Origin of the sequence: Tsukamurella sputi (genome assembly GCF_007858445.1) — a bacterium.
GTDB classification, from domain to species: domain Bacteria; phylum Actinomycetota; class Actinomycetes; order Mycobacteriales; family Mycobacteriaceae; genus Tsukamurella; species Tsukamurella sputi.
The window spans coordinates 795,160-905,331 of record NZ_VIGV01000001.1 but is presented as its reverse complement, the minus strand read 5'-3'; the positions used below and the strand labels follow the sequence as shown (position 1 = coordinate 905,331).

The following is a 110,172-nucleotide window of genomic DNA, read 5'->3' as shown; positions in this document are numbered from 1 at the left end:
GCGATAAATGGCCGTGGTTCGACCACATCATGGCCGCGGCCATGCGGTACCAGGACAAGAAGGGCGACTACTTCGGCGCCGGGATCACGTACTTCAGCGTCTTCGCGCTGTTCCCGCTGATCATGGTGGCCTTCGCCATCGGCGGCTACATCCTCATCAACGACGCCGATCTGCTCAGGGAGATCAAGGACCAGATCAACTCGGTGATCAGCGAGGAGAGCCTGCGCAAGTCGGTGAGCGATCTGGTCGACCAGGCCATCGCCTCGCGCGGCACCGTCGGTGTCGTGGGCCTCGCGGGCGCGCTCTGGGCCGGCCTGGGCTGGATGGCGAACGTCCGCGCGGGGCTCACCGAGATGTGGGACAGCGAGGTGCCGGAGCAGAACTTCGTCAAGACCAAGTTGGCTGATCTGGGCGCGCTCGCGGGCCTGTTCGTCGCGCTCGTCGCGTGCATCGCCCTCATGGCGGCGGGCAGCAGTCCGCTCACCGGCAAGCTGCTCGACGCGGCCGGACTGGACGACATGCCCGGCCTGCACTTCCTGATCTCGGGCGCCACCCTGCTCGTGACGCTGCTCGCGCTGTGGGTGCTGTGGACCTTCGTGATCGCCCGTCTGCCCCGGGTGCAGTTCCCGTGGCGCAACGCCACCCGGGCGGGTCTCATGGCCGCCGTCGCTTTCATGATCCTCACGCAGGTCGCCACCCTGCTCATCGGGAGCGCGATGAAGGGTCCGGCCGGTGCCACCTTCGGACCGATCCTCGGCATCATGCTGTTCATCTACTTCACCGCCCGGATCGTGCTGTTCGCCACCGCCTGGGCGGCCACCGATCCGCGCAACCAGCGCTACGTGATCCCGGCCGCCCCTGAGCCCGTGGTGATCTCGCCCGTCATCCGCTCCGAGCCCGATGCCGGACGGACGGCGATCGCCGGTGCGGCCGGCCTCGTCGCCGGTTTGGGGCTCGGCTCGTTGCTGCGCCGCAAGCGCTGATCGGGGAGCGGGCGGCTCAGGCGTCCTCGGGCGCCGTCGCCCGGGGCAGCGTGCGCCCGCGGAAGAAGGCCGGACGGGTCACTGCGCACGCGATCATCAGCGGCACACCGAGAACCAGCATGCCGATGCCGATAACGAAGACACCGCCGATGCCGCCGATCACGGTCCGGCCGTAGTCGGGGGCGATCATGTCGACCGCGCTCTGCGCGAAGGCCCAGATCATCGCGACCCCGCCGAGTACCGGGAAGATCAGGCGCAGCACCAGGTTCCGCAGCGATCCACGGAGGGTGCGGCGGAAGTACCACGCGCACGCGAACGCGGTGATGGCGTAGTAGAAGGCGACGGCAAGCCCGAGCGAGCTGATCGAATCCTCCAGGGTGTTGCGGCTCAGCAGCGCCAGCGTGAGATAGAAGGCCAACGCCGACGCGCCCATCACCACGGTGCCGAAGGAGGGCGTCAGGTACTTCGGGTGCACCCGCGCGAACCGGTCCGGGACGGCCTTGTAGATCGCCATCGCGAGCGTTCCGCGGGCGGTGGGCAGCACCGTCGACTGGGTCGAGGACAGCGCCGACAACGCCACCGTCAGGACCAGGAGACCGGCCAGGATCGCGCCCCCGACGGGACGGCCCAGAACGGTGAGCACGTCGTCGTGGTTGTCGGTGTTGCCCAGGCCGAGCCCCGTCGCGCCGAAGCCCGAGTAGGCCTGTACCGCGATCGCGACCAGCACGTAGGTACCCATGAGCACGACCGTCGCGAGCACGGCCGCGCGCCCGGGCGTCGAGGAGGAGTCCTTCGTCTCCTCGCCCACGGCGAGGCAGGCGTCCCAGCCCCAGTACAGGAAGATGCAGAGGATCACGGCGGCGGCGATCTGCGAGGAGCTCAGCCCCGTCGGGTCGAGCCAGTCCCAGCTCGGCCGCACCGCCTGCGGGCCGGCGGTGCCCCGGTAGACGGACCACAGCGCCGCCGCCGCGGCCACGCCGAGCACCGCGAACTGGACGGACATCAGCACGTTCTGCATGCGCTCGGAGACGACGATTCCGCGGTAGGAGACCCAGGTCATCGCCACGATCAGCACGCAGCCGAAGCCCACCACGACCGTCCGGTCGTCGGCCAGATCGTTCAGCCCGACGAACCGCAGCAGGTAGGAGGCGGAGATCTCCGCGACGTTCGCGAGGCAGATGATCGCCGAGACCGCGAGGCCCCAGCCGCCCATCCAGCCGATCCACGGACCGAAGGCCCGGCTGCCCCAGGTGAACGTCGTACCCGCATCGGGGGTGTCCGCGGCGAGTTCCTTGTACGCGACGGCGACCATGAGCATCGGCAGGAAGGCGACCACGAACATCGCGGGCGCCTTGCCCTGCACGTGCCCGACGACGCCGCCGAGTGTCGCCGCGAGGCTGTACGCGGGGGCGGTCGACGACAGGCCGATCGCCATGTTGCTCAGCAGGCCGAGCGAATTCGAGCGCAGTCCCTTGTCGGGGACCACGGACGCCCCGAGCGGTGCGGTCACCACGTCAGCGGCCCCGGTTGGTGCGCATGGCCGCGCCGACCAGCACGGCGATCAGCGCGAGCCCGCCGAGTCCGATGAGGAGCCGGGTGCCGTTACCCATCCCCGACGGTCCGCTCTCCACCACGCGGTCCGCATCGCCGTGATCGGGCCGCTGCGCCGCTCCCTCGGCCTTGACCAGCGTTCCGACGGACGTGCCGCGCAGCGCGACTCCGTAGTCGAGGAGGCGCCGGTACTGGTCCCAGTAGGTGTTGCCGGTCTGCGACAGGCCGAACATCTGGACGATCACGTAGCGGTGTCCGTCCCGGTCGACGGCGCCGACGAAGGTCTTCTTCGCATCGTCGGTGTAGCCGTTCTTGCCCGCGACCGCACCGGGGAAGTCGGTGAGCAGCCGGTTCTCGTTGACGATCGGGTAGGGCGCCACGGACGTCGGCGCCGGCGGCGCGCTCTGCCCGGGCGAGGGTGGCGCCGGCGGTGCCGTGGTCGGCACGGGCGGGTGTCCGGGGAACGTGACCTGCGGCGTCGCGGCGATCCGCACGAACCGCTCGTCCTGCAGCGCGGCGCGGAGGAGGAGCGCCATGTCGTACGGGCTGGAGCTCATCCCCGGGCCGTCGAGGCCGGACGGTGATGCGGTCCGCGTATCGCGCGCGCCGAGGGACGCCGCCAGCGCGTTCATCTTGGTCACGGTCGCCTCGACCCCGCCGAGTTGCCGGGCCAGCGCGTGCGCGGCGTCGTTGCCGGAGGCCAGGAGGAGGCCCTCCAGGAGCTGCTCGACGGTGTAGCGGCCGCCCACGTTCACGCCCGCGCCGTTGCCCTCCTGCGCCGCGTCCTCCGCCGTGCCCTCGACGACTGTGCGCAGGTCGAGATCGCGCAACGCGACCTGCGCGAGCAGTATCTTGATCGTGCTCGCGGGCCGGTACCGCCCGTGCGGGTCCTTCGCGGCGAGCACGGTTCCGTCGGTGACGTCGGCGATCAGCCAGCCGGCGGAGTCGATGCCGGGCGGGACGGGCGGCGCACCGTCGGGCACGACCAGGCCGCAGCCGGCCAGCTTCCCGCCCCCGACGGGCGGATCCGGGACCGGAAGCGGCGCGGGCGTCGGCTGTCCGGGTTTCGGGACCTCGGACGCGTCCACGGCGGGTGGCGGGAGCTGCTTGTGCGGGCAGGTGTCGGTCACCGGCGTCTTGACGGCCGGGACGGGGGTGGGCGACGGTGCGGGGACGGGCGTCGCGGCGGCCGGGGCGGCGAGCGCGCCCAGCAGGCCGGCGGTCGCGAGGACACGTCCCGCAGTGGACAGAGAGCGCGCAATCACCGCGCTCATGCTAGTCGGCTACGGTGGCGGAATGACGGAGCGTTGTTCGAGTTTCACCGACGAGCCGCTCCCCGGTACCGCCACGACCGAGACCGGCTGGTTGTGCATCGAGAACGACTTCGGCTGGGGCCGTGACCCGTTCTCGGGGGAGACTTTCGCACCGGAGGTCGGCGCGTCGATCGACCGGTTCGCCGAGGAGCGCGGCCTCCGGGTGCTGTTGATCCGGCGGCCCGGCCGTGCCGGGGGCGTGCGCGGCAGGATGCGCGTCTACGTCGCCGACTCGGTGCCGGGGCGGTCCTCGTTGCGGATGTTCACCGTGGCCGACTACGCCGAGATACCCGGGCTGTCGGTCGATGATGCCGCCGCGGGCGAGTCCACCGGCCCGATCGCCCTGGTGTGCACGAACGGCAAGCGCGACGTCTGCTGCGCCGTGCTCGGGCGGCCCATCGCCGCGGCACTCGCGGACCAGTACAGCGAGCCGGTGGTGTGGGAGTGCTCGCACACCGGCGGTCACCGCTTCGCGCCCGTCCTCATCGTGCTCCCCAGCGGGAACACCTACGGCCGGGTGACGGATCGGCAGGCGCAGGACGCCCTGGACGCGGCGCGCGCCGGCGTCGTCGCGACCGCGGGCCTGCGCGGCCGCTCGTCGATCCCGCCCGCGGAACAGGCCGCCGAGGTCGCCGTTCGCGAGCTGCTCGGCCGCGTCGGGCCGGACGTCCTGCGCACCGGGTCCGACGGTGACGGCATCGTCACCGTCCGTCACGAGGACGGCCGGGCCTGGCGGATGACGGTGACGTCCGAGGACCTGCCCCCGCGCGTCATGTCCTGTGGCAAGAAGCCGTCGCCGGCGAGGGCCTGGCGCGTCTCGGATCCGATTGCGGACGGGAACTGACCGCAGTACCGGCCAGACTCGTTGTGTGACGGAGACGACGCGTTCGGTTCGCCCGGTTCGACCGATTCATCCGTTCCGAATATTCCATATGGAGTAATCGTGGAGTAGCGTTGCCGTCGAGCGCGCGATCGGAGGTGGACCATGGCGGCGCAACGAGCCCTGACCCCGCTGGCGATCGCCGCGCTGGCCCTGCTCACCGAGCGGGACATGCATCCCTACGAGATGTTCACGACGATGACCGAGCGCCGCGAGGACCTCGTGGTCAAGCTCCGCGCCGGATCGCTCTACCACGCCGTGAACCGGCTGGCGGAGGACGGCATGGTCGTCGGCGTGGGCACGGAGCGCGACGGCAACCGGCCCGAGCGCACCACCTACGCGATCACCTCGGCGGGCCGGGAACGGCTGCAGGGCGCCGTCGAGGAACTGCTCGCCGAACCGGCCGAGGAGTACCCGAGCTTCCCGTTCGCGGTCTCCGAGGCGCACAACCTGGACCGTGACCGCGTGCGGGAGCTGTTCGCCGCGCGGCTGCACCGGCTCGAGGGGCAGGTCGCGGCGATGCGGGCGGGCCACGCCCGCGCGCTGGGCCACGCCGCCGAGATGCACCTGCTCGACCTGGACTACCTGATCGCCATGCGTACCGCCGAGGCCGATTGGCTCCGGCGCACCGTCGAACGACTCGACGACCAGACACTGGAATGGAAGGCGGCCTGTCATGACGAATGACGCCACCACCGGCGCGAAGCCGTACGATCCGGGCGCTCTGCCCGGCCTGCCCTCGGGCTACCGCCCCTGGCCCGCGCTCTGGGCGCTGGTCGTGGGCTTCTTCATGATCCTCGTCGACTCGACGATCGTCTCGGTCGCGACCGACGCGATCTGGATCGACCTCACCAAGGGGTCCGACCTCAACGGCGTCATCTGGGTGACCAGCGGATACCTGCTGGCCTACGTGGTGCCGCTGTTGCTCGCCGGACGCCTCGGCGACATGTACGGGCCGAAGCGGCTCTACCTCGTGGGACTGACGGTCTTCACGCTCTCGTCGGCCTGGTGCGGTCTCTCCGGTTCCATCGGCATGCTGATCGCCGCCCGCGTCGTACAGGGGCTCGGCGCCGCCCTGATGACGCCGCAGACGATGGCCGTCATCACCCGCACCTTCCCGGCGGCCAAGCGCGGCACCGCGATGGCGCTGTGGGGTTCGGTGGCCGGTGTCGCGATCCTCGTCGGCCCGCTGGCCGGCGGCGTGCTCGTGGACCGGCTCGGCTGGGAGTGGGTCTTCTTCGTCAACGTGCCCGTGGGCATCGCGGCCTTCATCGCCGCAGTGATCCTGGTGCCGAACCTGCCCACGCACAAGCACAAGCTGGACTTCCCCGGCATCGTGCTCAGCGCGCTCGGCCTGTTCCTGCTGACCTTCGGTCTGCAGGAGGGGCAGAAGGAGGACTGGTCGGCGGGGATCTGGGCGATGATCCTCGGTGGCCTGATCCTGCTCGTCGTGTTCGTGTGGTGGCAGTCGAAGGCGGCGGAGCCGCTCATGTCGCTGACCCTGTTCAAGGACCGGAACTTCTCCCTGGCCAATGCCGCGATCGCCTGCATGGGCTTCTCCGTGACCGGCATGTCGATCCCGCTGATGCTGTTCGCGCAGAAGTCGATGGGGCTCACGCCCACGCGCTCGGCGCTGCTGCTCATCCCGCTCGCCGTGATCTCCGGTGCGCTGGCGGCACCGTCGGGCAAGCTCGCCGACAAGGTGCACCCCAAGTTCCTCACGGGCTTCGGCTTCGCCGCGAACGCGGCGGCCCTGTTCTGGCTGGCCTTCGTCGCGCACGACACCACGCCCGTCATCGGCATCCTGGCCCCGATCGCGCTCATGGGCGTGGGCAACGCCTTCATCTGGGGCCCGCTCGCCGCGACCGCGAACCGGAACCTGCCGCTGCAACTGGCGGGTGCCGGGTCGGGCGTCTACAACATGACCCGTCAGGTGGGTGCCGTGCTCGGTAGCGCGGCCGTCGGCGTGCTCATGCAGCACCAGATCGAGGAGAAGTTCACCGCCGCGACCGGTCATGCGGCGAGCGGCGGGGGAGCGATGACGACCGGCGGCCTGCCGGCGATGCTGCGCGGCCCGTTCGCCGACGCGATGGGGTCGACGATCCTGCTGCCCGCCGCTGCGCTCGTGGTCGCCTTCGTGGTGGTGCAGTTCTTCGCCACGCCCACGCACCAGAAGGTCGCAGCGACCGAGGTCTCCGCCGAGAAGGTCTGATCTCCGGGAGGCTCACGGACGCGGGGCGAGCAGATCGCCCACACGCGCGACGTGAGCCTTCCAGGCGGCCCCCGTCGGCAGAGTCGACGGGGCCGCCGCGGCGAGCTGGGCGTGGCCGAGGTACACCGCGACCGCGGTGACCGCCGCGCTGCGCGCTGCGGCCTCGTCGTGTCCCGCCGCTCGGTACAGACCGGCGACGTACTCGACACGCCGCTCGGTCACGCGAGCCACCGCCGCCCCGACGCTCGGGTCGTCCACGGCGGAGAGCAGTTTGAGTTCCAGCGGCTCGCCGATACTGCCGAAGACCACCTGCAGCAGGTCGGTGAGCTGCTCAGGTGCTTCCGGGGCCGCGCTGGTGGCGGTGATGACCGCATCGGTGTGGGTCTTCTCCCACGCTTCCAGTGTCCGGTCCAGGAGCGCCCGCCGGTTCGCGAAGTGCCAGTAGAAGCTGCCCTTGGTGGCTCCGAGCCGTTGTGCGAGCGGTTCCACCGCAGCGGCGTCGAGCCCGCCCTCCGCGATGGCCTCCAGCGCCGCCGCGGTCCAGTCGTCCGCCGTGAGTCGCCGGCGGGGGGTGGTTCCGTCCATTTCCGTACGGTACCGTATGGATACCATACGGTACCGTACGGAAGAGGGCGACATGGCTGTCCACATTCACAACGTGCACGAACGCGTTCTCGCGGCGGACCCGGAGCGGGTCGCGCAGCTCCTCGAATCGATCGGCGGCCCCGAAGACCGTCTGTGGCCCGTCCCCGCCTGGGAACCGATGATCCTCGACGGTCCGCCGACTGTCGGCGCCGACGGCGGCCACGGACCGATCCGGTACCGCGTCGTGGAGGCGGAGCCGGGTCGATTGCGGTTCGCGTTCCACTCGATGCCCGGGATCGACGGTCATCACGAGATGGTCGTGGAGTCCACCGGTTCCGGCGCCACCAGGTTGCGACACGTGCTGGATTGTCGGGCTTCGGGGTGGATGCGCCTGGTGGCTCCCGCAGTCATCGAACCGATGCATGACGCGGTGCTGGAGGATCTGCTCGACAACGCCGAGCGTGAAGTCACGGGCACCGTCGTTCGGCCGGCACGATGGTCGCGGTGGGGCAGGCTACTCCGCGCGGCCCGGTCCGCGCCGGTCTCAGCTGTGCGGATACCTGCTGCGGCCGTTCTGGCCGGCCGGGACGGCGCGGAATGGGCGAACGTGCCGGGGGCACTCCTGGATGCGTTCCGGGTGCCCTTGCGCCGCGGCCAGTCCCGCGATCCCCAGTACTGGGCCGATGCGATCTTCCGGGACCCGCCTGCAGGGGTGCGAGCCGCAATGGCCCTGCGGCAGGCTCTGGTCGGGCTCGTCGGGATCGAAAGAGGAACACCGGAGGCGTTCGCCACGCTCGAACGGACCGATTCCGAGGTCCTGCTGGGCGAGGATGCCGGTCATCTTCGGTTCCGGGCATCCGTGCTCGTCGCCGACGATGCCGTGACGGTTTCGACCGTGGCGGCACCGTCGAATACACGTGGACGCGCGTACCTCGTCCCGGTGCGGCTGGTACACCCCTTCGTCGTCCGTGCCATGCTGCGCCACGCGCATCGGCGCGCGGCGCAGCAGGGGCGGGCTGAGCCGGGGGTCAGCTGATCCGGCGGCGGTAGGCGAGCGTCGCGCCGGCGTAGGCGAGCACCAGGATGCCCGTGCACCATGCGAGGGCGGAGACGAGATCGCCGGTGTCGACGGGGCGTTCGGCGAGCAGGGCGGAGATCGTGTTGACGATGGACGTCACCGGCTGGTGCTCGGCGAAGGCGCGCACCGGGCCGGGCATGGTGTCGGTGGGCACGAAGGCGGAGCTGATGAAGGGCAGGAAGATCAGTGGGTAGGAGAAGCCCGTAGCGCCGTCGACCGACTTCGCCGTCAGCCCGACCGCGACTGCGATCCACGTGAGAGCCAAGGTGAACAACGCGAGGATGCCGGCGACGCCGAGCCAGGCGAGCGGTCCGGCGGAGCTGCGGAATCCCATGATCAGCCCCACCCCGATGATGATGACCACTGTGATCGCGTTGGCCACCATCGAGGTGAGGACGTGCGCCCACAGCACCGAGGACCGCGCGATCGGCATGGATTGGAAGCGCTCGAAGATGCCGCCCTGCATATCGTTGAAGAGTCGCAGCGCCGTGTACGCGATGCCGGAAGCGATGGCCATCAACAGGATTCCGGGGAGCAGGTAGTTCACGTAGTTCGTATCGCCGGTGCTGCCCTTGATCGCGCCGCCGAAGACGTAGACGAACAGGAGCATCATGGCGATCGGGGTGATCGCGGTGGTGATGATGGTGTCGACGCTGCGGGTGATCTGCCGCAGTGATCGGCCCAGCAGGGCAACGGTATCGGAGACGGCGTAGGTGGTCATGATCGATCCTCCGTGGTCAGTGCGAGGAAGATCTCCTCGAGTGTGGGCTGCTTCTCGACGTATTCGACCTTCGCCGGCGGCAGCAGCTCCTTGAGTTCGGCGAGGGTTCCGTCGGCGATGATCCGCCCGTCGCGCAGGATCGCGATCCGGTCGGCCAGCTGCTCGGCCTCCTCCAGGTACTGCGTGGTCAGCAGGATGGTGGTGCCGCGGTCGGCGAGCCCCTTGACCACCTCCCAGACGTCGAGTCGCGCCTCCGGATCGAGACCGGTGGTGGGCTCGTCGAGGAAGATCACCGCCGGCGAGCCGATGAGGCTCATCGCGATGTCCAGGCGCCGTCGCATGCCGCCCGAGTAGGTCGCGACTTTGCGTCCGCCGGCGTCGGTGAGACGGAAGCGATCGAGGAGCTCGTCGGCGACGGCGCCGGGGTCGCTCTGGTGCCGCAGTCGCGCGATGAGGACCAGGTTCTCGCGGCCGGTGAGGATCTCGTCGACGGCCGCGAACTGTCCGGTGAGGCTGATGGATTCGCGCACCTGCTGTGCCTGTGTCGTCACGTCGTAGCCGTGCACGACGGCCGCGCCGGCGTCGGGGCGCAACAACGTGGACAGGATGCGGACCAGGGTGGTCTTACCCGCGCCGTTCGCGCCGAGCAGGGCGAAGATGCTGCCGGGCGCGACGTCGAGATCGACGCCGCGGAGTACCGGCAGGTCGCCGTACGACTTCTCGATACCGCGGATCTCGATCGCCGCGGTGGTGGTGATGGTCATGGTGTCTCCTGATCGTGGAGCGCGCTCAGCGGGCGCGCCGGATCTCGATGTCGCCGAACTTGGCCCGGGCGCGGACGGCGACGTGGTCGCCGATGGTGGGATCGGGGAGGCTCTCTTCGAGGTGGTTGCGGACGCGGCCCTCCTTGGAGGACAGGTCGAGCCAGGCCGGAACATCCTCCGCCACACCGACTGTGAGCCTGCCGTAGCTGCTCTCGATGTCGATGACGCCGGCGGAGACCTCGTTCAGGCTGATGGCTCCGTAGGCGGACCTGGCCGCGACGGACCCGGTGGCGCGGTCGATGTCGAGGTCGCCGTAGGAGAGGTTCGCCTCGACGCCGCCGTGCGTCTCGCCGATGCGGATGCTGCCGTAGGAGGCTTTGAGCCGGGCGTCGCCCGCGATCGTCGAGACGCGGATCTGCCCGTGGTCGGCCGTGATCTCGGCGGAACCGCCGATGTCGCCGACGGTGGCGTTGCCGTGCCCGGCGCGCAGCCAGACGTCGCCCGTCGTATCGAGCTCGACGGTGCCCGTCGTCGCCTTGATCCGGGTGGCACCGAGGCGGCCCTCGGTGCGGACGCCGCCGACGGTGCACTCGGCCGTGAACCGGGATCCGGTGGGCAGCTCGACGGTGACGTCCACCGACTCCGTCGCCCCGATCAGGCTCAGGAGGCCGAACTTCGGCTTGGGGCCGATCACGGTGAGCCGAGTGCCGTCGAACTCGACCCGGGTGGCCTCCGCGCCGCGGACGTCCGCCGCCTTGTTCGGGGAACTGGGGGCGACGGTGACGACGGTGTCCGTGCGATCGGTGGCGATCACCTCGATGTCGCCGACCTGCAGGTTGATGGCCAGGTCGATGGGCTCGGGGGTGGGGAAGGCGGGCATGAGAAGGGCCTTTCGTCAGGGTGTGGCCGGCCGACCCCGCGGGGTCGCGGGGTTTCGGCGGGTATTCGGTTGTGGTGTACGAGTGGGGCGGAGGCGGTCAGCGCGCCCAGCCGGCGAAGTCGTCGCCGGTGCGGAGCGCCCGCTGCGCGGTTCGCCGCTTGCGCGGGGCGAGGGCGGCGGCGACGGCCCGGACCAGCCAGGTGTTCACGGAGACGCCCTCGGCCGCCGCGGCTTCGTCGACCTGGGACTTGAGCGCATCGGGCAGGCGCAGCGTGGTGCGCGAGGTGCTGGTGTCGTCGAAATCGACGCCGGGGGAGGAGGGCTCGTCGTCCGGCTCGGCACGGGCCGCGGCGACGACGAACTCCACGTCGCGGCCTCGCAGGCGCAGGTCGACGGAGCCGGGCACCAGATCACGGGTGATCTCGGCGGTCGCGGCGGACAGGGCGTCCAGCAGCACCAGCCGGGTGGTGGCGTCGAGGGTGGCGGCCAGCCGCTCGGCGGTGGCTCGGGCATCGTCGACCCCGTTGTCGCCGGCGTCGACGAAATCGCGCTCGGCGGCCGTGATCAGCTGGCGTTGGAGGTCGGTGACGAAGGGCGTGATGTCCATGACGTCAACTATGACACCATCGTGGTGTCACGTCAATATCGCGAGGTGCGCGCCGGTGGGAAATGGTGTGTCGCCGCAGGTCACGCGCGATCGTCGGCGAGGGCGCTGAGGGTGTCGAGCCGCGTGGAGCGTGCGGCGAGTGTGTTCAGATCGTCCAGCATGGTGTCGAGTCGATCGGGTCCGATCCGGACGGCCCAGGCGTCGCGAACGGCCTGAAAGGCCTCCGCGCTGGCGCGCAGCATCGCTCGTCCGTGCTCGGTCGGGGTGACGAGCCGACGCCGGCCGTCGTCCGGATCCGGTTCGACGGCGGCGTAATCGAGGTCGACGAGGCGTGCGATGGTCTTGGCGGCGGCCTGCTTGGTCACCCCGAGGGCGGTGGCGATCTCGCCGGCGGTCGAGCCCGCGCCGATCGCCTGCATCGCGAAACCGTCCCGCGGACGGGCCTCGGGGTATCCCCGCTCGGCCAGGATGCGGTGCGCCTCGTCGACCGACTCACGGAAGCCGGCCAGGAGGAGGACTGGTAATTCGTATCCGGGCCTCGACATCGGTCCTCCTCTTGTTCGGTCAACCCGGTTGACTGTATCGTGGCGAAAGTAGTCAATCTGGTTGTCTAATGAAGGAGGTGTGCGCATGGCGTTCACGGTGCACACGGTCGAGACCGCGCCGCCCGAGTCCCGGGAGGCGCTCGCGGCGATCCGTGCGAAATTCGGAGGCGTTCCCCGGGCAGCCGCGATCCAGGCGGAGTCGCCGACCCTGCTCAACGGATTCCGCGCGGCGAGTGCGGCGTTCGAGGCGACATCGCTGCCTCCGGAGGTGCGGGAGGCGGTGATCCTCGCGGTGGCACACCGCAACGGCTGCGAGACCTGCGTGCGGATCCATACCGGCGAGCTGTCCCGGATCGGCCGTGCGGACGTCGCACAGGACCTCGACGCGGGCACGCCGCCACGCGACCCCGCCGTCGCGGCGGCGATCGCCTTCGTGGGCCGGCTGTTCGGCGGTGCCGGGCGGGTGGGCGACGCCGAACTGCAGGAGTTCCTGGACGCGGGCTTCACCCGCCGCGACGCGCTGGACATCGTCTTCGGGGTGGGTGTCTACACCGCCTCGACCTTCGCGAACCGCCTCGTCGGTGCCTGATCGGCCCGGGGGCCGTCGAATCCGGCTACTGCGCGAACGGGCCGCCGGACGTGAAGACGAGGTCTCCGAAGCGGGTGCCGATCAGCTGGTGCGTGGCGGCATCGGGGTGCAGCCCGTCGGGCAGTGGTAGGCGTGCGTTGTCGTCCGGGCCGTACAGGGCGCGTCCGTCGAGCAGGTGCAGGTTCGGATCCTCACCGGACCGGTCCGCGACGATCCGGGCGAGCTCGTCCCGGATGACCGTCAGCGTCAGCTTCCCGGCGCGGACCTCTGCGGGGTCGCCGGTGGCCTCGAACCGCACGCCGCCGCCGTCGGCCGGGACGGGCATGACCGGGCCGGGCGTGTGCTCCTGGATCGGGCACAGGATGGGCGAGACCACGAGCAGCGGCGTGCTGGGATGCCCGTCGCGGATCGTGTCGAGGGCGCCGTGGACCGCCGGCGTGAAGGCGCGCAGGCGCATCACGTCGCCGTTCGCGAGGTTGATGCCGATCTTGAGGCTGATCAGGTCGGCGGCGGCGTCGCGGATGGCACGGGCGACGAACGGATCCAGCAGGGCGCTGCCGCCGAAGCCCAGGTTCACGAGGTCGACGCCGCTCGTGCGCGCCGCGATCGCGGGCCACGTGCCCGTCGGGTGCGTGGCGCCGGAGCCGTGGCTGATCGAACTGCCGTGGTGCAGCCAGCGGCGCCCGCGCGACGGCTGCGGCACCACCGGGGCGTTCGTCCGCAGCGCGATGAGCTCCGTGACCTCGTTGTGCGGCAGCCAGATCTCGACGTCCTTCTCGCCCGGGGCCAGGTCGTCGAAGCGCGCGACGCCCGTGGGCCCCGCGGTGAACTCCGCCTCCTGCGTGACCATGTCGACGACGGTGTCGACGTTGCCCTCCGGCACCGTCGTGCGCCCGGCGGGGAGGCCGTCGATGACGAGGTCGTAGGCACCGTCGGGCAGCGCGGGAAGGCCCGCGTACGCGCGTTTGGTCGGCAGCGTCTCGAGCTCGATGACAGTGGCGGCCGTCCGGAGAACGAGGCGCACCCCCGACGGCTGCGCTTCGGCGGAGGCGAGCCGCGCGTCCGGGATGCGGCGACGGGCCGCGGCGGGAAGCCGGTGGGGGAGGTGGCCGCGCGCCGTCCGCTCGAGGTCCAGATGCCCGCGCAGCAGGGTCGCGTCGATCGGGGTGTCGAGCAGTTCCACGGGCGGCCTCTCCTCGGATGAAGGAACGCCCCGGACCTCGGCTGAGGTCCGGGGCGTTCCGGGCTGCAGTAAAGCTTCTAGCGGCTGAACAGGAGGGCGCGCTTGACCTCCTGGATGGCCTTCGTCACCTGGATGCCGCGGGGGCACGCGTCGGTGCAGTTGAAGGTGGTGCGGCAGCGCCACACGCCGTCGACGCCGTTGAGGATCTCGAGGCGCTCGGCGGCGCCCTCGTCGCGGCTGTCGAAGATGAAGCGGTGCGCGTTCACGATGGCCGCGGGACCGAAGTACGAGCCGTCCATCCAGTACACCGGGCAGCTGGTGGTGCAGCAGGCGCAGAGGATGCACTTGGTGGTGTCGTCGAAGCGCTCACGGTCCGTGGGGGACTGGATGCGCTCGCGGGTCGGCTCGTTGCCCGAGGTCATCAGGAAGGGCTTCACGGCGCGGAAGGCGTCGAAGAAGGGCTCCATGTCCACGACGAGGTCCTTCTCCACGGGCAGGCCGCGGATGGGCTCGACGGTGATGGTGATGTCCTTGCCCTCCTGCAGGAAGTCCTTCATCAGCATCTTGCAGGCGAGGCGGTTGACGCCGTTGATGCGCATGGCGTCCGAGCCGCACACGCCGTGGGCGCACGAGCGACGGAAGGTCAGGGTGCCGTCGAGGTAGCCCTTGATGTACAGGAGCAGGTTCAGGAACCGGTCCGAGGGGAGCGCGGGGACGCGGTAGCTCTGCCAACCGGCCGCGTCGGGATCCTCCGGGTTGAACCGGTAGACCTTGATCGTGACCATCGTGGAGCCGGGGGGAACCGGCGGCTGCACGGACGCGGGGGTGTCAACTGCGGCGGTCATCAGTACTTACGCTCCATCGGCTCGTAGCGGGTCTGCACGACGGGCTTGGTGTCGAGACGGATCCCGGACTCCAGGCCCTCGCCCTCCTTGTACGCCATGGTGTGCACCATGAAGTTGTCGTCGTCCCGGTTCGGGTAGTCCTCGCGGGCGTGGCCGCCGCGGGTCTCCTTGCGGTTGAGGGCGCCGACGACGGTGACCTCGGCCAGCTCGAGCAGGAAGCCGAGCTCGATCGCCTCGAGCAGGTCGCTGTTGAAGCGCTTGCCCTTGTCGGTGACGGTGACGTGCTCGTAGCGCTTCTTGAGGGCGCGGACGTCCTCGAGAGCCTGGGTGAGGGTCTTCTCGGTGCGGAAGACGGCGGCGTTGTTGTCCATCGTCTGCTGCAGCTCGGTGCGGATGGCCATCACGTTCTCGTTGCCGTGATCGCTGAGCATCGCAGCGACCCAGTTCTCCACCATCTCCGCCGGGTTCTCCGGCAGCGGCACGAAATCGTGCGTCTTGGCGTACTCCGCGGCGGCGATGCCGGAGCGGCGGCCGAAGACGTTGATGTCCAGCAGCGAGTTGGTGCCCAGGCGGTTGGCGCCGTGCACCGAGACGCAGGCGCACTCGCCCGCGGCGTACAGGCCGGGGACGACGTGCTCGTTGTCGCGCAGCACCTCACCGTGGATGTTGGTGGGGATGCCGCCCATGACGTAGTGGCACGTCGGGTACACGGGCACGAGCTCGGTGACGGGATCGACGCCGAGGTAGGTGCGCGAGAACTCCATGATGTCCGGCAGCTTCGCCATCAGTGTCTCCTCGGGGATGTGCGTGACATCCAGGAGCACGTAGTCCTTGTTCGGGCCGGCGCCGCGGCCCTCCAGCACCTCGAGCACCATCGAGCGGGCGACGATGTCGCGCGGCGCGAGGTCCTTGATGGTGGGCGCGTAACGCTCCATGAAGCGCTCGCCGTCGACGTTGCGGAGGATGCCGCCCTCGCCGCGGACGCCCTCGGTGATGAGGATGCCCAGGCCCGCGAGGCCCGTCGGGTGGAACTGGTGGAACTCCATGTCCTCCAGGGGCAGGCCCTTGCGGAAGACGATGCCCATGCCGTCACCGGTGAGGGTGTGGGCGTTGGAGGTGGTCTTGTACATGCGGCCCGAGCCGCCGGTGGCGAAGATGATCGCCTTGGCGTGGAAGACGTGGATCTCGCCGGTCGCGAGCTCGTAGGCCACGGCTCCGGTGGCCACGGGCCCGTCCTCGGTCTCGGTCAGGGCGATGTCGAGCACGTAGAACTCGTTGAAGAACTCCACGTCGTGCTTGACGCAGTTCTGGTACAGCGTCTGCAGGATCATGTGACCGGTGCGGTCCGCGGCGTAGCAGGCGCGGCGCACGGGCGCCTTGCCGTGGTCGCGGGTGTGGCCGCCGAAGCGGCGCTGATCGATCTTGCCCTCGGGGGTGCGGTTGAAGGGCAGGCCCATCTTCTCGAGGTCGAGCACCGCGTCGATGGCCTCCTTGGCCATGATCTCCGCGGCGTCCTGGTCGACGATGTAGTCGCCGCCCTTGACCGTGTCGAAGGTGTGCCACTCCCAGTTGTCCTCCTCGACGTTGGCCAGGGAGGCGCACATGCCGCCCTGCGCCGCGCCGGTGTGCGAACGCGTGGGGTAGAGCTTGGTGAGCACCGCGGTGCGGGCACGCGGCCCGGCCTCGATGGCCGCGCGCATACCGGCGCCGCCGGCGCCGATGATCACCACGTCGTAACGATGTTCCTGCATGATGCGGGTGAGTCCTTCCTGGCCGTTACTTGGCGGTGGGCACGGATGCCGGATCGAACGAGAGGAGCGCGTACGAGCCGAGGCCGACCACGAGGATCATCGACAGCACGAGCAGGGTCTTGAGCCAGAACCGGGTGCGGTCCTTGCGGGCGTAGTCGTCGATGATCACGCGCAGGCCGTTGCCGCCGTGCAGCTGCGCGAGCCACAGCATCGTGATGTCCCAGATCTGCCAGAAGGGGCTGGCCCAGCGCTGCGCGACGAAGGCGGCGCTGATCCGGTGCACGCCCTGGCTGTCCAGCGCGAGCATGATGAAGACGTGCCCGAAGACGAGCACGAGGAGGGCGACGCCCGAGAAACGCATGAACAGCCAGGCGTACTTCTCGAAGTTGCCGGACGCCGGACGGTGCGGCGAGCGCGGGTTGTCGAGCGAGGCGGGGCGGTCGTACTGCTTGAGCAGCGTCTTGGCCAGCTTGGGTTCGTTCGCAGTGGTCATGTTGTTCGTCCCCCTCAGCCTGCGTGCGAGATCATGATGTAGAGCAGGCGCGCAGCCATGCCGGCGCCGGTGATGAGGAAGACCGTCCAGACCGCGATCGACATCGCCTTCTGGTACTGCACGCCCTTGCTCCAGAAGTCCACGAGGATCACGCGGACGCCGTTGAGGGCGTGGAACAGGATGGCCATCACGAGGCCGATCTCGAGCAGACCGATGATCGGCGTCTTGTACGTCTTGATGATCGCGTCGTACGCCTCGGGATCGATGCGGATCACCGCGGTGTCGAGGACGTGGACGAACAGGAAGAAGAAGATGGTGACGCCGCTGATGCGGTGCAGCACCCAGTTCAACATGCCCGGATCGCCCTTGTAGAGGGAGACGCGGCGCGGCTCCTCGGCGGCCGCCACCTCGGTACTACTGCTCATCGAGTCCTGCCTTCGACATCGTTTCTTGGATACGGCCGACATCGATCGACGAGAAGGCTGAGCCCTCGCGCCGGCGTCGATCGCGACGTATACCTGAACCCACGCCTTGACCTTAAACCCACCGGAATGTGGAATCGAAACCACGGTCCCGATCCATTGGGGCCGAACAGATTTAGTTAGGTATGCCTGACCGAAATTGATTCGGAATCAACAAGCCTCCGGAAAGGAGTGATCGGCCTTGCCCGATATCGACTGGGAGGCATTGCGGCGCACCGCCGTCGACGCCATGGGGCGGGCCTACGCCCCCTATTCGAAGTACCCCGTGGGGGCGGCAGCGCTCACCGACGACGGACGCGTGGTGTCCGGTTGCAATGTGGAGAATGTCTCATACGGCTTGACCCTCTGTGCAGAATGCGGGCTCGTGAGCGCCCTCCATTCCACGGGCGGTGGGCGCCTGCTCGCCTTCACGTGCACCAACGCCAACGGCGATGTCCTGCTGCCCTGCGGGCGCTGCCGGCAACTGCTGTACGAGCACGGCGGCGGCGATCTCCTGGTAGACCACAGATCCGGCCCGATGCCGCTGAGCCGCCTGCTGCCCGATGCCTTCGGGCCCGACGACATGAACGAGGTGACCCGATGACCGAGGTCTTCGACGCAGTCTCCGTGATCGCGACCAAGCGCGACGGAAAGGCCCTGTCCGACGGCCAGATCGACTGGGTGATCGACAGGTTCACCACCGGCGAGGTCGCCGACTATCAGATGTCCGCGCTCGCGATGGCGATCTTCCTCAACGGCATGGACCGCCGGGAGATCGCCCGCTGGACCGCCGCCATGATCGCCAGCGGTGAGCGGATGGACTTCTCCGGGCTCCGTCGCGACGGCCGCGCCCTGGCCACCACCGACAAGCACTCCACCGGTGGCGTCGGCGACAAGATCACCCTGCCGCTGACCCCGCTCGTCGCGTCCTACGGCGTCGCGGTGCCGCAGCTCTCGGGCCGCGGCCTCGGCCACACCGGCGGCACCCTCGACAAGCTCGAGGCCATCGAAGGCTGGCGCGCCGACCTGACCAACGAGCAGATGTTCGACCAGCTGGAGAAGGTCGGTGGCGTGATCTGCGCCGCCGGCTCGGGCCTCGCGCCCGCCGACAAGAAGCTCTACGCCCTGCGCGATGTGACCAGCACCGTCGAGGCCATCCCTCTGATCGCCAGCTCGATCATGAGCAAGAAGATCGCCGAGGGCACCGCGTCGCTGGTGCTCGACGTCAAGGTGGGCAAGGGCGCCTTCATGAAGACCGCGGAGCAGGCGCGCGAGCTCGCGGAGACCATGGTCGCGCTCGGTCACGACTCGGGCGTGAACACCGTCGCTCTGCTCACCGACATGTCCACCCCGCTCGGCCGCACCGCCGGCAACGGCCTCGAGGTCGCCGAGTCGCTCGAGGTGCTGGCGGGCGGCGGACCGTCGGACGTGGTGGAGCTGACGCTCGCGCTGGCGAGGGAGATGCTCGCTCTCGCGGGCGTCGACGCCGACCCCGCCGAGCATCTCGCGAACGGGCGGGCCATGGACAGCTGGAGGGCGATGATCGCGGCCCAGGGCGGCGATCCCGATGCGCCGCTGCCCGTCGCGCAGCACACCCGCACCGTCGCGGCGCCCGCCTCCGGCGTGCTCACCGAACTGGATGCCATGGGCGTGGGCATCGCCGCGTGGCGTCTCGGCGCGGGCCGCGAGCGGCAGGGCGAGCCCGTGCAGGCCGGGGCCGGCGTCACCTGGCACGCGACCGTCGGTGACACCGTGACGGCGGGCGAGCCGCTGTTCACCCTGCACACTGATACTCCGGAGAAGTTCGACGGTGCCGTCGCCGCACTCGAGGGCGCCGCCGTCATCGGCGAGTCCGCGGCGCCGCGCGGCTCGCTCGTCCTCGACCGGGTGACCGCCGAGGGGTGACGGTCAGGGATTCATGACGCGGACGGGGGCGCCCGCGAGGTAGGCGCGGACGTCCTCGGCCGCGTCGGCGTAGAAGATCCGGTACTGCTGCTCGGTGACGTAGCCGACGTGGCCCGTGAGCACCGAGTTCGGCAGGTCCCGCAGCGGGTCGTCCGTGGCCAGCGGCTCGGAGTCGAAGACGTCGAGGGCGAGGCGGATGTCGCCGCGACGGGCGGCCTCGGCGGCGGCGGGGGTGTCGAGAACGCCTGCGCGCGACGTGTTCACCAAGAGCGCGCCGGGTTTCATCCGCGCGATGTCCGCGGCGCCGACGATGCCGCGTGAGCGCTCCGAGAGCACGTAGTGGATCGTGACCACGTCGGCACGGTCGAACAGTTCCTCCTTGCTCACGACGGTGGCGCCCACCTCCGCCGCGCGGTCGGCGTCGATGTTGCTCGACCACGCGATCACCTCGGCGCGGAAGGCGGTCGCGACCCGGGCGACCCGCCGGCCGAGCCCGCCGAGCCCGACGATGCCGATGGTGCTCTCGTGCAGTTCCTTCCCGACGGTGCTCTGCCACCGGCCGGCGCGGATGTTCGCGTCCTCCTCCGGGACGTGCCGCAGCGCCGCCAGGATCAGCGCCCACGTGTGTTCCGCAGCCGCGGCGGGCCGGTACCCCGTGTGGCACACGGTGATCCCCAATTCGGATGCTGCGGCGACGTCGATCGCCGCATTGCGGCGCCCCGTCGACACCAGGAGCCGCAGGCGGGGCAGGGAGCGCAGCACCTCCGCGGGGAACCGGGTGCGCTCGCGCATCGCGATCACCCCGTCGAAGTCCGCGAGCTGCGTCGCGACATCGGTGAGCGGCTCGGTGAAGACGGTGACGTCGAGCCCGGAGAAGTCGCCGAACCGGCGGGAGACGTCCTGGTAGTCGTCGAGGATCGCGATGCGCATGCCGTCCACGCTAGTGGCCCGGGGTAGTGCTGGCACCACCGCCGATTCTCCCGCTGGGACCAGCGACTGGTCGCCGTCGCGGACCTAGCGTCTACGGCATGATCGAAACCGTGACCCCGTCCCCGGCGCAGCGCGAGCGCGAGAGCGGCGCCCTGGCCGCGCCACTGCGCGAGCCCCTGCACTTCCTCACGACCTCCGCGCCGTGGCGCGCCCTGGCGTACTTCGCCGTGTCGATGGTCCTCGGGTGGGCCGTGTTCTTCCTCTACGCGATGGTGGTGCTGCTGCCCTTCGCGCCGGCATGGTCCTTCGCGCTGGCGAAGCTGGAACGACGCCGCGTCGCCTGGCTCGGCGCGCCGGCGATCGGCGACCCACATCCGCCCGTCTCCGGTGACCTCTCGACCCGCGCGGGGGCGCGCCTCGGCGAGCGCGCCACGTGGCGCGAGGTGGCGTACTCCCTGATCCTGGCGGTCCTCACGCCCGTCGTCTTCATGGGCGCGGTGTTCGGCTGGATCGTCGGTGTCGGGCTGCTCGTCGCGCCCTTCGTCTCCGACGACGTGAACGTCATGGGCGTCGCGGTGCGGGGCATCGTCAGCGAGGCCTTCTTCGGCGCCCTCGGCGCGGTGCTCTGCGCCGTCGCCCTGTACGTGACCTACGCCGTCTCGGTGATGCAGGCCGCGGGCGCGCGGCTGCTGCTCGGCCCCACGGAGGAGGAACTGCGTCGTCGGGTCAGCACACTGGAGGCCTCGCGCGGCGTGCTGGTGCACTCCTTCGAGGGGGAGCGCCGCCGTATCGAGCGCGATCTGCACGACGGGCCGCAGCAGGATCTGGCGAGCCTCTCGCTGCAGCTCGGCGAGCTGCAGCAGAGCCTGTCCACGGAGACCGACGATGCGGTGCGCGCCCAGGTCGTCGAGGCGCAGGCACGGCTCGAGCGGGCCATGGCCGGCCTCCGGGACACCGTGCGCGGTGTGCACCCGCAGGTGCTCGACGATGCCGGGGTCGAGGCCGCGTGCGCCGAGCTCGGCGGCGCTATCCGGGTGGACGTGACCGCCGGCGAGGGCTGGGAGCCCGGCCGGCGTCTGCCCGCCGACATCGAGCAGGCCATGTACTACACCGCCAGCGAGGCTGTCACCAATGCGATCAAGCACGGTGGGGCGGGGCAGGTCTGGATCACCTTCGCGGCGGGCGTGCTCGGGGTCTCCATGACCGTCATGGACGACGGTGCCGGCGGCGCCGACCCGGCGCGCGGCACCGGGCTCGCGGGCCTCGTCGAGCGGGCCGAGGCGATCGGCGCGACGCTCACGATCCTCAGCCCGCCCGGAGGACCCACCACGCTCTACTGGGCGAAGGCGGTGTCGTAGTCTGCGAACGATGCGGATCGTGATCGCCGAAGACTCGGTGCTGCTGGCCGAGGGGCTGCAGCGGATCGTCGAGCGGGCCGGCCACGAGGTGGTCGGTCTGCTCGCCGATGCCGATGCCCTGCGCACCGTGGATCCCGCGAGCGTCGACCTGGTGGTGACGGACGTGCGGATGCCGCCCGGACACGGCGACGACGGGCTGCGGGCGGCGCTGGAACTGCGCGCCGGCCGCGCGGACCTGCCGGTGCTGGTGCTGTCGCAGTACGTCGCCGCCGCGTACGCGCGTCGGCTGCTGGAGTCGGGCGGCGGCGTCGGCTACCTGCTCAAGGAGCGGGTCGGTCGGGTGGACGACTTCCTGCGCGCCCTCGACACCGTGGCCGGCGGGGGAGTGGTGGTCGATCCGGAGGTGGTCTCGAAGATGTTCACCCCGACGGTGCTCGACCGCCTGACTCCCCGCGAGGGCGAGGTGCTCGCGCTGATGGCGGAGGGCCGGAGCAACACCGAGATCGCGGCGGCACTGGTGGTCTCGGACGCCGCGGTCGCCAAGCACGTGGCGAACATCTTCGCCAAGCTGGACCTGCCGCCGGAGGAGGGCAACCGGCGCGTCCGCGCCATCCTCACCTATCTCACGGAGCGGTAGCCGCGTCGGCGGTGCTACGCACCGGTAGCCGGTACGTTGAGCCTATGGCGAATCCCCTCGGCCCGACCCCCATCGACATCCACGCCCTGCGCCGCGCCCCCAAGGTGCTGCTGCACGATCACCTCGACGGTGGGCTGCGGCCCGCGACCGTCCTCGAGCTCGCCGCCGAGACGGGGTACGACGCACTGCCCGCTTCGACCGAACCCGAGCTGGCGGCGTGGTTCCGGGACGCGGCCGATTCGGGTTCGCTCGTGAAGTACCTGGAGACCTTCGAGCACACCGTCGGGGTGATGCAGACGCCCGCAGCGCTGTCGCGGGTGGCCCGCGAGTGCGCTGAGGACCTGGCGGCCGACGGTGTGGTCTACGCCGAGGTGCGGTTCGCGCCCGAGCAGCACACGGAGCGGGGACTGTCGCTCGACGAGGTGATGGAGGCGGTGCTCGAGGGCTTCGCCGCGGGCGAGTCCGCGGCGCGTACCGCCGGCCGGCCGATCGTGGTGCGATGCCTGGTGACCGCCATGCGGCACGCGGCCCGCTCACGGGAGATCGCGGAGCTCACCGTGCGCTGGCGCGACCGCGGCGCCGTCGGTTTCGACATCGCCGGCGCGGAGGCGGGCTTCCCGCCCAGCCGCCACCTCGACGCCTTCGAGTACATGCGGGATCACTCGGCGCCCTTCACCATTCACGCGGGCGAGGCCTTCGGCCTGCCGTCGATCCACGAGGCGCTGGCCTTCTGCGGCTGCGACCGGCTCGGCCACGGCGTGCGGATCGTCGACGACATCACGGGCGTCGAGCCGGGCTCCACGGACTTCTCCGGTGCGCAGCTGGGCCGGGTGGCCGCCCGGGTGCGGGACGCGCGGATCCCGCTCGAGATGTGCCCGAGCTCCAACGTCCAGACGGGTGCGGTGGCCTCGCTGGAGGAGCATCCGTTCAACCTGTTGGCGCAGTTGCGTTTCCGTGTCACGGTGAACACCGACAACCGCCTGATGAGCGACACCACGATGAGCGCGGAGATGCTCAAGCTGGTCGAGACCTTCGGCTACGGCTGGAGCGATCTGCAGCGCTTCACGATCAACGCCATGAAGTCGGCGTTCCTGCCCTTCGACGAGCGGCTCGCGATCATCGACGACGTGATCAAACCGGGCTTCGCGGTGCTCATCGGGTGACGCCCGGCGTCCAGCCCCCGGTACCCCGCGGCCGGTGTGCCGCGGGGTGCGGGGCTACTTGGAGGTGAGCCGGTCCTCGAAATCGTGCTCGAGGGCCCGCCACGCCTCGGCCTCGTTGTCGAACGGGCCCGACGGTGCCAGGCGCCGCGGCTGCGGATCGAGCGCGTAGGAGACGAAGAAGCCCAGCGGGGTGGTGGGACGCAGCGCGTCGCGCACCGACCCGTCACCGGCGAAATCGGCGGAATCGAGCAGCAGTTCCACCGCGAGGTCCAGCTGGTCGCGGTCGATGCGCCGCGGACCGTCGGCGATGTCCTCGCCGATCCCCGGCAGCACGTAGACGTTGTCGTCGTAGACGTCGATCTCCAGCGAGCCGTCGGTCGCGGCCACGCGCACCTCGTCGTAGGTGGAGACGGACGACAGGTCCGTGTCGTCGTCGTCCGCGAGGTAGCGCGCCAGGGCGCCCTCGGAGTCGAAGACGAAGATCTTGCCCTTGCGGCCCAGGAAGACTGGGTTGTCGTCGAGGTAGCAGCGCAGCGTGTAGTACTCGCCGGTGGAGGTGATGATCTTGATGGGGTCGATCCCGACCTGCCCCCAGAAGGAGTCGTCCTCCTCGAACTCCTCGTCGTCCTCGGCGGCGTCCTCGTCCGCGTCGTCCGCCTCGTCGTCGGTGTCGAGGTCGTCGTCCAGGTCGTCGAGGTCGGTGTCGAGCTCGTCGTCGTCGTCGACGGCGAGTGCGGCCGCCCGCTCGGCGGCCGCGGTCAGCTCCTCCTGCGCGGTGGCGGTGGCCGCCGCGTCGACCTCGGGGGTGCTGACGACACCCTCGATAGCGTCGACCACGTCGTCCCACTTGCGGCTGATGATCTGGCCCACCTTGTGCCACATCTCCGCGCCCTCGCGACCCTCGAAGTTGCGAGTGCCGATCCGGACGGTGCCGAGCACGGGGTTGCCGTTGAAGAACTTGGTGACGTCGATCAGCTCGCAGACCTCGCCGATCAGGCTCACGATCTCAAGGGTGTCCTCGAGCTCGGCGATCACCTCGGGCGTGGGCTCCTCGGCCGCCAGTTCGGGCACCGAGATCAGGTCGAATCGGCGGTCGTCGCGCGGGACGAAGGCCTCGGCGGGCAGGGTGGTCAGGGCCTCCCAGGCCGGGTGATCGTCGAGGTCGTTCGCCTTGCCGCTGCGGGCGAAGGCCACCAGCTCGGCGACCGAGGAGAAGCCGTACAGGTCCTCGTCGAGGCCCAGGAAGGCCTCCCATTCGTCCTCCCCGTCACGCCAGCGCGGTGCCCAGAGGGTGTACACCGGGCCGTCGGTGAGGCCGAGTTCGATCGGGACGATGTCAGACGCCATGGCGCCCAGCGTAGTGCACCGGGCCGCCTCCGCGTCGGCTGGAGGATGTCACCGTCGAGGGGCTCAGCCGGTGGGGCGGAAGAAGCCGTGGAACTGCTGCCCGATGTTGTCGGTGCGCACCGCGGATATCTGCACCGGATCGCCCGCCTCGATCATTCTCCCGTCGCCGATCACCATGGCGACGTGTCCGCTCCACACCGCCAGATCGCCGGGGCGCAGATCCGACGCGGAGACGGCCGCACCCACCGCCTGCTGGTCGGCGAGGCGCGGCAGTTCGATGCCCGCCTGCCGGTACGCCCACTGGGTGAATCCGCTGCAGTCGAGCCCGACACCTGGTGTCGTTCCGCCCCACGCGTAGGGCACGCCCAGTTGCGTGAGCGCGGCCTGCACCGCGGCGGCGGCCCTCGCGTTGGGCGCCTTCACGACGGTGCCGTCGGGGAGGCGCACGTCGTAGCCGCCTTTGCCGTCGGCGGTGACCGTCGTCCTGCCGAACCGGCGCGAGGCGGACGCCGTCTGCGCGCCCGAGCCCTTTCCGCCGCCCTTGCCGGAGCCGGTGCGGTTCCCGCTCCCGGTGAGGGCGGAGGTGAGAGCGCCGATCGGCGAGGAACCGCCGCCAGCGGAGCCGGATCCGGACCCGGTGCCCGCACCGCTCGGGGACGTCGCGGTCGGCGTGGCCGCGGCGGTGGTCGATGCGGGCGTGGTGGCCGCGCCGCCGTCGACGGTGCCCGGCGCGCTCGGGGTGCTCTCCGCGAGTCCGGAGACGGTGCCGGTCTCGCCGTCGAGCTCCTCGCGCACGGTGCGCAGCACGTCGAGGGCCTGTTGCAGGTGATCCGCCGCGAGCGTCAGCACCGCGATCAGCCCCGTGGGGTTCAGGAGCGACGGGTCCGCCGCCTCGGCCTTGCTCACGAACGAATCGAGCACGGCCTGCAGCCGCGTGCGGCCACGGCTCACCACGTCGGCCGCCGCCGTGACCGACTGGCGGATCGCGCCGGTGTGCTGCGACAGCGCGCCCGCCGCGGTGCCGCCGTCGCCGAGCGTGGCCTGCGCCGTGGTGGCATCGATCCCGGTCCACTCCCGGCTGACGGTGACCGCGGTCGTCCCCGTCTGTGCGCTCACCCGCGCCAGTTCCGTCTCGATGGCGCGGATCGCGGCGTCGACCCCCGCAGTTGTGAGATCGCCGGAACCGAACGCGTCGAGCAGGGCGCGCAGCGGCGCCGCCAGCGCCGTGACGATGCCGCTCACGGCGCGCCCAGCAGCCCGAGCAGCGCCCCCGCGCCACCCGCGTCGGCGGCGACGGCCGAGGCCACCGTCCGGACGGCGCTCACCGACGCCGATGCGTAGAACGCCGCCAGCCGCGCGACCTCGGCATCGGCCGCCGTGACGGCCCCCAGCAGTTCCGCGAGATAGTCGCCGCCGACGACTCCGAGGACCGGCGTGAGTGCCGCCGCCGAGACCGCGCCCGCCCCCGTGGCGGCGGAGACGGCCGTCGCCAGCGATCCCAGCTCGCTCCCGGCCGCGGTCACCGCGCCCGTCGTCATGTGAAACGGTTCCATCGCAATACCCCCTCATTGATTGGACGCCTCAGGGGTGCGCACGGTTCCCGATACGCTGGCGGCATGCAGATCACCGTGGTCGACCACCCCCTGGCCGCCGTCCGCCTCACCGCGCTCCGCGCGGAGGCCACCGACAACGCCTCCTTCCGCGCAGCGCTCAAGGAGCTCACCCAGATGCTGGTCTACGAGGCCATGCGCGAGGCGGCGGTCGCCGCTGTGAAGGTGACCACCCCGCTGGAGGAGACCGACGGTGCCGCGCTCGCCGCGCCGCCGCTGCTGGTGCCCGTGCTCCGCGCCGGCCTGGGCATGGTCGACCAGGCGCACGCGATGCTCCCCGAGTCGCAGGTGGGCTTCGTCGGGATGGGCCGCAACGAGGAGACCCACGTGCCGGAGCCCTACTTCCAGTCGCTGCCCGCCGATCTCGCCGGCCGCCCCGTGTTCGTGCTCGATCCCATGCTCGCCACCGGCGGTTCGATGGTGGAGACGCTCGGCCTCCTCGCGCAGCGCGGCGCCACCGACGTGACGGCGGTGTGCGTGGTCGCGGCACCGCAGGGCGTGCAGGCGCTCGCCGACTGCGGTCATCCGGTCCGCCTGGTCACGGCCACCGTGGACCGCGGACTCGACGAGAACGCCTACATCCGCCCCGGCCTGGGCGACGCCGGCGATCGCCAGTTCGGCCCGCGCTGGACCTGATCCGGGTCAGGGAGCTGCCCAGAAGCCCGTCGCGGGTTCGGTGAACTCGCCGTTCGCCGCGCTGATCACCAGTCCGGCGGGCGTGATGTTGATCGTGGCGTCGGGTGCCCGCGCGACCCAGCCGGGGCCGGCCGGCAGGACGCCCTCGATGCGCGTCCCGGTGCCGGTGTCGATGCGCCAGCCCGCGTAGTACAGGGCGCCCCCACGGTCGCAGACGACCGCCTGCGAGGCGGCGGTCAAGACCATCATGCGCGCGCTGTCGCCGTCGGCGCAGCGCGCCTGGGTGCCGAGGAAGCCCAGTGCGTCCGTCCCGGGGATCGACGGCGCCGGCACCGTCGATGCGGACGTCGCGGACGACGAGGCCGGGGCGGGTGCGGACGAACCCGACGGTGACGTCGCGGCGGCCCGGGCCGGTGCGGACGGGGTCTCGTTGCTGACGTACGCCGTCGCAGCGACGGCCGCGGCGACCACGATCAGCACCCCGGCCAGCACCGACACGGCGATGACCCGGTTCCGCGCGGGATCGGCCGGGCGTGCGGGTCCAGTCACCCGAGCGCCGCCCACCCGCGCACGGTGTCGGTCACCGCGGCGAGCCGCTGCCGTCCGCGCGCCTGCGCACTGCTGGTGTCGCTCTCGGCCGTCACGGGCTCGATCACCTCCAGGTAGAACTTCGCCTTGGGCTCGGTTCCCGAGGGCCGCACGGTGACCCGGACGCCGTCGCCGCGGAACACCAGCGCGTCCGTCGCGGGGCGAGCCGTGAGCAGATCCTCACAGCCTACGGCGGTGTTTGCAACTTCATCGGGCGGGGAGGTGCGGAGTGCGGTCATGATCGCGGAGATCCGGGCCACGTCGTCGACGCGGAGTGCGTACTGGCTCGTCAGGTACACGCCGTGCCGGCGGTACAGCTCGTCCAGCGCGTCGGGCAGGCCGCGCCCCTGCGCCTTCAGGGCGGCCGCGTAGCCGGCGGCCACGACGGCCGCGGAGATCCCGTCCTTGTCGCGCACCGTCGACGGGTCGACACAGAGGCCGAGGGCCTCCTCGTAGGCGAAGACCAGTCCGTCGCCGGCGCGTACCAGGTTCTTGAAGCCGGTCAGGGTGCGCGCGTAGCGAGCCCCGCGGGCCTCCGCGATCGCGCCGAGCAGCTCCGAACTGACGATCGTGGTGGCGACCAGTGGGTCCGACGGCGCGGCGGTGCTCGACGGTCCGGCGATCGGCTCGTCGAGCAGGTGAGCGCCGAGCAGTGAGCCCGACTCGTCGCCGGTGAGCATCCGCCAGCCGTCGGGGAAGCGGGCACCGAGGGCGCACCGATCCGCGTCCGGATCGAGGGCGACGGCGAGATCGGCGTCGACGCTCTCCGCGAGCGCGAGCAACAGGTCGGAGGCGCCGGGCTCCTCGGGGTTCGGGAAGGTCACCGTCGGGAACTCGCCATCCGGGGCGAACTGCTGTTCCACCACGTGGACGTCGTCGAAGCCGCTGCGGCGCAGGGCCTCCACCGCGACCTCCCCGCCGACGCCGTGCATCGGGGTGAGCGCGATCCGCACCGGCACCGCCGGTGCCGGGCGCAGCGACGAGACCCGGTCCAGGTACGCCGCGACCACCTCGCTCGCGCGGGGATCGGCGGGCACCGTCGCCCTGTCGATCGCCGTGGCGGCGGGTGCCGCGGCGATGAGCCTCTCGATCTCGGCGTCGGCGGGCGAGACCAGCTGGGCGCCGCCGTCGAGGTAGACCTTGTAGCCGTTGTCGGCGGGCGGATTGTGCGAGGCGGTGATCTGCACGCCCGCGACCGCGCCGAGTGCCCTGGTGGCGAACGACACCCACGGCGTGGGCCCCGGCTCCGGCAGAGCCACCACTGCGAACCCCTGCGCAGCGAGCACCTCGGTCGCCGCGGCGAAGAAGGCTTCGGAGCCGCGCCGCGCGTCGCGTCCCACGACCACGGTGCCGCCGCCCAGGCACTTGCCCTTCAGCCACTCGGCCAGCGCCCACGTCGTGCGGGTCACCACCGCCACGTTCATGCCCGACGGTCCGCCGCGCACCGGGCCGCGCAGGCCGGCGGTGCCGAAGGAGAGCGGCGCCGCGAACCGCTCGGCGAGTTCGTCGCCGCTCAGGGCCCCGAGTTCGGCGCGGGTGGCCGGATCGGGGTCGCCCTCGATCCAGGCGAGGGCCTCGGCCGAGAGCTCGGCGCTCATGCGTCCATCGCCTCGATCACGTCGGCGAGGAGGCCGCCCATCCGTGCGGCCGCCTCGCGCCCCGCTTCGAGGACCTCCTCGTGGTTCAGGGGCTCGCCCGTGATGCCCGCGGCGAGGTTGGTGACGAGCGAGATCCCGAGCACCGCTGCGTCCTCCGCGCGGGCCGCGATGGTCTCGTGCACCGTCGACATCCCGACCAGGTCGGCGCCGAGCGTGCGGAGCATGCGGATCTCGGCCGGGGTCTCGTAGTGCGGGCCGGGTAGTCCCGCGTAGACGCCCTCCTTCAGCGAGAGGTCGACCTTCTGCGCCAGCGCGCGCAGTGTCGGCGAGTAGGCGTCCACGAGGTTCACGAACTGCGCGCCGACCAGCGGCGAGCGGGCCGTGAGGTTGAGGTGGTCCTCGATCAACACGGGCTCGCCGACGGACATGCCCTCGCGCAGGCCGCCCGCGGCGTTGGTGAGGATCACCGTGCGCGCGCCCGCCGCGCAGGCGGTGCGCACGGGATGCACCACGCGGGAGAGGTCGTGGCCCTCGTAGGCGTGAGTGCGGCCCAGCAGTACCAGCACCCGCTTGCCGCCGACCGCCACCGCGATCGCCGTGCCCTTGTGTCCGGCCGCGCTGGGCGGGGCGAAGTGGGGCAGATCGGCCATGGGGATCGAGCCGACGGCGGTACCGCGCGCGACGAGTGCGTCGGCCGCGGGCGCCCAGCCGGAGCCGAGCACCACCGCCACGTCGAAGGGGTCACCGCCCGTCGCGGTGGTCAGCGCGGCGGCCCCCTCGCGGGCCGCAGCGGAGGGATCGTCGATACCGGAGTCACGTGCCGCGTGCAGTTGCGCCATGGCCCCAGATGCTAGCCGCTATCGTGATGCCCATGCCTTACGTCACGCGTACCGACGACGTCTTCACACTCTTCCTGGGCGATGAGGGTGTCGAACTCTCGGAGACCAACCCGGAGAACCGGTTCTCGCCCGATTGGGTCGAGGCCGTGCACGCTCGGCTCGACGAGATCGAGGCGCAGGCGGCAGGCGCGCCCGCCGCACTGGTCGTGACCGCGACCGGCAAGTTCTTCTCGAACGGCCTCGATGTCATGTACATCCTGGCGAACGTCGGCGAGCTGCCCGCGTACCTGGACCGTGTGCACACGGTCTTCAGCCGCCTGCTGACCTTCCCGATGACGACGGTGGCCGCGATCAACGGGCACGCCTTCGGCGCCGGCGCGATGCTGGCGCTCTCGTGCGACTTCGCCGTGATGCGCGACGACCGCGGCTTCTTCTGCCTGCCCGAGGTCAGCCTCAAGATGGGCTTCACCGTGGGGATGGCCAGCCTGCTGCGGTCGCGCCTGCCGTACCAGACCGCCATCGAGGCGATGACCACCGGACGCCGCTACGGCGGTGCGGACGCCGTCGCCGCGGGCATCGTCCAATCGGCCGTCTCCGAGGCGGAGCTGCTGCCCACCGCGACCGCCGTGGCCGCGGCGAACGCCGCCGCCGACGGCCCCACGCTGAACAAGATCAAGAACGACCTGCACGCGCCGCTCATCGCGGACCTCGCCGTTCCGACGACCGAAGTCAAGTTCGGCTGACGGTGACCGGTCGCGTCACCTCCGTTCTGGAGTCGCTCACCGGCACCGTCGACCGCGCACGGGGTGACCTGGTCGCGGTCAGTCACGCGGTGCACGCCCGCCCGGAACTGGCCTTCGAGGAGCATCACGCGTCGGCGCTCGTCGCGGACGCGCTGGCGGGGCACGGCTTCGCGGTGGAGAAGGGGATCGCGGAGCTGGAGACGGCGTTCGTCGCCCGGTCCGGCTCCGGACCGCTGCGTGTGGCGGTCTTCGCCGAGTACGACGCGCTGCCCGGGATAGGTCACGCCTGCGGGCACAACATCATCGCGGCTGCCGCGGTCGGAGCGGGCCTCGCGCTCGCCTCCGTCGCGGACGAACTGGGCATCACCGTCGAGGTGTACGGCACCCCCGCCGAGGAGTCCGGGGGCGGCAAGGTCCTCATGCTGCAGCGCGGCGCCTTCGACGGTGTCGCCTGCGCGGGCATGGTCCATCCGGCACCCTTCGACGTGGTGCGTACGCGCACGCTCGCCCTGGCCGATCTGGCGATCCGGTTCACCGGCCGAGAGGCCCACGCCTCCGCGGCACCGTGGGCCGGCCGCAACGCGGGCGACGCCGCGACCGTGGCCCAGGTGGCGCTCGGCCTGCTGCGCCAGCACCTCGAGCCCGGCCAGCAGCTGCACGGCATCGTCAGTGAGGGCGGCAGCGCGCCGAACGTCGTCCCCGCGGCGGCGGAACTGCTCTACTACCTGCGCGCCGACGATGCGGAGTCGCTCGCCCGGCTCGTGGCCCGCGCGGACGACTGCTTCGCCGCGGGCGCGCTCGCCGCCGGCTGCACCCATGAGGTAGCCGAGGTCTCGCCCGCCTACACCGAGCTGCGCAGCGACGACGGCCTCGCTGCCGCGTACCGCTCCGCCGCGGTCGCCATCGGCCGTTCGCCGGTGGCGCCGGAGTACGAGCGACTGGTGCCCCTGGGGAGTACCGACATGGGCAATGTGAGCCACGCTGTACCGTCGATCCATCCGCTGATCGGCCTCGAGACCGGCGGGGCCGTGACCCATCAGCCGGAGTTCACGGCCGCCGCCGCGAGCGAATCCGCCGATCGGGCCGTGTGCGACGGTGCGCTGGCCCTGGCCGCAGCCTTCGCTGCGGTCGCGGAGGACGAGGACGAGCGCGCCCGGTTGCTGACCGCGGCCGCGCGTCGTGGAAGTGATGGAGGCGGACGGTGAGCGGGACTGTGGGCGAGGATCTCTCGAGGGCCGCGTACGTCGACCAGTGGTTGCGGCGCAAGGGCGATTGGCTCCGTGAGTTCCGTCGCGATCTGCACGCGCACCCCGAGCTGTCCTGGCGCGAGCAGCGCACCACCAACGTCGTCTTCGAGGCGCTGACCGCGGCGGGCCTGCATCCGCGCAAGCTCTCCACCACCGGACTGGTGTGCGATCTCGGCCCGGCGACCGGTGATCGGTTGGCCCTGCGGGCCGACATGGACGCCCTACCCATCCACGAGGCCACCGGCCTCGCCTACGAGTCCACCGCCGCGGGCGTCTCCCACGCTTGCGGCCACGATGCGCACACCTCGATCCTGCTCGGCACCGGACTCGTGCTCGCCGAGCTGGACCGCGCCGGCCGGTTGCCCGTGGGCGTGCGGCTGGTCTTCCAGCCCGCCGAGGAGGTCATGCCGGGCGGAGCGCTCTCCGCGGTCCGCGACGAGGTGATGCAGGGCGTCTCCCGCATCTACGCGCTGCACTGCGATCCGCGCGTCGAGGTCGGAAAGATCGGCGTGCGCTCGGGTGCCATCACCTCGGCCGCCGACCACGTCGAGGTGATCCTGCACTCGCCCGGCGGGCACACCTCGCGGCCGCACCTGACGAGCGACCTGATCTACGCCATGGGCACGGTGATCACGGGGCTGCCCGGTGTCCTGTCGCGCCGGGTGGACCCGCGGTCCGGCACGATCATGGTGTGGGGCGCGGCCAACGCCGGATCCGCGCCGAACGCGATCCCGCAGATCGGCGCGTTGCACGGCACCGTCCGCACCGGCGAGCACCCCATCTGGGAGTCCCTGGAGCCGCTGGTCCGCGAGATCATCGGCGAGCTGCTCGCGCCGCTGCGGCTCAAGCACGAGGTGAACTACACCCGGGGCGTCCCGCCCGTCATCAACGACCACCTGGCCGCCACCAGGCTTGCCGACGCGGCGCGCGCCGTCTCGCCCGACGGCGTGGTCGACACCCCGCAGTCCGGCGGCGGTGAGGACTTCTCCTGGTATCTGGAGGAGGCGCCCGGCGCGATGGCTCGGCTCGGCGTGTGGTCCGGCGAGGGCCGTCAGTACGACCTGCACCAACCGGACTTCGTGCTCGACGAGCGCGCACTCGAGATGGGCGTGAAGGTCTTCACGAACGTGGTCTTCGCGTCGGAGCGCTGACCAGGGCGTCGCCGATCGCGCTCCGACGGTAGAGGACTCGCCGCCCGTATCGCGAGCTCTCCACGATGCCGTTGGCGCCCAGGATCTTCAGGCTCTGCGAGACCGCCGACGGCGAGACGCCCAGCGCCGCCGCGAGATCGACGACCGCCGCCGGCTCGGCGAGGGCGGTGAGCAGGTCTGCTTTGGCCGCCCCGATCAGCTTGCGCAGCGCGTCGTCCGCGGCGGGGCGCACGGATTCGGTGAGCGTGGCGGAGCCCCGGGCGGGGTAGCCGACGTGCGGAGCGGTCCGACGGGGATCGTGCGCCACCGTCACTCGGCTGATGAAGACGCTGGGCATGAGGATCAAACCGCGCCCACCCGAGGAGAACCGTCCGGAGCTCTTCGTACAGGCCAGGTCCACGCTGAGTTCTCCGGTGCGGGTCCACTCCACGCGAGGGCTGAGCGACTCGAACAGCCGGGCCGGGCCGCCGGTGGCCAGCTCCCGACCGCGGTGCGTCACATCGGATTCCAGGATCCGTTGCGCGACGGGCCAGACGGGGGCGATGGCGGCGTCGTGGTAGGCGGCAAGAGCATCGGCGATAACGGGCGCGGGGTCGTCGAGGGCCAGGAGCCGCGCCAGTGCGGGCGAGGGCGGCCCGTCCTCGGTGAGCTCGGCCAGCTCGGCGTGCGCGGTCTCCGGCTCAGTGGCGGCGAGATCCGCGAGGTGGACCTCGAACGACGGCCGGCCCGCAGCGGGGGCGGTGATCGGGGTGAGGAAGTCCGGTATCTGCCTGCCGGACGGCGAGACGAGCGCGTCGACGAGCTCGCGGTCGTACCGGTCGATGCGGGCGTCGGCCTCGCGCCGCCAGGCGGTCAGGTGCTGCGCGGTCCCGTGGACGTGGTTCAGGTGAAACAGGCTCAGTGCTGTTTCGTTCAACGGGGACACCACGAATCGCGCGTCGGCGAGATCGCCGACGTCCAGCAGGTAGGTCAACATGTAGGCGCCACCTAATTCATTGGAACCCGTCGCGAGGTTCGTGTGTGCTTGCAGTATGAGCGAATACAGAGAGCACTGGAACCTGGCGGCGGATCCTCCCGCAGCGGCAGTCTACGCCCGCCTGGCGGACATCCACGACCACGTCGACGCGCGGCAGCGGCTCGACCGCCGCCCGCGGCAGGGCGTTCGAGCGCGCGCCGCGGGGTCACTGCGGCGCCTCGCCGCGGCGATCGAGCCCACGCCGACGACCCCCACCTGCCCCGACGCCGCCTGACCATCGTGCGGCGTGCGCGGGCCTACACCGTGAGGATCGCGATCAGCGCTGCACAGACGATCACACAGAAAGCTTCGAAGATCGATCGCAACGCCCAGGGCGCGTCCTTGAGGTCCATGAAATGGATTCCGATGAAGCGCACCTTGACGAAGGCGACCACGAGGATCACTGCGTTCGCCGCCTCCGGCGAGGCCATACCGTGGCCGCTACCGAGCCAGTAGGACACGCCGGTCACCGCGATCAAGCCGAGCCAGACCCAGAAGTAGGGCTGCCGGATCAACGGGGCTTGGTGGACCGTCGCCGCTGTGGCGGTCATCGAGTGCCTCCCGGGAGAGGGGCCCGCAGTGCGCTGTCGGGCCGGATTACGGCCTTCACCGCCTCGCCCCGCTCGACGGCGTCGAGGGCCGCGTTCGCGTCAGCGACATCGAAGCTGTGGGTGATGATGTCGGTCAATGGGATCCGCGCTTCGAGCTCTGCCGCGAGGTGCATGGCCCGGTAGTAGTGCTCGGGCTGGGCGTAGCAGGATCCGACGATGCGGAGGTTCTTGTGCACGACGACCGTCGGGTCTATCGGCACCTGGCCCCGGCCGGACCAGAGCCCGATCAGCAGGTAGGCGCCGTTGTGCCCGGCCAGGTCCACGCCTTCGCCGAACGCCGACAGCACCCCCGCGGCCTCGACGACGAGGCGCGGCCCGCGCTCGCCGCACAGTTCGAGTACGCGGCGCTTGCGCTCCGCCGCGTCGGTGTCGAGCGTCAGCGTGGCGGTGGCGCCGAGCGCGCGGGCGGTCGCGAGCCGGTTCTCGTGCTGATCGATCACGACGATCGTGCCCGCGCCGCGCTGCCGGGCAGCGAGCACCGCGGACAGGCCGATCGGCCCGGCGCCCTGGATCACGACGGTGTCGATGACACCGGACTCTCCTGCCCGGTCGAAGCCCTGCAGGACCGCCGGCAGCGCGCAGCCGAGCGCGATCACCGCCTCCGGCGAGGTACCGTCCGGGATCCGATAGACCGACATCGCGGCGGGCAGGGTCACGTAGTCGGCGTAGCTGCCCCAGCCGGGAAGGTCGGCGTCGTGGAACCAGGCCGACTGCGTGCACGAGGAGAAGTCCTTCTCGACGGTGCAGTAGTAGCACCGTCCGCACGGCGGGATCGGGGACCAGTAGACCGCGTCGCCGACGGCGAGGGAGACCCCGGCCGCGTCGCGTACGACTCCCTCGCCGAGTTGCTCGACGATGCCGACACCCTCGTGCCCGAGCACTACAGGGAACGGGAGGTCGAAGTCGCCGCGGCGCAAGTGCACGTCGGTCCCGCAGACGCCGCCCAGCGCGGTGCGCGCGAGGATCTGTCCCCGGCCGGGCGCGGGGACCTCGATGCTACGGGACTCGACAGGACGGCCGCCCTCGGCGAAGACGGCGATGCGGCTGTTCACGGTGGTGGTCACAGTCGCACCAGCCCGCCGTCGGCCATGATGGTCTGGCCGGTCACGAAGTAGGAGTCCTCGCTCGCGAGGAACAGGATCGTTCCGACGACGTCGTCGGCCTCGCCGACCTTCTTGATGGCCTGGCCCTGCGAAACCGCCTCCTGCAGTTCGGGGGCCACCGCGGAAGTCACGCCGGGCGTGCGGGTGAGCGTGGGTCCCACGGCGTTGACGGTGATACCGAAGGGCGCGACATCGGTCGCCAGGGCGCGGGTGAATCCGATCGCGCCCATCTTGCTGGCGCCGTACGCGCTCAGGCCGGGCACGACGAGCCCGATCGAGTTGGACGTGAGGTTCACGATCCGTCCCCATCCCGCTTCCTTCATGAGCGGCAGGACCGTCTTGGTCATGAGGAACTGGGAGTCGAGGTTCACCGAGAGGACCTTTCGCCAGGTCTCCAGCGTGAGGTCGTCGATGTCGACGAAGGGGTAGATGCCGACGTTGTTGACGAGGATGTCGCACCGGCCGAAGCGCTCGCGGACCTCGTCGCCGATCTGCTGCACGCGTTCGGGGTCGGTGACGTCGGCGACGAGGCCGAGGGCGTCGTCGTGACCGGCGGATGCGAGCTGGTCAAGCGTCTCCGTGGGATCGGTGACGTCGACGGCGACGATGGTGACGCCGCGCTCCGCGAGTTGCCGGCACACGGCTTGGCCGATACCGCGCGCGGCGCCGGTGACGACGGCGACACGTTCGTCGTGAGTTGCTGACATGGGGATTTCTCCGTTCGTGGGTCGAGAACGCTCGGGGGAGCCTGCGACTGATGGGGATCGATGCGGCGGCAGTCCGATCGACGATCGGGCGAGTACGTGTGGCGCCGTTGAAGGAGAACATTAGGAGGCTGCGCAGACCGCGGCGATCCGCACGGCGAAACGATGGGCCACTTCGCGCAACGATTTGCTCACACACCGGATGCACTCCGATTTCCCCTGTTCAGAGCTGTAGCGGCGTGCCAGACTCGGGTGATGAGCACGACGATCGACCCGCTCCGAAGCGGCCTTGCGGCATCGGCCACCCCTCGCTGGAAGGTTGATTCCGCACGGACCGGTGACCTCGACGAGGCTGTGCACACCATCTCGTCCGTGTTCTGCCCCCACGATCTCGTGATCATGGGCCCCCGAGGAGATTTCGAGGTCGAGATTCACGCGCGGTACACGGAGTCGATCACCGTCGCCGAGATCAGCCACGGCACCGAGGTCATCGTCCGCCCCAGCCGAATGCAGTCTCACTACCAGGTCGGCGTACCGATCCGCGGCGGCTCGCTCCTGCAGTGCGGTCACGAGGAGGTCGAGTCCACGCCGAAACGCGCCGTAGTCCTAGCCCTTGACGGCGACGCCAGCATGCACTGGAGCGCCGATTGCGCCCAGCTGGCGGTCGAGATCGGCCGCACCGCCGTGGAGCGCTGCCTCGAGGGGATCCTCGGCTATGCGCCCGACGAAGCCGTCCGCTTCGATGTTCCATTCGACGTGGGCGACGGTGTCGGACGGGACTGGGTGAACGCTGTGACGCTGCTGCGTGACGCTGTGGACCGGGGCGCGCCGGAGCTCGTGCTGCGGCCGCTCGAGGATCTGGTCATCGGCCAGCTGCTCGCGGCCCAGCCCAACAACTTCAGCGGCCGGTTGGCCGGCGAAGCCAGGCCTGCGCGGCCTCGGTTCATCTCGCGTGCCGTGGACCTCATCGAGAGCGATCCGGCATCGCCGCACACCGTCGCGGACCTTGCGCAGGCTGCGGGGACGAGCGTGCGTTCGTTGCAATCCGCGTTCGCCGAGTACCTCGGCCTCAGTCCGATGGAGTACCTTCGCCGAGTACGTCTTTCGCGCGCCCATGCCGATCTGGAACGTGCGACGGCGGCCGACGGCCTCTCCGTGGCGAACATCGCCTACCGCTGGGGATTCGGGCACGTGTCCCGGTTCGCCTCGGTGTACGCCGCGCGGTACGGCCGGTCGCCGTCGCAGACCCTGCGGGGTTGAGTAGGGCTCGCGACGGCGACCGATGGTCATCCCGGTTCGTCGGGCTCAGACCAGCAGGTAGCAGAGCGGGAAGATCACGACCCAGAGCAGGTCGACCATGTGCCAGAAGCAGGCGCCCGATTCGGCCGACGCCATACGGTCCGGTCCGACGACGGTGAGCCGCGCGGTGCGGATCAGGTACATCAGCACCACCATCCCGACCGCGACATGAACCAGGTGGACGCCCGTGAGCACGTAGTAGAGCTGGAAGTAGTCGTCGGAGTACATCGTGTGGCCGTCGGAGAGCTTCGCGGTCCATTCGATCGCCTTGATGCCGACGAAGGCCGCGCCGCACACCAGCGCGATGGTGAACGACCGGGCCGCACTGCGGTCCCTGCTCTTCAGCGCGCGCATGCCGAGCACCACGAAGAGTGAACTCACGAGCAGGACAATAGTGTTCGTCAGTCCCAGCACCTGGATCATCGCGTGCTGCGAGCTGTGGAACACCTCCGGCTGGCGCCGTCGGTAGATCGCGAACAGCCCGAACAGGAGCGCGAACACGACCAGGTCGCCGTAGATGAAGACCCAGATCCCGATCTCGCCGGGGATCCGCTTGACGGAGCCTGATTCCCGTCCGATCGCCGACTTCTCGGCAGGGAAGGCAGGTACGTACCGGTCGATGCTCATCACGCCTCCACCAGATCCTTCGTGACCCGCTCCTGCTGCGCGGGGGTGGACGCGGCTGCAACACCGTTCACCTGACGGTGCATGACCACCGACAGCGTCACCGTGAAGGTCGTGTAGGCGCCGGCGAGGACGTAGAAGGCCATGAGGCCGTCGAAGGCGAACGGGCCGGTCTTGAAGAACGCGAGCATGCCGCCGGGCACCATCAGCAGGGTGCACCACAGACAGAAGTAGCCCACCCAGCGTGGGAAAACGGGTTCGGGGCGCTTGTCGCTGAACACGATGATGGCCAACACCACCATGAAACCGGCGAACGGCGAGTAGGGGTACTCGGCGGCGAACCAGAAGGCGTCGTTGAGCATCTGCGTGATCTGCGGAGAGGTCTCCCCAGCGCGGTAGGCGGCGAAGCCCAGGAGGGTGGGGCACGAGAGCGTGATCAGGAACATCGACGAGCCGAAGATCGTCAGCGTCTGGTTGAGGAAGGGCACCTTGCCCTCCACCTGGCGGGACTGCGCGATCACTACGCCCGCCCAATTGGCCCAGAACGCGATCGACACGATCGCGATGAACGCGGCCATGAGGATTCCCTGCTGGTTGCCCGCGTACACCGCGGCGATCCGCTCCGCCGACCACGAGGGCCGCGGCGGAGGGACCATCCGCGCCAAGAAGAGCAGCGCGATGATGAACGGCACGAGCGCTCCTGGGCCCGACCAGATGAACCACTTCTTCACCGTCGGACTGATCTGATCCGTATTCATGTGAGACACATCCCTTCTCGCGCCACATGGCGCAATCGATCGTGTCCTGAAGTTACGTGGATCACACCGACCCGAGCGATCCGCTGCGCGCGAGCGTCATCCGTTTCCCGCGAGTGTTCGATCGAGCCAAGCCGGCCCCGCCCGAGTGGGCGGGGCCGGCCTGACGGCGCCGGATCAGGCGGGCGCGGGGAGCCGCGTGCGGCCGCGGGTGGCCAGATCCAGTGCGATGTCGACGATCTGGTCCTCCTGTCCGCCGACGAGCCCGCGTCGGCCCACCTCGACGAGGATGCTGCGCACGTCCAGGCAGTAGCGATCCGCGGCGGCCTCGGCGTGCCGCAGGAACGAGGAGTAGACCCCGGCGAAGCCGAGCGTCAACGTCTCCCGGTCCACCCGCACGGGGCGGTCCTGCAGTGGCCGGACGATGTCGTCGGCGGCGTCCTGCAGCGCGAACAGGTCCGCATTGTGCTTCCAGCCCTCGGTCAGGTCGGCCACGGCGATGAAGGGCTCGATCGGGCAGTTGCCCGCGCCCGCACCGTGTCCCGCGAGCGAGGCGTCCACGCGGGTGGCGCCCTCCTCCACGGCGACGACCGAGTTCGCCACGGCCAGCGAGAGATTCTCGTGGGCGTGCACGCCGATCTCCGTCGCCGGGTCGAGTACGTCGCGGTACCGGCGCACGCGCTCCCGGACGCCGTCCATCGTGAGTCGACCGCCGGAGTCGGTGACGTACACGCAGTGCGCGCCATAGCCCTCCATGAGCTTCGCCTGCTCGGCCAAGTGCACGGGGTCGGTCATGTGGCTCATCATGAGGAAGCCGGAGACGTCCATGCCGAGGTCGCGGGCGGTACCGATGTGCTGCGCGGAGACGTCCGCCTCGGTGCAGTGCGTGGCCACGCGGACGGAGCGCACACCCAGGGCGAAGGCGTGCCGCAGGTCCTCGATCGTGCCGATCCCGGGGAGCAGCAGCGTGGTGAGCCGGGCGTGCGTGATGTTCGCCGCCGCGGCCTCGATCCACTCCCAGTCGCTGTGGCTGCCGGGGCCGTAGTTGAGGCTGCCGCCGGCGAGGCCGTCGCCGTGCGCCACCTCGATCGCGTCGACGCCGGCGGCGTCGAGGGCGCGGACGATCCGCCCGACGTCGGCGGGCTCGATGCGGTGCCGGAGGGCGTGCATGCCGTCGCGCAGGGTCACGTCCTGGATGAACAGTTCGGTGGTCATCGGGTGCTCCTTCAGCTCGCGGGGCTGGTCGCCGCGGCGCGATCGGCCGCGATCGCCTCGGCGTAGCGGATCGCCGCCGAGGTCATGATGTCCAGGTTCCCGGCGTAGGCGGGCAGATAGTCCGCCGCGCCCTCGACCTCGAGGAAGACCGAGACCTGGTGGGTGGGGCGGGCGTCGGAGTCCGCGCGCAGCAGCGTGTGCACCGGCTGATCCGCGGGGATCGGCGCGATCTGCACCTGCTGCTTGAGCCGGTACCCGGGTACGTACGCGGAGACCCGCGCAACCATCTCGGCGATCGAGCGCTCGACGTCCTCCGCCGATGCCGCCGACAGGTCGACGAGCGCCAGCACGGTGTCGCGCATCATCAGCGGCGGCTCGGCCGGGTTGAGTACGATGATCGCCTTGCCGCGCTCGGCGCCGCCGACGGATTCGATGGCGTGCGAGGTGGTCTCGGTGAACTCGTCGATGTTGGCGCGGGTGCCGGGACCCGCCGATCTGGAGGCGATCGACGCCACGATCTCGGCGTACGCCACGGGGGCGACGGCCGCGATGGCGGCGACGACGGGGATCGTCGCCTGGCCGCCGCAGGTGACCATGTTGACGTTCTCGGCGCCACGGTGCGCGTCGAGGTTCACCGCGGGGATCACGAACGGGCCCAGCGCCGCCGGCGTCAGGTCGATCAGACGCTTGCCGTACGGCGCGAGCGCCGCGGCGTTCGCCACGTGGGCGTCGGCGGAGGTGGCGTCGAAGACCACGTCGATCTCGTCGAAGCCGGGCAGCTCGATCAGGCCCGCCACGCCGTCCGCGACGGTGTCGATGCCGGCCGCGCGAGCGCGGGCCAGGCCGTCGGACGCGGGGTCGATGCCGACAACGGCGGCGACCTCGAGTGCGGGAGAGCGGGTGGCCTTGATCATCAGGTCGGTGCCGATGTTGCCGGAGCCGACGATGGCGACCTTCACGGGTCGTGGGTCAGTCATGGTGGGGTCTCTCAATCGGAGAAATGGACGGTCACGGAGCCGAGACCGGTGATGGAGGTCGTCCAGGTGCCGGGGCCGGTGACGGGGGCCATCGGGCCGAGGGCGCCCGAGAGCACGACCTGGCCCGCGCGGAGCGGGGTGCCGAGGTCGCGTGCGGCGCCGGCGAGCCACTGCAGCGCGAACAGTGGATCGCCCAGGCACGCCGCACCGGTGCCGGTGGAGACCTCGGTGCTGTCCAGCGACATCGTCATCTCCGCCGCGACGGGCTCGAACTCGTCGAGGGTCCGCCGTTGCTCGCCGAGGACGAACAGCCCACTGGAGCCGTTGTCGGCGACGGTGTCGCCGAAGGTGATGTCCCAGTCCGCGATCCGGCTGTCGACGATCTCGAAGGCCGCGACGGCGTAGTCCACCGCACCTCGCACCTGCGGGAGGTCGAGCGCACCGTCGGACAGGTCCTCCCGCAGGACGAAGGCGATCTCCGCCTCGATGCGGGGCTGCAGCAAGCGGCCCAGGGGGACCGTCGAGCCGTCGTCGACGGCCATGTCCGCCAGCAGCATGCCGAAGTCGGGGCGGTCCACGCCGAGTTGCCGCTGGACGGCGGGGGAGGTGAGGCCGATCTTGCGGCCCACCACCTCCCCGCCGGCCGCGACGCGGCGTTGGAGGATCCGCTCCTGCACCGCGTACGCCGCATGCACGTCGTCCGGACCGATCAGGTCGCGGACGGGCGCGCAGGGGAGGCCGGACGATTCGGCCGCGATCAGCCGGTCGGCGGCCGCGGCGATGTCCTGATCTGAGGCTGTCATGCGGAGAGGAAGGCGCTGACCTGGTCGTAGGTCGCGTCGGCGGCCTCGATCTGCGGGATGTGCCCGGAGCCGGCGATGACGGTGGCGCGGGCGTCCGCGATGCCGGCGACGAAGTCCTCGGCGTACACGGGCGAGATCAGCGCGTCCTTTTCGCCCCACACCACCAGCGTGGGCGCCTGCACGCGGTGGAGCCGCTTGCGCAGGCCCTTGTCGGGCAGCGGCCACAGGAACTTGCCCGTGCAGCCCATGGACCAGACCAGCGCCGCTCCGGCGGCGATGGCCTCCTCCGGGTCGGCCGGTGGGGCGAGCAGCGCAGCGGCGGCCGGGCCGTCGGGCTCGGCGAACAGCAGCGATGGAAGGGAGTCCGCGGGGGCGGTGATCCAGTTGGTCACCGGCGCGTCGTCGCGCCACAGGCCGACGGGGTCGAGCAGGACGAGCTTGCTGAACCGGTCGGGATAGGCGGCGGCCAGCTCGGCGGCGAGCATGCCGCCGAAGGACTGGCCCATGAGCGCGGGCGTGCCGATGTCGAGCTGCCGGATCGCCTGCTCGTAGAGCAGGACCAGCTGCCACAGGTCGTCGACCTTGTGGATGGCGTAGGGGTCCACGGCGGAGGTACCGGGGAACTCCGGCGCGTACACCGTGTAGTCCTGCGAGAGGCGGTCGAGGACCTCGTCCCAGACGAGGCCGGACGCGCCGTGCAGGTACACCAGCGCGGGGCCCTGGCCGGCCACCTTGAAGCGCAGGCGGATATCACCGTTCCAGACGTCGACGACGCGTTCGGTGGTGGGGGCGGTCATACGAGTGCTCCGTTCGTGATGGCGGCCTGATCTGCCGCGGAGAGGGGGACGCCGCCGAGGCGCTCGGGCCACCAGTGGTGGTCGTAGCCCTGGTCGGCCCAGACGTTCTTCAGGCGGGGCATGACCTCCGCCGCGAACAGGTCGATGTTGTCCTTGGCGAGCCCGTGCGGCATGGAGCCGAACTGCAGCATCGCGTGCAGGTTGCCGATGCGGTACTCGCGGGAGGTGGAGATCAGCTGCTCGGCGACGGTGTCGGGCGAGCCGCAGATCACCGAGCCGGCCTCCACCAGCTCCTTGAAGTCGATGGTCTTCATGCGGCCGTAGATGCCGAAGTCGCTCGGGTCGCGCATGATCGCCTCGACGCCGCGGATGTCGATGCCGCCGGGCAGCGCGAGGCGCTCCATCGGGATCGAGCCGAGGCCCTTGCGGAAGAAGTACTCCGCATGCTCGGCGAAGAGCTTCTCCGCCTTGGCGTCCGTCTCGGCCACGCACACCGTCTGCATGAAGCCCAGGCGGTACGGGTTGGCGGGCTTGCCGGCGGCCTCAACGGTCTCCCAGAACCGGTCGAAGATGCGGCGGCCCGCGACCTTCATGCCGAACCAGCCGAAGTAGTTGAAGCCGAACTCGCGCTCCACCGTGAAGGCCATGGTGCGCGGGTTGCCGATGCCGGTGATCCACACGGGCGGCAGCGGATTCTGCTGCATGGGCCGCGGCCATAGGTTGACGGAGCCGTACTGCGAGGTGCGGCCGTTCCAGGCGAAGGGCTCCTTCGCCGACCACGCCTTGAGCACCAGCTCGAGGCTCTCGTCGAACCGCTGGCGGGTCTGCGCCGGCGGCACGCCGTTGTTGATGTTCGCGTCGTAGGCCAGGCCCACGGGGAAGCCGCTGACGAGCCGGCCGCGGGAGATGTTGTCGATCATGGCGAGTTCCTCCGCGGCGCGGAGCGGCTCGAGCGACTTGCCGAGCGAGCGGCCCACGGGGTAGATCGCCGTGTCGATGCCCTCGACCTCGGTCGCGTAGGCGACCGCGGCCTCGATGATGTTCGGGTTCGGCGCCATGTCGTAGCTGCTCTGGCCGTGCTCGGTGACGGCGAGGCCGTCGAAACCGGCGCGCGCGGCGTGCATCAGCTCGTCGAGAGCGGACCGGAAGTCCCGGCCCACCTTCTCCGCATCGGTGTTCTCGAAGTAGGGGGTGGTGACCACGGACTCGTACTTCGTCTCGAAGTCCGCCGCCAGGTCCCGGTACGGGACCTGCTGGAAGTAGTTGACCTTCATCGTGAATCTCCTTGTCGGGGCTGGGTCAGAGGTCGAGAGGTGCGGAGTCGATGCCCGCCTCCGCGAGGGCGTGCAGTGCATGGATCCGGTCCACCCATTCGGGGGCGGGCCGGCCGTCGAAGGCGACGGTGCGGGGCATCTGCAGGAGTTTGAGGCCCGGGCGGCGGAACTCTCCGCGGTGGAAGGTGAGCGGCTCCAGGGGGCGTGCGTCGTGGCAGGTGATCTCGCCGAGGACGAGCACGTGGTCGCCGCCGTCGTAGCTCTGCCAGGGTGCGCACTGCAGCCACGCGGCGCAGCCGAGCAGGCGCGGGGCGCCGTGCGGGTCGAGGTGCCAGGGAACCGTCAGGCCCTCGTTGGGCTTGCCGGCGAAGTGCAGCGCGATGTCGAGTTGGTTCGCCGAGAGGATGTTGATGGCGAAGGGCCGGTCGGGAAGCGCGGTGGCGGCCTTCGCCTGCCGGGCGACCGAGACCAGGCCCAGCGGCGGGTCCATGGACACCGACGTGAATGAGTTCATGGTGGCGCCACGGGGCGTGCCGTCGTCATCGGCATAAGTGACCACCGTGACACCGGTGGAGAATTCGCCGAAGACGCGGCGCAGTTGACGCGGGTCGAGGGTGGTCATGTTCTTCCTCCTTCTGGTGGAGAGGTTTCGGGAACTACGTCACGACGTTGAGGAAGTCGGGATCCAGCTCGCGGTGGGTGTAATTGATGCCCTGAGCGGCCTTGTCCATCGTCCAGGTGACGGTGCGGAAATCGGGGCCCGTGCGGTAGCCGCCGGCGAAGATCTCGTTGCGGTTGCCCGAGGGATCGAAGAAGTAGATCGTCTCGCCGCGGGTGATGCCGTGCCGGGCGGGGCCGAAGTCGATCGGCACCTCCCGCATGGAGAACATGTCGCCGGCGCGGAGCAGCGTGCTCCAGTCGTCCACGTGGTAGGCGAAGTGGTGCAGCTTGCCCTGCTCGCCCTTGACGAAGGCGATGTCGTGGGGCTGTTCGCCGCAGAACATCCACGAGCCGACCAGGTCCTCGTTGTCCTCGCCGCCCACCAGGTGCTCCGCGGCGCGGAAGCCGAGGACGTCGGAGAAGAACCGCTCCAGCAGCGCCGGATCCTCGGTGGTGATCAGCGTGTGGTCGAGGCGGGGTACGCCGATGCCGCGCAGTCCCTCTCGGGGCCACGGGTCGGGGTTCCAGCGGCCGGTGGCGTTGCCGAGGTATTCGACGTCGGCGTACAGCTCGAGCGTGTGGTCGGATGGCAGGGTGATCCTCAGTCCGTCGCCGACGCCCACGTTGTCGCCCCTGCTCATCCGCTCGGTGGTGACGCCGAAGGTCTTGGCGCGCTTCTCGAAGAGGTCGAGATCGGCGGAGGACTCCACCTTGTATCCGAGCTTGACCAGCCCGACGCCGCCCTCCTCGAGGACCACCGAGTGGTGGTCGTGTTCATCCCACGACTTGAGGTACATGCGGCCGGTCTCCTCGGCCACGGTGTCCATGCCGAGTGTGTTGGCGTAGTGCTCCGCAGCGGTGTCCAGATCGGACACTCGCACGTGCACGTAGCCGAGTCGGATGACTCCCATGACTTACTCCTTCTAGTGGTGGGTGGGGCGGAGGGGGCCGAGGACGTCCCGCAGGCGGTCGCCGGCCGCGAGCCGGACGGTGACGGCACCGTCGGGCCGCGCGCGGCACGGCAGGCAGGCCCCGGATCCGGCCTCGTCGACGCCGAGGACGCTGTCCGACACAGCTTCCGGGTAGTACACCGTGCCCTCGACGAGGTGGGCGGTGCACTGCCCGCATCCGCCGCGGCGGCACAGGTACTTCGTGCGGTAGCCGTTGCGCCGGATCGCCTCGACGATCGACTCGCCCGACCGGTGGTCGATGGTGACGTCCTCCGGCAGGATGCGGATCGTCTGTGACTGTGCGGCAGTCGATTCCATGTCATCCTCCTTCGTCGGGAGTTCGTCGGGAGCGGTTCCGGGGAGCAGGTGCTCCGCTGGGCGTGCAACGACTGTAAGGCGGGTCACACGCCGGTTTCGATCCGCCGGACGAAGGCCTCATCCGGAACGCGCAACGAACTGTGTCGGAGGCCACAAAGCCCGTTGACCTCGACTTTTCCTCCATGTCACTGTCGATTCGTCGCGGGGAAACCGCCCGCACCGCATCGCCAGAAGGAGCAGCGAGATGACCACTACGACCTCGCCCGAGATCGGTTCGACCATCGACGTCAACGGCGTCGCCACCAACTATCACGACGCCGGCACCGGCGACCCGGTGCTGCTCATCCACGGCTCCGGGCCCGGTGTATCGGCTTGGGCCAATTGGCGGTTGACGATTCCTGAGCTGTCCAAGCGGCACCGCGTGCTGGCCCCGGACATCGCCGGCTTCGGCTACACCGAGCGGCCCGACGGCACCGTCTACGACTCGGAGGCCTGGCTCGAGCACCTCGTCGGGTTTCTCGATGCCCTCGGCTTGGATCGGGTCTCCGTGGTGGGCAACAGCTTCGGTGGGGCGCTCGCGCTACGGCTCGCCACCCGGTACCCGGATCGCGTGAATCGGCTGGTGCTCATGGGCAGCGTCGGCGTGCTCTTCCCGATCACGCCCGGCCTGGACGCGGTCTGGGGCTACGAACCCTCCGTCGCGAACATGCGCGCACTGCTGGACGTCTTCGCCTTCCATTCCGAGTACGCGACGGATGAGCTGGCCGAGCTGCGCTACCGCGCCTCGGTGCGGCCGGGGGTGCAGGAGGCCTACGCGTCGATGTTCCCGGCGCCTCGTCAGGACAAGGTCCTCGAGATGGCGGTCCCGGAGGCCGAGATCTCGGCGATCGCACAGCCCACGATGATCATCCACGGCCGTGATGACCGGGTGATCCCACTGGCGAACAGCCACCGGCTGCTGGACCTCATCCCGGATTCGCAGCTGCACGTCTTCGCCGAATGCGGGCATTGGGTGCAGATCGAGGCCACGGATCGGTTCAACCTGCTCGTGGACGTCTTCCTCGCGGGCATGCTGTAGGGATGTCCTCGCCCGAGAGCCCGCGCCCCGTGCGGTGGGCGCGCGTGCGCAAGGAGGCGCGTTCGCCGGAGGAGGCCGAGCGTCGCATCAGCGAGATCTTCAGCCCGCACGAGCTGAACGTGACCGGCGCGGGTGAGCTGGACGTGCGGCTGGATGCGCGGATGAGCGAGGACATCACGATCGCCGAGTTGGAGCACGGCACCGCCGTGTCCATCCGGCCCGGCAGGCTGGGCACGTACTACGAGATCAACGTCCCGCTCGCGGGCTCGGTCGTGTCCCGGTACGGGCTCGAGGAACTGACCTCCGCGCCCGGGCTGGCGGCGGTGCTGGGGCCCAACGTCGAATCGGCGATGGAGTGGAGCGAGCAGTGCCGGCAGCTCGCGGTGAAGATCCGCCGGGAGGTCCTGGACCGGACGCTGTCGGCGTACCTGGGCCGCCCGCTCGACGACGCGGTGATCTTCGACCTGGGCTTCTCGGTCGATTCCGGCCCCGGGCACGACTGGCTCCAGGCCGTTCTTCTGCTCCGCGACGCGATCGACCGGGGAGCGCCCGACCTCGTCCTCAAGCCGCTCGAGGAGCTCGTCGTCGCGCAGTTCCTGGCGGCCCAGTCGAGCAACTACTCGGAGCGGCTCCGCGGCGAGGTGCGGGTTCCGCGCCCGCGCACCGTCCGCGTCGTGCTCGAACTGATCGAGGCGCGGCACGCCGATCCGCTCACGGTCTCGGACATGGCCACCGTGGCCGGCGTCAGCGTGCGCGCGCTCCAATTGGCGTTCGCCGAGCACCTCGGCGTCTCGCCGATGGAGCACCTGCGTCGTATCCGGCTCTACCGTGCGCGCCAGGACCTCGTCGAGGCCGTGCCGGGCGACGGGCAGACCGTCGCCGACATCGCCTTCCGGCACGGGCTGGGGCATCTGCCCCGGTTCGCCCAGGCCTACCGTGCCCTGTACGGCGAGGCACCGTCGGAAACCCTCCGACGGTAGCCGGGGATCAGTCCGAGGCGCCGTCCGCGGACGCGCCCGGGCCGGGGCCGACGTTGCGGGATTCGCGCGTGCGGATGTCGAGGACGTACTCCTCGGGGGCGCCGGCGATGTACGCGGCGTCGGCCATGACGCCCAGGTAGCGGGCCGACGGGAGGCCGCCCTCGAAGGCGTCGACCACGTACAGCCAGGCCAGGGTGGAACCGCCGCCGATGAGATCGACGCGGACCTTGAGCTTGACGTGGATGCCCAGCTCGGAGCCCTCCCACCGGTCCAGGGAGAGCTCATCGTCCGGCGTCACGTCGTAGAGCACGACGAAGACCTTGGCGTCCGGGTCGGACGGGTCCTCGGTCACCGTCGCGAGCGCGCCCTCCCAGCCGATGTCCTCACCGGAGAAGGTCAGGCGCCACCCGTGCAGCCACCCCGTACCTGCCATCGGCGAGTGCGGGGCGCGCTCGGCCATCTGGTCGGGGTGCATGTTGGAGCCGTAGGCGGCGTAGATCGGCACATCTGGACTTTACCGCGCCCGTCCACGCCGACGGCTCTGCCCGACGGTGCCCGCGCACGGCGCGGCCCCGGACGATAGCGTTGCACGCATGACGAACATCGTGATCATCGGCGGCGGTCCGGCGGGGTACGAAGCAGCACTGGTGGCGGTGGCGCACGGCGGCGACGTCACGGTGATCGAGTCCGACGGGATCGGCGGCGCCTGCGTCCTGTACGACTGCGTCCCGTCGAAGACCTTCATCGCCTCGACCGGCATCCGCACCGAGACCCGGCGCGCCGTCGACCTGGGGATCGAGCTGCACTTCGAGCGCGTCGAGATCGACGTCGAGCGGATCAACGCGCGCGTCAAGGACCTCGCGACCGCCCAGTCGGCCGACATCCGCGCCCGCCTCGCGGGCGAGGGCGTGCGCATCATCCGCGGCCGCGCGACGCTGGCGCCCACGGCGTCGGGCATGGCCCATCACGAGGTCAACGTGGTGACTCCGTCCGGTGGTGAGCAGTCCTTCGAGGCCGACGTGGTGCTCGTCGCCACCGGTGCCTCGCCCCGCGTCCTGGAGTCCGCGAAGCCCGACGGCGAGAAGATCCTGACCTGGCGTCAGCTGTACGACCTGGAGGAGCTGCCCTCGCACCTGGTCGTGGTCGGTTCCGGCGTCACCGGAGCGGAGTTCGTGCACGCCTACACCGAGCTCGGCATCAAGGTCACCCTGGTCAGCTCGCGCGACCGGGTGCTCCCGCACGAGGACGAGGACGCCGCCCTGGTGCTGGAGGACGCGCTCCTCGATCGCGGTGTCTCGCTGGTCAAGCGCGCCTACGCCGACAAGGTCGAGCGTACGGAGGACGGCATCGTCGTACGCCTGACCGACGGCCGCACCGTGGAGGGCTCGCACTGCCTGATGACGGTCGGCTCCATCCCGAATACCGCGGGCATCGGCCTCGAGGACGTGGGGATCGAGCTGGACAAGGGCGGCTACATCCCCGTCGACCGCGTCTCCCGCACCAAGGTGCCCGGCATCTACGCCGCCGGCGACTGCACGGGCCTGCTGCCGCTGGCCTCGGTCGCGGCGATGCAGGGTCGCGTCGCGATGTACCACGCCCTGGGCGAGGGCGTCTCCCCGGTGAAGCTCAAGACCGTCTCCTCGGCGATCTTCACCCGTCCGGAGATCGCCACAGTCGGCGTCTCGCAGGCCGCGATCGACGACGGCACGTACCAGGCGCGCACCGTCATGCTGCCGCTCGCGACCAACCCGCGCGCCAAGATGTCGGGCCTGCGGCGCGGCTTCGTCAAGATCTTCTGCCGGCCCAACACCGGCCTGGTGATCGGCGGGGTCGTGGTGGCGCCCAACGCCTCCGAGCTGATCCTGCCGCTCACCGTCGCGGTGCAGAACGGGCTGACCGTCGACGACGTGGCGCAGACCTTCTCCGTCTACCCGTCGCTCGCGGGCTCGGTGACCGAGGCGGCGCGCCAGCTGATGCGCCAAGACGACCTGGCATAGCCCCCACTCGTGACCGACCAGGCCCGCGCCGCCGGGGGCGACCAGGACGCCGTCTTCGAGGCGCTGCGCCCGCGCCTGTTCGGCGTGGCCTACCGCGTGCTCGCCTCGGGGCCCGACGCCGAGGACGTGGTGCAGGACGCGTGGCTGCGCTGGCGCGCGGCGGACAGTGCGACGGTGCGCGATCCCGAGGCCTTTCTGGTGGTGACGGTGACGCGGCTCGCGCTGAACCTGGCGCAGTCCGCGCGGATGCGCCGCGAGCAGTACGTGGGCGAGTGGTTCCCCACGCCCGTGGACACGGCCGCCGATCCGGCGCTGGGCGCCGAGCGCGCGGCGGCGCTGGAACTGGCCGTGGTGCACGTGCTGCAGCGCCTCGCCCCGGAGGCGCGCGCGGCCTACGTGCTCCGCGAGGCCTTCGACCACCCGTACGCGCGGATCGCGGAGATCCTGCAGATGCGGGAGCCGGCGGTGCGGAAGCTGGTGAGCCGGGCCCGCACCCAGGTGGTGGGGGAGCGGCGCACCACGACGACGCGCGAGCGGGTGCAGGAGCTCCTCGAGGCCTTCCTCAACGCGGCGAGGGTCGGGGACGTCGCGGGGCTGGAGGCCGTCCTCGTGGCGGACGTGGTCAGTGAGACCGACGGTGGCGGTGCGCGCCGCGCGGCCCGCCGGCCCGTGGTCGGCGGCAACGCCGTGGCGCGGTTCGTCGCGGGCTTCTCGACGCGCTTCCTCGAGGGCATGACGACGCGGATCGTCGAGGCCAACGGACTGCCCGCCGGCGTCCTCGAGCTCGACGGTGCGCCCCTGGCGATCGTCTGCCCCACGGCGGACGAGGACGGATTCACCCGGCTCATGTGGGTCATGAACCCTGCGAAGCTCGCCGATTTCGCCCCGCGGTCACAGGAGCGCGAGCTGTTCGGTCCTTGATGTGGAGGCCCGAGCGGATCGGGCCGCATCGAAAGGACATGAGATGGCGAAGTTCGTGGTGATCGGCGGCACCGGGCTGATCGGATCGAAGGTGGTAGCACTGCTCACCGCAGCCGGTCACGAAGCGGTGGTCGCTGCTCCCAGCACCGGGGTGAACGCGGTCACGGGGGAGGGGCTCGCCGCGGCGCTGGCCGGCGCGGAGGCGGTGGTCGACGTGGCCAATGCGCCGGCGTGGGGCGACGACGAGGTCCTCGCGTTCTTCACCGCCGCGACCACCAACGTGCTCGCTGCCGAGCGGGAGACCGGGGTGCGGCGGCACGTCGCGCTGTCGGTGGTGGGGACGGAACGACTCCTTGCGAGCGGCTACTTCCGCGGGAAGATGAAGCAGGAGGAGCTGATCCGTGCCGGTGGCGTCCCCTTCACGATCGTGCGGGCGACCCAGTTCTTCGAGTTCGTGCCCGGGATCGCCGACGGCGGCACCGTCGGCGACGAGACCCGCCTGCCCGGCGCCGGCATCGCGCCGATCGCCTCCGCCGACGTGGCCGCCGAGGTGGTGCGCGCCGCCCTCGCCGACCCGGTCGACGGCATCGTCGAGGTCACGGGGCCGGACGTTTTCCCGATGGACGAGCTGGTGCGGCGGATGTACGCGCAGCAGGGGGACGGGCGGACCGTCGTGCGGGATCCGGAGGCCACGTACTTCGGCACGCGCCTCGAGGACGGTTCGCTGCTGGCCGGGCCGGACGCCGTGGTCGGCACCGCGCGGTTCTTCGCCTGAGCCTTGGGGCCCGGCCATCGTGGGGAGGCGCGCCGATCGGCCCTCCCCACGATCCGGGCGCTCGACCGGGGGCGAGGGTCTCGAGCGAGAAGTTCACGGAAAGTTACAGAAACACTCAGCAGGTTGTGCGTATCTGTTAGATTTCGTGAGAATTCGTTCCCTGCTCCCCTGGAGGCGTGATGCTCCTCGCCGACAACGCACTCCGACTCAACGTCGGGCTGCTCGACTACACGCTGGTCGCGATCTACTTCGTGTTCGTACTGGGTATCGGCTACCTGGCGCGCACACAGGTCGCCTCCAGCCTCGATTTCTTCCTGTCGGGCAGGCGGCTGCCGGCGTGGGTGACCGGTGTCGCCTTCGTCTCCGCGAACCTCGGCGCGGTCGAGATCATGGGCATGTCGGCCACCGGCGCCCAGATCGGTATGTCGACCTTCCACTACTACTGGATCGGCGCCGTCCCGGCGATGGTCTTCCTCGGCATCGTGATGATGCCCTTCTACTACGGCTCCAAGGTGCGCAGCGTCCCCGAGTTCATGCGCAAGCGCTTCGGCACCGGTGCGCACCTGGTGAATTCGCTGAGCTTCGCCGTGGCCCAGGTACTCATCGCCGGTGTCAACCTCTTCCTCCTCGGCACCGTGATCAACGTGGTCCTCGGCTGGCCGCACTGGGTCTCGCTACTGGTCGCCGCCGCGGTGGTGCTGACGTACACGGTGCTCGGTGGCCTCTCGGCCGCGATCTACAACGAGGTCCTGCAGTTCTTCGTCATCCTGGCCGCGCTGGTGCCGCTCACCGTGATCGGCCTGATCAAGGTGGGCGGGTGGAGCGGCCTCAAGGAGAAGGTGATCGAGACCCGCTCCGACAAGGGCGTCACCGCCACCGTCGCCGATCAGCTGCACACCTGGCCGGGCCAGGCGCTCAGCGGCTTCGAATCGCCCGTCTGGTCGGTCGTCGGCATCGTCTTCGGCCTCGGCTTCGTGCTGTCCTTCGGCTACTGGACCACCAACTTCGTCGAGGTGCAACGGGCCATGGCCTCGGACTCGATGTCGGCGGCGCGGCGCGCGCCCATCATCGGCGCGATCCCGAAGATGTTCATCCCCTTCGTGGTCGTGGTGCCCGGCATGATCTGCGCCGCGGCGATCGGCGACATGATCAACCTCAAGAACAACGGCGCCCCGGACGGTGTCACCTACAACGACGCGCTCCTGCTCATGATGCGCGACATCCTGCCCAACGGCCTTCTTGGCGTGGCCGTCGCGGGCCTGATCGCCTCCTTCATGGCGGGCATGGCCGCCAACGTCTCCGCGTTCAACACCGTCTTCAGCTTCGATCTCTGGCAGCAGTACGTGGTCAAGGATCGCGAGGACTCGTACTACATCCGCGTGGGCCAGGTCGCGACCGTCGTGGCGGTCCTCCTCGCCATCGGCACGGCCACGATCGCCGCGGGCTACTCCAACCTCATGGACTACCTGCAGACGCTGTTCGGCTTCTTCAATGCGCCGCTGTTCGCCACCTTCCTGCTCGGCATGTTCTGGAAGCGGATGACGCCCACGGCCGGTTGGGTGGGCCTGGTCTCGGGCACGCTGGCAGCGATCGGCGTCTTCGTGCTCCAGAAGACCGGCGTGATCGACCTGCCCGGGCAGGGCATGGCCTTCGTCGCCGCGTCCGCGGCCTTCGTGGTGGATATCGTCATCTCCGTGCTGGTCTCCGCCGTGACGAAGCCTAAACCCGACGCCGAGCTGCGGGGCTACGTCTACTCGCTCACCGACAAGGGCACCCTGCGCGGCGAGGACGACAGCGCCGCTCCCTGGTACTCGCGTCCCGTTCCCCTCGGCGCGGCGGTGCTCTCCACCACCGTCGTGCTCGGCCTGATCTTCCACTGACGAGGAGCTGAACCACCATGACCGACGACAACGCGACCACGTCCGCCCCCGCGCCGAAGTCCACGAAGCTGGCGCTCCTGTCCGACATCCGTACCGTGATCGCCACCCTGCTCGGGATCTACGGCGTACTGCTCCTCGTCGCAGGCCTCGTGCCGTCCTTCGCGGAGCTCGGTGCCCGCGAGTTCGAGCACACGCCCGACCGCGTGAACATGGCGGCCGGCAGCGCCGGAAACCTCTGGGTGGGTGGGGCGCTCGTGCTCGTCGCCATCGCCTTCGAGACGTGGGCCGTGATGGGCGTGCGACGTGCTGGCGGCCGATAGGCGCCGGATGATCCTCGAAGCCGCGGTCGCCCACGGCTCCGTCCGGGTGATCGACCTCGCCGCGGAGCTCGGCGTGTCGGAGATGACCATCCGTCGTGACCTCGACCGGCTCGCCGACTCCGGGGAACTCGCCAAGGTCCACGGCGGAGCGGTCGTTCCGGGCGTCCGGCCGGGACGGGGGGTGGAGCCGCGCTCCGCCCTGAAGGCGGTGCGGGACACGGCGGAGAAGCGGGCCATCGCGGTCGTGGCCGCCGGGCTCGTCGAGGACGGCATGACGGTGGCGGTCGGCGCCGGGACCACGACGCTCGAACTGGCCCGCCTCCTGCGCGGGCGCGACGTCTCGGTGGTGACGAACTCGATCTCGATCTTCCACGTGCTCACCGACCCCGACGACGCCGATGCTGACCCGTCGGGAACGTCCGCCGTGCAGCTGACCGGTGGTCAGCGGACGCCCTCGGACGCGCTGGTGGGGCCCGTCGCGAACGCGATGCTCGAGCGCGTGCGGTGCGACCTCGCCTTCCTCGGCTGCCACGGCATCGACCCCGAAGCGGGATTCACCTCGCCCAACATCGGTGAGGCCGAGACGAACCGGAGGCTGATCGGCAGCGCGCGCTCCACCGTGCTGCTCGCCGATCACACCAAGTACGGGGAGATCGGCGCGCACCTGTTCGCGCGGTTCTCCGACGTGGACGGACTCGTCTCGGACGACGGTCTGCGTCGCCCCGTGCGGGAGGCGCTGGCCGCCGCCCTCTCGCTGACCATCGCACCAGGAGGAGCCGCGTGACCCGGAACGTCGCCGAGCCCGTCGCATCCCGCCTCGCGGACGGCCGCGAGATCCTGTTCTTCTCGTCCGGCGGTACGCCGTCGATCGGGGTGGACCGCCGGGATCTGCCGGCCCGCCCGACGGAGCCGGTGACCACCGTCCGGCGCGACCCCACCACCGGCGACTCCGTGATCATCGCCCCCGCGCGACAGGAACGCACGTACAAGCCGCCACGGGCGATGTGCCCGTTGTGTCCCGATCCCGCCGGGCGCTCCAGCGAGATTCCCGCCGAGGACTACGAGGTCGTGGTCTTCGAGAACCGCTTCCCCTCCCTGGCCACTCCCGCCGGCTACCACGCGGCTCCGGCCGACGTCGCGGATGCGCTGCAAGTGGAACAGCCCGGGTTGGGACGGTGCGAGGTGGTCTGCTTCGCCAGCGACCACGACGGCTCGTTCGCCGGGCTCTCGCAGCGGCACGCGCGCCTGGTGATCGACGCCTGGAGCCATCGCACCGCGGAACTGCTGGCGCGCACGGATATCGAGGAGGTGTACTGCTTCGAGAACCGCGGCGAGGAGATCGGCGTGACCCTGCCGCACCCGCACGGCCAGATCTACGGGTACCCGTATCGCACGCGGCGCACCGCCTCCCTGCTCCGCACCGCGGCCGCGCACCGCGCCGTCACCGGTACGGATCTCTTCGAGGACGTGCTGGCCGACGAGATCGCCGACGGTGCCCGCATCCTGGTGCGGACGGAGCACGTGACGGCCTTCGTCCCGTACGCCGCCAAGTGGCCCGTGGAGGCGCACGTCTATCCGCATCGGCACGTGCACAACCTCTCCGAGCTGACCGATGCGGAGGCCGACGATCTGGCGGCCGTGTACCTGGTGCTGCTACGCGCCTTCGACGCGCTGTACGGGGCAGCGCTGCCCTACATCGCCTCCTGGCACCAGTACCGGTCCGGCGCCGACGAGGGGTACCTGCACGCGGAGCTCTTCTCGATCCGCCGCAGCGCCGACAAGCTCAAGTACCTCGCGGGTTCGGAGTCCGGGCGCGACGCCTTCGTCACCGACAAGACGCCCGAGGCCATCGCCCAGGAGCTGCGGCGGGTGATCGGATGACGCTGCGCGCCTACGCCCCCGGGCGGGTGAATCTGATCGGCGAGCACACCGACTACAACGACGGCTTCGCCCTGCCCATCGCACTGCACCTGGGCGCCGTCGCCGAATTCGACGGTGCCGTCTCCGGCGCCACGGTCGAGGTCTCGTCGGCGCAGGAACCCGGCACCGTCGTGATCCCGCTGGACACCACTCCGGGCGGCGTCGGCGGCTGGGCGTCGTACGTGGCCGGATGCGTGTGGGCTCTCCGGCAGCACGGCATCGACGTGCCGCCGGGCGAGCTGCGCCTGTGCTCGGACGTTCCGGTCGGCGCCGGGCTGTCGTCGTCGGCGGCGCTCGAATGCGCGGTGCTGTTGGCACTCGCACCGTCGAGCGGCCTCGGCAGGACGGACCTGGCGCGCATCGCGCAGCGGGCCGAGAACGACTACGTGGGCGCGCCGACGGGCCTGCTCGACCAGATGAGCAGCCTGCACGGCGAGCAGGACACGGCACTCCTGCTCGACTTCCGCACGCTGGCAGTGGAACCCGTGCCACTGCGGTCGGGCGACGACGTACTCGTTGCGATCGACTCGCACTCGCCGCATCAGCACGCGGCGGGGGAGTACCGCCGGCGCCGGGAGGCGTGCGAGCGCGCCGCCGCGGAGCTGGGCGTGCCGTCGTTGCGGGACGCCGCCGATGACGCCTGGGAGGGGCTGGCGGACGACGAGACCCGTCGGCGTGCCCGGCACGTGCTCACGGAGAACCGCCGGGTGCTGGACGCGGCCACGGCGCTGCGCGCCGGCGATCACGCCGGGTTCGGGGCTTTGATGACCGCCTCGCACGCCTCGATGCGCGACGACTTCGAGATCACCATCCCCGCCATCGATCTCATCGCGGACACGGCGGTCGAGCTCGGGGCGTACGGCGCCCGGATGACGGGCGGCGGCTTCGGCGGCACCGTCATCGCCCTCGCCCCGCGCGCCGCGGCCGCACGGATCGCGGACGACCTACCCGCTGCGATCTCGCGGGCAGGTCATCGCACGCCCACGGTGACCACGGTGCGACCGGGCGCGGGCGCGCACCTGCTCGACGGCCGGCGCACGTGAGCTGCTAGAGCACCGTGGCGAGGCGGCGCACCGCCTCCCGCAGCTGCTCCGGGGAGCCGGTGGTGAAGCAGACGCGCAGCGCGTGGCCGAGGTCGCGCTGCACGGCGAAGGCCGCGCCCGGGACGTAGGCGACTCCGGCATCCACCGCCTCGGTGAGCCGGGCCGACGTCTGCGTCCCGTCGGTGAACTCGCCCCAGAGGAACATGCCGCCTTCGGGTGCGGTGAGACGAAGCCGGTCGCCGAAGGTCTCCCGCAACGCCGCATGCAGGGCGAGTGCTCGCTCGGCGTACGCGGCGCGGATCCGCCCGACATGACCGTCGAGCCAGGGCTGATCGGCGAGGAGCTCGGCCGCTATCGACTGCGTCAGGCTCGAACCGCACAGGTCGGCGCCCTGCTTGAGCCGCTCGACCAGGGCGAGCACCGCCGGGTCCCCGTGCATCCACCCCACCCGAAGCGACGGCGCGACGATCTTCGACGCGCTCGACAGGCGCAGCACCCGGTCGGAGAAGGCGGCGACGGGCGGCACCGTCGAACCCGCGAACCGCAGCTCCCCGTACGGATCGTCCTCGATGATCCAGAACCCGAATTCGTCGGCCAGGCACGCGAGTTCGCGTCGCCGCTCCTCACTCAGCGTCGCGCCGCCGGGGTTGTGGAAGTTCGAGACGGTGTGCACGATCCGGACCCGCTCCCGTTCCAGGATCGAACGCAGCTCGTCCACGCGCATCCCGTCGTGGTCCATCGGGACGCCGACGACGCGGGCGCGCGTCGTGTCGAAGGCCTGCAGAGCGCCGATGTAGCCGGGGTCCTCGACGAGCACCACGTCGCCGGGATCGAGGAGCGCCTGCGCCAGGAGGGAGAGCGCCTGCTGCGAGCCGTGGGTGACCAGCACGGCACCCGCGTCGCGCCCCAGTTTCGCCGTCTCGCGCGCGTGCACCACCTCACGGAGAGCGACCACGCCCGGCGTGACGCCGTACTGCAGGGCCGCGGGCGCGGTGAGCGCCGCCTGCGCGGCCCGGGCCACGCGCTCCGTCGGCAACAGCTCGGGGGCGGGGAGCCCGCCGGCGAGGGAGAGCACCCCCGGGCGGTCGACGACGGAGAGCAGGTCGCGGATCGCCGAGCCGCGGACGGCGCGAACGGACTGAGAACCGGTTTCCTGGGGCATGCACGCAGCATCTCAGAGCTGCTCTCACATTTCGAAATGGTGATCTCATTGAGTGGGATTAACCGCGCGGCGATTCGCCCGCTCCGCCCTAGCGGGACGACGTCCGCCTCCGCGTGTCGTGCACTCCCCATGTCCATGGACGTAGGGAGGTGGCCGCCCCGCTAGGGAGCGCGCGGTGGTCGGGGTCAGGCCCAGTTCAGCGTCCGCTCCACCGCGCGATTCCATTCGCCGAACAGGTGCTCGCGCTCCTCGGCGGGCATCGTCGGTAGCCAGCGCGTGTCCTCGGCCCAGTTGGTGCGGATCTCGTCGAGCGTCCACACGCCGGTGGCGTAACCGGCGGCGTAGGCCGCGCCGAGGGCCGTGGTCTCGATGACCCGCGGCCGGATCACGGGCACGTCCAGGATGTCCGCCTGGAACTGCATCAGGGTGTCGTTGACCACCATGCCGCCGTCGACGCGCAGCTCGGTGAGCGGAATGCCGCTGTCGCCGTTCATCGCGTCGATGACCTCGCGCGACTGATAGGCGGTGGCCTCCAGCGCGGCGCGGGCGATGTGCCGCTTGTCCGAGAACCGCGTCAGTCCGACGATGACGCCGCGCGCGTCGGGCCGCCACCGGGGCGCGAACAGCCCGGAGAAGGCGGGCACGACGTACACCCCGCCGTTGTCGGGGACGCCGGTCGCGAGCTCCTCCACCTCGGGAGCGGAGGAGATGATGCCCAGGTTGTCCCGGAGCCACTGCACGAGCGAGCCGCTCACCGCGACCGAGCCCTCCAGCGCGTAGACGGTCGCCTCGTCGCCCAGCTTGTAGCAGACCGTCGTGAGCAGGCCGTGCTCACTGAAGACCGGCCGTTCACCGGTGTTGACCAGCAGGAAGTTGCCGGTGCCGTAGGTGTTCTTCGCGGTGCCCGGATCGAGTGCGGCCTGGCCGAACATCGCGGCCTGCTGGTCGCCCAGGATGCCGGCGATCGGCACGCCGCCGAAGACGCCGCGCTCGCGCACCGTGCCGTAGACCTCGGCGCTGGACCGGATCTCCGGCAGCATCGCCATCGGGATGCCCATCGCCGCGCAGGTGGCCGGATCCCAGGTGCCGTCGGCCAGGTTCATCAGCATGGTGCGCGAGGCGTTGGTGATGTCGGTGACGTGCAGCGGACGTGCCGTGTCGCTCCGGCCGGTCCCCGTGCCGAAGTCGTCGTCCGTGGTGAGGTTCCAGACCAGCCAGGAGTCGATCGTTCCCGCGCACAGCTCACCCCGCTCGGCGCGCTCCCGCGCACCGTCGACGTGGTCGAGGATCCAGGCGATCTTCGGTCCCGAGAAGTAGGTCGACAGGGGCAGTCCGCACGAGGCGCGGAAGCGGTCGCGATCCGGCTCCTCGAGACCGACGGAGGCCAGTTCCTCGCACAGGGCGTCGGTGCGGGTGTCCTGCCAGACGATGGCGTTGTGGATCGGCTCGCCGGTGGCGCGATCCCACACCACGACCGTCTCCCGTTGGTTGGTGATGCCGACCGCGGCGATGTCGCTCGCGGTGAGGTCGGCGCTCGCGAGCGCCTCCGCGCACACGAGGCGCGTGTTGACCCATATCTGCGTGGCGTCGTGCTCCACCCAGCCGCCGCGTGGGAAGATCTGGTCGTGTTCCCGTTGTTCGGAGGCCACGATGGTCCCGCTGCGGTCGAAGATGATGCACCGCGTCGAGCTGGTGCCCTGGTCGATCGCGGCGACGAACTGCGGATCACGAGATGTACGAGAATTAACGGCCACGCCCGAATACTGACATGGTGATCACTGATGAACGCTGCCAACCCTGAAACAGCCACGACGCCGGGTACTTCCGGGGCGGCTTCTGCTGCAGGTGTCGCCACCACCGCGTCGCTGCTCTCGCCGGAGTACCGGTCCCAGGCCTGGGACCGGCTCGGTGCCGAGGAGTACGACGTCGTCGTGATCGGCGGCGGCATCGTGGGCGTGGGTTCCGCGCTCGACGCCGCGACGCGCGGCCTCAAGGTCGCCCTCGTGGAGGCCCGGGACTTCGCGTCCGGCACCAGTTCGCGCAGCTCGAAGATGTTTCACGGCGGCCTGCGCTACCTCGAGCAGCTGGAGTTCGGCCTGGTCCGCGAGGCGCTGCACGAGCGTGAGCTCTCGCTCTCGACGCTCGCTCCCCACCTGGTCAAGCCGCTGCCCTTCCTCGCGCCGCTGACCAAGCGGATCTTCGAGCGGCCCTACATGGCCGCCGGCATGTTCCTCTACGACACCATGGGCGGCGCGAAGTCGGTGCCCGCGCAGAAGCACCTCACCCGCGCCGGTGCGCTGCGGCTCGCCCCCGGCCTCAAGCGCGGAGCCCTGGTCGGCGGCATCCGCTACTTCGACACCGTCGTCGACGACGCGCGGCACACCATGACCGTCGCCCGCACCGCCGCGCACTACGGCGCGGTCGTCCGCACGTCGACGCAGGTCGTCGACTTCCTGCGCGAGGCCGATCGCGTCTCCGGCGTCGTCGTCCGCGACAGCGAGACCGGCGCGACCACCGAGGTCCGCTCCACCGTCGTCATCAACGCCACCGGCGTGTGGACCGACGAGCTGCAGGCGCTCTCGCACCAGAAGGGGCGTTTCCGGGTGCGCGCCAGCAAGGGCGTGCACATCCTCGTCCCGCGCGACCGGATCGTCAGCGACGTCGCGCTGATCCTGCGCACCGAGAAGAGCGTGCTGTTCGTCATCCCGTGGGGCATCCACTGGATCATCGGCACCACCGACACCGACTGGAACCTCGATCTCGCGCACCCCGCCGCGACGGCGACGGACATCGACTACATCCTCGACCACGTCAACAAGGTGCTGATCACCGAGCTGACCCGCGACGACATCACCGGCGTCTACGCGGGCCTGCGGCCGCTCCTGGCGGGCGAGTCGGACGAGACCAGCAAGCTCTCGCGGGAGCACGCCGTCGCGGCCATCGCGCCGGGCCTGGTCACCATCGCCGGCGGCAAGTACACCACCTACCGGGTCATGGCCTCGGACGCCGTCGACGCCGCGGAGGCGTACCTGCCGCACAAGATCCCCGCCTCGTGCACCGAGAAGGTGCCGCTGCTCGGCGCCGACGGCTACTACGCGCTCACCAACCAGACCACGTCGATCGCCCGGGAGCACGACGTACACCCGCACCGTGTGACGCACCTGCTCAACCGCTACGGCTCCCTCATCGGCGACGTACTCGCGTTGGCGGAACAGGACCGCGGCCTGCTGGAGCCGCTGGCCGGTGCCCCGCAGTACCTGCGCGTGGAGGCGCTGTACGCCGCGAAGGCCGAGGGCGCCCTGCACCTGGAGGACGTGCTGGCCCGGCGCACCCGCATCTCCATCGAGTACCCGGATCGCGGCCTGGAGGCCGCCGCCGAGGTCGCGGAGCTGATCGCGCCCGTCCTCGGCTGGTCGGCGGCGGACATCGCGCGGGAGCTCGAGAACTACAGCGCCCGCGTGGCCGCGGAGCTGGAATCGCAGAACATGCCCGACGACGAGACCGCCGACGCCCTGCGCGCCGCGGCGCCCGAGGCCCGCGCCGAGATCCTCGAGCCCGTCCCCGTGCCGGGAGTGGAGAGGGCCGCCCCGCGCGGGTAGGCCGAACGGCCGACCGCGTTCCGGCGGGTGCGTCCGTTCGGCCGATTCCGGGGCGGGCACCGTCGGGAATGGTGATCGGTATGAACCGATACCGATTCCTGGACGTGCTGCGCGGTGTCGCGCTGCTCGGGATCCTGCTGGTCAACGTGCTGGACATGGCGAAGGCGGTGGCCGGGCGCGCGCCGCTCGATCTCCTGGTGCAGAGCCGGTTCGTGCCGATCTTCACGCTGCTGTTCGGCGTCTCGCTGTATCTGATCGCCGACGGTGCCCGGCGGCGCGGCACGGCGGCGTGGCCGGCGCTCGCCCTGCGCATGCTCGCCCTCGGCGCGATCGGCCTCGTGCACGCCCTCGTCTACGACGGCGACATCCTCCGCGAGTACGCGGTCGCGAGCCTGCTCGTGCTGCCGCTCGTGATCTGGGTGCCGCCGCGGATCACCGTGGTCGTGGGCATCGCGCTGGCCGCGGCCGCGTTCACCCTGGGCTCGGGCACCGTCGAGGCGCTGCCGGGCCTGATGCTCGTCGGCGCGGGCGCCGCCGGGCTGGGGGCACCCGCCCTGCTCGAGCGTTCCGCGGCGTCCGCGGCCGGTCTGCTGGTGATCGCCGGGGCCTGCGCGGTACCGCTGCTCGGGGCGTACCTCGACGCGGGCGGGGGAGACCCGCGGTTCTCCGTCGACGGCACCCGTGCGGGCCTGGCGATGGCGATCGCGTACATCGGTGCGCTCGCGCTGCTCTGGCACTGGGGTCCGGCGCGACGCCTGCTCGCCGCCGTCTTCGAGCCGCTCGGCCGGATGTCGCTGACCAACTACGTCACCGCCTCCGCGGTCACGGTCCTCCTGGTGCCCGCGCTCGGCCTCGGCGGTGAGACCACGATCCTGCCGACCACGGTGTACGCGCTGGTCCTCATCGGGACCCAGTCGATCCTCTCGCGGCTGTGGCTCGCCCGATTCCGGTACGGGCCGGTGGAGTGGGTCGTGCGCGCGGCGACCTGGCGCACGCGTCCGCCGATGCGGCGCGGGCAGGCCGATGCGGCCGGGGATCGCGTCCCCGCTCGGCTAGATTCCGTGGCATGAACCGTTCTGGTCCGATCGGCTTCGCGGCCCTGGCCCTGGTGCCCTGGGGTGTCGGAGTCGCGGGTTCGATCGAATCCACGCGGGGACTGGGTGGACCTCGGATGGCCGGGGCGATCACCGTCGAGGCGATCGTCACCGTGGCCGCGCTCGTGGTCGCCTTCGCCCTCCTGCGCAGGCGTCCCGTCGCCATCGCCTGGGCGGGCATCGCCGCGGCATCCCTGGCCGTCGTCGTCGGCGGTCAGCAGGTCGATTCCCCCTACTGGCCGGCGGGCGGGAGCTGGCTGTTCGTGCTGGTGGCCGGGATCGCGGCGAGCCGTGCGGAGACCGCGGCCGACGGTGCCCTGGTCGCCGCCGCCGCGGCCGTCGCGGTGTTCTCGGTCGCGCCCCTCGCGCGGCTCGATCCGGGGCTGTGGGCGGTCGCGCTGCTGGCTGCGGCCGCGACCGCGGTCTCGATCTTCTTCGGTCACCGGCAGCGCGTCGCCGAGCGGAACGTCGTGATCGCGAGAACGGAGGCCAAGGTGACCGAGCGCAGGGCGATGGCGCGCGAGCTGCACGACGTGATCGCGCACGAGGTGACCGGCATCGTGGTCCTCGCGCAGGCGGGGATCGCGGCCGGCGAGGACCGCAGCGGCGTGCTCGCGCGGATCGAGCGCAGCGGCGCCCGCGCGCTGACGGACATCCGCGCGATGGTCGACACGCTGCGCGATCCGGACGCGACGGTACCGCCGCGGGCACCGTCGGCCTCGGGGGCGTCCGGCCTGCGCGCGGCGCTCGAACCCCTCGCGTCGGAGTCCGTGCGGATTGATGTGGCGGCCGAGGTGGACGCCGAGGAGGTCCCCGACCTGGTGCGGCTCGTGGCGCACCGGATCGTCTCCGAGGGTGTCACCAACGCCCGCCGGCATGCGCCGGGCTCGACGGTGCGGGTCACCGTCGGACGGACCGACGGTGACCTCCGGGTGGACGTCGTCGACGACGGCCGCGCCGCAGGCGCGCCGCCCGGTCCGGGACCCGGCGGCGGGACGGGGCTCGCCGGGCTCGCGGAACGGGCGGAGACGGTGGGTGGCACCGTCACGGCGGGTGCGGAGGGCGCCGGCTGGCGGCTCGCCGCGCGACTACCGGTACAGGAGGGCTGAATGACGATCCGCGTGGTGCTGGCCGACGACCAGGAGATGGTGCGTATGGGCTTCGCGATGATTCTCGGAGCCGCGCCCGACGTCGAGATCGTGGGTCAGGCGGCCGACGGTGTCGAGGCGGTGACCGTGATCGCCGAGACCCGGCCCGATGTCGCGCTGCTGGACATCCGGATGCCTCGCCTGGACGGCATCGAGGTGTGCCGGCGCGTGACGGCGGCGGGCACGAGGGCGGTGATGGTGACGACCTTCGGTGAGCCGGAGTACGTCGACGCGGCGCTCGACGCCGGCGCGTCGGGGTTCCTGCTCAAGGACGCGGGCCCCGAGTTGCTGCTCGCGGCGGTGCGCTCGGCCGCGACCGGGGACGCGCTGATCAGCCCGGAGCTGACCGTCGACCTGCTGCGCCGCAGTCGTGGCGCCGGGCGGGGCTCCCCGGAGGCCGCCGATGCGCTCGCCGGGCTGACCGCCCGGGAGCGCGAGGTGGCGCGGTGCGTGGCCCGCGGGCGGACCAATGCGGAGATCGCCGACGAGCTGGTGATCAGCCTGGGCACCGTCAAGACCCACCTCGGGGCGATCACCCGGCGCCTGGACGTGCGGAACCGGGTGGAGATCGCCGCCGCGGTGTGGGCCTCGGGGGAGATGGACTAACGCGCAGCGGCAGCGCTCGCCGGGGCGGACGCGGGCGCGGGCGCGCTGGACGATGCGGACGCGGAGGCCGACGGGGCCGTCGAAGCCGACGGGGCGGCCGCCGGGGTCAGCACGAAGGTCCACGACCGGTTGTTGTCGGGGTCGGTGAGCACCAGCTCGGTGCCGTTGCGCGACCAGATCCGCTCACCCTTGAGCGCCTCGCTGATCGCGGTCTGCGTGCCCTTGGGGTCCGGGCAGTACATCATCGTCGACGCGAGGCCCGCGCCGAAGTCGACCCGGTCCGCGCTGGTCAGCGAGCTTCCCGTGCCGGTGAGGGTGTTGCAGGAGTCGTTGCCCGAGATGTTCGAGCCCTGGACGCGGAACCACGCCCTGGGATCGGACTTCAGACGCCACTGCGCGTCCTTGAGGGAGGGCTTCGACGGGGCCGGGGCGGCCGTCGGCGCAGAGGTGCCGGAGGGCTTCGCCGAGGCGCTGGGGTCGGCGCCGGCGGAGGCGGCGCAACCGGCCGTGAGGACGGCGGCACCCGCGAGGAGAGGCAGTACGAGGGAGGCGGTCTTACGGTTCATGACCGTAATTATGCCGCCTCCCTCGTCACAGAGGAAACTTCAGCAACAACCTCAGGGGGCCTTAGTGGCGTCCACCGGCTCTTTGTCGGCGCCCGCTCGGGCCCGGTGCACGGCGTCCGGGCCGGCGGCCACGGCGTCCTGATCCGCGCTCGCATCCGCGCTAGGCCCCAGGTCCAGCGTGGTCCGCAGCGGCTTGTTCGGCAGCAGCGCCACGGCGATCAGGGTGACGATCGCGCAGGCCGTCGAGACCAGGAAGATGCGACCGGTCGCATCGCCGAACGCGGCGTTGGTGATCTCCACGAACAGCGGGTTGTGCGGGTCGGGGAGGACGCGGTGCTCGATCGCGCCCGCCTTCACCAGCTCGGTGACGCGCGTGGTGAGGACCGCGCCGAGCGCGGAGACGCCGATCGCGCCGCCGAAGGTGCGGAAGAAGGCGACCGAGCTCGACGCCGCGCCGATGTTCTGCACGCTGACGGTGTTCTGTACGGCCAGCACCAGGTTCTGCATCAGTGCGCCGACACCGAAGCCCATGATCGCGATGTACACCTGGACCTGCCAGATCGGCGTGAGGTGGTCGATGGTGCTGAGCAGGGCGAAGCCGATCACCATGACGATCGCGCCGCCCACGACGAACTGCTTCCACTTGCCGAACCGCGTGATCAGCTGACCCGAGGCGACGGAGGAGAAGAGCATGCCGACAACCATCGGAATGGTGAGGACGCCCGCCATCGTCGGGCTGTAGCCCCGCGAGTTCTGGAAGTACAGGCCCAGGAAGGACATGGCGCCGAACATGCCGACGCCGACGGCGATCGAGGCGGTGATCGCCAGCGCGGTGGTGCGCTCGGTGATGATGCTGATCGGGATGATCGGATCCTTGGCGCGCAGCTCGACGAACACCGTCGCGACCAGCAGTGCGATGCCGGTGATCAGGTACACCGCCGACGAGGTGGAGACCCAGCCGTAGTTCTTGCCGGCGAAGGAGACCCAGATCAGCAGGACGGAGACTCCCGAGGTCAGCAGCAGGGCGCCGAGCCAGTCGATGGAGACGTCGTCCTTGCGGGTCGACGACAGGTGCAGCGTGCGCTGGATGAGGATGAGCGCGGCCACGGCCAGCGGAACGCTGACGTAGAAGCACCAGCGCCAGCCGATGTGGTCGGTGATGACGCCGCCCAGGATCGGACCGCCGGCCATCGAGACGCCCATCACGGCTCCCATGTAGCCGGAGTACCGGCCGCGCTCGCGCGGCGGGACGATGCTGCCGATGATGGCGACGACGAGTGCGGTGAGGCCGCCCATGCCGATGCCCTGGATCACGCGGGCCACCATCAGGACCTCGACGTTCGGCGTGGCGCCGGCGAGGACGGAGCCGATCACGAAGATGATGATCGCGGACTGGACCAGGACCTTCTTGTTGAACAGGTCGGCCAGCTTGCCCCAGATGGGGGTGGAGGCGGCGTTCGCCAGCAGGGCGGTGGTGATCACCCAGGAGAACGCGGTCGTGGAGGCGCCGAGGTCGGAGATGATCCGCGGGAGCGCCGTGGACACGACGGTGGTGCTGAGCAGGGCGGTGAACAGGGCGGCGAGCAGGCCCGCCATGACCTCGAGGATCTCCCGGTGGGTCATGGGGGCTGCGGACTGCGGTGGCGTTTCCGCCGTGGTCTCGGACATCGGACCTTCTTTCAAAGATCTAAGCAATAACGTGCAGGGTGCAACTGTAACGTCAGCGAAGATATTCCGCCAAGTCATTACTGTGTGATGCGGCTCGCAGTAGGTGGAACATGTTCTAACGTGACGGCATGGCCTTCACGATCGATCACAGCCGCGAGATCGGGGCGCCGCCGGCCCTCGTCTGGCAGGCGCTCACCGACTTCGCCGCCTACTCGCAGTGGAACCCCTTCGCCGTCGAGGCGAGCTGCGACCTGCGCCCCGGTGGCGCCATCACCATGCGCGTGGCGCTGCGCCCGCCGAACGTGATGACCCAGAAGGAGTACATCGTCTCCGTGGACGAGGGGCGCGGCTTCGCGTACGCCATGAAGCCCGCGCCGGCGGGCCTCCTGCGCAGCATCCGCGAGCAGGACATCGTCGACCTCGGGGACGGACGGTCGCGCTACACCTCGCATTTCCAGCTCGACGGTCCGCTCTCGCCCGTCGTCGGTGCGCTCCTGGGCGCGAATCTGCGCCGCGGTTTCGACGGCAACGTCGACGGACTCGTGCGGCGCGCGGAGTTCCTCGCGCGCTGATCGCGGACCGGACCGGTCGTCAGCCGTCCATCCGGAAGCCGATCTTGAGGGTCACCTGGGTGTGCGCCACGGCGCCGTTCTCGATGTGCCCGCGCGTGGACACCACCTCGAACCACTCCAGGTTCCGCATCGTCTGCGCGGCGCGGTCGACCGCGTTCGCGATGGCCGCGTCGAAACCCTCCGTGGAGGTCCCGACGACTTCGATCACTCGGTACACGTTGTTCGTCATACCTGTTCATGTTCCGCTTCCACGCCGATCGGGGAGGCGGAACGGCGATGTCGCTACTGCGTGCGGACCCGACGGGTGAACCGGGCCGACGCGCGGGCGACCACCTGGCCGGCGGCATCGGTCACCCGGATCACGAACAGGTCCTCCTTCGGGAGCCGCTCGCCGATGCTCGCCTCGGCGCGGAGGGCGTCGCCGAGACGCGTGGGGCGCAGGTAATCGATGTGGATGGCGCTGGCGACGCCGGTGTGCTCGTCGTCGTTCGCGGCGGCCGCGACGGCCGTACCCGCCATTGCGAAGACGAAAGCGCCGTGGGCGGTCTCGTGCGGGTTGAGGTGATCCTCGGTGACCGTCGCCGTCGCGACCGCGCGGCCTCCGCCGTGCCCCGTCACCTCGATGCCGAGGAACTTCGCGTAGCGGTCGATGGGCTGCTGCGGGGTGCTCATCGGTCCATCTTCTCCGATCGCGCGTCGGCCGCCGCGACGGCGTTGCGCATCGCCGCGCGCTCGGCCTCCGGCCAGGGTCCGGAGGAGGCGAGTGGGATCTCGGTCATGAAGCGCCGCTGGGCCTCCGGAATCCGCGTCACGAACAGGTCGGGATCGTTGCCCGCCGTCGCGTACAGGTCCGGGCCGTCGGCGTAGTAGGGATCGATGAGCACTGGGGTGCCGTCGGCGCGGCGCATGACGTTCGACGGGTTCGTGTCCAGCGGCCCGCACCACGGCAACTCGCGGAGTGCGTCCGCGTGGATCCGGGCGACGATCGCCGCCAGCTCGGCGACGGCCTCCTCGCCGGCCGCGATCGACCGGTGGAAGGCCTCCGCCAGCGCCTGCGGAGCCTCGTGGAGACGTTCCATCACCTGCAGGTCGCCGCCGCCCACGAGCCGGCGGTGCGCGTGCAGCGCCGGGACCCGCCCGGTGCCGGCCGCCTCCCGGTACAGCGCGGCGCTGTAGGGCCCGACCGGGTCGAACGGGCTGATCCGCGCGACGAGCGCACCGTCGGGCGATGCCAGGGCGATCGCCCAGTCCCCGGCGCCGCAGCGCGTCCACCCCGCTGCGGCGAACGCCGCCTCGGCGGCGCGGTGGTCGGCGTGGGGCGGCAGGTCGACGGGGAGCGCATCCATGCGCTCAGTGTGCCCGGCGTCGTCAGCGGACGCGAAGGCCTTTCGGGGTGCGGGCGAAGCCCGCGGCGGTCAGCGCCCCGGCCAGCGGGGAGGTGAGGGCGGGGGCACCGTCGACCTTCTCGATGGTGAGGCCCCCGAGCCCCGGGGCGGCGTCCGCGAGGGCGGTGAGTGCGGCGTCCGGCGCGTCGGTGAAGGTGAGCAGCGTACGCCCGCCCCGCTCGACGAAGACGGCGAGCGCACCGTCGACGAGGACGACCACGGCGCCCGCCTTGCGTCCGGGGCGCGCACCGTCGTCGCCGCGGTCCGGCCAGGGGAGCGCCGCGCCGTACGGGTTGGCGGGGTCGGTGGCGGCCAGCACCAGCGCGGAGGTCTCGCCGCGCTGCTCCGCCCTCTCGAGTGCGGACGCCGCGTCGCGCAGTGCGTCGACGGTGCCGCTCCGCGCGAACTGGGCAGCGCCGAGCCGCTCGATGAAATAGCCGCGCCGCGCCTTCCCGGACTCCTCGAACGCGGCGAGGGTGCGGTATACCCGGGCGAATCCGCCCTCGACGTGCTCCGCCATCACCGCGCCGCGGGTCACCACGCCGTACCGCTCCAGGAGCTGCTCGCCGAGCGCGGCGGACTGCTCCGTGGCACTCGCCTCCGCCGGCGCCGGCGGCAGGGACCAGCGCCCGGCGACCATCGGCGGTGCCTGGTCCACCGCCACGCGGTAGCGGGCGCGGGGCGCACGCCGGGGCGTGCGGTGTGCGGTCGCGCGGCGGCCGCCGGAGAGCCTGGCCCGGACCGGTGCGAAGGTGTCGCCCGTGAGCCGTCCCGCCCACACCAGGTCCCACAGCGCATCCGGCGTGGCGCCGGTGAGCTGGCGGTAGAAGTAGGCGCCGCCGCCGCGGACGGCGTCCTCAATCGCCTCGTGCGCCTCGGAGGTGTCGAGCGTTCCGGGCGGCGGCAGCGTCAGCGGCGCGAGATCGGCCGGGTGGAAGGCGATCCAGCCGTCCTGCGCGCCGATCGCTCCGTGCCCGGTCCACACCACCTCGCCGGTGCCGGTGAGCTCGTCGAGCATCGCGGGCGAGTAGTCGGAGACGCGGCGCGGCAGGACCAGGGACTCCCAGGCGGAGGCGGGGATCGGGACGCCCGCCAGCTGGTCGATGACCGCCGCGACGCCGTCGATGCCGCGCAGCGGCGACTTCAGGTGATGCCATCCGGCGAGGAACTCGGCGTAGGCGCGCTCCGACACCGGCTCCACGTCCTGCCGGAGCCGGGCGAGGCTGCGCTGACGGATCCGGCGCAGCACCTCGGCCTCGCAGAACTGGGGCACTCCGTCGACGCCCGTGTCGTCGCCGTCCGGGACGAACCGGCCCTCGATCACGCGGCGGGCCGCGACCAGCTCCGTGAGCGGACGCTGCACCACCGCGACACCCAGGCCGTAGCGCGCGGCGACCTCGGCGGCGGTGAACGGGCCGTGCCGGCGGGCGTACCGCGCGACCAGGTCGCCCACCGGATCCGGCACGGCCGCGGTGAAGGCCGATGCGATGCCGGGCTGCAGTGGGACCCCCAGACCGTCGCGCAGCCGCGCCGCGTCCTCCACGGCGGCGATCCACCCGTCGCCGTACTCGAAGACGCGGCCCGAGGCGAGCAGCTCGTCGACGGCGGCCGGCGCGCCCTCGGAGCGCTCGTCGATCTCGGTGCGGGTGAGCGGGCCCAGCTCGCGGATGAGGTCCGACACCTGTTCGACGGTGCGCGCGCGGTAGCCGGGCGCGGTGCGCTGCAGCTGCGCCGCGATCTCGGCGAGGATCTCGGCGTCGAGCAGCTCGGTGAGCTCGACGCGGCCGAGCAGCTGCGAGAGCACCGCCGGGTCCAGACTGAGGACCGCCGCGCGCCGCTCCGCGAGCGGCGCGTCGCCCTCGTACATGAACGCGCCGACGTAGCTGAACAGGAGTGACGCCGCGAACGGCGACGGCGCAGGAGTCTCCACCTCGGCCAGCCGGACGGCGCGGGAGTCGAGCGCGCGGTGCACGGCGATCAGCTCGGGCACGTCGTAGACGTCCTGCAGGCACTCGCGGACGGCCTCGAGAACGATGGGGAACTGCGGGTAGCCGCGTGCCACCTCGAGCAGTTGGCTGGCGCGCTGGCGCTGCTGCCAGAGCGGGGCGCGCTTGCCCGGGTCGCGACGGGGCAGGAGCAGGGCGCGTGCAGCGCACTCGCGGAACCGGGAGGCGAACAGCGCGCTGGACCCGACGGCCTCGGTGACCAGCGCATCGATCTCGTCGGGCTCGAACCGGAAGAGCTCCGCTCCGGGCGGCGAGTCGTCGGTATCGGGCAGGCGGACGAGGATCCCGTCGTCCGTGGCGGTGACGGCGCCGGACAGGCCGAGGGTGGCGTTCAGGCGCGCGCCGATCGCGAGTGCCCAGGGCGCGTGCACCTTCATGCCGAGCGGCGAGTGCAGGGCGACGCGCCAGTCGCCGAGCTCGTCGCGGAACCGCTCGACGACCAGCGTGCGGTCGGTGGGGAGTACACCGGTGGCCCGCTGCTGCTCGTCGAGGAGGGCGACGAGGTTGTCGGTGGCCCACTCGCCGAGGCCCACCGCCTGCGCGCGTGCGCGCTGCGCCGGGCCGTCGAGCGCGGTGAACTCGCGGGTGAATCGCCCGATCGCGCGGCCCAGCTCCGCCGGGCGGCCCACGGTGTCGCCGATCCAGAAGGGCAGGCGGCCGGGCTGCCCGAAGGCGGGGGAGACCAGGACCCGGTCGTGCGTGATCTCCTCGATCTTCCAGCTGGTCGCGCCGAGGGCGAAGACATCACCCACGCGCGACTCGTAGACCATCTCCTCGTCCAGTTCGCCCACGCGGGAGGCCTTCTCGCCCACCATGAAGACGCCGAACAGGCCGCGGTCGGGAATGGCACCGCCGGAGGTGACGGCGAGGCGGCCCGCACCGGGCCGGCCGGTGAGCGTGCCCGCGTCCCGGTCCCAGACCACTCGTGGGCGCAGCTCGCCGAAGTCCTCCGCGGGGTAGCGGCCGGAGATCAGGTCGAGCACCGCCTCGTACGCCGAATCCGGCAGCGCCGCATAGGGGTGCGCGCGGCGCACCAGAGCGAGCCAGTCGTGCACGTCGAGCTGGTCCATGGCCGCGGCGGCGACGGTCTGCTGGGCCAGCACGTCCAGCGGATTGCGGGGCACCACGAGCTTCTCGATCGCGCCCTCGCGCATGCGCTGCACGGTGACGGTGCTGTGCAGCAGGTCCGTGCGGTGCTTCGGGAAGAAGACGCCGCGGCTGGGTTCGCCCACCTGGTGCCCGGCGCGGCCGACGCGCTGCAGGCCGGCCGCCACCGACGGCGGCGCCTCCACCTGGATCACCAGATCCACCGCGCCCATGTCGATCCCGAGCTCCAGGCTGGACGTGGCGACCACGCAGCGCAACCGGCCCGACTTCAGGTCGTCCTCGATGATCGCGCGCTGCTCCTTGCTCACCGAGCCGTGGTGGGCCCGCGCCAGGACCGCCTCCGCGCCGTGCGTCTGCCCGCTGGCCAACAGTTGGGCCGGCGCACCGCCCGCGACCGCGGGGTTCGGCGGTCCGGCGTGCACACCCGCGGCGAGCTCGTTGATCCGGGCCGTGAGCCGCTCGGCCAGCCTGCGGGAGTTCGCGAAGACGATGGTGGAGCGGTGCTGCTCGATGAGTCCGACGATGGACGATTCGACGTGCGGCCACAGCGACCCCTGCTGCACGGGCTCGTCGGGATCGTCGGACATCACGTCCAGCTCCGTCATGTCCGGCACGGGCACGGTGACGGTGAGCTCGAACTCCTTCTGCGAGGGCGGGCGCACGACAGCCGCAGGGCGGGGCCCGCCCAGGAACGCCGCGACCTCCTGCGCCGGTTCGACGGTGGCCGACAGGCCGATCCGCTGCGCCGGCGCGTCGAGCAGTTCGTCGAGCCGCTCCAGCGAGAGCGCGAGGTGCGTACCGCGCTTGGTGCCGGCCACGGCGTGCACCTCGTCCACGATCACCGTGTGCACGTGCGCCAGGGTCTCGCGGGCCCGGGAGGTGAGCATGAGGAACAGCGACTCGGGCGTGGTGATGAGGATGTCCGGCGGCGTGCGGACGAGCTGCCGCCGCTGCTGCGCGGGGGTGTCACCGGAACGCACGCCGACGGTGACCGCGGGCGCCGGCTCGCCGCGCCGCTCGCGTACCCGGGCGATTCCGGCGAGCGGCGCGCGCAGGTTGCGTTCCACGTCGACCGCCAGCGCCTTGAGCGGCGAGACGTAGAGGACGGAGGTGCCGCGCGCACCGTCGGACTCCGACGGTGCGGGACGGTCCGCGAGCCGGTCGAGAGCCCAGAGGAACGCGGAGAGCGTCTTGCCGGAGCCGGTGGGGGCGACGACGAGGGTGTTGTTCCCCTGCGCGATGGAACGCCAGGCGCCGGCCTGCGCCGCGGTGGGCGCGGCGAAGGACGCGGTGAACCATTCGGCGGTGGCGGGCGTGAACGCCCGGAGGGCGTCCGGCATGGCTTCATCATGGCGTAGAGCACCGACATGTGCGGGTGGCCCGAACTCCCATGGCGACACACCAGTGACTGTTGTTGCCTGTGTGACTACTGTGATTCATGATGATCGGGAGCGCACATCCTAAGGAGCAGGTATGACCACGCACGTCTCGTCGAACAATCACCGTCGCGCCTGGTTCCGGGGTGCCGTCGCCGCGGCGGCCGTCGCGGTGGGGATCAGTGGCGCCATGACCGCGGTCGCCAAGGCCGACCAGCAGGTGGGTCGCTTCCTTGTCAAGGGCCAGATCGAGGTCTCCTATTTCGCCACCGGCGGTGCGCCCACCTGGGGTGTGCCGCTGATCCCTGAGAGCAACGCCGGGCGGGGTGGCAAGTTCCAGACCTTCCAGAATCAGGCCTCGTTCTACTGGCATCCCGGCGCCGACGGCGGCAATGCGCACCAGATCGGTGGCGCCATCCGGGCCAAGTGGGGCGAGAATCGCTGGGAGAACGGCCCGCTCGGCTACCCGATCACCGACGAGTTGCAGTCCCGCGGCACCTTCAACGCCGTGACCGGCGCGATGAACGCCTTCCAGGGCGGCGTGATCTACTGGTCGCCCGCCACCGGCGCCTGGCCGGTGTGGGGCGAGATCCTGGTCAAGTGGAGTGCGGACAAGCGCGAATCGGGCAAGTACGGCTATCCGACCGGGCCGGAGATCCGCACGGGCAGCTCCTTCTCGCAGACCTTCCAGCGCGGTGTGATCACCTGGCCCTGATGGGCGATGGCGTATCGCGAAGCCGTGAGTCGCTGATCACAAAGTGCTGTGCTTCGCAAAGTAATCTGCTGGGATTGCTCGCATGATCAATCGTGGTTGCCGTTTCCTCGCTGCCGGTGCACTCGCTCTCGCGATCGCCGGCGCCGTTCCCGCCGTCAGCTCCGCCGCTCCGCGGGAGGTCACCGTCGAGAAGCTGGCGAGCGTGGTGGATGACGTGCTCCGCGAGCGCCCGCAGTTCAAGGACCTCTGGCAGGTCACCTGCAACGGAGCGCTCGAGGCGACCGTAGGCGCCACCCAGCGCTGCACCGCTGTGAAGATCGGCGGCGCCCGGTTCGCCGTCGACGTCCGAGTCACCGCGGTGCAGCCGACCTCGCTCGACTGGAGCTACCGGATCACGCCGCAGCCGTGACCCGGTAGCCGCCGCCGGCGTCAGCGCAGGTGGCGCGCGGTGGCCGCGGTCAGCTCGTCGAGCAGGCCGGACAGCTCGCCGGCGCGGCGCTCGAGCGGAGTGAAGGCGCCCTCGCCGTCGAAGTCGGTGAACAGGCCGAGGCTGACCTGCGCCCGGGCGTCGACCATCGAGAAGTTCGCGGTGATCTGGCGCCAGTGCTCCACGGCGCGGACGCCGCCGTCGGCGCCGTAGGCCACGAAGCCGACGGTCTTCCCGGCCCACTCGGGGCCGATCGAATCGAAGGCGTTCTTGAAAGCGCCGGGGATCGAGTGGTTGTACTCGGGAGTGACGAAGATGAAACCGTCCTGGGCGTCGACGGCCTGCCCCCAGGCGGTGACCGCCGCGTTGTCGTACTGCCGGTTCGCGGCGCCGGGCACCGTGGCCGAGGTCAGCAGCGGAACGTCGAACTCCTTGAGGTCCAGCACGGTGACCTCGACGCCCTCGCGCGCCTGCGTCGCTTCGGCGACCCACGTGCCGACCTGCTCGGACTTCCGGCCGTCGCGGATGGAGCCCAGGATGATGCCGATCTTCATGCGAATCCTTTCGGGAGGAGTGTTCGCCCGGTCGGGCGTCGACCCCACCGTAACGTAACGGACCGGGGTCCGCTACTGGCTGCTCAGGCGCACGCTCTCGATCGTCGACGCGCTCATCGCCGCGACAGCTCTGGCGCACGACCTGACGCTGGTCACCCGGAACGTCACCGACTTCGAGGGCGTCCCCGTCCGCACGCTGAACCCCTTCACGTAGCGGCACAATGGCGGTCATGAGCGACGACGACGATCCCGTGCTCGCACACGTCGGGCCCCGATTGCGGGCCATCCGGCAGGAGCGCGACATCACCCTCACGGCCGTTGCGGAGGCCACGGGCATTTCGGTGAGCACCCTGTCGCGGCTCGAGGGCGGCACCCGCAAGCCCACGCTGGAGCTGCTGCTGCCCCTCGCCCGCACCTACGGGCTGCCGCTCGACGAGCTCGTCGACGCGCCCGAGACCGGGGACCCGCGGGTGCGGCTGAAACCGGTCCGCCGGGGCGATCGCACCATCGTGCCGCTCACCCGCCGCGCCGGCGGGCTGCGCACCTTCAAGGAGGTCATCCGGCCCCGCCCGGGCGACGGTGCGGCCCCCACGCCGGTCTCGCATCCCGGCTACCACTGGGTCTACGTCCTCGACGGCACCCTGCGCCTGATCCTGGGCGAGAAGGAGATGCTGATCAAGCCCGGCGAGGTGATCGAATTCGACACCCGGCTGCCGCACTGGTTCGGGAGTGCGGATGGGCGCCCCGTCGAGTACCTGGGCATCTACGGCCCGCAGGGCGAGCGGGCGCACCACGTGCTGGGCGACTAGGCGGTCAGTCGGAGTCGAGGCCCGTGGCCTTGCGGAGGTGGCTCACGCCGGGGAGCTTGTTGACACCGCGCTGGACGTCGCTGAGCCGGTTGGTCACGTCGACGAGCGGCGGCAGCACCGCGTCGAGGGTGTTGAGCGCCGGATCCGCGACGGCGGTGAGCCGCTCGACGCGGTCGATGACGTTGTTGGCGCGCTCGATCATGTCGGCCATCGCCAGCATCACCTTCGGCAGCTCCGCGATCAGCTCGATCGTGTCCGGAGGGATGGTGCTGAGTTTGCCGACGCTGGTCACCGTACGGCCGGTGTTGTCCAGGGCGCGACCCGCGGCCGCGCGCACCGAATCGACCAGATCGTTCACCGATTCGGAGATCGAGGGCGGGGTGGGTTCGGGCGCCTTCTTCTTCGCCATGCGTCGATCATGGCGTGCCGGGGCCGCGATCGCGGGGATTTCGCTAGAGGGACGCGCCGAACCGTTCCACCGCGGCGCGCGCGGTGCGCAGTCCCTCGCTGTCGGGACCGTCGACGGTGACCTCGCCGGACGGGTGCAGCACGACCTCGCCGATCGAATCACCGGTCGTGTTCACGCGGACCGCCCAGGCGTAGGCCTCGTCGGCCAGCCAGGCGTCGGGGCGCAGTTCCGTGAGGTACCACGCCCCGACGTTCAGGCCGATCGGGTCCAAGAATCAGGCCTCGTCGGACTTGATCTCGAGCAGGACGGTGCCCTGGGTGACGGCGGTGCCGGGCTCGACGGCGAGGCCGGTCACGATGCCGTCCTTGTGCGCGGCGACCGGGTTCTCCATCTTCATGGCCTCGAGCACCACGACGAGGTCGCCCGCGCTGACCTGCTGGCCGTCCTCGACGGCCACCTTGACGACGGTGCCCTGCATGGGCGCGGTCACCGAGTCGCCGGTGGCGGCGACACCGGCGCCGCGGTCGCGGGTGCGCGGCTTCGGCTTGCGGCGGATCACGCCGGCGCCGCCGGCCGCACCGCCACCGCCCAGCGAGAGCTCGCCCGGCAGCGAGACCTCGACGCGGCGTCCGTCGACGACGACGACCACGTTCTGGCGCGGCAGCGAGTCGTCCTCCTCGATGGCCTGGCCACCGGTGTAGGGCTCGATCGGGTTCTCCCAATCGGTCTCGATCCACTTGGTGTAGACCTCGAAGCCGTTCTCGTCGCCGACGAAGGCCGGGTTCTCGACGATGTGCCGGTGGAACGGGATGACCGTCGCGAGGCCCTCGACCTCGAACTCGGCCAGCGCGCGCCGCGAGCGCTCCAGCGCCTCCTGGCGGGTCGCGCCGGTCACGATGAGCTTGGCCAGCATCGAGTCGAACTGGCCGCCGATGACGTCGCCGGCGTCCACGCCGGAGTCGACGCGCACGCCGGGGCCGGTGGGCTCGCGGTAGACGCTGATCGGTCCGGGGGCGGGCAGGAAGCCGCGGCCGGCGTCCTCGCCGTTGATCCGGAACTCGAAGCTGTGGCCGCGGGGAGTCGGATCCTCCGTGATCGTCAGCTCCTTGCCCTCGGCGATGCGGAACTGCTGGCGCACGAGGTCGATGCCCGCGGTCTCCTCGGTGACCGGGTGCTCGACCTGGAGGCGGGTGTTGACCTCGAGGAAGCTGACGAGGCCGTCGGCGGCGACGAGGAACTCGACGGTGCCGGCGCCGTAGTAGCCCGCCTCGCGGCAGATGTCCTTGGCGGACTGGTGGATGCGGGCGCGCTGCTCGTCGGTGAGGAAGGGCGCGGGCGCCTCCTCGACGAGCTTCTGGAAGCGGCGCTGCAGCGAGCAGTCGCGGGTGCCGGCGACCACGACGTTGCCGTGCTGATCGGCGATGACCTGCGCCTCGACGTGGCGGGCCTTGTCGAGGTAGCGCTCCACGAAGCACTCGCCGCGACCGAAGGCTGCGACGGCCTCACGGGTGGCCGACTCGAACAGCTCGGGGATCTCCTCGACGGTGTACGCGACCTTCATGCCGCGGCCGCCGCCGCCGAAGGCGGCCTTGATCGCGACGGGCACGCCGTACTCCTTGGCGAAGGCGACGACCTCGTCGGCGTCCTTGACCGGGTCCTTGGTGCCGGGCGCCATCGGGGCGTTCGCACGCTCGGCGATGTGACGCGCGGTCACCTTGTCACCCAGGTCGCGGATCGAGGCCGGCGACGGACCGATCCAGGTCAGGCCCGCGTCGATGACGGCCTGCGCGAAGTCGGCGTTCTCGGACAGGAAGCCGTAGCCGGGGTGGATCGCGTCGGCGCCCGACTTCTTCGCGGCGTCGAGGATCTTGTCGAAGACGAGGTAGGACTCGGCCGAGGTCTGCCCGCCCAGGGCGAAGGCCTCGTCGGCGAGGCGCACGAACTTGGCTTCGGCGTCCGGCTCCGCGTACACGGCGACGCTGGTCAGGCCGGCGTCCCGGGCGGCGCGGATGACGCGGACGGCGATCTCACCGCGGTTGGCGATGAGTACCTTCTCGATCTTCTTGTCAGCGTGGGCTGCCACTCAAGTCTCCTCGTTCCATTGCGGCGCGCCGTGAGGTGCGCCGCCATCGTTGTCCCGTCGGGGCTCAAACTCCTGACGAGTGTATGCCTACTCACTTGTGGCGCAGCCGACAGTCCCCTCGCGGGTTCGGTTACCCACGAGTAACCGTCGCATCGCCAATTTCGGTCACCAACGAACGTAGCGCGCCGAGGTACAGCGTGACACTTCGGCGCGCGGTGTCGAAGCCCGGGAACCGCGCCGCGACGTGCAGGCCGGACGGTGTGCGCAGCATCCACAGGTAGACGTCGTCGATCGAGTAGTCGCGTGAGCGCAGCGCCCCGGCTCCGCCGGCGTCGTTGATGTCCGAACCCGGCGCGGAACGCGTGTCCATGAAGGAGACGACGAACCGCGGCGGCGGCGCCTGCGAGCGCCCGGGCTCCTCGGCGAGGACCTCGCCGATGCGCAGGTAGGGCAGCGTGCTGCCGATCTTGGAGTGCTTCCACGCGGCCTGCGCGCGCTGCGCCAGCTCGCCGAAGGTGCGGGTGCCCGTGGTGTCGAGGCGGAAGGGCGCGATGCCGACGAACCAGCCGAGCGCCGCGATCCACTGCTCCGCGTCGCGGGTGTGCCGGGTGACGGCGCACCGGAAGACGGGACCGAACCCCAGATCGGTGTTGATCTTGGCCATGCAGGCCAGCACGCCGGTCACCAGCGAGGCGCCGGACTCCGAGCACACACGGGTGAAGTTGTTCGCGCGGTCGTCGTCCAGCAGGTGGAAGTTCAGCGCCCCCTGCGGCAGGCGGGGCACGCCGTCCGGATCGCGACTCAGGGCCGCGCGGGTCTCGTCGGCGAGCGTCTTCGCGCTGAGCGGCAGCAGCGGCATGGGGAAGGGGTCGGGGCGGAAGCCCGTCTCGCTGAGGTACTCGTCCCACATCTGCGCGGCCGGGTGGCTCGCCCCCGCCCGGTCCGCGGACTGCCGGTCGGTGTCCGAGTAGTTCACGTAGCTGCCGGTGGGCAGCAGGCGCGCCGGCTCGTCGTGCATCGCCTGCCGGTAGAGCTCCCGCAACTCGTAGGGGCTCAGGATCAGTGAGTAGCCGTCCAGCAGGGAGTGATCGGCGGCGAAGAAGAGGGTGAACGAGTCCTCGCGCGAGACCGTCGAGAACATGTAGGCGGGCCATGTCAGCGGCGCCGTCGACCGGTCGAACTCGCCCAGCAGCTGTTCCGCGAGCGGCCCGGTGGACCGGTACGTGCCCACCGTCTTGATCCGCAGGTCGACGGTGTCGGTCTGCGCGCTGCGCCGGCGCGGGCGGCCGTCCTCGAGGAAGACGTGCGTCCGGAGCACCTCGTGCCGGTCGATCCAGGCCCGGAGCGCGGTCCGCAGCCCGGGGATCGACAGGGGCTCGTCGAACTCGACGCCGAGGCCCAGCCAGGACTCGCGTCCGCCGTCGATGTGGCGTCGCCGCAGCACCGCCTGCGCGCCCCTCAGGTGCGCCTCGTGCACGTGCGACGTGGCGCGCGGGTCGTCGCGCCAGCGCGCGGCCGGGCCCGTCGTGGGGATCCAGTTGCGCAGTTCACCCGGGCGCAGTGGGTACGCGTCCAGCTCGGTGAATTGCATGGCGGGGCTTCCGGTGGGCTCAGGCGTCGAGGCGACGCTTGATACGCGCGAGCATCGCCGACATGCCGCGCAGGCGCAGCGGGCTGACGACGGTGTCGAGGCCGAGGGCGTGGTGGAAGTCGTCCGGGACCGCCGCGATCGCCGCGGCGGACTGCCCGTCGAGCCCCTGCGCCAGGATCGACGCGAAGCCGCGCGTGGTGGGCGCCTCCGGCGGCGCGCTGAAGTACAGCCGTACCGCTGCGCGGTCCGTGGCGTCGACGTCGAGGAACAGCGGCGACTGGCACTCGGGCACCGGTTCCATCGCCGCGGCCGTTAGGTGCTCCGGGAGCTCGGGCAGCTCCCGCGAGAACTCGAGCAGCAGCTCCAGCCGGTCCTGCTCGCCGACGCCCGCGAAGTCGTCGACGATCTCCGCGAGCGGCGCGGGAAGGCCGGCCGTCATGCGGAGGCGGAGGCGCCGGGCGCTGCGCAGGGGTCGTCGCCACGGACGATCGGCGCGCGCACGGTGTTGCCCCACTCGGTCCAGGAACCGTCGTAGTTGCGCACGTCGTCGAAGCCGAGGAGGTGCGTGAGCACGAACCAGGTGTGGCTCGAGCGCTCGCCGATGCGGCAGTACGCGGTGACGGGGGCCTTGGGGTCGAGCCCGCCGTAGACCTCGAGGAGGTCGGCGTGGGGGAGGAACCGGCCGTCCTGGCGAGCGGCCTTCGCCCACGGGATGGACACCGCGGTGGGGATGTGGCCGCCGCGCAGCGCCCCCTCCTCCGGGTAGTCGGGCATGTGGGTGCGCTCGCCCGTGTACTCCTGCGGGGAGCGCACGTCGACCAGCGCGCGGCGCCCGATGTCGGCGCGCACCTCGTCGGCGAAGGCGCGGATCGTCGAATCGTCGCGCTCGACCACGGGGTAGTCGCTGCGCGGGTACTCGGGCTGCTCCAGCGAGACGTCTCGGGCGTCGCTGATCCACTTGTCCCGGCCGCCGTCGAGCAGGCGGACGTCCGGGTGGCCGAAGAGGGTGAACACCCACAGGGCGTAGGCGGCCCACCAGTTCGACTTGTCGCCGTAGATCACCACGGTGTCGTCGCGGCTGATGCCCTTGGCGCGCATGAGTTCCGCGAACTGCTCGCCGGAGATGTAGTCGCGCGTCACCGGGTCGTTCAGGTGCAGGTGCCAGTCGACCTTCTGCGCCGTGGGGATGTGCCCGATGTCGTAGAGGAGCACGTCCTCGTCGGACTCGATCACCTTCAGGCCGGGGACACCGAGGTGCCCGCTCAGCCAGTCCGCGGTGACGAGGCGCTCGGGGTGTGCGTAGTCCTGCAGTTCCGCGCTCGGATCGGTCTCGATAGCCACGTCCGCCAGCCTAGCCCCCGGACGGTGCGGGCGCGCCGCGGCGACCCCGGTGGCGCCCCCGCGTGCGGCGTCTCATCGGGTGGCGAGGTCCTGCGCCGCCGCCTCGACGAGGCCGCGCAGATCGGCGGGGGCCGCGAGATTGGTCGCGGTGAACAACGAGGTCTCGTCCCGCGTTCCGGTCCACCCGACGTACAGGTAGGGCGGACGGTCCGCCACGACCCGGCCCGGCAGGGCGGACCACGCCAGCCGGAACCACGTGCGGTCCGCGGGCGTGCCGTCGGGCGCACGGACCGGGGCGGGCAGCTCGCCCACGCCGGCGCAGGTGGTGACGGGGTTCGCAGGGTCGGGCGGTGCGTCGATCAGCGCGGCCAGTGTCCGGCGGGGGAGCAGCGTGATCAGGGGACCGAAGGCGTCGTAGCGCCCCGCGTCCGGGAGTGCGCCCAGGACGCCCTTGACGTCGGCGCGCAGGGCCACGACGCCTTCCAGGGTGTCCGTCGGGTCCACGACCAGTTCCGCGTCGACGATCGCGTTGCCCCGCAGATCGCCCTCCTCACGCCGGTTGACCGACAGCCCGAGCACCGCGCGCCCGTCGGGCCGGACCCAGTCGAGCGCCGCGGCGATCCGGGCGGTGGCCTGGAAGAGCAGGGTCGACTCGGTGCCGCCGGACTCCGCGGCGCGGGCCGCCAGCGGTGCGCGGTCGAGGTGCACGACCGCCCACCGGTCGCGCCCGACGGGGTGGTCGCGGGCGGGTTCCTCGTGCTCCAGGCGACCTCGGGCCAGCCGGGACGCGGCCGCCGCGGCCCGGAAGGCGGACGGCAGCTCGCGGGCCACCAGCGCCGCATCGCGGCGCATCGCGCGCATCGGCGGGGCCGCCTCGCGCGGGTAGGGCAGGTCGCGGGTGGCGCCGAGCGCGGCCTCCGCGACCGCGGTCGCGGTGCCCACCCCGTCGGCGAGGACGTGCGAGACCACCAGGGTGACGGCGGAACCGCCGTCGGTCAGGGGCAGCACCCCGAGGTGCCATCCCGGCCCGGACCACGGATCGATGGGAGCGGCGGCCCGCTCGTCCAGCCACCCGTCGATCGCCTCTCGCGGCCGCGCGACGGTGTCGACGGCGAGGCGCGGCGCCGCGGTGGTCGCCACCCAGCGATCGCGGCCGAAGGGCAACGGGGAATGGGCGATCCGGCGGCCCAACAGGCCCGAGGTGAGCGCCGACCGGAAGCGTTCGAGGCCCGCGAGATCGACGCCGGCGTCGTAGATCCACACCACCTGGATGAGCGCGTTGCGGCCGGTGGCGCGGGTCCCCGACGCGGCGCCCTGATCGACGAAGGCGAGGAGGTCGTCCGTCATGCCGCGACCCCGGTGGCGAGCAGGCCGGCCTCGATCCGGTCGCGGATGCGCCGGACGGTCGCGGGCGGAAGGGTGCCCGGCGCGTGCCGCAGCTCGATCGACAGACGCCCGTCGAAGGTGAGCGCGTGGTGGTGGAGCCCGACCAGCGGGGCGAGCGCCTCGGGCGGCGCTGCCCGCACCAGCGTCCGCACACGCTCGATGTCGACCTCGGAGCTGGTGTGGAAGTCCAGCGCGGTGACGCCCGCCGGGGTCGACGGTGCCGGAACCGCCCCGATGTTGCTCAGCCGCACGGGGACTCCGCCGGTGACGGTGACCGGTGCCGTCCCGGTGAGCGCCGCGACGACGGTGCCGTCGGCGAGGTCGACGCGGAGCCGCTCGAGCACGACCCGCCCGATCTCCTCGGGAGCCGTGTCGCCGCGGACCGCGACGGGCACCGTCGACGAGCCGGCGAAGTTGGTGACCGCGGCGGCCGCGACCGGCGGCTCGGCCCTGGCCCGCAGATCGACCGGGCTGAAGACGGCCATGGGGACGGCCTCGTCGGCGGGGAAGTCCTGCTCCGCGCGTTCCGCCGCGACGATCACCCCGGCGAGCAGGCCGTGGACGCTGAGTCCCGCTTCCTTGGCGCGGCGGCGCAGCGCTTCGGTCGCGGCGGCGTCCAGACGGATCCGCTCGAAGGCGAAATCGCCGCCGTCGACGTCCTCCGCCGTGGGGATCGCGGCCGTGGAGCGCACGGCGACCGTCGCGTGCTCGGCGGGAGCCCCTGCGGCGCCGACGCGTTCCGCCAGGTCCGTCGGCGCGGCCGGCAGGTCCGCGGGTGGCGCGGCCTCAGCACCCGAGTACAGCTCCCAGAGGCGCAGATTGAGGTACAGCGCGTGCGCGCCGTCCGCGACCGCGTGGCTCACGCCGAGAGTCACCCGATGCAGGTCACCGTCCGAGACCAGTTGCAGGGCGGAGACGGCGTTCTCGACGTCGACGCCCAGCCGGACGTCGCCCGGGGCGAAGGGGCGCAGTTCCACCCGGATCGGTGCGGCCTCCTGTTCGGGCGGGGAATCCGGTGCGACGAGGTCGAACCCGAAGGCGTGCGGTTCGATCCGGCCCGCGAGCACGGGGTGCTCGCGGCGCAGCGAGGCGAAGGCGCCGGCCAGGCGGTCCGCCACCACCGGGCCGCGGACCACGAAGCTGCCGCTGGAGGTGGTTCCCGTGAGCACGTACGGGATCTCGAGCGGGGTCAGGGAGCGTCGGGGCATCTCACACCTCCAGTCCGGCGAGGGAGACCACCGCGGCGGTGTCGAAATCGACGGTGTCGGGCGCCACCAGCGGCGCGACGGTCCGCACGTCCACCCCGTCGTCCTCGGCGATCGACTCGATGATCGTCGCGGCGCGGCGGGCGGGGATGTCGCCGAGGTCGATCAGGGAGGAGATGCGCTGCGCCCGGCGGCGGGTCGCCGGATCGAGCAGCAGGTCGAAGGCGGCGTGCAGGCGTTCGGCGGTGACATTGCGCATCGGTAGGCACGCGCCGACGCCGAGGTCCGTGACCCGTGCGCCCCAGAAGGGCTGGTCGGCGAGCACGGGGCAGATCAGGGTGGGGAGGCCCGCCCGGAGCGTGGCGGCCGTGGTCCCGGCCCCGCCGTGGTGGACGGCGGCCGCGCACTGGGGGAGCACCTCCGCGTGCACCACCTCGTCCACGACGCGGATGTGCTCGCCGAGGTCGGCGCCGACGAGATCGCTCCACCCGGCGACGATGAGCCCGCGGCGGCCGCGCTCGGCGCAGACGCGGGCGAAGGTGCGCGCCATGCCGTCCGGGTCCGCGATGCGCATGCTGCCGAAGCCCCAGTAGATCGGGGCGTCGCCGTCGGCGAGCCAGGCCATGAGATCGGCGTCGGTGCGCTTCTGCGCGCCCCGGCGCAGCCAGGCGTCCGAAGGGACCTCGGGGAAGCCCAGCATCGGCCGGGTACGGCTGAACTCGGGGACCAGGTCCGGGGTCAGGGCGGGATCGTAGAGCTGCAGATCGACGATCTCGTGGGCGTCGCGGTTCTTCGCGCGCCGCGACCGGTAGGGCGCCTCGCCCACCGACATCCGGTGGAAGTTCACGGCCGCCCGGACGTGCGTCCAGGTGAACGAGTCGCCGAGGGCCCAGGTCGCGCGCTTGACCATCCGGGGCGAGCGCGAGAGCACGTCGCTGGTCAAGCCCGCGGGGGTGTACTGCGTCATCGGGTAGACGCTGTTGGTGGTCCCGGGGAAGAACCGGTAGCTGATGATGGTCGCGCCGCTGCGCCGCGTGATCGGCAGTGCGAAATCGACCGCGTCCGAATGGGTCAGCACGACATCGGCGTCGCGGCACACGATCTCCGTCTCGCGGGAGATGGTGGCGATGTTGCGGATCAGCCAGCGCCCGTAGGCCCGCATCCGCTCGACCGGCCGGTGGATCACGTCGCGGTAGTCGTCGTCGTAGTCGGGGACACCGTCGTTGAGGCGGTGCGCGTCGAGGCCCGCGGAGCGGATGAGTTCGACCAGCGGGTCCCCCATCGCGGCGATCGTCACATCGTGGCCGCGGGCGCGCAGCGCGAGTCCGATCGCGATCGTCGGCTGGACGTCGCCGCGGCTCCCCATGGCGAGGATGCAGACCTTCATGTCAGTGATGTCCTTTCGACGGGCGGGTGGAACTCGGTTCGGGGCTCGGCCAGGGCGGCGCGGACGGGACGCAGGAGCAGCAGCGTCAGGGGGAGCACGGGTACGGCGACCAGCAGCGGGATCAGCTGGCACGCGACCACGGCGTAGTCGATCGGGAGGCCGAGCGCCGCGGTGATCGAAGCGGTGGTGCTCAGCACCACCGCCACGAGCCACAGCGGGTCGACCGCCCCGAGCGCGCGGGTGCACCGGCGCTCGGTGCGGACCCGGCGGTTCCAGCGCTGCGCCCGGGCACCGTCGCCGCGGACGGTCAGGCGCATCATCAGGGTCGCGACCGCCGGGCGCCGCAGGAGCAGGCCGGCGGCGATCGCGACGGCCATCAGCGCACCGATGGAGGTCTCCACCAGCAGGATGATGCGCGGGCTGCCGGAGATCGCAGCGGCCGTGATCGACGACGCCAGGAGCGTGAGCGTGAACATCTCCAGCGGGTCCACGGACCGTCGGACCAGGGACCGGACGAGGATCCGCAGCGCCACCAGGGTGGTGCCGGCGACCAGCGCGAGGAGCTGGCCGGTGCCCACCAGGTAGCGCAGGCTGAAGTACACGCCCAGCTGGAGCGCGACGTCGACGAGTAGCGCCACCGGCGGCGCCGGCGGCGACTGCGTGTCGGCGAGCGGGACGGTCATGCCGCGGTCCCGATCGACAGCAGCCGGTGCGCGCCGGCCTCGATGCGGTCGAGGAGCCGGCGGCGGACGGCACCGTCGAGCGTGCCGGGGAGTACGCGCAGCTCGACGGAGAGGCGGCCGCCGAAGGTGGAGACGAGGTAGGACGTGCCGATGGGCGAGGCCGGTACCGCCTCGTCGCCGGCTCCGGCGGCGTACTCGCGGATTCCGGCCGCGCTGCGGACGATCTGCGCGTGGAAGTCGAGGACGTCGAGGCCCGCCGGGGTGAGCGGTGCGGGCACCTCGCCGAGGTTGCTGATCAGGACGGGAGGCCCGTGGCGCCGGGTCCGGGGGTCGGGCATGGGGCTCACCGACGTCCGCAGCACGGTGCCGTCGCGGACGTCCGCACGGATCCGGTCGGCGACGGTGCGCGCGATCTCCTCCGTCGGGGCGTCACCGACCGCGACGTAGGAGAAGCCGCAGAGGGCGGTCACCGACCGCAGTGGGATCGGCGGGTCGATCCGGCTGCGGAAGTCGACCGGGGTGAGCAGAGCGACCGCCGAACCCTCCGCGCACTCGGCGAGCTCGGCCCGCGCGATGACCGCGCTCAGCAGGGCGTGCGACGAGACCCCATGGGCGCGAGCCGCGGCGGAGAAGGCGGCGCTCTCGTGCGTGCCGAACCGGATGCGCAGCGCATCGTCGACATCGGGGCCGGGCTCGTCGGGGAAGTGGGCCGGAACCGCCCCGTGCCAGACGGTGCCCGCGAGCCGCTCCTCGTAGTCCAGCTCCGCGGGGAGGTGCCCGCGGGCCGCCATCACCAGGTGCGGCTCCGCAGGGAAGTCGGTGGCGCGCCGGATGATCGGCGTGGCGCCGCTCGCCAGCGCGGTGTACAGCTCGAACAGGCGGGCCGCGATGGCGACGATGCCGGAGCCGTCCGTGGCGGCGTGGCTCGCCCACAGCGTGAGCCGGTAGCGGTCGCGGATCCCGGTGAGCGACAGTGCCGCCAGTTGCTCGGAGCCGACGAACCACGGCGGGGTCTGCTCGTAGCCGGTCCACGGCGCCGTCGTCTCGCGGAAGCCGATCGCGGCGACCACCGAGGCGTCGCCGGGCGCGAAGTGGGGGCGGCCCTTGACGTCGACGATGCGGGCCGCCAGGACGGGGTACTCCTCGAGCAGCGACGTGAACGCCGAGCGCAGTGCGGTTCGGTCGACGGTGCCGCGCAGTTCGAACGAGGTGCCGATGACCTCGCGCGAGGTGGGACGGACGAAGGAGGCCTCGGAGAAGGTGAGGGGGCGGTGGTTCTGCATGTCGGCTCCTGTGCGATCGGTGACGGTCAGGCTGCGGGTGCGCGGCGGGCGGCGGCGTGGACGAGGGCGTCGATGCGGTCCGCGACCGCGGTGCGGGCCTCGGTGGTGGCGGTGCCGCCGAGGGTGATCGCCTCGATCCCGAGGCGGCCGCGGAAGGTCCAGACCTGGTGGATCGTGGCCGACGGTGCCGCGCGACGCGGGCCGGCGGGAACGTGCAGGGCGGTGGAGTCCATCGACAGGACGGGCCGCAGGTCCTCCGCGGTCAGGTCGTCGGGCAGCTCGACGTCGAGCGGCCCGAGGTTGCTGAGCACCACCGGCGGCTCCGGCGTCGCCGAGGACGCCGCCGCGTTGGCGAGGGCGGCGAGTGCACGCCCGCCCCGCACATCGGTGCGCACCGTCTTCGCCAGGGCCGCGCCCACCCGCTCGGGGTCGGCGGCGGTGGTCAGTTCCGGGGCGCTGTAGGAGGCGCCGACGAAGTTGGTGACCTCGGTCGGATCGAGCAGGGGGCGCACCCGGCGCCGCAGGTCGACGAGGGTCATCGCGCCGATCCGGATCGGCGCCGCGGGATCCTCGCCGAGGAAGCCCGCGCGTTCGGCGGCGAGCAGGGTGCCGGAGAGCAGCGCGTTGACGCCGTTCTCCTGCGCGGCCTCCGTGAAGCGCGCGGTGGTCTCCGGCGAGAAACGCAGCGAGATCGTCTCGGGCAGGACGGCCCCGTCGGCCTCCCGCGGGGCGAGGACGGGAGCGCTGCCGTACCACCGCGCACCGTCGAGCCTGGCGCGGCCGGTGCTGACCTTCGGGACGTCGAGCGTGGCGAGGACCCGCTGCGCCGAGCCGGGGAAGGGACGCGGCGCCGCGACGTCCGTCGCGCCCGTGCGGACGAGCGCGGTGTAATGCGACCAGAGCCGGCTCAGGAGCGCGAAGAGGTGCGCACCGTCGGCGAGCGCGTGGCTGACGGCGAGGGCGACGCGGTGCCGATCGCCGACCGACGTGACGTGCAGCCGGGCGAGCGCGTGCGCGGGGTCGACGAGGGGAGCCTCGGGGCCGGTGGTGAGCGCCGCGCCGGCCGTGGGCGAGACGAAGGCGTACCCGTCGCCGGCGGGTGCGACGGCGGCGTCCAGCGCGGGGTGCTCGGCCCGCAGGGCCGCGAAGGCGTCGGCGAGGGCGTCCTGATCGAGCGGGCCGCGCACGGTCAGCTCGAAGGCGCACGTGGTGGGGTGCGGGCCCACGAAGCCGATCTCGGACGAGGCGAGGGGGCGGAGCGTCGTGGTCATGGGATGACGCTAAGTCGACGTCCATTCCTTTCGCGAGACGAACGAGTGGTGGCGCTCGTCACGCTATTGGACCCTTGACCAGGGTTGGGGGAACTCGCCTGAAGGTAATGCTTCGGTGTTCTTGCAGCTCGAACGGCGTACGTGATGGAAACATCGAGTGTGGCGCCGAACTGCGGAAACGTGGTGATCGCCCGCCGTTAACGAGATGATTACACGATCGGTGGGCGAAATCCTGTGAGGTCCACCACGTCCGACATGGTGAAGATCAGGCTCGGTCCGGCCACAGCTCGACGGGGGAGACGCCCAGCCCGTCGAGCAGCTCGCGCGTCAACGGCAGGGAGATGCCGATGACGGAACTCGGATCGCCGTCGATCGCCTCGACGAACCAGCCGCCGAGACCGTCGAGGGTGAAGCCGCCGGCCACCTCGAGGGGCTCGCCGGTCGCGACGTAGGCGTCGATCTCCGCGTCCGACGGTGCGCCGAAGCGCAGCGTCGTGGAGCGGGTGCCGCCGCTCTCCGCGGTGACGACACCGTCGTCGAGCAGGATCGCGCGATGCCCGGTGAGCAAGCGGCCCGTGCGGCCGCGCATCGCGCGCCAGCGCGCCGTGGCGACCTCGGGGGTGTGGGGCTTGCCGACGAGCTCACCGTCGATGGAGAGCATGGAATCGCAGCCGATCACGACCGCGCGCCCGGGCAGCGGGCCGTCGGCGACGATGCGGTCGGCGACGTCCCGCGCTTTGGCGCGGGCGAGGGCGGCGACGGCGTCCTCGTGCAAGACGTCGGGGCCCAGGCCGGCGAGGATCGCATCCTCGTCGACCTGGGAGACCGAGACGAACGGCGACGTGCCGGCGGCCCGCAGCACCGCGAGCCGCGCCGGCGAGGCCGACGCGAGCACGAGACGCACCGGGGCGGTCAAGACCCCTTGGTCCAGAACAGCGGCGTCTGGCTGGTGAAGGCGCGGGGGCCGTTGAAGTACTGCGGGCGCATCCGGTCACGGTTGTCGCCCCACAGCGACTCCGGGGCGGTCGTGCCCGACGGCGTCGAACTCGTGGCCGCGGCGAGCACCGCGACGACGGCGGCGACGTCCGCGTCCGACGGGTTGCCCTTCTCGAACCGGATGGCGGCGCGGAGCTTCTCGACGTCGGCCGAGCTGGCCTCGACCGGCTTCTGCTCGGCGCTCACAGCGGGATGTTCCCGTGCTTCTTGGGCAGGGTGGCGACCACCTTGCGCTCGAGCATGTTCAGTGCCGTGACGATCTGGCCGCGGGTGTGCGAGGGCGGGATCACCGCGTCGACGTAGCCGCGCTCGGCCGCCACGTACGGGTTGACCAGCGTGTCCTCGTACTCCTGCTGCAGCTTCAGGCGCAGCGCGTCGACGTCCTCGCCCTTATCCGCCGCCTCGGCCAGCTCCTTGCGGTAGACGAAGCCGACGGCGCCGCTCGCGCCCATGACGGCGAACTGGGCCGTGGGCCACGCGAGGTTGATGTCGGCGCCCATGTCCTTGCTGCCCATGACGCAGTACGCGCCGCCGTAGGCCTTGCGGGTGACCACGGTGATCTTCGGAACGGTGGCCTCGCCGTAGGCGTAGAGCAGCTTCGCGCCGCGGCGGATGATGCCGTCGTACTCCTGGCCGGTGCCGGGCAGGAATCCGGGCACGTCGACGAGGGTGACGATCGGGATGTTGAAGGCGTCGCAGAAGCGCACGAAGCGCGCGGCCTTCTCCGAGGCGTCGATGTCGAGGCAGCCCGCCAGCTGGGTGGGCTGGTTCGCCACGATGCCCACGCTGCGACCGTCGATGCGGCCGAAGCCCACGATGATGTTCATCGCGCGCTGCGGCTGGATCTCGAGGAATTCGTCGTCGTCGAGGAGACGGCGGATGACCTCGTGCATGTCGTAGGGCTGGTTCGGTGAATCCGGGATCAGCGTGTCCAGCTCGCGGTCCTCGTCGGTGAGGGAGTCCTCGATCGAGCCGGTGAGCGGGTCCGTCGGAACGAAGCGCGGGGCCTCGGCGCGGTTGTTCGACGGCAGGTAGGTCAGCAGCTCGCGCACGTAGTCCAGCGCGTCCTGCTCGCCCGAGGCGACGTAGTGCGCCGTGCCGGACTTGGTCATGTGGGTCTGGGCGCCGCCCAGCTCCTCCTTGGTGACCTCCTCGCCGGTCACGGACTTGATCACGTCCGGGCCGGTGATGAACATCTGGCTCTCGTGATCCACCATCACGACGAAGTCGGTGAGGGCGGGGGAGTAGACGTGGCCGCCGGCGGCCGCGCCCATCACCACGGAGATCTGCGGGATGACGCCCGAGGCCTGCGTGTTGCGGAAGAAGATCTGCGAGTACAGGGCGAGCGAGACGACGCCCTCCTGGATGCGGGCCCCCGCGCCGTCGATGATGCCGACGAGCGGACGGCCGGTCTTGGTGGCCAGATCCATGACCTTGACGATCTTCTCGCCGTAGACCTCGCCGAGGGAGCCGCCGAAGACCGTGGAGTCCTGGCTGAAGACGCAGACCTCGCGCCCGTCGATGGTGCCGTAGCCGGCCACCACACCGTCGCCCACCGGACGGCGCGCGGCCATGCCGAAGTTGGTGGAGCGGTGCTGGGCCAGCTTGTCGAGCTCGACGAAGGAGCCCTCGTCCAGCAGCGCGAGTACGCGCTCGCGGGCGGTGAGCCGGCCCTTCTCGTGCACCTTGTCGATCGCCGCCTGCCCCATCGGGGCCAGCGCCTCCGCGTCCTTCTTGCGGAAGGCCGCCAGCTTGCCGGCGGTGGTGTGGATGCTGGGCTCGGCGTCAGCGTTGTTGCCGGCGCCGGAGGCGCCGTCGGTGGTGGAGGCACTCGTCATAGACCCGACTCTAACCAATAGAGTCGATTCCGAACCGCACTGCCCATAGAAGGAGGTCGTGGTGCTCCCCGATCAGACGGCGATCGCCGCAGCCGTGCGCGGCACGCGCTGGCACCAGGTGTCGGTGGTGCCCAGCACCGGCTCCACCAACGCCGACCTCGCCGACGGCGTCCGCGCCGGCGACGAGCCCGGCCGCGTCCTCATCGCCGACGTCCAGACCGCGGGCCGCGGCCGCCACCTGCGCCCCTGGTCGGCGCCGGCCGGCACGCAGCTGTCCATCTCCGTGACGGTGGGCGTGCCCGCCGCCGCGGCGCCGCGCGCGGGCTGGCTCTCGCTGGTCACCGGCGTCGCCGCGGTCGCCGCCGTGCGCGAGGTGACCGGCGTGCGCGCCGGCCTGAAGTGGCCCAACGACGTGCTGCTCGAGGCCGAGCCGGGGAAGCGGGGCGGGAAGACGGCCGGCATCCTCTCCGAGCTCGCCACCGGCCCCGACGGTGCGCTCGTCGCCGTGATCGGCACGGGCCTGAACACGACGCTCGCCGCCGCCGACGTCCCCGTCGAGACGGCCACGTCGCTGCAGCTCGCGGGCGCCGACGATCCCGACCGCACCGCCCTCGCCATCGCCTACCTGCGCCACCTCGACGCCGGCCTCACCGCGTGGACCGACGATCCCGCCGCGGCCCGCGCGGAGTACCTGGCCGCGTGCGTCACCGTCGGGCAGGCCGTGACCGTCTCGCTCCCCGTCGACGAGGTGCTGCGCGGCACCGCCGTGGACGTGGACGTCGAGGGCCGCATCGTGGTCGAGGACGAGACCGGCTCCCGGCACGTGCTCTCCGCCGGCGACGTGACCCACCTGCGGCCGGCCTGAGACGTGGGATTCCCGGCCAAAGCGCTCATCGACGACGAGCGGATCCTGCTGCACACGCGCCCGCACGCCTCGCGGATGATCGTGCCGGTGCTGGTCCTGTTCGCCGCCTGCGCCGCCGCGGGCGTCGCGCTGGGCCTGCTCAGCCGCGCGCATCTCGACGGTGCGCTGCCCGACTGGCTGCTGCTGGCGATCGTCGTGGTCTGGATCGCGGTGGTGGGGTGGTGGACGGCCCGCCCGTGGGCGGTCTGGCGCGCGACCCACCTCGTGGTCACGGACCTGCGGATCATGTTCCGCTCCGGCATCGTGCGCCGCCGCGGCATCGACATCCCGCTGCGCCGGATCAACTCCGTGCAGTACCACCAGCGGCTCCTCGACCGGATGCTGCGCAGCGGCGTGCTCACCGTCGAATCCGCCGGCGAGGACCCGCTCGACTTCCCGGACGTGCCGCGGATCGCCGCGACGCACGCGCTCCTCGTCGACGCGCTCGACGACGCGGACGACGACCGGGGCCGCGAAGCCCGCTCGGCGGAGTACCCTCGGCGGTCATGACCACGCGGGTGCTCCTGGCCGAGGACGACGAGGCGATCGCATCGCCGCTGGCCCGGGCGTTGTCCCGCGAGGGCTACGAGGTGGACGTCGCCGGCACCGGCACCGAGGCCCTGCGCCGCGCGCTCGACGGGGAGTACGCGCTGCTCATCCTGGACCTCGGGCTCCCCGAGCTGGACGGGCTGGAGGTGTGCCGCGAGGTCCGCGCCGCGCGGCCCGAGCTGGCCGTGCTCATGCTCACCGCCCGCACCGATGAGATGGACTTCGTGGTGGGCCTCGACGCCGGCGCCGATGACTACGTCGGCAAACCCTTCCGGATGTTCGAGCTGATGGCGCGCACCCGCGCCCTCCTGCGGCGCAGCGCTCCGGTGCAGGACGCGCCCGAGGTCGTCGAAGCCGGTGGCATCCGCCTCGATGCCACGGCGCGGCGCGTCACCGTCGACGGCGCCGACGTCTCGCTCGCCAACAAGGAGTTCGAACTGCTCCGCTTCCTCATGGAGCACGCGGGCCGGCTGCTCTCCCGCGAGGAGATCCTCGCCGACGTCTGGGGCGATTCGGACCTGCGCGGCTCGAAGACGCTCGACATGCACATCTCTTGGCTGCGCCGGAAGATCGGCGACGACACCGGCCCGCAGCGCCGGATCGTCACCGTCCGCGGCGTGGGTTTCCGTTTCGACGCGGAGTAGGCGCCATCCGACTCCCGGTCTCGGGCACCTGCTCGGCGGCGCCCCGATCGTGAGTCAGCGGGGCTCGGGTTCCGGTGCGGCCGGTTCGACCTGCGGCTCGTCCGGACCCGCGGCGGGCAGGAACATCGCGAAGGTCGTGGGCCTGCGGCTCTGCAGCTGCAGACGGCCACCGTCGCCCTCGATGAAGGCGCGGGCGAGCGCGAGGCCGACCCCGGTCCCGGCCCCCGCGGAGTAACCCCGCCGGAAGATGCGCTGCGCGTCACCGTCGGAGATGCCGGAGCCCTCGTCGGCGACGGTGACGAGCACGGTGTGCGCGCCGACCGAGCCGAAGGTGACCGTGACCGTGCCGCGCCCGTGGACCAGCGCGTTGTCGATGAGGACCGCCGCCGCCTCGCGGACCCGCGGCGCGGTGGCGCGGGCGGGCAGGGACTCCGGGCCCCCGGCCACGACGGTGAGCCGCCGGCCCGCCCTGGCGAAGGCGGGCTCGAGGTCGGCGAGGAGCGGTGTGAGCTCGGCGCGGACGTCGACCACGCCCTGGGGGGTGCGCTCCGTGCGTGCCATCTGCACCATGTCGCTGACCGACGAGGTGAGCCGGTCGACCTGGTCGAGGGCGGCGCGGGCCTCGGTGACGACCTCGGGGTCGGCGTGCAGGGTGAGCTCGTCGAGGCGGATGTGGATGGCGGTCAGGCGGCTGCGCAGCTGGTGCGACACGTCGCCGACGATCTGCCGCTCCCGCTGCAGGCGGTCGGCGATCTCGACGGTGGCAGCGTCCAGAACGTCGAGGACGCGGTCGAGCTCCTCGATGCCGTGCCGGTTCGAATCGGGCCGGAAGTCGCCGTCTGCGAGCCGCTGCGCGCGGTCGGCGACGTCCTGGACCGGGTCGGCGACGCGGCTCGCGGTGACCGCGGCGACCACGACGCCCGCGGTCACGGACAGCGCCATCACGATGAGCTCGATCGTCAGTGCCCGGAACTGTTCACTGCGCACGCCGGAGTAGTCCTGCTCCAGCCGCAGCACGCCGGCCTCGCCGAGCGAGGTGCCCTCGACCATGGGGTTCTCGAGAGGCTTCTCGGCGCCCACGGTGAGTTCGCGCGGGGCTCCGCTGCGGTCGGTGTAGGTGAGGACCAGGCGACCGCCGGACGGGACGAGCAGGCGCAGGGTGTCGACCGGCGGCTCGCCGCCGTCGCCGGTGCGCTGCTCCTGGACGAGGATCTCCGACGAGGCGCGCTGCAGCCGGTGCTGCAGGTCCGTGCGCGCGGTGTCGTCGAGCCACCGCCAGGTGTAGAACATCAGCGGCAGGCCGAGGAACAGGCCGGTGACCGCGACGACCGCGATGGTCGAACGGAGAATGCGGTGCCGCACGCCCGCAGGGCTCAGCGCTCGCCGGCGGAGGTGGTATCGCCGGTGGCGGGGATGGACTCCTGCTCCGGGGCGTCGCGCAGATCCTCCGGGAAGGCCCAGCGCCGCAGCGCCCAGAACCGGAAGGCCATCTGCAGCAGGTTGCCCACGACGTAGTTGAGCACGAAGTCGACGATGATCAGCGTGGTCGTCGAGTCGACGTCACGCAGGTGGAAGAAGTTGTTCGCGATGAAGATGGGCGCGGCCATGATGAGCACGCCGATGCCCGAGATCACGAAGAACAGCAGCGCCTCGTGGTGCTTCTCACGGCCACCGCGGTGCTTGAAGCTCCACTCGCTGTTGAGGATGTACGAGAGGATCACGGCGCAGACGCCGGAGAAGACCTTCGCGACGGTGGGCTTGTCGCTGAGCACCGTGAGCACCAGGCCGTAGAAGATGGCGAGGTCGAAGACCGCCGTCGTGCTGCCCACGATCGCGAACTTGATCAGCTCGTGGTGCTGCATGACGAGCCCGCGGAGCGGTGCCGGGGTGCGATCCAGAATCGCCTCGATGAAAGCCACGTGCGCCACTCTAACGGAACCGTGAATAGTACCGCGGAGAGTGTGACGCGGTCGGTACCGGGGCGCTGTGTCGTGCCGGGCGCTCGCACGGCACCGCGGACCTGCGATTATGGACGGGTGAGTGATGTTCAATCGCGCCGGTCACGGCCCGTCGTGGCCATGGTCGGCGGAGGTCAGCTGGCCCGGATGACCCATCAGGCCGCGATCGCGCTGGGGCAGTCCCTGCGCGTGCTCGCCGCCTCGCCCGACGAGCCCGCGCCGCAGGTGTGCGCCGACGTGGTGCTCGGCGATCACGATCGGATCGAGGACCTGCGCCGCGTCGCGACCGGCGCGCACGCGCTGACCTTCGACCACGAGGGCGTGCCCACCGAGCACCTCGTCGCCCTGCAGGCCGAGGGCGTCACCGTCAACCCGCCGCCGCAGGCCCTGCTGTACGCGCAGGACAAGCTGGCGATGCGGCACCGTCTGGCCGAGCTCGGAGCGCCCGTGCCGGGCTTCGCCGAGATCACCGCGACGGACGACGTCCGGGCCTTCTGGGACCGGTTCGACGGTGCCGTCGTGCTCAAGGCCGTCCGGGGCGGCTACGACGGCCGCGGCGTGTGGCTGCCCGACTCCCTCGACGAGGCGCTCGCGGTGGCCGACGAGCAGCTCGCGGCCGGCGTTCAGCTGCTCGCCGAGCAGCGGGTCGAGTTGGCGCGCGAGCTCTCGGCGATGGTGGCGCGATCGCCCTTCGGGCAGGGCGCGACCTGGCCCGTCGTGGAGACGGTGCAGCGGAACGGGCAGTGCGCGGTGGTGCTCGCGCCCGCGCCGAACCTCTCCGACGAGGAGGCGTCCTTCGCCGAATCGCTCGCGCTGCGGCTCGCGAACGAGCTGGGCGTGGTCGGCGTGATGGCCGTCGAGCTGTTCCAGACCCCGTCGGGCGAGATGCTGGTCAACGAGCTCGCGATGCGCCCCCACAACTCCGGACACTGGTCGATGAACGGCTGCGTGACCAGCCAGTTCGAGCAGCACCTGCGGGCCGTCCTCGACTATCCGCTCGGTGACACCGCGGCGACCGCGCCGCTGACCGTGATGGCCAACGTGCTGGGCGCACCGTCGGAGCCCGAGATGAGCGTCGACGAGCGCCTGCACCACCTGCTGGCGCGGATGCCCGACGCGCACGTGCACATGTACGGCAAGGAGGGGCGGCCCGACCGCAAGATCGGGCACGTGAACCTCGTAGGCTCCGTCGACGGTGACCGTGGCGACGCCGCGTACGTCGCGGAGCTGCGGGAACGGGCGGAACGCGCGGCGCACTGGATGGCGACCGCGGAGTGGACCGACGGATGGAGCGTTCATGGGTAACGGGACCGGAGCCGGTGCTGATCGGGGGGCCTCCGGCCCCCGGGTCGGCCTGATCATGGGCAGCGACTCGGACTGGCCGACCATGGAGGCCGCCGCCGAGGCGCTGGCCGAGTTCGGTGTCCGGTTCGAGGTGGGCGTGGTCTCCGCGCACCGCACGCCGCAGCGGATGCTGGACTACGCGAAGGGCGCCGCGGACCGCGGCATCGAGGTGATCATCGCCGGCGCCGGCGGCGCCGCGCACCTACCGGGCATGGTGGCCTCCGCCACCCCGCTGCCCGTGATCGGCGTTCCCGTGCCGCTAAAGCACCTCGACGGCATGGACTCGCTGCTCTCCATCGTCCAGATGCCCGCCGGCATCCCCGTGGCGACGGTGTCCGTCGGGGGCGCCCGGAACGCGGGCCTGCTGGCCGTGCGGATCCTCGGCGCCGCCGATCCCGCGCTGCGCTCGCGGATGGCGGCCTTCCAGGCCGACCTCGAGAAGATGGTGCTGGACAAGGACGAGGCGCTGCGACGCAAGCTCCTCGAGGGCTGATCGGGGCTAGTCTGATCCGCATGAGCGGACAGGTGCGGGTGCACAACTTCGCGATCTCGCTGGACGGCTTCGGCACCGGTGCGGATCAGTCGCCGGACGCTCCCTTCGGACACGCCGGCGGATCGCTGATGACCTGGTTCTTCGGCACCCGCCGCGGTGCCGCGATCCACGGGCTGAGCAGCGCCGCGCGCGGCGTCGACGACGCCTTCTCCGAGGCCTGGGACGAGGGCATCGGCGTGGAGATCATGGGGCGCGGCAAGTTCGCGCCGACTCCCGAGGTGCTCGCCGACGAGTCCTGGCGCGGCTGGTGGGGCGAGGAGACACCGTTCACCACCCCGATCATCGTGCTGACCCACCACCCGCGGCCCTCGTTCACCACCGGCGACGGCGTGGAGTTCCGCTTCCTCGACGCCGCACCCGCCGAGGCGGTCGCCGTCGCGCGGGAGATCGCGGGGGACGAGGACATCCGCATCGGCGGCGGACCGTCGACGGTGCGCGAATTCCTCGCCGCCGACCTGATCGATCACCTGCACGTGGTGGAGGTGCCGATCGTGCTCGGCCGCGGCGAGCGGCTGTGGGACGGTCTCGAGGGCGTGCAGGAGCGGTTCGCGATCGAATCCACGGCGAGCCCCAGCGGTGTCGTGCACCGCGTCTTCACCCGACTGCCGCGCTGACCGCCGGGCGGCCGTCGCCGCCGATCGTCACCCGGAACGGCGCGTGCTCGGTGAAATGCGCCGGCAGCAGGAGCAGGCCCTCGTCCGCGCACCGTCGAAGCAGGGCCGCACGGGTGGCCCGCGCAGTACCCGGCTCCGCGTCGCCGCCCTGGACGAGCTCCGGGTGCAGCAGTTGGATCGGGTGGTGGATCGCGTCGCCGGCGAGGATCGCGCCGCATCGGGCGGACCTGATCTCGATCGCGAGGTGGCCGTGCGTGTGGCCGGGCGCGGCGAGCACGACGATCTCGGTGTCGTCGTGCGCGGCGATGACCTCGTCCTCGGCGACCGCGCGCCAGTGGCCGTCGCGGAGGACCGGGCCGACGCTGTCCACATAGGTGCGGGCGAGGTCGGCCAGGACGCCTTCGTGGCCGTCGCCCGCGGCGAGACCGCGCAGCGCGTCCAGGTCCGAGCGCGCGAACAGGTAGACGGCGTTCGGGAACGTCGGTCGCCACTGACCGTCGACGAGGCGGGTGTTCCATCCGCAGTGGTCGGGGTGCAGGTGGGTGCTGATGACGAGGTCGACGTCGTCGGGCTCGACACCCGTGTGCGCGAGGCGGTCGAGGTAGTCGGTGTCGAACATGTGGTGCGCCGCGAGGACGGGGCGCTGCTTGGCGTTCCCGTTGCCGGTGTCGACGACGATCACCGTCGGGCCCAGCCGGATCACGTACGTGTGGATCGCGAGCAGCAGGTCGCCGGTGTCCGGGTCGATGTAGCCGTCGCCGAGGTCGGTGGCGGCGGATTCGGCCAGGCCGTCCTCGATCGCGGGGAACAGTTCGGCCGGCGGGAACGCCCATCGGTCCACCTCCGTCACCTGGTCCACTCGTGCCGCGCCGATGGTCGTCGTGAAGGTCATGCCCCGATTCTCGTTCACACGCCGAAGGATCGCCCGTTGTCCCGGGGAACAACCGCGGGGCCGAATGCTGGTTACGTGCGACTAACTGACCGGGGAGGGGGCATGGATACAATCAGCGCGGACCAAACACGTAGACGCTGATGGAGGCCCCTATGGCTGGCAACCCCGACTTCGACCTGTTCCAGCTCCCCGAGGAGCACGAGGAACTGCGCGCCGCCATCCGGGCGCTCGCCGAGCGCGACATCGCGCCGCACGCCAAGGACGTCGACGAGAAGGAGCGGTTCCCGCAGGAGGCGCTCGACGCGCTGGTCGCCAGCGGCTTCAACGCCATCCACGTGCCCGAGGAGTACGAGGGCCAGGGCGCCGACTCCGTCGCCACCTGCATCGTCATCGAAGAGGTCGCCCGCGTGTGCGGCAGCTCCTCGCTCATCCCCGCCGTCAACAAGCTCGGCACCATGGGCCTGATCCTCAACGGCTCCGAGGAGCTCAAGCAGCACGTGCTGCCCTCGCTCGCGAACGGCGAGGCCATGGCCTCCTACGCCCTGTCCGAGCGCGAGGCCGGCTCCGACGCGGCGTCGATGCGCACCCGCGCCCGCAAGGACGGCGACGACTGGGTCCTCAACGGTTCCAAGTGTTGGATCACCAACGGCGGCAAGTCCACCTGGTACACCGTCATGGCCGTGACCGACCCGGAGAAGGGCGCCAACGGCATCAGTGCCTTCATGGTGCACAAGGACGACCCGGGCTTCTCCGTGACCGGCTACGAGCACAAGCTGGGCATCAAGGGCAGCCCGACGGCCGAGCTGGCCTTCGAGGAGTGCCGCGTCCCCGCGATGCGGATGATCGGCGAGGAGGGCACCGGCTTCAAGACCGCGCTGCAGACCCTCGATCACACCCGCCCGACCATCGGCGCGCAGGCCGTCGGCATCGCGCAGGGCGCCCTCGACGTGGCGATCGAGTACATCAAGGACCGCAAGCAGTTCGGCAAGTCCATCTCCGAGTTCCAGGGCGTGCAGTTCATGGTCGCCGACATGGCGATGCGCCTCGAGGCCGCGCGTCTGATGGTCTACACCGCCGCCGCCCGCGCCGAGCGCGGCGAGAAGAACCTCGGTTTCATCAGCTCCGCGTCGAAGTGCTTCGCCTCCGACGTCGCGATGGACGTCACCACCGACGCCGTCCAGCTGCTCGGCGGCGCCGGTTACACCCGCGACTTCCCGGTCGAGCGCATGATGCGCGACGCCAAGATCACCCAGATCTACGAGGGCACCAACCAGGTCCAGCGCCTGGTCATGAGCCGCCAGCTGCTGCGCTGATCCGGAGCGGGGAGACCCGCGTCGAGCTCACGAAGGCCATCGCCCGCGTCATGCGACGCGCGCGGTGGCCTTTTCCGTGGCGAACTTGTCCATGAGCTTCGCCGGGTCCGGGTGGGACACGTGGATCACCGAGGCGGGGGCCGCGAAGGGCGCGAGCAGGCCGTCGTACAGGTCGTCGACGGTGCGCCACTCCCGCGTGGAGAGCACCCGGTCACCCGCGGCGTATCCGGCCGACGCGGCCAGCGCGGTGGAGCGGGCCATCACGATGTCGACGGCGTCGCCCGCGAGGGCGGTGCCGGCACCGCCGGGCGTGAAGGCGTCCGGGTGCACGCGCACCTCGGTGGTGTAGTCGTCGATGCCCGGCGGCAGGTCGGGCACGGCCAGGCCGAAGGCGTCGAGGCCCACCGCGAGGAGGTCATCGACCCCCTCACGATCTCGGGCCTCCTCGAGGCGGTCGGGCGCGCAGAAGGTGACCGCGCCGGGCTCGCCGAACCGGACCTCGCACCCGGCCCACCACGCGCCGAACAGGATTCCCGCGGTCTGCCAGTGTGCCGGCAGCAGCACGCCGACGGCGTCGCCGGGGCCGAGCCCGTACTGATCGCGGAGCAGGTTGCCGCACTTGGCCGCCCAGTTGCCCAGCGTCACCGCCGAGAGGCCCATCCGGGCGCCGGTGGCATCGTCGTACCAGGTGAAGCGGGGTGCGGCCCCGTCGGACTGGACGATCGGGACGAGCAGCGAGTCGGTCACCGTCAGTCCACGCACGGGACCCCTCCGTCCTGCTGGGCGGTGAAACCCGGCTTGTTGAGCAACGAGCTGATCCGCGCCGCCTCGCTCGGGTCGAGCGACTCGGTCATGCCCGGCGCGAGCGACGTCGTGGTCGCCGCCGAATCGGAGCCGCCCGAGTTGCCCGACGAGCCGGGGCCGCTGTAGCCGTCCTGGATCAACACCTTGACGTGGCCGGACTGGACCGACGTGCTCGCGACCACGGGAAGGCCGCCCAGCAGCGCCGCCACGGCCTTCGCACCCTGGTCGTTCGCCGAGCTCGCGAGGACCGCGCTCCTGCTGCTCGACGACGAATCCGACGACGAGGCGTTGCCCGTGGAGCCCTGCCCGAAGCCCTTTCCGCCGAGGAAGGTCGAGACGTTGCTCGCGAGGCCCGACGTGGTGGTCGCGTTCACCACGTCCACCGTGTACGAGGCGCGGTTCACCGAGGGCACCGCGGGCGCGGAGCTCGTGGTGGCCTTCGGCTTGTCCGGCTTGGACCCGCCGAGCAGCCCCGAGACGTAGGCCTGGACCTGCTTCGGGTCGACCACCACCACGGACTGCTGACCGTCGTCGCTCCAGCCGTCGTCGCGGACGACGGGCACCGTCGAGAACTTGATGTTGCCCGCGGACAGGTTCGCCAGCTCCTTCGCGAAGCCCATCACGTCCCAGTCCTGGTCGAGCGTGACCGAGGTGGTCAGCGCGTTCTGCAGCTGGCTCAGCTTGTTGGGGCTCGTCAGCGTGCCGGTCGAGAGGATCTTGCTGGCCAGCGAGGCCATGAAGACCTGCTGCCGGGTCACGCGGTCCAAGTCGCCGCGGGGCAGGCCGTGCCGCTGGCGGACGAAGCTCAGCGCCTGGGGGCCCTTGAGCGTCTGCTTGCCGGCCTTGAACCGTGCGCCCGAGTACGAGTCGTTCACCGGCTTCTTCAGGCAGACGTCGACGCCGCCGACCGCATCGGTGAGGCGGGAGAAGCCGACGAGGCCGATCTCCGCGTACCGGTCGACCGAGACGCCGGTGAGGTTCGCGACCGTCTCGATGAGCGCCTTGCGGCCCTCCGCGTTGCCCTTCTCGACGGCGTCCTTCTCGCTGGATCCGTTGGCGATGGCCTTATCGCGGGTCACGTTCGCCGCACCGGCGAAGGCGGAGTTGATCTTGCCCTTGCCCTGATCGGGGATGGCCACGTAGGAGTCGCGGGGGATCGAGATCGCGGTGGCCGACTTCCCGTCGTTGGGGATGCGCACCAGGATGATCGTGTCGGTGTTCAGGGTGCCGTCGTCGACGCCGGCGTTGAGCCGGGCCAGTTCCTGCTTCGAGAGGGGATTGCCCTTGGCGTCGGTGCGGGAGTCCGTGCCGACCAGGAGGATGTCGGTGGCACCGTCGGGCTTGGCGCTCAGGCTGGGGCCGCGCTCGATGTCTCCGGCGAACTGCGACCACCAGAACCAGGCCACTCCCGTCACCACCACGACGATGGCGGTGATCAGCGCGATCAGCGCCTTGCCGCTGCGCTGCAACCGCTCGCGCGTGTCGACGGGGAGGTCGGCGGCGCGGGGTACCGACCGGGCGCCGCGCGCCGGCGATCCGTCGCCCGAGCCCTCGTTCTCGGCGCGCACGCTGCGGCGCCGCGTGCGCGCGCGCGGCGCCTCGGCGTGCTGCGCCTCGGCGCGGTCGGCATCGGTGCGCCGTGCGTCGGCGCCGCGGGAATGGCGCGCGCCGCGTCGACTGGGGCTGTCGGACACCCACCACTCCTCAACGTCGGAACGCGGGCCGGCTGCTTCGGCCCGCATGATCACATCTCCATAACGGTACCGACTCGATATGTGAAGACTCCGCAGACGCGGCCGTCACGTACCGTTCGCGGTGTGGATCTGGTGATCACCGGCGCAGCCGGACAGGTGGGATCGGCACTGGTCGCGGCCGCTGCGTCGCGGGGAATCGCGGCCCGCGCGCTGGGCCGCGCAGAGCTCGATGTGACTTCGCCACAGTCCGTCGGGGGGCTCGCGATCGGCCCCTCGACGGTGCTCGTCAACTGCGCCGCGCACACCGCCGTCGACGCCGCCGAGTCCGAGCCCGAGGCCGCCGCGGCGCTGAACACCGTCGCGCCGGGCCTGCTCGCCGCGCGCTGTGCCGCGACCGGGGCGCGGCTGGTCCAGCTCTCCACGGACTACGTCTTCGGGCCCGCCTCGGAGCCGCCGCGGCCGTGGGAGCCGGGCGATCCGACGGGACCGTCGAGCGTGTACGGGCGCACCAAGCTCGACGGCGAGCGCGCAGCGGCCGCCGCGGACCCGCGGACCGTCGTGGTGCGGACCGCGTGGGTGTACACCGGGCGCGCCCCGGGCCCCGACGGGCGGGACGGCTGGGCGCGGGACTTCGTCGGGACCATGGGACGGCTCGCGGACGACGGCGTCGACCCGAAGGTCGTGGACGATCAGACCGGCTCGCCGACCTTCGCGCCCGACCTGGCCGTGGGCCTCCTGGACCTCGCGCTCCTGCTGGCCGCCGAGCCCACGCGGCCCGGCGCGGTGCTGCACGCCGCGGGCGGGGGCGCGGCCACCTGGTTCGACGTCGCGCGCGCCGTCTTCGCGCGGGCCGGGGCCGATCCGGCGCGCGTCTGTCCGTGCACGACGGCGGAGTTCCCGCGGCCCGCGCCGCGCCCGGCCTACTCCGTGCTCTCGCCCGCGGCGTGGTCCGCGTGGGGATTGACGCCGCTGCCGGACTGGCACGACGCACTGGACCGGGCGGTCGGCGCTCCCGGGCCGGCGGACCGGTAACCTGGCCGCGTGCCCGGAACCGACACCTCGACCCCCACGATCGCCGTGGTCACCGTCACCTACTCGCCGGGCGAGCACCTCGAGAACTTCCTGACCAGCATCGGGGGCGCCTTCTCCGGTGCCGCGCCGCGCGTGCTCATGGCCGACAACGGCTCGGTGGACGGCTCGCCCGAGGCCGCCGAGGCGGCCCACCCGGAGGCGGAGCTGCTGCGCACCGGCGCGAACCTCGGCTACGGCGGCGCGATCAACTACGCGGTGGCGCGCCTGCGTGCCGATGCCGCCGGCGGCGGACCGTCGTTCCCCGACCTCCTGCTGATCAGCAATCCCGACGTGGTCTTCGGGCCCGGCTCGATCGACGCCCTCGTCGAGGCGGCGGCCCGGCATCCCGAGGCCGGATCGCTCGGCCCGCTGATCCGCGACCCCGACGGCACCGTCTACCCGTCGGCGCGGAACCTGCCCAGCATCAAGCACGGGATCGGGCACGCGCTGCTCGGCACCGTCTGGAAGTCGAACCCGTGGACGCTGGCCTATCAGCAGTCGCAGGCCGAGGTCGCCGAGCGGACCGCCGGCTGGCTCAGCGGCTCCTGCCTGCTGGTGCGGCCCGAGGCCTTCGCCGCGATCGACGGCTTCGACGACCGCTATTTCATGTACATGGAGGACGTGGACTTCGGCGACCGCCTCGCGCGGGCCGGCTGGAGCAACGTCTACGTCCCGTCGGCGGAGATCGTGCACGCCAAGGGGCACGCGGCCGGGAAGGTGCCGGAGCTGATGCTTCCCGCGCACCACGCGTCCGCGTACCGGTTCTTCGCCGACCGTCATCCCGGTCGGGCGGCCGCGCCCCTGCGCGCGGCGATGAAGGTGGGGCTGGCCGCGCGCTCGCGGATCAGTGTTCTCGCGGCGACGCGGAGACGAAAAGGGGAGAAATGACCTCGGTGGAACAGGACGCCGGTGTGGACCTCGGTGATGTCGAGGCCGTGATCCTGGTGGGCGGCAAGGGCACGCGCCTGCGCCCGCTCACCCTGTCGGCACCCAAGCCGATGCTGCCCACGGCGGGCAAGCCCTTCCTCATCCATCTGCTCTCGCGGATCCGCGACGCGGGCATCCGCCGCGTGGTGCTGGGCACCTCGTTCAAGGCGGAGGTCTTCGAGGAGTACTTCGGCGACGGCTCCGAACTGGGGCTGGAGCTGTCCTACGTGGTCGAGGACGAGCCGCTCGGCACCGGCGGCGGCATCCGCAACGTGCTGCCCGCGCTCAAGGCGGAGAACGTGCTGGTCTTCAACGGCGACGTGCTCGGTGGATCCGACATCCGCGCCGTCGTGCAGACGCACCGCGAGAAGGACGCCGACGTCACGATGCACCTCGTGCGCGTGCCCGACCCGCGCGCCTTCGGCTGCGTCCCGACGGACGCCTCCGGGCGGGTCACCGCGTTCCTCGAGAAGACGCAGGATCCGCCGACCGACCAGATCAACGCCGGCTGCTACGTCTTCAAGCGCTCGGTGATCGAGGAGATCCCCGTCGGCCGGGCGGTCTCCGTCGAACGCGAGGTCTTCCCCGCGCTGCTCAACGGCGGGCGCAAGCTGTACGGCCACGTCGACTACGGCTACTGGCGCGACATGGGTACGCCCGAGGACTTCGTCGCAGGCAGCTCGGACCTGGTGCGCGGCATCGCCCCGTCGGCCGCCCTCGACGGCGCGCGCGGGGAGTGCCTCATCCACCCCGGAGCCTCGGTGGCGCCCGGTGCGCTCGTGATCGGTGGTTCGGTCATCGGTCGCGGCGCGGAGATCGGTGCGGGCGCGCGGCTCGACGGGGCCGTCGTTTTCGACGGTGTCCGCATCGAGGCCGGTGCGATCGTCGAGCGCTCGATCATCGGCTTCGGCGCGCACATCGGCCCGCGCGCCCGTATCCGTGAGGCCGTCATCGGCGACGGTGCCTCCGTCGGCGCCCGGTGCGAGCTGCTGCACGGTGCCCGCGTGTGGCCCGGCGTCGAGCTGCCCGACGGCGGCGTGCGGTTCTCGACGGACGTCTAGGGCTATGACGCAGTACCTGCGGTACGTGGCGATCGGGGACTCGTTCACCGAGGGCGTCGGGGATCCGGACCCGACGGGGACGCACGAGTACCGCGGCTGGTCCGACCGGGTCGCGGAGGTGCTGGCCGCGCGGTCTCCCGATTTCGGGTACGCGAATCTGGCGATCCGCGGCAAGAAGATGGACCAGATCATCGATGAGCAGCTGGATCCGTGCCTCGCGCTCGCGCCGGATCTGGTGACCGTCTACGCGGGCGCGAACGACCTGATCCGGCCGTCGGTGGACGTGGACGCGGTGGTCGCCGCCTACGATTCGCTGCTCGCGCGGCTCGGGGAATCCGGCGCGACCGTCGTGGTGTGGACCGCCGCCGATACGCACGGCGGCGGACTGTTCGGCGCGCTCCGCGGCCGGTTCGCGATCTACAACGAGCTGGTGCGCGAGATCGCCGCGGATCGTGGCCTGCTGCTGCTCGACTACTGGCGGCTCAAGGAGTACCGGGACCTGCGGATGTGGGAGTTCGACCGGATCCACATGTCGCCGCCCGGACACCTGCGCATGGCCATCGAGGTGCTGGACGTCCTGGGTGTGCCGCACGCGCTGCAGGTGCCGGACCTGGGACCCGAGCCGGTGATCACGCCCGCGGAGGACCGTGAGATCAAGCGGCGCTGGCGGCGGGAGTTCGCCTACCCGTGGATCTCCCGACGCGTGCGCGGCATCTCCACCGGCGACGGCCTGCCGCCGAAGTATCCGACGCTGATGCGGCCCGTCGGTGTGGAGCAGGAGCGTTCCGAGCCGTAGCCGCGGCGCCCGCTAGCCTGACGGCGTGGACATCCCGGCCGGACTCGACGAGCAGCGCAGGCTCGGACCGGACTGGGCGGCATGGCTGGACCGGCTGCCGCATCTCGCCGACGATCTACTCGCGCAGTGGCGGCTCACGCCGTCGGGTCGGGTGATGCACGGCTTCACCTCGCTGGTGGTCCCGGTGCGCGGGGCCGATGGCGAGGCCGTCCTCAAGATCACCTTCGACGGTGCCGCAGAGGCCGAGCAGGAGCACCTCGCCCTGCAGTACTGGGGCGGCGACGGGGCCGTACGCCTGCTCCGTGCGGAGCCCGCGCGGCGCGCGATGCTGCTGGAGAAGCTCGGCGAGCGGGATCTCACGCAGGAGTGGGACCTGCAGGCGTGCGAGACCGTCGCCGGCTTCTATCCGAGGTTGCACGTGCCGGCGCCGGGGCGCCTGCGGCCGCTGACGGACTACCTGGATCGGTGGCTCGGTGCGCTGGAGACGGACCGTCGGGATGTGCCCGTGCCGCCCCGCCTGATCGACCGGGCTCTGGGCGCCAGCCGGGCGTTCGTCGCCGACCCGGAATCGGTGGGCCGGATCGTGCACGGTGACCTGCACTACGAGAACGTCCTCGCGGCCGACCGGGAGCCGTGGTTGGTGATCGACCCGCAACCGATGTCGGGCGACCCGCATTACGAGGTCGCGCCGCTGCTGTGGAACCGGTGGGAGGAGATGTCCGGTTACGTGCGCGAGTCGATCCAGCGGCGGTTCTTCACTGTGGTCGACGCGGCAGGACTCGACGAGGACCGCGCCCGGGACTGGGTGATCGTGCGGATGATCCTCAACGCGCACTGGGCGGTGGAGGACGCGCAACGCATGCATCGTGCGCTGGACGCCGGCGAGCGGAACTGGATCACGCGCTGCGTGACCGTCGCCAAGGCGGTGCAGCGGTAGCGCAGCCGACCTGCAGCTCGCCGGGACTCCGGGCTACTGCTCCGGGACGAAGGCCTTCGCGGCGGCGACGAGGCCGCCGCCGAGCGGCAGGATCACTGGCAGCAGGTTCTCGTCGGCGGCGATGATGCGGGTGGCCTCGCGGGCGGCGAAGGCCTCGTCGTCGTAGGCCTCGGGGTCGGGGATGCGGTAGCCCGCGTCGCCGAGGTTCACCACCACGACCCCGCCCGGGCGGAGCAGGCGCACCGCGTCGATCACGTAGCGCGGATGATCGACCGGCTCGCCGTCGATGAAGATGAGGTCGTAGGCGGCGTCGGCGAGGCGGGGGAGCACGTCGAGGGCGTGGCCGTTGATGAGGCGCGTGCGGTTCGCGGCGACCCCGGCGTGCTGGAAACCGATCCTCGCGGCGGCCTGGAACTCCTGCTCCGAGTCGATCGTGGTGAGCACCGAATCGGGGCGCATGCCCGAGAGCAGCCACAGTCCGCTGATCCCGGCGCCGGTGCCCACCTCGACCACGGACTTCGCGCCGCCGGCGGCGGCGAACACGGACAGCAGCGCGCCGACGGACGGCGACACCGCGTCGACGCCCAGGTCGGCGGCGCGCTCGCGGGCGGCGGACATCGCCTCGTCCTCGACGATGGCGTTCTCGGCGTACGTGACGAGGGCGGATGCGGCGGAGTCAGACACGCGGCAATCGTAGCCCGTCGCCCGCCGGCAACCCCGCCGTGACGCGATCGTTAGCAATCGCGATGCATGCACAGGCAACACTCAGGGAGGAATCAGCGCTCCCACACCGCGGCAGGGAAAGGTATCGGTCAGTGAAGACCACCCGGCGTGCGATCCGCGATCGTGGGAACAAAACGGACGCGCCGGGAGTTCTGACAGGCAAGAGCCACACCGTCCGGTGCTGGCACGAGGAGGAGCGCATGGCCCTGGCCCGCAAGGCCGGACCCCGGCAGGAGTCGCAGCCCGAGGCTGCGTACGCGACGTTCGACGACGAGCGCACTGCTGAACCCGCAGGTACCGCTGCATTCGACGCATCGGGTGACCGCGCCGACATGCCCAGCTGGGACGAGCTCGTCCGCGAGCACGCCGATCGCGTGTACCGCCTCGCCTACCGCCTGTCCGGCAACGCGCAGGACGCCGAGGACCTCACGCAGGACACCTTCATCCGCGTCTTCCGGAGCCTGCAGAACTACGAGCCCGGCACCTTCGAGGGCTGGCTGCACCGCATCACCACCAACCTGTTCCTCGACATGGTCCGCCGCCGCAACCGCATCCGCATGGAGGCGCTGCCCGAGGACTACGAGCGTGTGCCGTCGTCCGACCCGGACCCCGGCCAGATCTACGCGGACGCCAACCTCGGCCCGCAGCTGCAGACCGCGCTCGACGCGCTGGCCCCGGAGTTCCGTGCTGCGGTCGTGCTGGCCGACATCGAGGGCCTCAGCTACGAGGAGGTCGCGGCCACGCTGGGCGTCAAGCTCGGCACGGTCCGCTCCCGCATCCACCGCGGCCGCAAGTCCATCCGTGAGGCCCTGGCGAATCAGGGGCTGACCAGCAGCGCCGCACTGGCGTACTGACCACCGCCCCGGCCCGTCCGGGAACTCCGCAGCGACTCGCGTCGTTGAATCCGTGAGTGCAGGTACTGTGGCTGTAGGCCGCCGTGCGGCATCGGATCCGAGCAGAGGAGGGGAGCGTCGTGGAGCACCTCAGTGGCAGTTTCAAGCGCGCTTTCGCCCGCCGTCCGGGTGAGTTCTCGTCCACCGAGCACCTCGCGTACGAGGCGGTCGTCGCCTTCGTCGACGGCGAGCTCCGGATGAACGCGCATCTGCGCGCCGGAACGCACATCGCCGAGTGCCCCACGTGCGCCGCCGAGGTCGACGCCCAGCGCCAGGTGCGCACCGCGCTGCGCGAGTCGGGTGAGATCACCGTGCCCCATCGTCTGCTCGGCCAGCTCTCGCAGATCCCCAGCGCGTGCCACGGCGCGCAGCCCTTCGAGGGCTTCCCCACGTTCTCGCCGGAATCCTCGCGACGCGACGAGCGCAACAAGCGCGGTCGGCGGCGGAACGCTCGGTAGATTCGAATCCGTGACCTCTGATCCCGACGCCTCGCGTCCGCGCCTGGACCCACGACCCACGTACCGCCCCGCAGTGTCCGAGGGCGAGCAGGTCGTCTTCGGCAGGCCGGACGGGGTCGACGGTGCCTTCGCGCCCGAAGCCGTCCGGCAGTCGGCTCCGCGCGGCCCGCAGCCGCAGGCCGCCGCTCCTGATCCGGTTCTCACCGAGGCCTTCTCCCGGCCCGCCGGCGCCACGGAGGCGCTGCAGCGCGACCCGTACGCGGGCTCGTTGGTCCCTGAACCCGAGCCCGAACCCGCCGATCCGTGGCGGGACACGGATTCGGTCGCCGCGCTCGGTGAGCCCGGCGTCGCCGCACCCGCGACGGCGGAGCCGCAGCCGGATCCGGAGCAGCTGGGAGTCCGCGACGTCCTGTTCGGTCGCCGTGTCTCCGTGCGCGCGCTCGTCGTGCTCGGGGTGATCGCCCTGGTCATCGGCCTGCTCGGCGGGGCGATCGGCCGCATCACCGGCAGTACCGTGCAGCAGTTGACGGATTCGCGCGCGTCGATCCCCGTCGACGA

General features: G+C 71.3%; 116 protein-coding genes (2 of these 116 cut by a window edge). 51 read left to right on the top strand and 65 right to left on the bottom strand.

Annotated elements, in window-relative coordinates:
* A protein-coding gene (yhjD, locus tag FK268_RS04410) for an inner membrane protein YhjD (RefSeq protein WP_146431455.1) crosses the window boundary here: on the top strand, positions 1-983 show its 3' portion. Its footprint begins 16 nt before the window's first position; 983 of the gene's 999 nt are visible here — the last part of the coding sequence; its start codon lies beyond the left edge, outside the window; the stop codon is at positions 981-983.
* Between the two features lie 16 nt (positions 984-999).
* Here the strand turns inward: yhjD and FK268_RS04405 are convergent, their stop codons facing one another.
* On the bottom strand, positions 1,000-2,496 hold the full coding sequence (locus tag FK268_RS04405; protein ID WP_438695960.1) for an APC family permease: 1,497 nt from the start codon (positions 2,494-2,496) through the stop codon (positions 1,000-1,002).
* A gap of 1 nt (position 2,497) precedes the next feature.
* Positions 2,498-3,808, bottom strand: coding sequence for a D-alanyl-D-alanine carboxypeptidase family protein (locus FK268_RS04400; RefSeq protein WP_146431451.1), 1,311 nt, complete (start codon positions 3,806-3,808; stop codon positions 2,498-2,500).
* Between the two features lie 22 nt (positions 3,809-3,830).
* On the opposite strand from FK268_RS04400, the gene FK268_RS04395 reads away from it, so the two are divergent.
* The 3 genes from FK268_RS04395 (at position 3,831) to FK268_RS04385 (ending at position 6,939) form a co-directional block, all read left to right on the top strand.
* Entirely contained in the window at positions 3,831-4,691 is an 861-nt protein-coding gene (locus FK268_RS04395) for a ferredoxin family protein (protein WP_146431449.1), read from the top strand.
* A gap of 141 nt (positions 4,692-4,832) precedes the next feature.
* Positions 4,833-5,414 carry a PadR family transcriptional regulator gene (locus FK268_RS04390; RefSeq protein WP_146431447.1) on the top strand — a complete coding sequence of 194 codons (582 nt, stop codon included), beginning with the start codon at positions 4,833-4,835 and terminating at the stop codon, positions 5,412-5,414.
* Positions 5,404-6,939, top strand: a complete 1,536-nt coding sequence (locus FK268_RS04385; protein ID WP_146431445.1) for a DHA2 family efflux MFS transporter permease subunit — start codon at positions 5,404-5,406, stop codon at positions 6,937-6,939. Before FK268_RS04390 ends, FK268_RS04385 begins: the two co-directional genes overlap by 11 nt.
* Positions 6,940-6,951: 12 nt before the next feature.
* Here the strand turns inward: FK268_RS04385 and FK268_RS04380 are convergent, their stop codons facing one another.
* Positions 6,952-7,524, bottom strand: coding sequence for a TetR/AcrR family transcriptional regulator (locus FK268_RS04380; protein ID WP_146431443.1), 573 nt, complete (start codon positions 7,522-7,524; stop codon positions 6,952-6,954).
* Positions 7,525-7,576: 52 nt separating this feature from the next.
* Between FK268_RS04380 and FK268_RS04375 the strand changes: the two genes are divergently transcribed.
* Complete coding sequence (locus tag FK268_RS04375) at positions 7,577-8,560, top strand: DUF2867 domain-containing protein (protein WP_146431441.1); 984 nt, start codon at positions 7,577-7,579, stop codon at positions 8,558-8,560.
* Here the strand turns inward: FK268_RS04375 and FK268_RS04370 are convergent.
* The 5 genes from FK268_RS04370 to FK268_RS04350 form a co-directional block, all read right to left on the bottom strand.
* On the bottom strand, positions 8,553-9,323 hold the full coding sequence (locus tag FK268_RS04370; protein WP_146431439.1) for an ABC transporter permease: 771 nt from the start codon (positions 9,321-9,323) through the stop codon (positions 8,553-8,555). The two genes, FK268_RS04375 and FK268_RS04370, sit on opposite strands and share 8 nt — an antisense overlap.
* Positions 9,320-10,087: an ABC transporter ATP-binding protein gene (locus tag FK268_RS04365; RefSeq protein WP_146431437.1), complete on the bottom strand. Its 768-nt coding sequence runs from the start codon at positions 10,085-10,087 to the stop codon at positions 9,320-9,322. Before FK268_RS04365 ends, FK268_RS04370 begins: the two co-directional genes overlap by 4 nt.
* 25 nt (positions 10,088-10,112) lie before the next feature.
* A complete protein-coding gene (locus FK268_RS04360; RefSeq protein ID WP_146431435.1) occupies positions 10,113-10,967 on the bottom strand; it encodes a DUF4097 family beta strand repeat-containing protein in 855 nt (284 codons plus the stop codon).
* Positions 10,968-11,064: 97 nt separating this feature from the next.
* The gene (locus FK268_RS04355; RefSeq protein WP_146431433.1) at positions 11,065-11,574 is read right to left on the bottom strand and encodes a toxin-antitoxin system HicB family antitoxin; all 510 of its coding nucleotides are present in this window, start codon (positions 11,572-11,574) and stop codon (positions 11,065-11,067) included.
* 80 nt (positions 11,575-11,654) lie between these two features.
* Positions 11,655-12,119: a MarR family winged helix-turn-helix transcriptional regulator gene (locus FK268_RS04350; protein ID WP_146431431.1), complete on the bottom strand. Its 465-nt coding sequence runs from the start codon at positions 12,117-12,119 to the stop codon at positions 11,655-11,657.
* A gap of 85 nt (positions 12,120-12,204) precedes the next feature.
* Here FK268_RS04350 and FK268_RS04345 point away from each other — a divergent pair, with 85 nt between their 5' ends.
* Complete coding sequence (locus FK268_RS04345) at positions 12,205-12,708, top strand: carboxymuconolactone decarboxylase family protein (protein ID WP_146431429.1); 504 nt, start codon at positions 12,205-12,207, stop codon at positions 12,706-12,708.
* A gap of 25 nt (positions 12,709-12,733) precedes the next feature.
* On the opposite strand, the gene FK268_RS04340 is transcribed toward FK268_RS04345, so the two are convergent.
* The 5 genes from FK268_RS04340 to sdhC form a co-directional block, all read right to left on the bottom strand.
* Positions 12,734-13,891 (bottom strand): SGNH/GDSL hydrolase family protein, encoded by a 1,158-nt coding sequence (locus FK268_RS04340; RefSeq protein WP_146431427.1) that lies wholly within the window; start codon positions 13,889-13,891, stop codon positions 12,734-12,736.
* Between the two features lie 77 nt (positions 13,892-13,968).
* Positions 13,969-14,736 (bottom strand): succinate dehydrogenase iron-sulfur subunit, encoded by a 768-nt coding sequence (locus tag FK268_RS04335; protein ID WP_068528814.1) that lies wholly within the window; start codon positions 14,734-14,736, stop codon positions 13,969-13,971.
* Positions 14,736-16,487 carry a succinate dehydrogenase flavoprotein subunit gene (sdhA, locus tag FK268_RS04330; protein WP_146431425.1) on the bottom strand — a complete coding sequence of 584 codons (1,752 nt, stop codon included), beginning with the start codon at positions 16,485-16,487 and terminating at the stop codon, positions 14,736-14,738. The genes FK268_RS04335 and sdhA overlap by 1 nt, the downstream gene beginning before the upstream one ends.
* A gap of 25 nt (positions 16,488-16,512) precedes the next feature.
* Positions 16,513-16,980, bottom strand: coding sequence for a succinate dehydrogenase hydrophobic membrane anchor subunit (locus FK268_RS04325; protein ID WP_146431423.1), 468 nt, complete (start codon positions 16,978-16,980; stop codon positions 16,513-16,515).
* 14 nt (positions 16,981-16,994) lie between these two features.
* Positions 16,995-17,405, bottom strand: a complete 411-nt coding sequence (gene sdhC / locus FK268_RS04320; RefSeq protein ID WP_146431421.1) for a succinate dehydrogenase, cytochrome b556 subunit — start codon at positions 17,403-17,405, stop codon at positions 16,995-16,997.
* 238 nt (positions 17,406-17,643) lie between these two features.
* Here sdhC and FK268_RS04315 point away from each other — a divergent pair, with 238 nt between their 5' ends.
* Both FK268_RS04315 and FK268_RS04310 read left to right on the top strand, forming a co-directional pair.
* Complete coding sequence (locus FK268_RS04315; protein ID WP_146431419.1) at positions 17,644-18,045, top strand: cytidine deaminase; 402 nt, start codon at positions 17,644-17,646, stop codon at positions 18,043-18,045.
* Entirely contained in the window at positions 18,042-19,346 is a 1,305-nt protein-coding gene (locus FK268_RS04310; protein WP_146431418.1) for a thymidine phosphorylase, read from the top strand. The genes FK268_RS04315 and FK268_RS04310 overlap by 4 nt, the downstream gene beginning before the upstream one ends.
* A 3-nt stretch (positions 19,347-19,349) precedes the next feature.
* Here FK268_RS04310 and FK268_RS04305 read toward each other — a convergent pair whose 3' ends face one another.
* Positions 19,350-20,276: a D-2-hydroxyacid dehydrogenase family protein gene (locus tag FK268_RS04305; RefSeq protein WP_146431416.1), complete on the bottom strand. Its 927-nt coding sequence runs from the start codon at positions 20,274-20,276 to the stop codon at positions 19,350-19,352.
* A 98-nt stretch (positions 20,277-20,374) separates the two neighbouring features.
* Between FK268_RS04305 and FK268_RS04300 the strand changes: the two genes are divergently transcribed.
* From FK268_RS04300 to FK268_RS04290, 3 genes are read left to right on the top strand one after another with little or no spacing between them, the layout of a single operon-like run.
* A complete protein-coding gene (locus FK268_RS04300) occupies positions 20,375-21,634 on the top strand; it encodes a sensor histidine kinase (RefSeq protein ID WP_146431414.1) in 1,260 nt (419 codons plus the stop codon).
* 10 nt (positions 21,635-21,644) lie between these two features.
* Positions 21,645-22,271 (top strand): response regulator transcription factor, encoded by a 627-nt coding sequence (locus FK268_RS04295; RefSeq protein ID WP_146431413.1) that lies wholly within the window; start codon positions 21,645-21,647, stop codon positions 22,269-22,271.
* A gap of 44 nt (positions 22,272-22,315) precedes the next feature.
* Entirely contained in the window at positions 22,316-23,434 is a 1,119-nt protein-coding gene (locus tag FK268_RS04290; protein ID WP_146431411.1) for an adenosine deaminase, read from the top strand.
* A gap of 54 nt (positions 23,435-23,488) precedes the next feature.
* Here FK268_RS04290 and FK268_RS04285 read toward each other — a convergent pair whose 3' ends face one another.
* The 3 genes from FK268_RS04285 to FK268_RS04275 form a co-directional block, all read right to left on the bottom strand.
* Entirely contained in the window at positions 23,489-24,781 is a 1,293-nt protein-coding gene (locus tag FK268_RS04285) for a SatS C-terminal domain-containing protein (protein ID WP_146431409.1), read from the bottom strand.
* A 63-nt stretch (positions 24,782-24,844) separates the two neighbouring features.
* The gene (locus FK268_RS04280; RefSeq protein ID WP_146431407.1) at positions 24,845-26,023 is read right to left on the bottom strand and encodes a C40 family peptidase; all 1,179 of its coding nucleotides are present in this window, start codon (positions 26,021-26,023) and stop codon (positions 24,845-24,847) included.
* Positions 26,020-26,334, bottom strand: a complete 315-nt coding sequence (locus FK268_RS04275) for an ESX-1 secretion-associated protein (protein ID WP_146431404.1) — start codon at positions 26,332-26,334, stop codon at positions 26,020-26,022. The genes FK268_RS04280 and FK268_RS04275 overlap by 4 nt, the downstream gene beginning before the upstream one ends.
* A gap of 63 nt (positions 26,335-26,397) precedes the next feature.
* Between FK268_RS04275 and upp the strand changes: the two genes are divergently transcribed.
* The gene (gene upp / locus FK268_RS04270) at positions 26,398-27,027 is read left to right on the top strand and encodes a uracil phosphoribosyltransferase (protein WP_146431401.1); all 630 of its coding nucleotides are present in this window, start codon (positions 26,398-26,400) and stop codon (positions 27,025-27,027) included.
* A 6-nt stretch (positions 27,028-27,033) separates the two neighbouring features.
* On the opposite strand, the gene FK268_RS04265 is transcribed toward upp, so the two are convergent.
* The 3 genes from FK268_RS04265 to FK268_RS04255 are packed head-to-tail and all read right to left on the bottom strand — an operon-like array spanning position 27,034 to position 30,052.
* Complete coding sequence (locus FK268_RS04265) at positions 27,034-27,576, bottom strand: hypothetical protein (RefSeq protein WP_146431397.1); 543 nt, start codon at positions 27,574-27,576, stop codon at positions 27,034-27,036.
* Entirely contained in the window at positions 27,573-29,213 is a 1,641-nt protein-coding gene (locus FK268_RS04260; protein ID WP_146431394.1) for a phospho-sugar mutase, read from the bottom strand. The genes FK268_RS04265 and FK268_RS04260 overlap by 4 nt, the downstream gene beginning before the upstream one ends.
* Positions 29,210-30,052, bottom strand: a complete 843-nt coding sequence (locus FK268_RS04255) for a purine-nucleoside phosphorylase (protein ID WP_231706903.1) — start codon at positions 30,050-30,052, stop codon at positions 29,210-29,212. Before FK268_RS04255 ends, FK268_RS04260 begins: the two co-directional genes overlap by 4 nt.
* Before the next feature lie 32 nt (positions 30,053-30,084).
* Between FK268_RS04255 and FK268_RS04250 the strand changes: the two genes are divergently transcribed.
* From FK268_RS04250 to FK268_RS04240, 3 genes are read left to right on the top strand one after another with little or no spacing between them, the layout of a single operon-like run.
* Positions 30,085-30,795 carry an enoyl-CoA hydratase/isomerase family protein gene (locus FK268_RS04250; protein WP_146431392.1) on the top strand — a complete coding sequence of 237 codons (711 nt, stop codon included), beginning with the start codon at positions 30,085-30,087 and terminating at the stop codon, positions 30,793-30,795.
* Between the two features lie 26 nt (positions 30,796-30,821).
* Complete coding sequence (locus tag FK268_RS04245) at positions 30,822-32,000, top strand: amidohydrolase (protein WP_146431897.1); 1,179 nt, start codon at positions 30,822-30,824, stop codon at positions 31,998-32,000.
* Positions 31,997-33,193: an amidohydrolase gene (locus FK268_RS04240; RefSeq protein WP_438695959.1), complete on the top strand. Its 1,197-nt coding sequence runs from the start codon at positions 31,997-31,999 to the stop codon at positions 33,191-33,193. The genes FK268_RS04245 and FK268_RS04240 overlap by 4 nt, the downstream gene beginning before the upstream one ends.
* Here FK268_RS04240 and FK268_RS04235 read toward each other — a convergent pair.
* Positions 33,162-34,169: an ArsR family transcriptional regulator gene (locus tag FK268_RS04235; protein WP_146431389.1), complete on the bottom strand. Its 1,008-nt coding sequence runs from the start codon at positions 34,167-34,169 to the stop codon at positions 33,162-33,164. The genes FK268_RS04240 and FK268_RS04235 overlap by 32 nt on opposite strands.
* Positions 34,170-34,224: 55 nt before the next feature.
* Here FK268_RS04235 and FK268_RS04230 point away from each other — a divergent pair, with 55 nt between their 5' ends.
* Positions 34,225-34,443, top strand: coding sequence for a hypothetical protein (locus FK268_RS04230; RefSeq protein WP_146431385.1), 219 nt, complete (start codon positions 34,225-34,227; stop codon positions 34,441-34,443).
* A gap of 22 nt (positions 34,444-34,465) precedes the next feature.
* Here FK268_RS04230 and FK268_RS04225 read toward each other — a convergent pair whose 3' ends face one another.
* The 3 genes from FK268_RS04225 to FK268_RS04215 are packed head-to-tail and all read right to left on the bottom strand — an operon-like array spanning position 34,466 to position 36,629.
* On the bottom strand, positions 34,466-34,759 hold the full coding sequence (locus tag FK268_RS04225) for a cytochrome C oxidase subunit IV family protein (RefSeq protein WP_146431382.1): 294 nt from the start codon (positions 34,757-34,759) through the stop codon (positions 34,466-34,468).
* On the bottom strand, positions 34,756-35,883 hold the full coding sequence (locus FK268_RS04220; protein WP_231706902.1) for a zinc-binding dehydrogenase: 1,128 nt from the start codon (positions 35,881-35,883) through the stop codon (positions 34,756-34,758). Before FK268_RS04220 ends, FK268_RS04225 begins: the two co-directional genes overlap by 4 nt.
* The gene (locus FK268_RS04215) at positions 35,880-36,629 is read right to left on the bottom strand and encodes an SDR family NAD(P)-dependent oxidoreductase (RefSeq protein WP_146431380.1); all 750 of its coding nucleotides are present in this window, start codon (positions 36,627-36,629) and stop codon (positions 35,880-35,882) included. The genes FK268_RS04220 and FK268_RS04215 overlap by 4 nt, the downstream gene beginning before the upstream one ends.
* Positions 36,630-36,881: 252 nt before the next feature.
* Between FK268_RS04215 and FK268_RS04210 the strand changes: the two genes are divergently transcribed.
* The gene (locus FK268_RS04210; protein WP_158636035.1) at positions 36,882-37,886 is read left to right on the top strand and encodes an AraC family transcriptional regulator; all 1,005 of its coding nucleotides are present in this window, start codon (positions 36,882-36,884) and stop codon (positions 37,884-37,886) included.
* Positions 37,887-37,931: 45 nt separating this feature from the next.
* Here the strand turns inward: FK268_RS04210 and FK268_RS24125 are convergent, their stop codons facing one another.
* From FK268_RS24125 to FK268_RS04165, 10 genes are all read right to left on the bottom strand, one after another.
* Positions 37,932-38,552 (bottom strand): cytochrome c oxidase subunit 3 family protein, encoded by a 621-nt coding sequence (locus FK268_RS24125; RefSeq protein ID WP_158636034.1) that lies wholly within the window; start codon positions 38,550-38,552, stop codon positions 37,932-37,934.
* Entirely contained in the window at positions 38,552-39,307 is a 756-nt protein-coding gene (locus FK268_RS24120; RefSeq protein WP_158636033.1) for a hypothetical protein, read from the bottom strand. Before FK268_RS24120 ends, FK268_RS24125 begins: the two co-directional genes overlap by 1 nt.
* Positions 39,308-39,481: 174 nt before the next feature.
* Positions 39,482-40,519: a 4-hydroxy-2-oxovalerate aldolase gene (gene dmpG / locus FK268_RS04200; protein ID WP_146431374.1), complete on the bottom strand. Its 1,038-nt coding sequence runs from the start codon at positions 40,517-40,519 to the stop codon at positions 39,482-39,484.
* A gap of 11 nt (positions 40,520-40,530) precedes the next feature.
* A complete protein-coding gene (locus FK268_RS04195) occupies positions 40,531-41,496 on the bottom strand; it encodes an acetaldehyde dehydrogenase (acetylating) (RefSeq protein ID WP_146431372.1) in 966 nt (321 codons plus the stop codon).
* Between the two features lie 11 nt (positions 41,497-41,507).
* Positions 41,508-42,299 carry a 2-keto-4-pentenoate hydratase gene (locus tag FK268_RS04190; RefSeq protein WP_146431370.1) on the bottom strand — a complete coding sequence of 264 codons (792 nt, stop codon included), beginning with the start codon at positions 42,297-42,299 and terminating at the stop codon, positions 41,508-41,510.
* Positions 42,296-43,096 carry an alpha/beta fold hydrolase gene (locus tag FK268_RS04185; protein WP_146431368.1) on the bottom strand — a complete coding sequence of 267 codons (801 nt, stop codon included), beginning with the start codon at positions 43,094-43,096 and terminating at the stop codon, positions 42,296-42,298. Before FK268_RS04185 ends, FK268_RS04190 begins: the two co-directional genes overlap by 4 nt.
* Entirely contained in the window at positions 43,093-44,370 is a 1,278-nt protein-coding gene (locus tag FK268_RS04180; protein ID WP_146431366.1) for an LLM class flavin-dependent oxidoreductase, read from the bottom strand. The genes FK268_RS04185 and FK268_RS04180 overlap by 4 nt, the downstream gene beginning before the upstream one ends.
* 25 nt (positions 44,371-44,395) lie before the next feature.
* Positions 44,396-44,992: a flavin reductase family protein gene (locus FK268_RS04175; protein ID WP_146431364.1), complete on the bottom strand. Its 597-nt coding sequence runs from the start codon at positions 44,990-44,992 to the stop codon at positions 44,396-44,398.
* Positions 44,993-45,026: 34 nt separating this feature from the next.
* On the bottom strand, positions 45,027-45,941 hold the full coding sequence (locus FK268_RS04170) for a catechol 2,3-dioxygenase (protein ID WP_146431362.1): 915 nt from the start codon (positions 45,939-45,941) through the stop codon (positions 45,027-45,029).
* 12 nt (positions 45,942-45,953) lie between these two features.
* Entirely contained in the window at positions 45,954-46,298 is a 345-nt protein-coding gene (locus tag FK268_RS04165) for a 2Fe-2S iron-sulfur cluster-binding protein (RefSeq protein ID WP_146431360.1), read from the bottom strand.
* Positions 46,299-46,542: 244 nt separating this feature from the next.
* Between FK268_RS04165 and FK268_RS04160 the strand changes: the two genes are divergently transcribed.
* Both FK268_RS04160 and FK268_RS04155 read left to right on the top strand, forming a co-directional pair.
* Positions 46,543-47,376: an alpha/beta fold hydrolase gene (locus tag FK268_RS04160; RefSeq protein WP_146431358.1), complete on the top strand. Its 834-nt coding sequence runs from the start codon at positions 46,543-46,545 to the stop codon at positions 47,374-47,376.
* 2 nt (positions 47,377-47,378) lie between these two features.
* Positions 47,379-48,356 (top strand): AraC family transcriptional regulator, encoded by a 978-nt coding sequence (locus FK268_RS04155; protein ID WP_158636032.1) that lies wholly within the window; start codon positions 47,379-47,381, stop codon positions 48,354-48,356.
* A 7-nt stretch (positions 48,357-48,363) separates the two neighbouring features.
* Here FK268_RS04155 and FK268_RS04150 read toward each other — a convergent pair whose 3' ends face one another.
* Positions 48,364-48,861 carry a gamma-glutamylcyclotransferase family protein gene (locus FK268_RS04150; RefSeq protein ID WP_146431353.1) on the bottom strand — a complete coding sequence of 166 codons (498 nt, stop codon included), beginning with the start codon at positions 48,859-48,861 and terminating at the stop codon, positions 48,364-48,366.
* An 88-nt stretch (positions 48,862-48,949) separates the two neighbouring features.
* Here FK268_RS04150 and FK268_RS04145 point away from each other — a divergent pair, with 88 nt between their 5' ends.
* The 8 genes from FK268_RS04145 (at position 48,950) to galK (ending at position 57,212) form a co-directional block, all read left to right on the top strand.
* The gene (locus FK268_RS04145; protein WP_146431351.1) at positions 48,950-50,353 is read left to right on the top strand and encodes an NAD(P)H-quinone dehydrogenase; all 1,404 of its coding nucleotides are present in this window, start codon (positions 48,950-48,952) and stop codon (positions 50,351-50,353) included.
* A gap of 9 nt (positions 50,354-50,362) precedes the next feature.
* A complete protein-coding gene (locus FK268_RS04140; protein WP_146431349.1) occupies positions 50,363-51,274 on the top strand; it encodes a sigma-70 family RNA polymerase sigma factor in 912 nt (303 codons plus the stop codon).
* Positions 51,275-51,317: 43 nt separating this feature from the next.
* A complete protein-coding gene (locus tag FK268_RS04135; protein WP_146431347.1) occupies positions 51,318-52,049 on the top strand; it encodes an SDR family oxidoreductase in 732 nt (243 codons plus the stop codon).
* Between the two features lie 179 nt (positions 52,050-52,228).
* On the top strand, positions 52,229-53,929 hold the full coding sequence (locus FK268_RS04130) for a sodium:solute symporter family protein (protein WP_146431891.1): 1,701 nt from the start codon (positions 52,229-52,231) through the stop codon (positions 53,927-53,929).
* A gap of 17 nt (positions 53,930-53,946) precedes the next feature.
* A complete protein-coding gene (locus tag FK268_RS04125; protein ID WP_146431345.1) occupies positions 53,947-54,249 on the top strand; it encodes a hypothetical protein in 303 nt (100 codons plus the stop codon).
* Positions 54,233-55,033: a DeoR/GlpR family DNA-binding transcription regulator gene (locus FK268_RS04120; protein WP_146431343.1), complete on the top strand. Its 801-nt coding sequence runs from the start codon at positions 54,233-54,235 to the stop codon at positions 55,031-55,033. Before FK268_RS04125 ends, FK268_RS04120 begins: the two co-directional genes overlap by 17 nt.
* Positions 55,030-56,130, top strand: a complete 1,101-nt coding sequence (gene galT, locus FK268_RS04115) for a galactose-1-phosphate uridylyltransferase (protein ID WP_146431341.1) — start codon at positions 55,030-55,032, stop codon at positions 56,128-56,130. Before FK268_RS04120 ends, galT begins: the two co-directional genes overlap by 4 nt.
* On the top strand, positions 56,127-57,212 hold the full coding sequence (gene galK / locus FK268_RS04110; protein WP_146431339.1) for a galactokinase: 1,086 nt from the start codon (positions 56,127-56,129) through the stop codon (positions 57,210-57,212). The genes galT and galK overlap by 4 nt, the downstream gene beginning before the upstream one ends.
* 4 nt (positions 57,213-57,216) lie before the next feature.
* On the opposite strand, the gene FK268_RS04105 is transcribed toward galK, so the two are convergent.
* A complete protein-coding gene (locus FK268_RS04105; RefSeq protein ID WP_146431337.1) occupies positions 57,217-58,374 on the bottom strand; it encodes an aminotransferase-like domain-containing protein in 1,158 nt (385 codons plus the stop codon).
* A gap of 185 nt (positions 58,375-58,559) precedes the next feature.
* Entirely contained in the window at positions 58,560-60,128 is a 1,569-nt protein-coding gene (glpK, locus tag FK268_RS04100; protein ID WP_146431335.1) for a glycerol kinase GlpK, read from the bottom strand.
* Positions 60,129-60,155: 27 nt separating this feature from the next.
* Here glpK and FK268_RS04095 point away from each other — a divergent pair, with 27 nt between their 5' ends.
* The 4 genes from FK268_RS04095 to FK268_RS04080 all read left to right on the top strand — a co-directional run bounded on the left by FK268_RS04095 (position 60,156) and on the right by FK268_RS04080 (position 64,821).
* Complete coding sequence (locus FK268_RS04095; RefSeq protein ID WP_231706901.1) at positions 60,156-61,973, top strand: glycerol-3-phosphate dehydrogenase/oxidase; 1,818 nt, start codon at positions 60,156-60,158, stop codon at positions 61,971-61,973.
* Between the two features lie 80 nt (positions 61,974-62,053).
* Entirely contained in the window at positions 62,054-63,043 is a 990-nt protein-coding gene (locus FK268_RS04090) for a DUF418 domain-containing protein (protein WP_158636031.1), read from the top strand.
* On the top strand, positions 63,040-64,176 hold the full coding sequence (locus FK268_RS04085; protein ID WP_146431330.1) for a sensor histidine kinase: 1,137 nt from the start codon (positions 63,040-63,042) through the stop codon (positions 64,174-64,176). Before FK268_RS04090 ends, FK268_RS04085 begins: the two co-directional genes overlap by 4 nt.
* Positions 64,177-64,821 (top strand): response regulator, encoded by a 645-nt coding sequence (locus tag FK268_RS04080; RefSeq protein WP_146431328.1) that lies wholly within the window; start codon positions 64,177-64,179, stop codon positions 64,819-64,821.
* Here FK268_RS04080 and FK268_RS04075 read toward each other — a convergent pair.
* Together FK268_RS04075 and FK268_RS04070 are read right to left on the bottom strand one after the other, a co-directional pair.
* Positions 64,818-65,387: an META domain-containing protein gene (locus FK268_RS04075; protein WP_146431326.1), complete on the bottom strand. Its 570-nt coding sequence runs from the start codon at positions 65,385-65,387 to the stop codon at positions 64,818-64,820. The two genes, FK268_RS04080 and FK268_RS04075, sit on opposite strands and share 4 nt — an antisense overlap.
* A 51-nt stretch (positions 65,388-65,438) precedes the next feature.
* Positions 65,439-67,055: an MDR family MFS transporter gene (locus tag FK268_RS04070; RefSeq protein ID WP_231706900.1), complete on the bottom strand. Its 1,617-nt coding sequence runs from the start codon at positions 67,053-67,055 to the stop codon at positions 65,439-65,441.
* Positions 67,056-67,183: 128 nt separating this feature from the next.
* Between FK268_RS04070 and FK268_RS04065 the strand changes: the two genes are divergently transcribed.
* Positions 67,184-67,627: an SRPBCC domain-containing protein gene (locus FK268_RS04065; RefSeq protein WP_146431324.1), complete on the top strand. Its 444-nt coding sequence runs from the start codon at positions 67,184-67,186 to the stop codon at positions 67,625-67,627.
* Positions 67,628-67,646: 19 nt separating this feature from the next.
* Here the strand turns inward: FK268_RS04065 and FK268_RS04060 are convergent, their stop codons facing one another.
* From FK268_RS04060 to FK268_RS04045, 4 genes are read right to left on the bottom strand one after another with little or no spacing between them, the layout of a single operon-like run.
* Complete coding sequence (locus FK268_RS04060) at positions 67,647-67,856, bottom strand: dodecin (RefSeq protein WP_146431322.1); 210 nt, start codon at positions 67,854-67,856, stop codon at positions 67,647-67,649.
* A gap of 53 nt (positions 67,857-67,909) precedes the next feature.
* The gene (locus FK268_RS04055; protein WP_146431321.1) at positions 67,910-68,299 is read right to left on the bottom strand and encodes a hotdog fold thioesterase; all 390 of its coding nucleotides are present in this window, start codon (positions 68,297-68,299) and stop codon (positions 67,910-67,912) included.
* A complete protein-coding gene (locus FK268_RS04050; protein ID WP_146431319.1) occupies positions 68,296-68,973 on the bottom strand; it encodes a BUD32 family EKC/KEOPS complex subunit in 678 nt (225 codons plus the stop codon). The genes FK268_RS04055 and FK268_RS04050 overlap by 4 nt, the downstream gene beginning before the upstream one ends.
* A gap of 22 nt (positions 68,974-68,995) precedes the next feature.
* Positions 68,996-73,465, bottom strand: a complete 4,470-nt coding sequence (locus tag FK268_RS04045; RefSeq protein WP_146431317.1) for an ATP-dependent helicase — start codon at positions 73,463-73,465, stop codon at positions 68,996-68,998.
* 133 nt (positions 73,466-73,598) lie between these two features.
* Between FK268_RS04045 and FK268_RS04040 the strand changes: the two genes are divergently transcribed.
* Positions 73,599-74,216, top strand: coding sequence for an LGFP repeat-containing protein (locus FK268_RS04040; protein WP_231706899.1), 618 nt, complete (start codon positions 73,599-73,601; stop codon positions 74,214-74,216).
* An 82-nt stretch (positions 74,217-74,298) separates the two neighbouring features.
* Entirely contained in the window at positions 74,299-74,625 is a 327-nt protein-coding gene (locus FK268_RS04035; RefSeq protein ID WP_146431316.1) for a DUF4333 domain-containing protein, read from the top strand.
* A 20-nt stretch (positions 74,626-74,645) separates the two neighbouring features.
* Here the strand turns inward: FK268_RS04035 and FK268_RS04030 are convergent, their stop codons facing one another.
* Complete coding sequence (locus tag FK268_RS04030; protein WP_146431314.1) at positions 74,646-75,197, bottom strand: NADPH-dependent FMN reductase; 552 nt, start codon at positions 75,195-75,197, stop codon at positions 74,646-74,648.
* Between the two features lie 79 nt (positions 75,198-75,276).
* Here FK268_RS04030 and FK268_RS25295 point away from each other — a divergent pair, with 79 nt between their 5' ends.
* Together FK268_RS25295 and FK268_RS04020 are read left to right on the top strand one after the other, a co-directional pair.
* Positions 75,277-75,411 (top strand): PIN domain-containing protein, encoded by a 135-nt coding sequence (locus FK268_RS25295; protein ID WP_146431883.1) that lies wholly within the window; start codon positions 75,277-75,279, stop codon positions 75,409-75,411.
* A 16-nt stretch (positions 75,412-75,427) separates the two neighbouring features.
* Positions 75,428-76,006 carry a helix-turn-helix domain-containing protein gene (locus FK268_RS04020; RefSeq protein ID WP_146431313.1) on the top strand — a complete coding sequence of 193 codons (579 nt, stop codon included), beginning with the start codon at positions 75,428-75,430 and terminating at the stop codon, positions 76,004-76,006.
* Positions 76,007-76,010: 4 nt separating this feature from the next.
* Here FK268_RS04020 and FK268_RS04015 read toward each other — a convergent pair whose 3' ends face one another.
* From FK268_RS04015 to FK268_RS03945, 15 genes are all read right to left on the bottom strand, one after another.
* Positions 76,011-76,415 carry a hypothetical protein gene (locus FK268_RS04015; protein WP_146431311.1) on the bottom strand — a complete coding sequence of 135 codons (405 nt, stop codon included), beginning with the start codon at positions 76,413-76,415 and terminating at the stop codon, positions 76,011-76,013.
* 43 nt (positions 76,416-76,458) lie between these two features.
* Complete coding sequence (locus FK268_RS04010) at positions 76,459-76,686, bottom strand: hypothetical protein (RefSeq protein WP_146431309.1); 228 nt, start codon at positions 76,684-76,686, stop codon at positions 76,459-76,461.
* A 3-nt stretch (positions 76,687-76,689) separates the two neighbouring features.
* A complete protein-coding gene (locus FK268_RS04005) occupies positions 76,690-78,498 on the bottom strand; it encodes an acetyl/propionyl/methylcrotonyl-CoA carboxylase subunit alpha (RefSeq protein ID WP_146431307.1) in 1,809 nt (602 codons plus the stop codon).
* 130 nt (positions 78,499-78,628) lie between these two features.
* Positions 78,629-80,089 (bottom strand): condensation domain-containing protein, encoded by a 1,461-nt coding sequence (locus tag FK268_RS04000; protein ID WP_146431306.1) that lies wholly within the window; start codon positions 80,087-80,089, stop codon positions 78,629-78,631.
* Between the two features lie 19 nt (positions 80,090-80,108).
* Positions 80,109-80,528 (bottom strand): SufE family protein, encoded by a 420-nt coding sequence (locus FK268_RS03995; RefSeq protein WP_146431304.1) that lies wholly within the window; start codon positions 80,526-80,528, stop codon positions 80,109-80,111.
* Positions 80,525-81,430: a sulfurtransferase gene (locus tag FK268_RS03990; RefSeq protein ID WP_146431302.1), complete on the bottom strand. Its 906-nt coding sequence runs from the start codon at positions 81,428-81,430 to the stop codon at positions 80,525-80,527. Before FK268_RS03990 ends, FK268_RS03995 begins: the two co-directional genes overlap by 4 nt.
* A 72-nt stretch (positions 81,431-81,502) precedes the next feature.
* The gene (locus tag FK268_RS03985) at positions 81,503-82,777 is read right to left on the bottom strand and encodes a hypothetical protein (protein ID WP_146431300.1); all 1,275 of its coding nucleotides are present in this window, start codon (positions 82,775-82,777) and stop codon (positions 81,503-81,505) included.
* Positions 82,774-84,024, bottom strand: coding sequence for a phthiocerol/phthiodiolone dimycocerosyl transferase family protein (locus tag FK268_RS03980; RefSeq protein ID WP_146431298.1), 1,251 nt, complete (start codon positions 84,022-84,024; stop codon positions 82,774-82,776). The genes FK268_RS03985 and FK268_RS03980 overlap by 4 nt, the downstream gene beginning before the upstream one ends.
* A 1-nt stretch (position 84,025) precedes the next feature.
* On the bottom strand, positions 84,026-85,408 hold the full coding sequence (locus FK268_RS03975; RefSeq protein WP_146431296.1) for a glycosyltransferase: 1,383 nt from the start codon (positions 85,406-85,408) through the stop codon (positions 84,026-84,028).
* A complete protein-coding gene (locus FK268_RS03970) occupies positions 85,405-86,091 on the bottom strand; it encodes a VC0807 family protein (protein ID WP_146431294.1) in 687 nt (228 codons plus the stop codon). The genes FK268_RS03975 and FK268_RS03970 overlap by 4 nt, the downstream gene beginning before the upstream one ends.
* Positions 86,088-87,374: a phthiocerol/phthiodiolone dimycocerosyl transferase family protein gene (locus FK268_RS03965; RefSeq protein ID WP_146431292.1), complete on the bottom strand. Its 1,287-nt coding sequence runs from the start codon at positions 87,372-87,374 to the stop codon at positions 86,088-86,090. Before FK268_RS03965 ends, FK268_RS03970 begins: the two co-directional genes overlap by 4 nt.
* Positions 87,375-87,400: 26 nt before the next feature.
* On the bottom strand, positions 87,401-88,645 hold the full coding sequence (locus FK268_RS03960) for a phthiocerol/phthiodiolone dimycocerosyl transferase family protein (protein ID WP_146431290.1): 1,245 nt from the start codon (positions 88,643-88,645) through the stop codon (positions 87,401-87,403).
* Between the two features lie 265 nt (positions 88,646-88,910).
* Complete coding sequence (locus FK268_RS03955; protein ID WP_231706898.1) at positions 88,911-89,561, bottom strand: Maf family protein; 651 nt, start codon at positions 89,559-89,561, stop codon at positions 88,911-88,913.
* On the bottom strand, positions 89,558-89,827 hold the full coding sequence (locus FK268_RS03950) for an acyl-CoA carboxylase epsilon subunit (protein ID WP_146431288.1): 270 nt from the start codon (positions 89,825-89,827) through the stop codon (positions 89,558-89,560). The genes FK268_RS03955 and FK268_RS03950 overlap by 4 nt, the downstream gene beginning before the upstream one ends.
* A complete protein-coding gene (locus FK268_RS03945) occupies positions 89,824-91,479 on the bottom strand; it encodes an acyl-CoA carboxylase subunit beta (RefSeq protein ID WP_146431286.1) in 1,656 nt (551 codons plus the stop codon). Before FK268_RS03945 ends, FK268_RS03950 begins: the two co-directional genes overlap by 4 nt.
* Before the next feature lie 58 nt (positions 91,480-91,537).
* Here FK268_RS03945 and FK268_RS03940 point away from each other — a divergent pair, with 58 nt between their 5' ends.
* Genes FK268_RS03940 through FK268_RS03930 form a run of 3 tightly spaced genes read left to right on the top strand, consistent with a single transcriptional unit; the run spans position 91,538 to position 93,576 of the window.
* Complete coding sequence (locus FK268_RS03940) at positions 91,538-92,344, top strand: biotin--[acetyl-CoA-carboxylase] ligase (protein ID WP_231706897.1); 807 nt, start codon at positions 91,538-91,540, stop codon at positions 92,342-92,344.
* A 3-nt stretch (positions 92,345-92,347) separates the two neighbouring features.
* Complete coding sequence (locus FK268_RS03935) at positions 92,348-92,893, top strand: PH domain-containing protein (protein ID WP_146431284.1); 546 nt, start codon at positions 92,348-92,350, stop codon at positions 92,891-92,893.
* Positions 92,890-93,576: a response regulator transcription factor gene (locus tag FK268_RS03930; protein ID WP_146431281.1), complete on the top strand. Its 687-nt coding sequence runs from the start codon at positions 92,890-92,892 to the stop codon at positions 93,574-93,576. The genes FK268_RS03935 and FK268_RS03930 overlap by 4 nt, the downstream gene beginning before the upstream one ends.
* A 54-nt stretch (positions 93,577-93,630) precedes the next feature.
* Here FK268_RS03930 and FK268_RS03925 read toward each other — a convergent pair whose 3' ends face one another.
* Together FK268_RS03925 and FK268_RS03920 are read right to left on the bottom strand one after the other, a co-directional pair.
* Positions 93,631-94,938 (bottom strand): sensor histidine kinase, encoded by a 1,308-nt coding sequence (locus FK268_RS03925; RefSeq protein ID WP_146431279.1) that lies wholly within the window; start codon positions 94,936-94,938, stop codon positions 93,631-93,633.
* Positions 94,939-94,949: 11 nt separating this feature from the next.
* Positions 94,950-95,495 (bottom strand): GtrA family protein, encoded by a 546-nt coding sequence (locus tag FK268_RS03920; RefSeq protein ID WP_146431277.1) that lies wholly within the window; start codon positions 95,493-95,495, stop codon positions 94,950-94,952.
* 159 nt (positions 95,496-95,654) lie between these two features.
* Here FK268_RS03920 and FK268_RS03915 point away from each other — a divergent pair, with 159 nt between their 5' ends.
* Genes FK268_RS03915 through FK268_RS03905 form a run of 3 tightly spaced genes read left to right on the top strand, consistent with a single transcriptional unit; the run spans position 95,655 to position 98,045 of the window.
* A complete protein-coding gene (locus FK268_RS03915) occupies positions 95,655-96,839 on the top strand; it encodes a 5-(carboxyamino)imidazole ribonucleotide synthase (protein ID WP_231706934.1) in 1,185 nt (394 codons plus the stop codon).
* Positions 96,832-97,371 carry a 5-(carboxyamino)imidazole ribonucleotide mutase gene (purE, locus tag FK268_RS03910; RefSeq protein WP_146431273.1) on the top strand — a complete coding sequence of 180 codons (540 nt, stop codon included), beginning with the start codon at positions 96,832-96,834 and terminating at the stop codon, positions 97,369-97,371. The genes FK268_RS03915 and purE overlap by 8 nt, the downstream gene beginning before the upstream one ends.
* Before the next feature lie 20 nt (positions 97,372-97,391).
* Complete coding sequence (locus tag FK268_RS03905; protein ID WP_146431272.1) at positions 97,392-98,045, top strand: dihydrofolate reductase family protein; 654 nt, start codon at positions 97,392-97,394, stop codon at positions 98,043-98,045.
* On the opposite strand, the gene FK268_RS03900 is transcribed toward FK268_RS03905, so the two are convergent.
* Positions 98,026-98,937 carry an MBL fold metallo-hydrolase gene (locus tag FK268_RS03900; RefSeq protein ID WP_146431270.1) on the bottom strand — a complete coding sequence of 304 codons (912 nt, stop codon included), beginning with the start codon at positions 98,935-98,937 and terminating at the stop codon, positions 98,026-98,028. The two genes, FK268_RS03905 and FK268_RS03900, sit on opposite strands and share 20 nt — an antisense overlap.
* Before the next feature lie 152 nt (positions 98,938-99,089).
* Between FK268_RS03900 and FK268_RS03895 the strand changes: the two genes are divergently transcribed.
* Positions 99,090-100,250, top strand: coding sequence for an acyl-CoA dehydrogenase (locus FK268_RS03895; protein ID WP_146431268.1), 1,161 nt, complete (start codon positions 99,090-99,092; stop codon positions 100,248-100,250).
* Positions 100,251-100,298: 48 nt separating this feature from the next.
* Here FK268_RS03895 and FK268_RS03890 read toward each other — a convergent pair whose 3' ends face one another.
* On the bottom strand, positions 100,299-101,012 hold the full coding sequence (locus FK268_RS03890; RefSeq protein ID WP_146431266.1) for a TIGR03089 family protein: 714 nt from the start codon (positions 101,010-101,012) through the stop codon (positions 100,299-100,301).
* Positions 101,000-102,748: an LCP family protein gene (locus FK268_RS03885; RefSeq protein ID WP_146431264.1), complete on the bottom strand. Its 1,749-nt coding sequence runs from the start codon at positions 102,746-102,748 to the stop codon at positions 101,000-101,002. The genes FK268_RS03890 and FK268_RS03885 overlap by 13 nt, the downstream gene beginning before the upstream one ends.
* A 123-nt stretch (positions 102,749-102,871) precedes the next feature.
* On the opposite strand from FK268_RS03885, the gene rfbD reads away from it, so the two are divergent.
* From rfbD to FK268_RS03860, 5 genes are read left to right on the top strand one after another with little or no spacing between them, the layout of a single operon-like run.
* A complete protein-coding gene (gene rfbD, locus FK268_RS03880; RefSeq protein WP_438695958.1) occupies positions 102,872-103,780 on the top strand; it encodes a dTDP-4-dehydrorhamnose reductase in 909 nt (302 codons plus the stop codon).
* Positions 103,781-103,789: 9 nt separating this feature from the next.
* The gene (locus FK268_RS03875) at positions 103,790-104,707 is read left to right on the top strand and encodes a glycosyltransferase family 2 protein (protein ID WP_146431261.1); all 918 of its coding nucleotides are present in this window, start codon (positions 103,790-103,792) and stop codon (positions 104,705-104,707) included.
* Positions 104,704-105,807 (top strand): mannose-1-phosphate guanylyltransferase, encoded by a 1,104-nt coding sequence (gene manB / locus FK268_RS03870; protein WP_146431258.1) that lies wholly within the window; start codon positions 104,704-104,706, stop codon positions 105,805-105,807. The genes FK268_RS03875 and manB overlap by 4 nt, the downstream gene beginning before the upstream one ends.
* Positions 105,808-105,811: 4 nt before the next feature.
* Positions 105,812-106,603, top strand: coding sequence for an SGNH/GDSL hydrolase family protein (locus tag FK268_RS03865; protein ID WP_146431256.1), 792 nt, complete (start codon positions 105,812-105,814; stop codon positions 106,601-106,603).
* A gap of 25 nt (positions 106,604-106,628) precedes the next feature.
* Entirely contained in the window at positions 106,629-107,540 is a 912-nt protein-coding gene (locus tag FK268_RS03860; protein ID WP_146431254.1) for an aminoglycoside phosphotransferase family protein, read from the top strand.
* A gap of 33 nt (positions 107,541-107,573) precedes the next feature.
* Here the strand turns inward: FK268_RS03860 and FK268_RS03855 are convergent, their stop codons facing one another.
* A complete protein-coding gene (locus FK268_RS03855; protein WP_146431252.1) occupies positions 107,574-108,224 on the bottom strand; it encodes an O-methyltransferase in 651 nt (216 codons plus the stop codon).
* Positions 108,225-108,463: 239 nt separating this feature from the next.
* Between FK268_RS03855 and sigE the strand changes: the two genes are divergently transcribed.
* From sigE to FK268_RS03840, 3 genes are all read left to right on the top strand, one after another.
* Complete coding sequence (gene sigE / locus FK268_RS03850; RefSeq protein ID WP_146431877.1) at positions 108,464-109,117, top strand: RNA polymerase sigma factor SigE; 654 nt, start codon at positions 108,464-108,466, stop codon at positions 109,115-109,117.
* A gap of 119 nt (positions 109,118-109,236) precedes the next feature.
* A complete protein-coding gene (locus FK268_RS03845) occupies positions 109,237-109,614 on the top strand; it encodes a hypothetical protein (RefSeq protein ID WP_146431250.1) in 378 nt (125 codons plus the stop codon).
* A 10-nt stretch (positions 109,615-109,624) separates the two neighbouring features.
* Positions 109,625-110,172, top strand: the start of a protein-coding gene (locus FK268_RS03840) for a S1C family serine protease (RefSeq protein ID WP_146431248.1). 922 nt of this gene lie beyond the right edge of the window; only the first 548 of its 1,470 coding nucleotides appear in the window; it begins with the start codon at positions 109,625-109,627; its stop codon lies off the right edge, out of view.

Bases quoted from the DNA above. Each gene is read 5' to 3' on its own strand.
- FK268_RS04400 (WP_146431451.1), bottom strand. From the start codon at position 3,808: ATGAGCGCGGTGATTGCGCGCTCTCTGTCCACTGCGGGACGTGTCCTC.
- FK268_RS04395 (WP_146431449.1), top strand. From the start codon at position 3,831: ATGACGGAGCGTTGTTCGAGTTTCACCGACGAGCCGCTCCCCGGTACC.
- FK268_RS04390 (WP_146431447.1), top strand. From the start codon at position 4,833: ATGGCGGCGCAACGAGCCCTGACCCCGCTGGCGATCGCCGCGCTGGCC.
- FK268_RS04385 (WP_146431445.1), top strand. From the start codon at position 5,404: ATGACGAATGACGCCACCACCGGCGCGAAGCCGTACGATCCGGGCGCT.
- FK268_RS04380 (WP_146431443.1), bottom strand. From the start codon at position 7,524: ATGGACGGAACCACCCCCCGCCGGCGACTCACGGCGGACGACTGGACC.
- FK268_RS04375 (WP_146431441.1), top strand. From the start codon at position 7,577: ATGGCTGTCCACATTCACAACGTGCACGAACGCGTTCTCGCGGCGGAC.
- FK268_RS04370 (WP_146431439.1), bottom strand. From the start codon at position 9,323: ATGACCACCTACGCCGTCTCCGATACCGTTGCCCTGCTGGGCCGATCA.
- FK268_RS04365 (WP_146431437.1), bottom strand. From the start codon at position 10,087: ATGACCATCACCACCACCGCGGCGATCGAGATCCGCGGTATCGAGAAG.
- FK268_RS04360 (WP_146431435.1), bottom strand. From the start codon at position 10,967: ATGCCCGCCTTCCCCACCCCCGAGCCCATCGACCTGGCCATCAACCTG.
- FK268_RS04355 (WP_146431433.1), bottom strand. From the start codon at position 11,574: ATGGACATCACGCCCTTCGTCACCGACCTCCAACGCCAGCTGATCACG.
- FK268_RS04350 (WP_146431431.1), bottom strand. From the start codon at position 12,119: ATGTCGAGGCCCGGATACGAATTACCAGTCCTCCTCCTGGCCGGCTTC.
- FK268_RS04345 (WP_146431429.1), top strand. From the start codon at position 12,205: ATGGCGTTCACGGTGCACACGGTCGAGACCGCGCCGCCCGAGTCCCGG.
- FK268_RS04335 (WP_068528814.1), bottom strand. From the start codon at position 14,736: ATGACCGCCGCAGTTGACACCCCCGCGTCCGTGCAGCCGCCGGTTCCC.
- sdhA (WP_146431425.1), bottom strand. From the start codon at position 16,487: ATGCAGGAACATCGTTACGACGTGGTGATCATCGGCGCCGGCGGCGCC.
- FK268_RS04325 (WP_146431423.1), bottom strand. From the start codon at position 16,980: ATGACCACTGCGAACGAACCCAAGCTGGCCAAGACGCTGCTCAAGCAG.
- sdhC (WP_146431421.1), bottom strand. From the start codon at position 17,405: ATGAGCAGTAGTACCGAGGTGGCGGCCGCCGAGGAGCCGCGCCGCGTC.
- FK268_RS04310 (WP_146431418.1), top strand. From the start codon at position 18,042: ATGACCGAGGTCTTCGACGCAGTCTCCGTGATCGCGACCAAGCGCGAC.
- FK268_RS04305 (WP_146431416.1), bottom strand. From the start codon at position 20,276: ATGCGCATCGCGATCCTCGACGACTACCAGGACGTCTCCCGCCGGTTC.
- FK268_RS04300 (WP_146431414.1), top strand. From the start codon at position 20,375: ATGATCGAAACCGTGACCCCGTCCCCGGCGCAGCGCGAGCGCGAGAGC.
- FK268_RS04295 (WP_146431413.1), top strand. From the start codon at position 21,645: ATGCGGATCGTGATCGCCGAAGACTCGGTGCTGCTGGCCGAGGGGCTG.
- FK268_RS04290 (WP_146431411.1), top strand. From the start codon at position 22,316: ATGGCGAATCCCCTCGGCCCGACCCCCATCGACATCCACGCCCTGCGC.
- FK268_RS04285 (WP_146431409.1), bottom strand. From the start codon at position 24,781: ATGGCGTCTGACATCGTCCCGATCGAACTCGGCCTCACCGACGGCCCG.
- FK268_RS04275 (WP_146431404.1), bottom strand. From the start codon at position 26,334: ATGGAACCGTTTCACATGACGACGGGCGCGGTGACCGCGGCCGGGAGC.
- upp (WP_146431401.1), top strand. From the start codon at position 26,398: ATGCAGATCACCGTGGTCGACCACCCCCTGGCCGCCGTCCGCCTCACC.
- FK268_RS04260 (WP_146431394.1), bottom strand. From the start codon at position 29,213: ATGAGCGCCGAGCTCTCGGCCGAGGCCCTCGCCTGGATCGAGGGCGAC.
- FK268_RS04255 (WP_231706903.1), bottom strand. From the start codon at position 30,052: ATGGCGCAACTGCACGCGGCACGTGACTCCGGTATCGACGATCCCTCC.
- FK268_RS04250 (WP_146431392.1), top strand. From the start codon at position 30,085: ATGCCTTACGTCACGCGTACCGACGACGTCTTCACACTCTTCCTGGGC.
- FK268_RS04235 (WP_146431389.1), bottom strand. From the start codon at position 34,169: ATGTTGACCTACCTGCTGGACGTCGGCGATCTCGCCGACGCGCGATTC.
- FK268_RS04230 (WP_146431385.1), top strand. From the start codon at position 34,225: ATGAGCGAATACAGAGAGCACTGGAACCTGGCGGCGGATCCTCCCGCA.
- FK268_RS04225 (WP_146431382.1), bottom strand. From the start codon at position 34,759: ATGACCGCCACAGCGGCGACGGTCCACCAAGCCCCGTTGATCCGGCAG.
- FK268_RS04215 (WP_146431380.1), bottom strand. From the start codon at position 36,629: ATGTCAGCAACTCACGACGAACGTGTCGCCGTCGTCACCGGCGCCGCG.
- FK268_RS04210 (WP_158636035.1), top strand. From the start codon at position 36,882: ATGAGCACGACGATCGACCCGCTCCGAAGCGGCCTTGCGGCATCGGCC.
- FK268_RS24125 (WP_158636034.1), bottom strand. From the start codon at position 38,552: ATGAGCATCGACCGGTACGTACCTGCCTTCCCTGCCGAGAAGTCGGCG.
- FK268_RS24120 (WP_158636033.1), bottom strand. From the start codon at position 39,307: ATGAATACGGATCAGATCAGTCCGACGGTGAAGAAGTGGTTCATCTGG.
- dmpG (WP_146431374.1), bottom strand. From the start codon at position 40,519: ATGACCACCGAACTGTTCATCCAGGACGTGACCCTGCGCGACGGCATG.
- FK268_RS04195 (WP_146431372.1), bottom strand. From the start codon at position 41,496: ATGACTGACCCACGACCCGTGAAGGTCGCCATCGTCGGCTCCGGCAAC.
- FK268_RS04190 (WP_146431370.1), bottom strand. From the start codon at position 42,299: ATGACAGCCTCAGATCAGGACATCGCCGCGGCCGCCGACCGGCTGATC.
- FK268_RS04185 (WP_146431368.1), bottom strand. From the start codon at position 43,096: ATGACCGCCCCCACCACCGAACGCGTCGTCGACGTCTGGAACGGTGAT.
- FK268_RS04180 (WP_146431366.1), bottom strand. From the start codon at position 44,370: ATGAAGGTCAACTACTTCCAGCAGGTCCCGTACCGGGACCTGGCGGCG.
- FK268_RS04175 (WP_146431364.1), bottom strand. From the start codon at position 44,992: ATGACCACCCTCGACCCGCGTCAACTGCGCCGCGTCTTCGGCGAATTC.
- FK268_RS04170 (WP_146431362.1), bottom strand. From the start codon at position 45,941: ATGGGAGTCATCCGACTCGGCTACGTGCACGTGCGAGTGTCCGATCTG.
- FK268_RS04165 (WP_146431360.1), bottom strand. From the start codon at position 46,298: ATGGAATCGACTGCCGCACAGTCACAGACGATCCGCATCCTGCCGGAG.
- FK268_RS04160 (WP_146431358.1), top strand. From the start codon at position 46,543: ATGACCACTACGACCTCGCCCGAGATCGGTTCGACCATCGACGTCAAC.
- FK268_RS04155 (WP_158636032.1), top strand. From the start codon at position 47,379: ATGTCCTCGCCCGAGAGCCCGCGCCCCGTGCGGTGGGCGCGCGTGCGC.
- FK268_RS04145 (WP_146431351.1), top strand. From the start codon at position 48,950: ATGACGAACATCGTGATCATCGGCGGCGGTCCGGCGGGGTACGAAGCA.
- FK268_RS04135 (WP_146431347.1), top strand. From the start codon at position 51,318: ATGGCGAAGTTCGTGGTGATCGGCGGCACCGGGCTGATCGGATCGAAG.
- FK268_RS04130 (WP_146431891.1), top strand. From the start codon at position 52,229: ATGCTCCTCGCCGACAACGCACTCCGACTCAACGTCGGGCTGCTCGAC.
- FK268_RS04125 (WP_146431345.1), top strand. From the start codon at position 53,947: ATGACCGACGACAACGCGACCACGTCCGCCCCCGCGCCGAAGTCCACG.
- galK (WP_146431339.1), top strand. From the start codon at position 56,127: ATGACGCTGCGCGCCTACGCCCCCGGGCGGGTGAATCTGATCGGCGAG.
- FK268_RS04105 (WP_146431337.1), bottom strand. From the start codon at position 58,374: ATGCCCCAGGAAACCGGTTCTCAGTCCGTTCGCGCCGTCCGCGGCTCG.
- FK268_RS04095 (WP_231706901.1), top strand. From the start codon at position 60,156: ATGAACGCTGCCAACCCTGAAACAGCCACGACGCCGGGTACTTCCGGG.
- FK268_RS04090 (WP_158636031.1), top strand. From the start codon at position 62,054: ATGAACCGATACCGATTCCTGGACGTGCTGCGCGGTGTCGCGCTGCTC.
- FK268_RS04085 (WP_146431330.1), top strand. From the start codon at position 63,040: ATGAACCGTTCTGGTCCGATCGGCTTCGCGGCCCTGGCCCTGGTGCCC.
- FK268_RS04080 (WP_146431328.1), top strand. From the start codon at position 64,177: ATGACGATCCGCGTGGTGCTGGCCGACGACCAGGAGATGGTGCGTATG.
- FK268_RS04075 (WP_146431326.1), bottom strand. From the start codon at position 65,387: ATGAACCGTAAGACCGCCTCCCTCGTACTGCCTCTCCTCGCGGGTGCC.
- FK268_RS04070 (WP_231706900.1), bottom strand. From the start codon at position 67,055: ATGTCCGAGACCACGGCGGAAACGCCACCGCAGTCCGCAGCCCCCATG.
- FK268_RS04065 (WP_146431324.1), top strand. From the start codon at position 67,184: ATGGCCTTCACGATCGATCACAGCCGCGAGATCGGGGCGCCGCCGGCC.
- FK268_RS04060 (WP_146431322.1), bottom strand. From the start codon at position 67,856: ATGACGAACAACGTGTACCGAGTGATCGAAGTCGTCGGGACCTCCACG.
- FK268_RS04055 (WP_146431321.1), bottom strand. From the start codon at position 68,299: ATGAGCACCCCGCAGCAGCCCATCGACCGCTACGCGAAGTTCCTCGGC.
- FK268_RS04050 (WP_146431319.1), bottom strand. From the start codon at position 68,973: ATGGATGCGCTCCCCGTCGACCTGCCGCCCCACGCCGACCACCGCGCC.
- FK268_RS04045 (WP_146431317.1), bottom strand. From the start codon at position 73,465: ATGCCGGACGCCCTCCGGGCGTTCACGCCCGCCACCGCCGAATGGTTC.
- FK268_RS04040 (WP_231706899.1), top strand. From the start codon at position 73,599: ATGACCACGCACGTCTCGTCGAACAATCACCGTCGCGCCTGGTTCCGG.
- FK268_RS04035 (WP_146431316.1), top strand. From the start codon at position 74,299: ATGATCAATCGTGGTTGCCGTTTCCTCGCTGCCGGTGCACTCGCTCTC.
- FK268_RS04030 (WP_146431314.1), bottom strand. From the start codon at position 75,197: ATGAAGATCGGCATCATCCTGGGCTCCATCCGCGACGGCCGGAAGTCC.
- FK268_RS04020 (WP_146431313.1), top strand. From the start codon at position 75,428: ATGAGCGACGACGACGATCCCGTGCTCGCACACGTCGGGCCCCGATTG.
- FK268_RS04015 (WP_146431311.1), bottom strand. From the start codon at position 76,415: ATGGCGAAGAAGAAGGCGCCCGAACCCACCCCGCCCTCGATCTCCGAA.
- FK268_RS04000 (WP_146431306.1), bottom strand. From the start codon at position 80,089: ATGCAATTCACCGAGCTGGACGCGTACCCACTGCGCCCGGGTGAACTG.
- FK268_RS03995 (WP_146431304.1), bottom strand. From the start codon at position 80,528: ATGACGGCCGGCCTTCCCGCGCCGCTCGCGGAGATCGTCGACGACTTC.
- FK268_RS03985 (WP_146431300.1), bottom strand. From the start codon at position 82,777: ATGACGGACGACCTCCTCGCCTTCGTCGATCAGGGCGCCGCGTCGGGG.
- FK268_RS03980 (WP_146431298.1), bottom strand. From the start codon at position 84,024: ATGCCCCGACGCTCCCTGACCCCGCTCGAGATCCCGTACGTGCTCACG.
- FK268_RS03975 (WP_146431296.1), bottom strand. From the start codon at position 85,408: ATGAAGGTCTGCATCCTCGCCATGGGGAGCCGCGGCGACGTCCAGCCG.
- FK268_RS03970 (WP_146431294.1), bottom strand. From the start codon at position 86,091: ATGACCGTCCCGCTCGCCGACACGCAGTCGCCGCCGGCGCCGCCGGTG.
- FK268_RS03965 (WP_146431292.1), bottom strand. From the start codon at position 87,374: ATGCAGAACCACCGCCCCCTCACCTTCTCCGAGGCCTCCTTCGTCCGT.
- FK268_RS03960 (WP_146431290.1), bottom strand. From the start codon at position 88,645: ATGACCACGACGCTCCGCCCCCTCGCCTCGTCCGAGATCGGCTTCGTG.
- FK268_RS03945 (WP_146431286.1), bottom strand. From the start codon at position 91,479: ATGACGAGTGCCTCCACCACCGACGGCGCCTCCGGCGCCGGCAACAAC.
- FK268_RS03930 (WP_146431281.1), top strand. From the start codon at position 92,890: ATGACCACGCGGGTGCTCCTGGCCGAGGACGACGAGGCGATCGCATCG.
- FK268_RS03915 (WP_231706934.1), top strand. From the start codon at position 95,655: ATGGTCGGCGGAGGTCAGCTGGCCCGGATGACCCATCAGGCCGCGATC.
- purE (WP_146431273.1), top strand. From the start codon at position 96,832: ATGGGTAACGGGACCGGAGCCGGTGCTGATCGGGGGGCCTCCGGCCCC.
- FK268_RS03905 (WP_146431272.1), top strand. From the start codon at position 97,392: ATGAGCGGACAGGTGCGGGTGCACAACTTCGCGATCTCGCTGGACGGC.
- FK268_RS03900 (WP_146431270.1), bottom strand. From the start codon at position 98,937: ATGACCTTCACGACGACCATCGGCGCGGCACGAGTGGACCAGGTGACG.
- FK268_RS03895 (WP_146431268.1), top strand. From the start codon at position 99,090: ATGGCTGGCAACCCCGACTTCGACCTGTTCCAGCTCCCCGAGGAGCAC.
- manB (WP_146431258.1), top strand. From the start codon at position 104,704: ATGACCTCGGTGGAACAGGACGCCGGTGTGGACCTCGGTGATGTCGAG.
- FK268_RS03865 (WP_146431256.1), top strand. From the start codon at position 105,812: ATGACGCAGTACCTGCGGTACGTGGCGATCGGGGACTCGTTCACCGAG.
- sigE (WP_146431877.1), top strand. From the start codon at position 108,464: ATGGCCCTGGCCCGCAAGGCCGGACCCCGGCAGGAGTCGCAGCCCGAG.